This is a genomic window from Fervidobacterium nodosum Rt17-B1 (genome assembly GCF_000017545.1).
Taxonomy (GTDB): Bacteria; Thermotogota; Thermotogae; order Thermotogales; family Fervidobacteriaceae; genus Fervidobacterium; species Fervidobacterium nodosum.
In genome coordinates, this window is sequence record NC_009718.1 from 288,358 (window position 1) to 403,700 (window position 115,343).

Sequence of the window (115,343 nt, forward strand, 5' to 3'; positions counted from 1 at the left end):
GTTAGGTATTGCAAAAAGTACAACAACAGGTTTAGTAATGAGACTTGAGAGGGATGGATTTTTGAAAAGAAGGCAGAAAAAAGAAGATAAAAGAGTCTCTTTTGTTGAAATAACACCACTTGGAGAAGAGGTTATAAAAGCGGTCATAAATTACAGAATAGATTATGTAAGAAGCGTTACTATGCAATTACCCGAAAACGATGTTGAAAAATTATACTCATTGTTAGATAAGCTAGTAAAAAATATGAACAATTAACAGATGATTACAAATAGTAAGGTAAAAAAGGTGATTTAATGAAGGTAATCAAAAAGGTTTTTTTGTTCTTTTTAATTTCTGGAACATTTTTATACCCTTTGCTACTTCTTGCTTTGACTGTTATTGGTGAAAACGGAAGTATAGTTTACTATAACGATAAATTAATAGGTACCATAAAAAACGCAAGTATTACATTTGACGCCACATTTCCAGGCTATTTGAAAGTCATCAAGCCTGGTTATATATCTTTTGAAAAATATTTAACTGAAGATGGGACAATAACGGCAACTCTAACTTTGCCGTCTTATCTTCAACTTAATGTTAATCCAAAAGATGCAGTAATATCAATTGATGGATTTTTACAAAAAACTTTAGACAACAAAATTGTTATTTCTCCAGGAAAACATGTTATAGATGTTAGCGCGCCGGGTTATACCACAAAAACAATTGAGATAAACATTCTTCCGTACGAGGAAAAATTTATAGATATTTCTCTAAAAAAAACCACAACATTGCGTATTGAATCTGATAAAAAGATAGAAAATGCATTTTTTGATAATTTGCCAATATCTCTCCCATTAACATTAGAAGTTATACCTGGGAAACACAAATTAATTCTTCCAAATAACTTTGTAAGAAATAATGTAGAAATTGAAATCCCGAGTCAAGATGAATATACAATTAAAATTGATACTCATGAGAAATTCCTACTTTCTGTATCTGGAAAACCCAACGATGCTTACGTTCAAATAAAGGATCAAGTTTATAAAGCACCATTTAATATTAGTTTTCCAGAAGGTGTCTATAACATAAAAATTTTTTCTCAGGGATATGAAGAATATAAAACAACAATTGATTTAGATAGAAATAAAACGCTTTATTTTGCATTAAAACCATTGGAGGAGGTCACTGTTAAATTTAGAAAGAAAGGTTACACTGTCGAATTTGATGGATTTGCTCGTGAAAGTGTTCCAAAAAGTCCGATATTTACTACAATAAAAGACGAAAAAGGGAATATTGTGTGGCTAGGGTTTAGTGATGGGACCTTTGAAGATATTCCAAAAACTATTCCTATTCTTATTGGGCGTAACCATTCTATTTTTGTTGCTAATACAATTTATAATGGCCCAGCTATAGTACATGTGCAAAGCGGTCAAAGGGTCTTATCCTTTTTTAATAATGAAAAAATAGGTGAATATGAGATAAAGAATTTTACCATCTTTGATAATAAAACAAATTGCCTTGTCAATATTTATTCCAAAGAAAGAATAGATGTTTATTGGGATGGAAAGTACATAGGAAAAACTCCAATTTATCTTTTTAATGCAGAGGAAGGGATTCATAACGTTGTTTTTAAAAATGGGGGAATTACATTATCAGAAGTCAATTATGAAGTTAGGTCTTCTCGCTTGAATGAGATAAAATTTGGTGAATAAGTGATATTATGAATTTATAAAGGGCGGTGGTAAGGTGAAAAAGCGATCGTGTTTGTTGTTAATAAAAGTTATTTTTGTGTTTTTCTTTTCAATTACTTCGGTTTTTGCTGCTACAATAAAAGACCTTTCGCCATCTGCTTCCGATTACAAAGCAGTAAATGCATTAGTTGACATGAAAATATTAGACGTTGATTCAAATGGAAACTTTAAGCCCTCGCTTCTTATTACTAAGTTGGATCTTGCAAGGTATCTTTACAACCTTATTGATTATTACAACCTTAATAACTTATCAAGATTACAAACAAGTTTAGGTGATGTCGTAACATCAAGTGATTTAAAAAAATTGGATAGTAAAATCTCAGGTTTGGACAGCAGGATTTCCGGTGTTGAGAAACAAATTCAATCGATTCAAAGTAGTCAAAATAATCTTCAAGATACGGTTAAGAACCTTCAGGTAAATATAAATGAAATGGCAAAAAAGATAGATTCTTTAGAAAAAAAGATTTCCGCTCCAGTTTCAACTCCTTCAATACCATCATCTTACCAAGAAACGTTAACAAGCTTGCAGAAAAGTGTGAATGATTTAAAAACTCAGCTATCAAATAATGAAAAACAACTCTCAACTATAAAGCAGCAAATATCAGTAAATGAGTCTAGTATTGAGAATTTGAATAAATTAATCCAAAAAAATACCGAAAAAATAGATAGTCTAACTAGTAATATATCCAGTTTAACTAATAATGTATCAAAAATAAATAATAAACTTGAAATTGTAGACAATATTTTAGTTAATTACTCGAATGAGATTCAAACTATTAAAAATAGTATAGAAAACATTAATGTTAATACGAAAAATACCAATAACAGAATAGACTCTCTTGAAAAACTAATGCTTTCTATTAATTCATCGTTAGATCAAAGATTGAAAAAAGTCGAAGAAATAATAAATAAAGGTGATGAATTTCTAAAAAAATTGGATGCGGTGGATGCTATTACTGTGGAGAATGCTTTTAATAATATCCAACTTTTAACAAACAGATTTGACCAGATAGAACAGAGATTTAATAAAATTGAAGACTATGTTAATACGTTAAATGTAGAGCAAATGAAAATTATGAACGAAATTTCAAAGTCCAAAGTAGAGCAAGAAAAAATAAATGAAATAGGTTCTAAATTAGAGACTTTAAATGATTATCAGCAAAAAACAAATAACGAGATTTCGAAAATGCAATCAAACTACGACCAACTTAAAAATGAACTGAATATAACAAGATGGATTGCTATAGGAAGTCTTCTTCTTTCAACTGTACTTTTCTTCATTATAATAACTAATCAATAAAGGAGATATTTATGATAGGTTTAGCTTTGGAAGCTGGTGGGGTAAAAGGTTTTTCACATATAGCCACACTTAAATTATTTGAATTGTGTGGGAAGAAGCCAGACATAATTTCAGGTTCATCTTTTGGTTCAATTGTCGGGACTCTTTATGCACTCTATCAAGATTCTGAAAAAGTTTATGGAGTGTTGGCGGAAAATATAACAAACTTTTTAAAAAGGAAAAAATTTTCCAATTTCAAATTTTTCAATTTTGAATTAATCTTGGTGGAATCTCTTGTAGATCTCGATGATTATTACGATTTCTTTAAATCTCTCTACGGTCGAGCTAAGTTTTCTGATTTAAAAATTCCTGTTGATGTTGTTGCTTTTGATATGGAAAATCTTGAATCTATAGTTATTAACGAAGGATTTTTAGTCGATGCAGTCCTTGCCAGTTGCACAGTGCCAGGTGTCTTTGAACCAACTTATATTGCAGGTACCAAAATGTTAGATGGTGGTGTTCTATCACCAGTTCCAGTGATTGAACTAAGAAATAAAGGGGTTGAAAGAGTCGTTGCAAGTATTTTTGAGGAACCAAAAAATTCTTATAACACACATATGGAGCTAATGCTTTATATTGATTCAATTAAAGGAGATATAATTCTTCAAAGAGAAATAGAGACAGCGGATTTTGTGATTTCTTATCCAATCTCAGTTCAGTGGACTGAACTGGAAAAATACAGGGAAGTTTATAATAACGCTCTAAAAATAATTTACAATAGGAGAGATGAATTTGAAAATTTCATTGGGCGGTGACATTGTACATTACATTGGTGCAATTGGATTTTTTAAATCAATAGATGAAATTGAGGAAAATAAAAGATTAAGTGGTGATTTTGAGATTTACTGTTCTGGTTTTTCATGTATACCAGCTTTGTTGTGGTATTATAACAAAAATAGTGCTTACAATACTCTTTCAAAAATGTGGAATGAATTACCAAAAATTTTTCCTAATGCCTCGAAAAATTCATTGAAGGAAATCTCAAAGAATGTATTTACTCTCGTGAAAATGCAGAAAAAGTTGGATGAAGAGGAAAGTAGGAAAAATTTGACGCAATTTTTTGAAAAATGGGTTCCAAATTTTGAAATAACTGGTTCTGAGAAAATAAAATTTTGTTCATTTAACCTTGAATCATCTCAAGAGGAAATTTTGGTAGGGAACTCCATAGACATAATTGCAAAAGCAATTAATTACCCTATTGATTTTTCACCTGTGAAAGGTTATACTTCACTAAGTTGGATATTTGGAATTCCGCTTGGAGATGTTATAATATACATTGATTGGATAAAAAGTTTCAAACCTCAGAGAGCCTCAGATTACCTTCTTTTATCGACTTTCTCAAGAACACTTAATATAGCCAAGGATAGAATTTCAAAATCAAAATATTTTATCAATATAGAGATCGATAATAATTCTAATTTTGCTATCATAGCCAACAAATTTTATCAGGCTGGGAAAAAACTAACAGATTCTATATATAAGTGAGAAAAAATGCAGAACTAAATTTAAGGAGGGGACTATTATGAAAAAACTAAAAAGCGTAATAGCTTTGATTTTACTTGGTTTACTTTTTGTGAACTTACTTATGGCTCAGACGACAACTACAACAACTTCAACATCCAAAAAATCCAAAACTGTAAGAGTATCAGCGGATTACGTTGAGCCAAAAAGCGATGTTATTTATTACAAAGGAAGAATTTTTGTCAATATTGAAGAAGATAAGGTAAGTGTCAAAACTTCTGAAATGTATGTTAAAAAAGTAAATGATAAGTGGAAGATAGTAGATATACCTGCAAAAGCAGAATTTTCATTTGATGGTGGTAGTGCCGTAGCAGATAAAATGACTTACGACCTTGATAATAGAACAGGTACCTTAACAAATACAACTGTGACAATTATTGACTCAAAGAGTAATGAAAAGATAACGATTATTGCAGATACTATAAACTTTGATTTGGATAACGATAAGTACAGTGGTACAAAAAAAGGAGGAGTTAATATAACAAAAGGTGATATTACGGCTGTTGCGGATAAATTTGAATACGATAAGAAAAAAGGCGAACTCACCCTTATTGGTGCAGTTGTTATTAACGATTCAAAGAAGGGTGTAAAAATGACAGCGTCTGATGCGGTTATATATACTGAGAAAAACGATATGAAAGCCAATAATGTTAGTATTGAGTTGAAAGTAGAGTAATTTGTAATAGACCATTCTAAGTAAGAATTGTAAGAATTTTTGTGAAAGAGTGATGAATTTGAAGAGGATTATCATTTCTGGTCCCACTGGTGTTGGCAAGACAGACTTAATTGTTGAAATATCAAAAAATTTACCAATAGAAGTCATTTCCATGGATTCTAGGCAGATTTATAAGTATATGGATATAGGAACAGCTAAGCCTGACCCATATCAGTTGATGTTAGTTAAGCATCATATGATTGATATTATAGAACCTAATGAATATTTTAATGCCTTTTTGTACCAAAAAATGGCAAAGGAAATTGAAAAAGAAATCCTATTAAGAGGAAAAATCCCTATTTATGTTGGAGGTACTGGACTTTATATAGATGCTCTTGTAAAAGGTTTTTTTGAAGGAGTACCACGTGATGAAAATATCCGAAAAGAACTTAGTAAATTAAATGAACAAGAGCCAGGCATATTGAGAAAAATGCTTGAAGAATTTGATCCAGAAGCCGCAAGCAGAATACATCCACAAGACATGAAAAGAACCATCAGGGCATTGGAAGTTTATCTAAAAACGGGAAAGAGAATTTCTGAATTACAAAAACAAGATAAATCAGATGATTTTGTTTTAATTGTTTTGAATACAGACAGGAACATACTGTACGAACGTATCAACATTAGAGCTGAAAAAATGATCGAACACGGTTTAATAGACGAGGTTAAAGAACTCATAGAAAAATACGATAAAACACTCGATACCTTTAAAACTATTGGATACAGAGAGATAATAGATTATTTAGATGGTATATATGGTCTTGAGACTGCTATTCATCTCATCAAAAGAAACACAAGACATTACGCAAGAAGGCAGTTAATATACCTTAGAAGATTTAAAAACTCATTATGGTTTGATCCACTTCACTCTGAAACAAAAGAAAAAATCGTAGAGATAATTTCTGGTGTTTATAACGAATTATCTCAAAAAAAAGAATGAAAATTAATAACGTTTATTGTGGAAAAAACTGGTTGGAAAAACTGAGGTGAAATTTTATGGAAGCATTATACAGAAAATACAGACCCAAAAATTTTTACGATATTGTTGGTCAGGAACACATAAAAAAGCTTTTAACGAATGCTTTAAAACTTCAAAAGATAAATCATGCATATATCTTTGCTGGTCCAAGGGGGACAGGAAAAACCACTACCGCGAGGATATTAGCGAAATCTTTGAACTGTGAAAAAAATCAATTTGGTGAGCCATGTAACGAATGCACATCATGCCAAGCTATAGATAATGGTTCTCATCTTGATGTTATAGAGTTAGATGCTGCATCGAATAGAGGTATTGATGAAATAAGAAAGATAAAAGAAGGTGTAAATTTTACTCCCGTAATGGGAAAATACAAAGTATACATTATAGATGAAGTTCACATGCTCACAAGAGAAGCTTTCAATGCTCTTCTTAAAACATTAGAGGAACCACCACAACACATTGTTTTTATACTTGCAACAACCAATCCTGAAAAAATTCCTCCAACAATAATGTCAAGATGCCATGTACTTGAATTCAGAAACATATCTGAAGAAAACATAATAAGTAAATTAAAATCAGTTTGCGAAAAAGAAGGTTTTGACGTAACATATGAAGCTTTGAAGAAAATAGCAAAACGTGCTGAGGGTGGACTAAGGGATGCACTTTCAACGTTAGAGCAAGTCATTAGATATACAGGAGGAGAAGTTACCGAAAAAATAGTTGATGAAGCATTAGGACTTATAAGTGAAGAAACCATAGAAAAATTTATAGAAGCAACATTAAATAACGATAGAGAGTTGATCGAGAAAATATTGAATGATATTTACATAGAACGTGGTGACTTTGATACATTCATAAACCAATTGATTGAAAAAACTTTAGAGAAAAAAGAAGATAATATGTTAAAATTAGCAAGTGATTTTTATAATGTTTTGAAAGAAATCAGATTTGCAGAAGAGAAACTTTTAATTGCAAGGTTAATGTTCCTATCAATTGCTAATAGATATCACGGTAAATATTCGAATATTTCTAATGTTGCCTCAACTGCTCGATCTTCTCAGGACAATGTTGGTACTAAGCAACTTTCCAAGAATATTCAGGATGAAAAAATTACGGAACAAAATGAAAATACACTTCCACAAAGCGAAAAGATGCCATCAGCACAATTAAACGAAAGTGTGAAAAATGAAGACATTCAGGTTGACTTGAAGAGAGAAGAGAAAGAAGAGAAGCATTTATCTCAAAATGTTTCACAAGCTAAGTTCTTAAAACAAGTAACAAAAGAATTGTTAGAAGAACTCAAATTAAACGGCGATTTATCGATATTTGTTGGTTTATCATTGGCAACTGTATATGAAAATGAAGATAGTATAAAAATTATCTTTGACAAATCAAAACAGTTCAGTTATGAAGTAATAAAGGAGAAGAGGCAAGAAATAGAATTACTCTACAAAAATAAAAGTGGGTTAAACAGACCTGTTGAAGTTATCCTATCTGATGAGATTACAGATCCAGTTCTTGAAAAACTCAAAATGCTTTTTGATGACAACAAATCTTCCTTAGGAGGGTAATTTCATGTTAAACATTTACGAAATTGTTAGTAAGGCAAGAAATATGAGGGCCTCAGATGTTCACTTATCCGTTGGTAATCCACCAATTGTACGGGTTGATGGTTTTCTTTCAAGAATGCAGGGATATCCTATAATTGAAAAATCAGATTTAAAAGAGGCAATTAAGCACCTTATGATGGAAGAAGGTATTGCTTCCGAAAATATGGAAGTAGATTTTTCCTTTGGATTTGAAGACGTTAGAATAAGAGCAAATTTATACTATGAAAGAGGTAATCCGACGCTTGCTTTGAGAATTATAACAAAGAAAATAAGAACATTTGAAGAACTTGGTTTACCACCCGTTTTGAGAGAATTTTGTGAAAGAGATACAGGTTTAATAATTGTTACTGGTCCAACGGGAAGCGGTAAATCCACAACACTTGCTGCCATGGTAGATTATATAAACTCTAAATACGCTTATCATATAATCACTATAGAAGACCCTATTGAATATATTTTCGAAAACAAGAATTCTCTTATTCATCAAAGAGAAGTTGGTAAGGATACGGAAAGTTTTGCAGACGCTCTTAAATACGCTTTAAGACAAGATCCTGATATCATATTAGTTGGGGAAATGCGTGATCTCGAAACAATTTCGCTTGCACTTACCGCTGCAGAAACCGGGCACTTGGTCTTTGCAACGCTACATACTAACTCGGCAGCAACCGCCCCAGAAAGAATAGTCGATGTTTTCCCGGCACACCAACAAAAGCAAGTATCATTGCAACTTGCAAATACTCTTGTGGGGGTAGTTTACCAAAGACTTGTACCAAAGAAATCGTCTGGAGTAATACCGATAGTTGAAGTTCTCGTTGCCAACATAGCTGTCAGAAATTTAATAAGAGAGGGAAAAATACATCAAATAGAGAGTATAATGCAAACTGCTCAAAAGCAGGGAAATATATTATTTGACGATGCTTTACTTAAGGCTTACTTTTCAAATGAAATAACAAAGGAATCTGTGATTGGATTTGCACGCAATCCTGAGGAGGTGGCAAAGAAGATAGGATGGACAGGAGTTTAATGGAAAGTATCCGCAGTTGGGTGAAAAAAACTTTGGAAGAGATTGAAAAGAAAATGATGGAAAATTTGGAATTAAAGGAAATGATAAAAATCTCTGCAGAGTTTACTAAATTTAAAGAAATTGACGAACTTATAAATGAATATTTTAATCTATTAGATGAAAAAGAACTTTGGGAACAAGAACCAGGTAGTGAAGACGAAATAGCGAAATTGGATAGTAAAATAGAGAAGATATCAAACGAAATTATTGCATTACTTCTTCCAGATGACGAATTCAGAGATAGAAATGTATTTTTAGAAATTCGGGCAGGAACTGGTGGAGAAGAAGCAGCGTTATTTGCGGGTGATTTATTGAGAATGTATTTAAGATATTCTGAGAGAATGGGATGGAGTACTGAAATTATCGATGAAAGCAAATCAGATTTAGGTGGATACAAAGAAGTTGTAGTAAGAATAAAAGGAAAAAACAGTGGAACATACATGAAATACGAAAGAGGTGTACACAGGGTTCAAAGGATTCCTGTTACAGAATCTGGTGGAAGAATACACACTTCAACGGCAACGGTTGCTGTACTACCTGAAATGAAAGATGTCGACGTTTATATAGACCCAAAGGATATAAGAATAGATACCTACAGAGCATCTGGTGCGGGTGGGCAGTACGTTAATAAAACGGAATCTGCTATAAGAATTACTCATATACCCACTGGTATTGTTGTAACATGTCAATCTGAACGTTCACAACACCAAAATAAAGAGAAGGCTATGATGGTTTTAAGGGCAAAACTTTATGAACTCGCAAGAAAAGAGCAGGATGAAAAACTTTCTTCTCAGAGGAAGAATCAAATTGGCAGTGGTGAAAGAAGTGAGAAGATAAGAACATATAATTTCCCTCAAAATAGGGTGACAGATCACCGAATAAACTTGACGATATATAATCTTCAAGCAGTTTTAGATGGTGATTTAGATTTGATTATTCCAAAGCTTATGCAATATGATATAGAAGAACAATTGAGAGAACTTGGGGTAATTCAGTCAATCTAAGAAACTTGAAATGGAGGAGGATATTTGTGCTATATGTAGTTGATCACCCATTGATAAAGCATAAACTCACGATTATGAGAAAGAAAGAGACGGGTCCAAAAGAATTTAGGGAACTATTAAGAGAAATTACCCTTTTGATAACATACGAAGCTACACGTCACATACCAGTTTATGAATTGGAAGTTGAAACCCCGTTAGAAAAAACCAAGGGTTATTACATAAATGATAAAGATATTGTTGTTATACCCATATTACGTGCTGGACTTGGTATGGTTGATGGAATACTTGAATTGCTACCTAATGCGTCAGTTGGACATATAGGCATCTACCGCGATCCAGAAACGTTGAAAGCTGTTGATTATTATTTCAAAACTCCAAAGCTCCACGATAAAAGTGAAATCTTTATTCTTGATCCAATGTTGGCAACTGGAGTGTCTGCAATAGACGCAATAACAAAGGTTAAAGAACTCGGTGGAAAGCAAATCACATTCATATCTTTGATTTCCTCACCAGAAGGTGTAAAGGCTATCGAGAAGGCTCATCCGGATGTGAATATATATACCGCATCACTTGACAGAGAACTTAACGACCATGGTTACATATTACCTGGCCTTGGAGATGCCGGAGATAGATTATTCCGAACAAAGTAAAGATAGTGAATAAATTTCAAAGGAAAGAAGCCTTGTTAAATCAATTATTCTCTTAAGTTGTGCCGGTATGACAAAATCTTTTGTTCCGGAGGTGTTTGGCGTTTGACAGATGGAATTAACATGAAACAACTTGAAGATATGACAATGAAAGAACTTTATGAGCTTGCAAGAAAATACGATATACCAAGGTATACAAGTATGAGAAAACAGGATTTGATATTTGAAATTTTAGAAGCAAAAGCCAGAGCTGAGGGTTATTTCTTTGGAGAAGGAGTTTTAGAGATAGCCCCAGATGGTTATGGTTTTTTGCGTAGTTTAGAGACCATGCTTACAGGTCCAAAAGATATCTATGTATCACAATCTCAAATAAGAAAGTTCAATTTGAATACCGGTGACATCGTATCAGGAGTTATTCGACCACCAAAAGAAGGCGAACGTTTTAACGCAATGATAAAAATTGAAGCTATAAATTACAAGCCACCAGAATTTGCCAATGAAAGGGTGAATTTTGAGAACTTAACACCAGATTATCCAAAAGAGAGATATATACTCGAAACAGATAAAGAAGTATACTCAACAAGACTCATAGATTTATTTGCTCCCATTGGAAAGGGTCAAAGAGGGATGATAGTAGCTCCACCTAAAGCCGGTAAGACAACTATTTTGAAAGAAATAGCCAATGGAATCGCGAGAAACCATCCTGATACAATTAGAATAGTCCTCTTAATTGATGAACGACCTGAAGAAGTTACAGACATAAAAGAATCCGTTAATGCAAAAGTAATAGCAGCCCCGTTTGATATGCCTTCCGATAAGCAAATTAAAATTGCGGAATTAACCCTTGAAATGTGTAAAAGACTTGTTGAATATGGAAATCATGTGGTAGTTTTGCTTGATAGTTTAACACGCCTTGCAAGAGTTTACAACATTACTGTCCCACCGAGCGGAAAATTGTTAAGTGGTGGTGTTGACCCAGCTGCTTTGTATAAACCTAAACATTTCTTTGGTGCAGCGAGGAATACACGTGAAGGTGGAAGTCTAACGATAATTGCAACTGCACTTATAGAAACAGGTTCAAAGATGGATGAAGTCATTTTCGAAGAATTTAAAGGAACAGGAAATATGGAATTGGTTCTTTCAAGGCAACTTGCAAATAAAAGAATTTTTCCTGCCATTAATATCTCACTTTCAGGTACAAGAAAAGAAGAATTACTACTTAGCCAAAACGATCTTAAGAAGATATGGATAATCCGTAGAATGCTTAGTTCAATGTCTGAAGAAGAGGGAATTAAACTAATTTTATCTAAATTAAAAGAGACCAAATCAAATGATGAGTTTCTTGCCTTAGTGGATGCACAGAAAAGTGTTTAAATAGTTTAACATTTTTAGGAGGAATTTATAAAATGTTTGAACATTCAGACACTATAAACAAAATAATATCCAAAAGAAAATTATCTAAAGGGATCCATGAACTATGGATTTTTAATCCTTTTGTCAGTAAACATACAAAACCAGGGCAGTTTGTCATTATTAAAGTTAGTGAAAAAGGCGAAAGAATACCTCTTACCATCGCTGAAACAAACGGAGACAATTTTAGAATTGTCGTTAAGGCTGTTGGTAAATCAACGTACGAATTGTGTTCATTAAAACAAGGAGATATATTATTTGATGTTGCTGGACCTCTTGGAAAACCTAGCGAGGTAAAATTTTATGGTAATGTGTTGGTAATTGGCGGTGGTGTTGGTATCGCGGCTATTTACCCAATAGCTAAAGCTTTAAAAGAAGTTGGCAATAAGTTAACCGTTATAATTGGTGCACGTACTATCGACGATTTGATTATGAAAGATGAGTTTGAGTTTGCAGATAGAGTAATAAAAGCAACAGATGATGGCTCATCTGGTCAGAAAGGTACAGTCATAGATTTTATGGAAGAAGAACTTAGAAATTCAAAATACGATATTATTTGGGCAGTTGGACCTGCGATTATGATGAAGTTTGCAAGCGAAGTTGCTGATAAACATAATCTACCAATATGGGTTTCATTAAATTCAATAATGATAGACGGAACAGGAATGTGTGGTGGATGTAGAACACTTATAAAAAATGAAAAAGATGGCGAGATAAAATACGTATGTGTGGATGGGCCAGAATTCGATGGGCGATATGTTGATTGGGATAGTTTTATGAAAAGATTGAATCAATACAAAGAACAGGAAAAAATTGCTTTTGAGAGATACCTTGACCAGATAGGTGATATATCATGGCTGTAAGAGATAGAATAGAGGTCTTAGAACAACCAGCTGAGCAAAGGAAAAATAACTTTAATGAAGTAGCTTTAGGTTACAACTATGATATGGCAAAGGAAGAAGCAAAAAGATGTTTACAATGCAAAGTGCCTACGTGCATTTCGGGATGTCCTGTCGGAATAGATATTCCTGGATTCATAAGAGAAATCGTCAAAGAGAATTTAGAAGGCTCGTTTAAGATACTTAAATCATACAATTACCTTCCAGCTATCTGTGGAAGAGTATGCCCTCAGGAAGTTCAATGTGAAGGTGCATGTGTACTTAGTAAAGTAGGAAAACCTATAAATATAGGTGCTTTGGAACGTTTTGTCGCTGATTGGGCTTCTGAAAATAACGTACAATTTGAAAATACTGAATACAGTAAGGAAATTATTATAAAAAATAATAAAAAGAGAGTTGCGATAATTGGTTCAGGACCAGCTGGACTTACGGTTGCTTCGGAACTTGGGAAAAGAGGCTACCAAATTGATATATACGAAGCACTACATGAATTTGGTGGAGTGCTCATTTATGGAATCCCGGAGTTCAGGTTACCAAAATCGATCGTAAAGAAAGAGATATTTGACCTCGAAAAATTAGGTGTGAATTTTTTGAAAAATATACCGGTTGGTTACGCAATACCCGTTCACGAAATTCTTGAAGATTACGATGCGGTTTTTGTTGGTGTTGGTGCTGGTACACCAAAGTTTATGGGTATACCTGGTAGCGAATTAAATGGTGTTTACTCTGCGAATGAGTTTTTAACCCGTGTCAATCTAATGCGTGCCTATAAATTTCCAGAATATGACACACCTATAAGAGTTGGGAAAAAGGCCGTAGTTGTTGGTGGTGGAAACACAGCGATGGACGCGGCAAGAAGTGCGTTGAGATTAGGTGCAGATGTAACCATAGTTTATAGAAGAACAGAAGCTGAGATGCCTGCAAGAAAAGCAGAAATTCACCATGCCAAGGAAGAGGGGATAAAAATCTTAACGTTAGCTACCCCTGTAAAGTACGTCGGCGACGAAAATGGTAACCTCATAGCTATAGAGTGCGTAAGGATGGAACTTGGCGAACCAGACGAGAGTGGAAGAAGAAGACCCGTATTTGTAAACGGTAGTAATTTTATTATTGAAGCTGATACAGTAATTGAGGCAATTGGAACAGAAGCAAACAAATTCTTACTTTCTCAATTTCCCGATCTGAAAACTAATAAATACGGTTACATAATAACGAACGAATATGGACAAACAAGTATTCCAAAAGTATTTGCTGGTGGAGATATCGTAACTGGATCAGCAACAGTCATACTTGCAATGGGAGCAGGTAAAAGTGCTGCACAAGGAATTCAAAAATTTCTTGAAGATTGAAAATAAAGTTGGTTAAAATGCATCACGAGGTGTCATATGTTTTACATAGAATTAATCGTCTCGATGGTAATTCTTCTAATGATAGTTGCGATAGTTTCAATGACGATTCCAATGCAAAGAGAGATGTTAAATGAAGCTATAAGACAAGAAAAAGCGCAGCTTATTGCAGAAAATATGTTTTGGGAAACGATAGATGAGACTGCGTTAAAGAGCCTTCCCAATAATTTTACAAAAGAATTTACCGTTGAAGTTGACAACCAAAAGTACAGAGTAATCATAGAAGCTGAAAAATTTGATAGACAAAAATAGATAATATTAAAAAATCCCGGTCGGGTGTAACAACGACCGGGATCTTTTTGTTTTTATATTACCGTATTTTTTTCACTGATTCACGTTCTATCAATTTTGTTGGCAATATTATGTTTCGTGGCAATCTTGCTTTTTTATCAAGTATTCTTGAGATGAGCAATTGGGCAGCAGTAACTCCCATTTCCCATCTTGGCTGCATAACGGTTGTTAGCCTTGGGTTAGTATACTGTGCAAATGGAGCGTCATCGAACCCTATTATTGATACTTCGTCTGGTACTTTAATTCCATGGTCTTTCAATGCATCTATGGCACCTAAAGCAGCCCAATCGTTTACCGCAAAGATTGCGGTGAAGTTTAAACCATACTTCTTAAGATGTTGTGTCACGCTAACCCAACCGTGCTCTGAATTATATCCTCTGTGTTCTCCATAGTATATATTAACTTCGCTTCTGTTAGGCAACTTTTCAACGAATTTCCTTATTCCTTTTTCTCTATCTAATGCTGCTGGAGATACTTCTGGACCGGGAATAAATAAAATGTTTCTGTGACCGTTGACGTAGAGGTATTTAATTGCTGAGTAACCACCAGTTACATTATCAACATTTACAACATCAAAGTCGATTTCATCAACTCGGAAATCTATTAAAACAACTGGAACACCGCTTTTTGTAAATTTCTCGATTAATTTTTGACCACCAAACAACTCTCCTAATATAATTCCATCCACCTTCCTGCGAAAGTACTGATCAAGTATGTGTTCTTCGATATCAACTTCCCATTTTGGAAGTGCGAGCATAATATCGAATTGTTTAGTATACGCATATTCCTCAATTGCCATTACTATATCACTGTAATGGTAACCCCTTATGTCTGGCATAAGTACTCCTATTGTGCGAAGGAGTCTTCCAGTTCCTTCTTTAAATGAAAACGCTGGCTTATAGTTTAATTTTTTCACCGCGTTTAAAACTCGCTTTCTTGTTTCCTCGGAAACTCTGTCGCTTCCATTTAAAACCCTTGAAACGGTTGCTATTGATACATTAGCTAGCTTAGCGACCTCGCGTATATTTGCCAAATTAGATCACCTCTGTTACTCTTCATCTAATGTATACACTCTTACATAATCAATGTAAAATCTGGCCGGGAAGGGTGTTGTATTATCTGGATAACCTGGCCAATAGCCACCTACGGCAAGATTCAGTATGATAAAGAATGGATTATCAAAGACCCAAACTTTTCCACGATTTTCTATGGCTTTTTTGTAAACCGCATGGTATATTTCATCGTCAACGTACCATATTATCTTTTCTTCATCCCAAATAATGCCGAATACATGGAAATCATCAACAAAAGATGGTTTGGTAGTTACATCAATCATATATTTTCCACTAATTCCGTAACTTCCGCTGTACCCAGGTCCATGCATTGTTCCATAAACTGTCTTTTTATCGTGACCAAGAAATTCAACTATATCTATTTCACCGCAGGTAGGCCAGCCTACGTACCTGAAATTCTCACCAAGCATCCAAAATGCTGGCCAGAGTCCTTTACCTTGAGGAAATTTTAATCTTGCCTCTATTTTTCCGTATTGGATACTGAATTTATTTTCCGTTGTCATCCTCGTTGAAGTGTAATTATATGTACCTTTTGAGTCTTTTACAACTTCTTTTCTTGCTTCGATAACAAGCATCCCGTTTTCTATCCACGCGTTTTTTCCATCTGTATAGTACTGCCATTCACCGTTACCCCAACCGTTGTTATTTCCAATTTGGAAGTTCCATTTTGTTCTATCTACCTCTTTTCCATTAAATTCATCAGACCAGATTAATTTCCATTTATCGCTTTTTAACAACGCATATTCCTCCTTTGTGAAAGAACAACCAACTGTAGAAAGAAGTACTAATAAAACCATAATTAATAACAGCAACTTTTCTCTCATACCATCACCTTCCTAAAATTCATATCTTTATTTTTCCAATCAGTCTTATGTCTCTTGAGGACGCACCTATGCGGAATTCGTATTCACCTTCCTCTACAATCCATGAGTTTCCATCGAAAGAAGCTAAATCGGATGCGAATAATTCAATAATAATGTGTTGTACTTCGCCTGGTTCTAATAGTTTTGTTTTCTCAAATGCTTTCAATTCTTGGTATGGCTTGTCTATCTTCACAATTGGTGCTCTTACGTAAAGTTGTGCCACTTCTTTACCTGACCTGTTGCCTGTATTTTTTATGTCAAATTCAACAACAAATTTTGAACCAACACGTTTAATCGACAAGTTCGAATATTCAAATGTTGTATAAGAAAGTCCAAAACCAAATTCGTATGATGGCTCTACTCTAAATGTATCATAATATCTGTATCCTACGTATATCCCTTCATCGTATACAATGACAGTTGGATTATCTCTCGGTTCACCCGGGAACGAACGCGATGGAACATCATTGTAATCTTTTGGGAATGTTGTTGGCAATTTTCCTGATGGATTTACGTCTCCAGTAAGAACATCTGCAAGAATTCTTCCAGCTTCTTGACCTGGTTGCCAAACAAGTAATATACCATCGCATAAATTTTTCCAACTTTCAACTTCTATAGGTGAACCAATGTTAAGAACAACGATGACCTTTTTGTTGTGTTTTCTAAATATCTCTGATACACTTTTCAAAAGTTCAAATTCATCATCACTAAGATAATAATCTCCCTTTTCTGCTTTTCTGTCGTAACCTTCTCCGGATATTCTCGTTATAATAACAACAGCGACTTCATTTCTTTTTGCAATTTCTTCGAGTTGTGATTCTTGGATGAAATTTTCAGGTAGTTTAGGTTTTATTTCTTCTCCCCAACTTCCTCTAGTAACTTTGTAATCTCCGCTTCTGAATTCTTCAATTTTTTCTCTGTAAAGTTTGGCTAATTCTTGATCAACGCTTAAACCTCTTTCTAATACACCATCTAAGAAGTTAACAGTGTACATTGGGTGAGTTTCTCCGCTACCCGTTCCACCGCGTATCGTTTCAATTTGTCCAGTTCCAAATAACGCAAATTTTGTGTCCTTTGAAATTGGCAATACATCATCATTTTTCAATAATACCACACCTTCACAGCCTGCTTCGTAAGAAATTTTTGCGTGTTTTTCTAAATTCGGTTTATTTGAATATTTATAACCTTTGAATGCCGGTGTTTTGAAAAGAATTCGGAGGATATTCCTTATTCTTTCATCTATTATCTCTTCTGTGAGCTCACCTTTTTCAAGAGCTTCTTTTATATCATCTCTTTCGTCTTTTGGCCTCAAATGTGGAACAATTTGGAAAGACTTTCCAGGCATTATCAAATCGTTTCCAGCCATAAGTTGTTTTGCAGCGCTGTCTCCTGCAAACCAGTCTGTCATAACAAAACCATCGAATTGCCATTCATCTCTTAAGACCTTCATTAATAACCATTTGTTTTGTGAAGTGTAATATCCATTGAGTTTATTGTATGAACTCATTACAGTCCATGGTTTAGCTTTTTTAATAGCTATTTCAAATGGTTTAAGGTAAATTTCTCTCAGAGTCCTTTCAGAAACAATTGTATCTATCGTCATCCTATTTGTTTCCTGTTCGTTTGCAACAAAGTGTTTTATACATGCACCTACTCCTTGAGATTGCACGCCTTCAACGAAACTCGCCGCCATTTCTCCTGTTAGTAGAGGATCTTCTGAGTAGTATTCAAAATTTCTTCCACCCAATGGATTTCTGTGTATGTTTATCGCTGGTGCAAGAAGAATATCTACTCCGTACTCTCTAACTTCTTCTCCCATGGCTTCTCCAACTTTTTTTAGAACTTCCCTATTCCATGTTGAGGCTAACATCGTTTCAACTGGGAAAGCCGTTGCGTGATATTTATTTTCATCATTTTCTCTTTCTGGGTCTATACGAAGTCCAGCAGGTCCATCTGCAAGTACCGTTCTAGGAATCCCGAGTCTTGGTATCTCAAATGTGTCACCTGCTGCACCTTTAACTTTTGGTTTTGGATTTCCTTCTATCCAAGTAGCCCCAACACCAACAACAAAATTAATCTTTTCTTCCATTGTCATACTTTTTATAATTTCCTCAATCTTTGTATCTTCAAACATGTTTTTTTCCTCCCTTTGAAGTGTAATTGTATTTTCTATAAATTATTCACCCGTTATTCCCGTTCTTTCAAGACTTTCAACAAACTGACGCTGCAATATGAGATACGTAATCAAAAGTGGAAGTATAGTAATAAGTGTTGCTGACATTCTTATGCCCTCGTTAATTCTATTTGCGGCGCTCCCATCAGCAGTTGGAAACATAACAGCATACCTTGCCACAAAATCTCTCAACGCTATTGGTATAGTTTTTATATTATTACCAAGTAGTAAGCCCGTCAATAGCGTTTCGTTCCAATACCACACAAGCGAGAATATGAAAGTCGTTACTATCGCTGGAATTGAAAGCGGAAAAACTATCTTATAGAATATTTGGAAGGAATTCGCACCATCTAATTCGGCAGCTTCATCAAAAGTTTTGGGAAGCATGTTGAAAAAGTTGTAATACAAAAGTATAAAAATTGCACTTCTAATTCCTTGTCCAGTTAAAGCAGGGAGAAAACTAACAAAAGGTTTTCCGGTAAGATTCAATCTACTGAAAAGCATATACTTAGTAACTAAAGTAACCTGTGATGGTATCAAGAAAGTCGCCAACATTAAAAATATCCAAAATCGTTTCAGAGGGAATTCAAACCTTGAAAGTCCGTAAGCGATTAACGCTGTTACCAACGTTTGAAACAAAGCAGGGATAGAAGACATGTAAACACTGTTTAACAATGATTTTGTGGCATCAAGAACTTTCCATGCTTTGGAAAAATTTTCTAATGTTAGCTTAGTTGGAATCCAATTCACCGTTGGGTTAACAAGATCTTCAACACTCATGAACGATGTTGTTATCATATAAAGGAGAGGATACAAATATGCGTATCCAACGCCGATTAATATAAAGTATATGATGAATTTTGTAGCAGGGTCTTTTAAATGCTTATAGTATGAAAAATGTATTTTTTTCATTTTTTGTACCCCCTTTCTCTGAACAGTAAAAATGCGATTCCAATTATTATCATAACCGCTGCAAAGTAAATCCAAGAGAGTGCCGACGAGTACGAATATGGTTTATCAATATCAAACATCCTTTGAGTAATACTTGTATTAACTGGGTTATTCGCAAATGATGCCAAATCAACGATTGTGTATATTGCATTGATGAGTAAAAATGGCCTTATCAGTGGTAAAGTGATTTTCCAGAATATAATCCAGCTATTTGCACCATCTATTTTTGCGGCTTCATATACACTACTACTTATTTTTTGAAGCCCAGCCAAGAAGAATAGAATTTGCACACCTGAAAACCAAAGTATCAGCACTAAGTTATTAAACATATATATGAATGGATAACTAATAGTATTAGGCATAACCATAAAAAATTTGTATATAAAGTATCTTCTTGGATCAACTATCTGTGCTGCGTTGTTTGCAACAAGTTCAGAAATAACAGGACCGCTAATAATAACCACTGGCAGGAAGTAAAGCAATCTAAAGAATGCACGAGCCCTAAGTTTATTGTTCAAAAGTATAGCTATTATGAGAGAGAATACTAAAATCAGAGGTGTTGAAAGTACTATGCTCAAGATAGTATTCCAGAAATTAATTGGAAAAGCCGGATCTGTTCTAAATGCGTATATGTAATATTTCAAACCAACGAATGTTGCTTTTATTCCTTCAACGGTGAAATTAACATTGAAAAAGCTTAAATAAAGTGAATAGAAGAATGGATAAGCTGTGAATATAAGAAAACCAGCGATCCATGGTGAAATGTATATATATCCACTTATAGCTTTCCTCGTCTTTCTTGTCATTCTCATTTTCTATCAACTCCACTTACCAGATTTGCTGAATTGTATTTGAAACAAATCCACGAACGTGGATTAACAAGCTTTTTATCAAATTTGTAAATATCGTTTGTGTAATTTACAAGAATGGCTTTTTTATTTTCATAAACAACTAGTACCACTCCAGGTTCAAGAACAATTCTGTCAACTATCTTGTAACCACGTACATTTTTTAGAGCATCGTTTATCTCGTTGTACACTTCTAATATCTTCTCTTTCCAGTCGGCAAATTTTGTTGAAGGATAATCCCAAAGTGGTGTTTTCTTTATCTTGTAATTATCCACCCATGTTAATATGAATGAAGGTAATGCACCATATTCAATTGATTTAAGGATATCTTCTCTTGAAAAGAAGCTGTTGTTTATATACGGTGTATAGTAGTCAATCGAACCGCTCAAAACTATTTGCAGGAAAGGAACAGTATCAGTCTCAAATAAGTACTGACTGTTGTTCATAGGAGTTTCAAGAAAACCATCTGCAAATTTCCATGTGTAATCGTTTGGTGTATATAAATATAAACTATTCATTCTAGATGAAATATTTTCGAGCGTTTTTTTAACAAGGTTTAATGCTTGCCATCTTTCAAACTCTGAACCGTATCTCAAATCGCCGTAAAGTTTATTCGCGTATTCCTTTATCGCTATGTTTGTGATGCCTTTTGATGTAAGAATTGAAGATTTCTTTTCTAAATATTCACTTGCAAGTTTTACGTTTGTGTAATATGACCTGTAAAGCCATAGATCTTTATTATCCCGCTCTTCGTAAATAACAGATTGGGAAAGGTTTATGCCTACTTCTTTCTTTAAATTTATCTGTTTTTCACTCACTTTTGTCACATTGTCGACAAAGTATACTTCGTAACCTAATTTTTTTGCGTAATTTAGAAAATCAAGTAATTGTCTTTCACCACCTATTTTTTCTTCAAACGACACTTTACTTATCTTACTTCCATGCACTCCACCACTTTGCCAACCGTCGATAAGTACTTTAACATTCTTAATTCCCATTTTATTAAAATCACTTACTATATTTTTCATATCTTCAGCTGTTGTAATAGGAATTGTGCCATAACCGATAACTTTTTTTTCAATATCAGAAGCTATAATAGTAATAGCGATTGGAACATTGCCTGTCTTTGTAGTTTTTCTTAAAAGATTTGATAAGTATTTTTCTCTGTAAAACTTTGCCATTCCCACGTAATCAGCATCGTAACCTACAAGGAAATTAAGTTCCAATCTTGCATCAAAATTGTTCATCTTATTTTGTGCAACTTGTATCCCAGCTCCACTTCTACTCGTTGGTTGAAGGTATTTTTGCCTGTATATGAACTTTGCCGTTGCCCAATTGTAATTGCTGAGTATTCCGCTGGGGTATGCAACTATCGCAGAGTACTCTTTTCCAGAAGTAACAACACCGAAAATGGCATTGTTCTTGGTACCGTGAGAAATTCCAAATACTGGTGTAAGTACATTTGGCTCTTCTCTCAAAAAATCGTTAGGTCTTCTTGAACGAAGGTCGTTAACAGAAGTAAGATTCTCGATACCATAGTCCTTACCGTATGTTCTTTTTTCAAACCAGTTTAAATAGTGCGCTGGTTTTGAAAACCTAATTAACGCACCCGGTCCATCTGGAACAAAGATATAACCTTCTATTTCGTTTGATACAACGCTTCCAATAAATGGTGCGAACATTACAGAAGCAAGGGTAAAACTTCCTTTCTCTTTAATTGATGATTTCTTTAAAGAAAATACAACTTTCTCATCTTTGAGTTCGACAGTAACATCGAGTGATATACCAATTGGTTTGAAATAGAATGTATAAGTAAATCCGTTTTGTATTTTTGAAAATCTCTTATCTACTTGCCCGTCTGCACTTCCCATAACGTTCGATATACCACGTTCGTCGAAGTATTCAATCATAACAAGTGATTTGGCTATAAATTTCCAAACATCGTTCATCTCATTGAATGCCTCTGAGTCTTCTAATACATCTCCCCATACGTATCCATTTCTTTTATCTACAATTCTTACTGATGAAGTGGAAATATTTATCCATAATTCTAATATGTTATTCTCAGCTATTTTTGTGTAACCTTCGGTTGTGAATTTAGAAGCAACTGCAACAGGTTTATCAGGTCTTGTGAATCTATTTGACAAAAATTCATTGCCAACTGTCTGTGGTAAAAATATTACAGGTAAGATCATCAATATTAAAATTAAAGTTTTAATTTTATCGGATATTCCTAACACGGTACAACACCTCCTGGACAATGCTAAATGCGGTTTCTACTAGTTGATCCCAAAGCATGTAAACGATAGAATAAACGAGTATTATCACGAAAACCCAACCTAATGTAAATAAAATACTTTTCACCGTGTTCTTAATATCATAGTCGTGTGTTTCTTTTACTCCGGTAAATAACATCACAGCACTCCATGAGATTAAAAACATCGATGCAAAATCGATTAAAAACTTTTCGTTATATGTAAGCACATATGTACTCAATATTACTAATGGTTGGAATAATATATACGGTGCAAAAGAATATGCAGTAAAAACGTATATATCTCTCAACGTTCCTTTGCCGTCGTTTATAGAGCTGACAAGCCAGTTGGATATAATCCACAAAAATAAAATAGACGATGATGTTAGTAAAACAAATCCAACGTTTCTATCGCTTGTATTGAGATTAAATATAAAACTTCGGCCAAAATAATCTACTAAGATAACTAAGAGGAACATTAAGTAAATAATTGAAGCGGAAAGAACAGAGCCATGCTTTTTCTTTTGCAAATAATAGAAAGTATCCAAAGGATGCCTAAGAATATTTTTTATATAAAGTACGTCCGATAGCAACTTATTTTTTACATGGAACTTTATTTTAATCTTCCCATACCTTGATAATAAATCAATAATTGTAAAAATTAATATGATGATTACAAGTAAAGACAAAATAATTCCCATATTCTTCTGCAAAAAATTATTTCTCATTTCCCAAAAAGCATCTGAGTAATCTCTTCTCGCGAAAGCTTCCTTGAAATGCAGTGCAGCTTTATCGTACCGAGCTGATTGGAAATATGCTTTGCCAAGTCCATAGTGTGCTATTTTGGAATAACCGTCGTAAGTCATCACTTTTTCCCACAATCTCTTACTCTCTATGTATTTTCCCTGTTCGTAAAGATTTAATGCTTGATGGAGTATGTTGGCGTATTCCGTAGGGACAATAACATGTACTAAACCTCTCTCTTTATCTAAAACGTACAACTTGCCCATTTCGTCGATTTCAATAGCAGAGGCAACGGAAAATAATCCAGACCTCTCCGTTGATATTGCTCGACCACCAAATGAAAAAATCAAATTTCCTTCAGAATCATATTCGTATATTAGACCCGTTTCGGTAAGCGCGTAAATTCTTCCATCTTTGTCAACAGCTATATCTACAAAATTATCTTCGTCAACCATTCTTCTTTCTTTTGATGCGGATAATATGTTCAATCCTATAGTATTATGCTTTTTAATAGCGTTTCCATACTCCTTTTGAGTTACCGTGTATATTAATCCCTTATCGTCAATAGTTATATTTGTGTAAGGTTTAGGAATCCTATGAAGAAATTTTTCTTTCTGTTCTCTTGTGTAAAACAAATCTATAAATTTATCAAGAAGCGTTACACCAACTAAATTGCTTCCGAAGTATCCAAGGAACTCTCCATCTTTATCAAGTTGTATGATACCCTCAAATGTTCCTTCACTAACTATGTACAAATTTCCTCTTTTATTTACGACAAGTTTTTTTGGTTTGTAATTTGCAGTTTCTCCAAAAATAGGGTTTGTTGGTCTGCCAATGCGTTTTACCTCTTCACCTCTTAAATTGAAAATAACAACTTCAGAACTTCCAGGATCGGCTACATAAATGTATTCATCTGTTACAAAAACACCAGTTGGTTGCCAAAGTTTAAAATCACCAATACTAGTTGCTTCTCCAGTTTCCATATCGTAAACAACAATTCTAGCATTCCCAGAATCGGCTATGTACATCTTAGAACCTTTGATAAATAAATCTTCTGGATAGTACAAATTGTAATCTCTAAAAAGTACCTCGCTTACTATGTAAGCATCCTGTGTTACCTTCCAAATATTGTTTCCAGCGACCGTGTATGTTAAGAAAGTACTGTCGACAGAAAACAAGAGAATATTTAGTAATAGAAAAAACACAATTAATGAATTTTTGATACGCTTCACATTTATTCCTCCCCTAATTGACAGCAAAATCTCTTTATTTGATTTTTTCTGATTTCTTACTTTAGTCCACTGTAAGCCATTGTGTTCATAACCCTTGATTGCATAATTATGAATAAAAGCAAATTTGGCACAAACATTATCAGCCCTGCAGCAGCCGCTATACCTTGACCAGCTATTGTATTACCTGTTGTTTGTGTGAGATTTGACACATAGAAGGCGAATGTTCTTAAATTTTCGTTATTTATATAGTAAGTTGAAGCTTCTGCACTATTCCAAGCGACTTGGAATGCTAATATTCCAACAGTTGATATAGCAGGTTTTAAAAGAGGAATAATGATATTAAATATTATTTGAAAATCGTTTGCCCCGTCAACAAGTGCGGCATCTATAAGTGCATCTGGTATTTGGTCCATGAATTGTTTGATAAGGAAGACACCTATTGGCATCGCAAGTAAGGATAAAATATTGATTATAAACGTGTCAATCAACCCAAGCGATTGAACCATATAATACCTCGGGATTATAACAGCTATAGGTACGAACATGAGCGCTAAATTATTGATTGTGAATATTAAACTTTTTGCTTTAAATTGCTTTTTAGATAATGCGTAACCAGCGAAAACAGATATTATTATTGTAAACAACACCGTGAAAAACGCTGTTAAAATACTGTTCATCAAGTATCTGCTAATAGGTATAGTTGAGCCTCTTGTAAGCGAAAAGAGGTCATAAAAATTAGCTAAAGTTGGTTTTCTCACAAAAAATCTTGGTGGATAAAGGAACAATTCGTCTAATGGTTTAAATGCTTGAGAAAAAATGAATATAATTGGAAGCATCATAAATACCGCAATAGGGGTTAATATAAAGTAGAATTTTAACTGACTTTTATGGAAGTATTTTGGATTTGTTTTGGTTGTAAATTTTGCCATTTTTAAGTCACCACCTCTTTCTGTAAAATAATTATCTTTCGCCAAACAAGCGCCAGGCTATACGTGAGAAAAACCAGATTATCAGTAGTAATACAACTGACAATGCCGCAGCGTATCCCATTTCGTACCGTAAGAATCCATAATCTTCAATGTGATTCACGATAAGTTGTCCAGCGTACTGTGGTGTTGGGTTCGAACCCGAGAGTGCGACACCTATGCCCGCAGAAGTGAATGTATTTACTATGGACATAACCGCACCGAACAACATCTGTGGTTTCATAGCAGGTATAGTTACATAAATTATCTCTTGTAATCTATTTTTTATTCCATCTATGTACGCAGCTTCATAGAGTTGTTCATCGATATTCAATATACCTGCAAGCATTGCAAGAAATCCAACCCCCATACTACTCCACAAAGATACCAAGATCATTATATCCATAAGATGTTGAGGTGATTGTAGCCATTGAATAGGCTTATCTATTATTCCAAGGTTCAACAATAAAGCATTAAGATATCCTTGCTGGTCACCATTGAATAAAACTCGCCAGACAACTGCCATTGTTACGCCAGCTGTAAGTGATGGAGAGTACAAAATCAAAGCGAATATAGTCCTTGGCACTTTTGTCAACTGAGCAACTAACCAAGCAAGTATGAAAGAAAGTATATACCCGCCTACTCCAACGATAAGGGCGTATTTAATAGTGTTTGGCAAAACCTTTTGCATGAAGATATCATCGCGTGTTATTAGTGTAATGTAATTTTGTATCCCGATCCATCGCGGTTTTTCTATCGCATTGAAATATGTAAAAGACAAGAAAATTGCAATAATAACTGGTAAAACAATAAATATCGTGAAGAGAGTTAGATATGGTGATAGTAATAACCAGTGATTTGAGCGTCTTTTTGTATTATTTTTCATAAGTACCACCCCAAAGTAATCTTTGATTTTCTAAGTATTCATTAGCTGCTTCACCAAGGTTTTTTACTAAGAACTCATCAATATTTGTGTACATTTTATACGTTTTTACTGGTTTGCCATTGACTATATATCCGAACTCTGTAAGTTTTCTTTCGAGTTCCCTGTTTATTGTGATGACAGATCTGTCGATGGAAGAACGTAATGGATAACCTTCAATCACAACCCTATTCCAAATGTTGCTTATTTCACGTTCTGTCATATATCCACCGGGATGTCTTTGAACTTCTCTTATCCATCTCCATTGCTCAAGTATCACTTTCTTTTCTTCCTCAGAAAAGAAATCTAATTCTTTAAATGCCTGAATATTTGAAGTATTCCAAAGGTACGTTGGACCGTATCTATTTACTAAAGCTCTCGCAAATTTTATCTGTGTTTCTTTAGAAAGCCACCATTTTAAGAACAGCCATGCCTTTTCTTTTTTATCAGAATTTGCAAATATAACATCTGCTCTGTCACCGGCAACTTGGTATCTCAGAACTTTACCATCAGGTGTTTTAACCCCTGGTGAAGGTGCGATAGCCCACAGTCCATAAATTTCGTCAGCTGCATTGGAAAGAGTTACATACAAACCAAAATCACCGATACCTATCGGAATTCTTCCATACCTAAACGAGTTATAAAAACTTGCAACTTGTTCTGGTATACCATAGATAGAGAATAATTCTGTCATAAGTTCAAAAGCTTTAACAGAATTTTCTTCATTTATCGCTGTTTTTAAACCATCTTCTGTGTAAAGTCTTGCGTTATTTTGGAAGAAAAATGGAGCAGTTGTGTTGAAATATTTTGTCGTTTGCTCAGCCATCGGTATGAAGAAGTTCATACCTCTTCTTTGAAGCTCGGGAAGAATTTTCTTAACATCATCCCAAGTATCTGGTATAGGTATACCTAAAATATTCATTATGTCCTTTCTGTAGAATAAGACGTAGAAATTTTGAGTTTCGGTTATGCCATAAATCTTGTCATCTATAACCATTGGAAGGAGTGTTTCCATATTTATGTTCTTTGAAACGAATTCATAAAAATCTGGGAAATTTGAAATAGGGTAAAGAGCATTTCTAATTGCAAGTTCAAATGGTATCCAATTGCTTATACTCATTGCTACATCAGGTGTATTACCTGCTGAGCTTGCTAAAATCAACTTCTGCTCGTTTGGCATAATTGAAAGAACGACATTTATACCTGTCTTCCTTGTAAAGTCTGTGTCTATTAAATATTGGAGTGTTTCAACATACTGAACAGGTCTATTAATCCAAACTTTTAAACTTCTCGGATCAACCTTCTCGTAAACAGAGTAAGCTTCATTTTTGTTAAACAAGGAAAGCCACAATTTGTATATTTCTTCATAGGCTGCGACTAAGAACGAGTTGACTGGCTTTATATAGTTTTTTAAATCCCCTTGAAATACAAACATTTTATCTATACCCATGGGTTGTTCTTTCAATCTCATTGAAAGTTCGGACAATCTTTGGGCTATTGAAGACGAACCTTCGCTGATTTCATCTATAAAGAATGGTAACCTTTCAGGTTTTTCAATAATTTTATCTATAAGCTCTGCTGAAACGATCATATCCGAAACGTATGGAACACCTTTTTCACCAACGATAGAAATGATTCTATTGTACTCTTTTCTCAAGTTCTTAGAAATTTCTTGTAAATCGGACAAGACATTTGGCAGGTACTTTTGTATATCCCAGGTCCTATTTGGGTCAAGGTTATTTCCAACGAGTTTTCTTAAGTCTAGTCCTATCCTTTGTAGTTTTTTTATAGTATCTTGCAGGTAAACTATGGTTTGTTCAAAAAGTCCGGTCGTTACTTCGAGAGTTATAAGGTGTGGACCTTTATCAAGGTAAACAAAGTAAGGATTACCTTTGGAATCTAATAAAACTTTATCCACCCATTTGTATCCTGTGTACTCAAAAGCGTAATTATCAAATTCTTTAAATGGTACTTCTCCATCAACGTATATTCTCCTAAAAACAGGTACTCCACGATTTAAAGATTGTTGGTATCTAAAGGCTATTTTGTAAAGCCCTGGTGTTTGTATATCAACGTACCAGTGAACTTCTTGACCAGACTGTTTATATGTGTTCTGGTCAATTACATTTATTTTCCTTTTGAGAGGCTCGTATGGCGTTACATCCGATGTTTGTGTGTTGATAATTGATACGAGGAAATCTGACTTTCCAAAAATTCTTTCCGCTTCTATTGCAATTGGAATTGAATTTGCTGAATTATCAGGTTTATTGAAAGATTTTAAATACTCACTGTAAGATTGGATATTCTCAATTTTATCAACTTTTACAAAGTACAAATTGGATATATATATGTCTTGTTTGAGGTTTTTTATTTTAATAGTATTATTGCCATATTTTAGGTTAAATATTAAAGGTTTACTTGATATTCTTTTAGCATCTTTGAAAAACGATAGCGTTTCTTGGTTTGGCATAAATTGTTCTGGAGTAATTTCATTTCCGTATCTATCGTACAACTTTTGTGAGAAATCGTAGTATAAGAATGTATCCAGAAAAACTTGGTAAATTTTGGAATTGTCTTCAGAATTATTTATTGAAACTTCTAAAGAACCGTTAGTTGTTACAGGGTTAAGGGACCTGATCGATGCGATAATGTAATAATTTCCTTCCTCTGGAATATCCAATTCTAAAGTTTTTTCTTCACCATTTTTAATAGAAATAGATACTGGAAAATTAAACGAGTTAGATATAATTTTGCCATATCTCATCTGATTAAACAAATTCTTGTTATGCTTTGAAAGAGTAACGTAGTCAAAAGTTTTTTGACTAATTAAAAATCTTTCTATAGAACTTTTGTACTTGCTGTACTCGGAACTTCCAAAAAGGTATAAAATAAATGAAATAGCAATAAAAATAATAAATATAGCGAAGAACAAAATCAGAACTTTTTTCACTCTCTGTACCTCCTATTTATGAAATTTAATATTGGCTGCTGGCGAACGCCAGCAACCAACAAATTAAAACAAAAAGGATACTGAAAGCGTTATTTTCCTTCAACTTGCTTTCTGATGTTTGGGAAATTCTTTTCAACCTCTGCAAGTTTCTTTGAAAAATCGGCCCAAGCGTTTTTAATTATGCTATTTGCTTTTTCTTGTGTTTCTGCGGCAACGGCTTGTGGTTGTACCTCACCTTTTCTGATTCTTTCATTAACAGGGAATATAACATCCCAAGTTGCCTGATCCCAACCAGGTACTACCTTCCACATATCAACTCTGACGGTTTTATCAAGATTTGAAAGCATCCATTTCACACCATTTGGTATTTTTAGGCTTTCAAAGTATTTAATAACATCCGGATGTTTCGTTACAGGAATAAACCAATCAATGAGTCTTCCGTTTTCTTCGCCGTTTGCTACATCTATCTTAAGTCTTGTTATTACACCTCGTGGGTCATATGTTAAGAACTTTAGGAAAGTAAATGCTTCTTTTGGATATTTTGTCGTTGATGTCATAAATGCATAATTGATTTGAATAGGTTGTCTTACACCAATCTTTGGATCGCTTGGCATTGGATAATAATCGAGATTCCACGGTAACGTTCTAACCCAACTCCAGTCCCATGTTCCATGGAAACCAGTTAAAACTTTCGATTCTCTAAAAGCGTCTGCATCTTTTCCGAATTTTTTCTGATAGTCATCGAGTTGACCTTTATTTCTAAGCTCTTCATTCTTTAAATCATCTGAAACAAGTCCTGGAATTGATTTCAGTTCTTTTTGTAAGTTTATCGCTGGTATCCATCCACCATTGACAAGGTCAAATTCCCATTTTGAAGGGTTAAAACTCCAGTATGTTGTATTTTTGTTCAATACAGCTGCCATAACAGTATCAAAATCCCAAAGGTGATTTATACCGGAATATTCCTTAGTCGTTGCTCTTCTTAGATATTGTTTGAATAAATCTGTTGACCATCCGTATGGTGGAACTGGAAGATTCAGTTTTTTCATGAGATCCAAATTCACTACAATTCCTTGGAAGTGTAATCTTTCACCGATAGCGTATGTCTTTCCATTGTACTTGAAAGCTTCTTTTATACTTGATGGAACGTACTTATTATAGTCTGCGTCATCTTTTAGAAATTCATCAAGTGGGTAAACCCAACCTTGTGAAACTGGATACGGTAAAGCTTCCCAAGATTGTGCAACAACATCTGGAAGTGGTTTTTTTGCTGCGACTAACGATGTAAGGAAACTATTCACATCTGGCTCGTTTGCAACGATATTTATTTCTATATCTGGATAAAGTTTCGTAAATTCAGAGGCTATCTTCTTGTACTTTTCAACATCCCAATTCCAAACTGCAACCGTTAGTGTAACTTTTGCAAAGATACTTGTTACAAGTAAAAATACCAACATCATTAACACTAAATTTTGTTTTTTCATACCTTTCCCTCCCTTGGAAGTTTGCAAGAAGTTTTAGAAAACTTCAATCCCACACAAAAGTTACCGCAGCGTACCCCGGAATTATATATTCGAATTCTCTCCCTCCCTCCTCGACTATGATTTTTTTGTTTGTATTCGTTCGGTTCGAGACTATGAGAACTTTTGTTCCATTTGGATTTTCAAAAGCCACTGTTTCTAAATTACTATATGTGTATGAATCTATTCGATAAGCGCCTGGAAGAACAAATTTACTTATATGGCCTAACGTATAATAATCCAAATTATACTTTACCTCTCCCGTTTCTTGATTAATCTCTATAAGTCCTCTGCAAGTGCTATTTGATAATATCGTTGGTCCTCTCTTCTCATCTAATGCTATATTCCACCATACAACGGTTTTAGACCAATTTCTTGGGATTCTGATAACATGCATCATCTGATCCATAAATGCATTAAAGAAAGCAGGTACCCAATCACCACCTGAACCTTCTGTAAACCATATATCTTTATCAGGGAACATTTCCTTTATTTGGCTCATCGCTTCGTGTTTCCCGCCATAAAAATGCCACGCTGAGCCTGCAACGTATTTTGAAGCTTTTGGGTGAGACAAAACATACGATGCGTATATGGTATTATCCCAATTGTGGTCGTAAGTCAGTATCTTCGTCTTTATCCCTTCTTTTTCAAACGCAGGTCCAAGGTATTCACCTATGAAATCCGCTTGCTCTTCCCATGTCATTTTCATTCCTGGATATTCTTTTGGAACATATAAAGGTTCATTTTGCGGTGTGATTGCGTAAATTGGAATCCCTTCTTTTTCGTATGCTTTTGTGAACTTTACAAAATATTGCGCATAGACGCTATAATATTGTCTTAGGAGAGATCCACCAATCATGCTTCCCGTTGTCTTCATCCAACCAGGTGCACTCCAAGGAGAAGCCATTATTTTCAACTCTGGATTTATTTTCATAGCAAGTTTCAAAAGAGGTATTATGTACTGCTTATCGTGTTTGATAGAGAAATATTTAAGTTCTGGGTCTTCTTTTACACCTTCTGGCAAATCATCATAGCTGTATAGCTTAGTTGTGTAATCAGTTGCACCCATTGGCTGCCTAAGAAACGAAATTCCTATCCCTTCATTTCTGCCGAACAATTTTTTCATTACCTCTATACGTTTTTCCTCTGATAATTTATGGAAAATTAGCCATGCTGATGCATCGGTGAGAGATGCTCCGAATCCATCCATTTGCTGGTATTTTTTATTCGAATCAACTGCAATCCTTAGTGTTTCACGGAAATCTGAAACAACAGGATTATTAATATCGACTTCGGATAACATGAATTTTTGGTCAACAGTAGTAAGCCATAGCTTGACATTATTCATTGTCTTTGCCATCTCCTTTTGATTTGTTTTTTGTGTAACATTAGATGATAAGTTTACTAAGATAAACAAAAGCGATAGTAGAATTATTATTTTTAAACTTTTTTCGGTTTTCAAATGTTTCACCTCGTTTCATGAAAAAGCTGAATTTATTTTATCAATGTAACTTGTTTCACAAAAAGTGCCGAAACTTATTTTTCCTGGTAAATAATTAAGAAAAACAAAAAAACCCCCAAAGTTATGGGGGATAGATAGTATTTACATAATATTTGAAATAAAACTAATTTAATAATATCTTGTTAGCCTTTCAAACCGGTGCCAACCAAAGATTTTACAAAAAGGTCTTGTAATAAGAAAAATAACAGCAGAGTTGGGAACAATGCAACCATAGTTGCTGCCATTATTACACCCCAGTTGTTTGAAGACTCTGCATTGATAATCATGTTAATAGCAACTTGGACGGTTTTCATATCGTCTCTCATCGCAACTATCATCGGCCAGAGGTACATATTCCAAGCGTATGTAAAATTTATTATTGCAGCACCGCCAATGATAGGTCTTGAAAGTGGAAGAACTATTTTTAATAGATATTGAATTGGCGTAGCACCGTCGATTAGTGCTGCATCTTCGTAATCTTTTGGTATAGTTTTAAAATGTTGCTGGAAGAGGAATACATTTGTTGCACTAGCTGTAAAAGGAATAATCATAGCTTGGTATGTGTTTACCCATCCAAAAGCTATTATTTTGTTTCACTTAAGTTTCTTATCAAGCGTCTTGTTCTTTTATTTCTTCGAACTCGAAAATTATCTCGTCTCCATTTTCGAGAGGTTCAGTAAAAGCTGTACGTTCGCCGTTTTTCAATAGCTTATAACTTTTTATTCTTCTAAAATCAATATCAAATAATCTCAGGATATCTGCAACTATGAATCCTTGGTTTTCTGGTATTTGTGTCCTTATTTTATCTCCATCCTTGATTTCATACTCAGGAGATACAAGTTGGTCATTAACCCATACGAGAACACCATCTTTTGTTAGTACGCGTTGTTCACCATTTATATTTATAACGATACTTATTTTTTCCATTTCAGGTAATTCTCTTATCTTTGGATAGTTTACAATTAATGCGTACTGAAGTTCTTCACCTGGGAGGACTGTATTTTCATCTGATAATTCAATTTCACCTTTAAATATTTTTACCTCACCTGCGTTAATTTCTTTATAAGTATTGTTAACTGAGTATTCGATTTTCACAAGGTCGCTACTTAGAAATTCTCTTATTTCTTTAACCTTTATCTTTTCATATTTAATAACATCACCATCTTTTAATTCAACGTTTGAAGTGGTACTAAAACCATTCAAAGTAACTCTTGGGAAATATTCAAGTACTTCGTCTGTTTCAAGAGATTTCAGTCTTATTGGTTTTACAAAATCGTACAACGTTGCTTTTGCATCTTCTCCATCTATAGCTTCTCCTACTTCTATAGAATCACCATGCCTAACGTTATCTCTGAGTGTTGCTTCTAAGCCATTGATTTTCACTTGGGCTGATATTGGCATTTGACCTTTGACTACTACAGTTTCATCGTTAACTTCTATTACTATTGATTTACCCGGTCTTCCTAAGAGTTTTCTCATATCCATTCCATACTGTACAAGTACTTCCCATACAGTGTAATTGCCTTTGAACCCAATGAGTTGTATCGGATCTCCATTCACATTTACAGATTCAAAGACAGCACCTTTTTTGTGGAGGGCTGTATAACCAATTCCTAAAGGAGTTATAAATTCGCTACCTTGAACGATACCTGTTTTGTCTATGAAATCTAAATTTTTTGAATCTTTGAGAGAGACTACATCTTCATCCATCTCTAAATTTTTTGCTAAGTACGTTGCGAATATCGGTACTTTCGCACCGCCACCAACTATCATCACAGCTTGTGGTTTGTCACCGTTTAATTCTATGATTTCTTCAGCTACTTTTTTGGTAATTTTATCAACAACGTCTGAAATTGCATCTAACACTTCTTCTCGCCTTAATTCCTTTTCTTTATCAAGTATATTTTTAACTCGAATTATCTCTTGCTTTTCTAAGCTTCTCTTTACAAATTCTGCTGTTTGAAAATCAAGTAAAAATTTTTTTGTTATGGCTTCTGTTATTTCATCGCCAGCTAAAGGCACCATCCCATACGCAATTATCGTGCCATCTTTAGATATAGCAATATCGCTCGTACCAGCACCGACGTCAACGAGTGCTATATTCAAAATTCTCAAATCTTCTGGAACGGTTATATTTACAGCAGCGATAGGTTCAAGAGTCAAGTGAGTAATCGTTAACCCAACTTTCTTTACAACTGAAAGCATCGCTTCAACAACGTGACTTGGGAGGTAAGTGGCTACAACTTTAACGTAAATATCTTTACCTTTTAAACCTTCTAATTTTTTAAACCACATTCCATCGAGTTCGTATCGGATTACAGAGTAACCTACACAATACATATTTGGCTCAATATTTTCCGTGGCTTTTGCTACAGCATCTAATTCCAATCTTGTGAGCATGTCTTTTGTTATTTCAATTGGTTCTTCTGAAGTAATAGAGCTTTCGCCAATGTAAGTTTTAAGGAATCTTCCAGCAAGAGCTACAGCTACTTTATCTAATTTGATATTATTTCTATTTTCAAGTTCTCTTTTTACGAAAGCGGCAACTTTTGCGACTTTTTCAACGTCGTGTATTTGCCCATCTAACATTGCGCGGTGTTCATGTTCCTTGATAATAACATCATGGACTACCATTTTTTCATCTTCATCAAAACCAACAAGTAACCCTGCGATTTTTCTTGTTCCAATATCTAATGCAAATACCATTGACTGCACCTCCATAAATATATATTAAACTTCAATAACTGTTGCTCCAACTCCACCTTCATCAGGTCTGCCAAAACGGTAATTTTTAACTCTTTTATCATGTCTTAAATAATTCCAAATTCCAGTTGCAAGTTTACCTGTTCCCTTTCCATGGATAATGTAACCGATTGAAAAATCTGATAATAATAATTGGTCTATAAATTCATCTATTATTTCCAGTGCCTCTTCTACAGTTAATCCCCTTACGTCAACCTCGTTTTTTGTTAAATTTGAAGTATAAACCTTTGTTGGAATGCGTGAAACATTTACAATTTTTTCTTTTTCTTCATCAATATGCTTTTTTAAATCTTTTGAGTCGCTACCCGAGGTGACTTTAACGAGTTTTTCAGGTTTTACTTCTATTTTCAATCCATTGAAATCAACGACAAAATTCCTAGATTTCATTTCAATTACTTTTCCAATTGCAGTTCCATCGATAAGTCTAACGTAATCACCTACTGAAATTTGTTTTTCCTCATCTGTGACTTTTGTTTCATAGATAACCTTTTCTACTTTCCCCTGAATTTCTTCTAAATGTTTTACTTCGTTTTCAATTTCTTTGAGACGTTTTTTTATTAATTCTTCACTCTCTGTTTTTTTACTTTGCAGAGATATCTGCAAATCCTTTTTTGCTTTTTGAATATCTTTATAAACTTCTCGAAGTTCTTTATCAAACTCTTCTATCCTTTTTATTTTCAAAAGCTTGTATTTTTCCTCAAAGTCTTTCTTTTGCCTATTGTATTCTCTTAGTGTATTTTCGAGTTCTCTTCGTTTTGTTTCAAGTTCGCTGATATGCTTGTTCAAGTTTTTTATTAATTCTTCTATCTTTATATGTTCTTCGTCAAGATGCTTTTGTGCACGCTCCAATATTGCATCTGGTAAACCGTACTTTTTGGCTATCTCAAAAGCATGTGATGCTCCAGGAATGTTCATTAATATTCTGTACGTTGGGGAAAGTGTTTCAGGATCAAATTCCATAGAAGCGCTTATAAGCTTATCGTGAGACATTGAAAAGAGCTTTATGGGTGTTAGATGTGTTGTAACTATGAATTTTATTCTTCTTTCAATTAATTCTTCGATAATGCCAAGGGCAATGGCACTTCCTTCGTATGGATCTGTTCCCGAACCAAGCTCATCGATTAGAACTATCGAATTTTCATCAGCTAATTTTAAAAGTTGTACAATATTATGCAAATGACCTGAAAAAGTACTTAGATTTTCGAGTATGTTCTGGCTATCGCCTATATCTACATACACATCAAAATCTGGAATCCTAGAACTTTCGCCTGCAAGAACGGGGAAGCCACTACGTGCCAAAATTATGAAAAGTGCTACAGTTTTTAGAGAAACGGTTTTTCCACCTGTGTTGGGTCCTGTTATTACGATTCCAAATTTGTCAGATGGGAGTTCTATGTCTATTGGAACAATCTTATCTTCTGGTATAAGAGGATGCCTTGCTCTTGATAATTTGAGATAATTCCCATCTGGGATAATAATAGAAGCATTCTTTTCTATAACGTATCTTACCCTTGCGTAAAGTGAATCTATACGCTTTAACAATTCAATGTCACCTTTTATAGTTGACAGTCTGTCAAAAATTTTATTGGTAATTTCCCGTAATATCCTTGCTATTTCTTTTCCTTCTTCTTCAGCAAGAACTTTCAGTTTATCGTTCAGTGGTATAAATTCTTCTGGTTCTAAGTATACCGTTAGTCCAGATGATGACATACCATGGACGATACCTTTAATTTTTCCACGTTCATTTGCTTTGACAGGAAATACGTACCTATCGTTTCTTATCGTGTATGTTACTTCTTGTAAAATGTTTTGGTGATGGGTTATAAATCTTTCTGCTTTATGCCTTAATTCTTTGGTTACTTCGGCATATTCATTTCGAATCTTCTTTAACAACACGGAAGCGTCATCTTTTATGTTGCCATTTTCATCTATAGTTTTCTTTATGGAATTAATTATTTCATCATATGTTCCTAATCCAAGTATAAGATTTACTATACCACTTTGAAATAATGAGGGCTTTTGTTCCTTGAACATCGCTTTTAGTGATTTTATTCCTTCAAAGAATCTTAGAAGACTCAGAAATTCTAAACCCTCGGCGATTATTCCATTCTCTATTTTTCGCAGTATACTTCTGATGTCTAAAAATGCATCGGAAGTAGGATAACCAATCACGCGGACTATATCGCACAATTCTGAGAGATATTGGAGTTCTTGTGCGGGGTTTATACTGTACGGATTAAGATTTTCAAGATACTCCTTTCCAAGCGAAGAATAGCAATACTGTTTATAGCCATCGAGTACGAGATTGTAGTCTATTTTATTCTTAATATATTCCAAATAATTGATTTTGTCTTCTAAATTTTTTTCAATTGATAACATTTCTATACCTCCGGACATTTTGAACTTTAAAAATTTTAATAATCGTAAATTACATCAACTTAGAACGTAGACATTGCCGTATATTTTTTTAGTATCGATGTAAAATTCTGGATTGTGCTTTTTACTAAGTACAAAAAGAACTCTTCTATCGACTTTTGGAAGGTCAACATAACCATCTGTGAATATTATTATACCTTCACTTCTGAAATCTTTTTGGGCTATATCTACAGCGGGTTGTAAGTCAGTTTCACCACCGCCGTAAACTTCGAAATTCTTCCATTCTCCTCTCTTGTATTTTCCAACGAATGTAACTGACTTATCTACTTGGATAACATTTAATTCGACACCCAATCGGGCTAAACTCTCTATTTCTGACATAAAAGCATTTAGCTCTTCTTCTATTATACTTCCACTTGTGTCAATTATTACAGTTAGTTTGGGGTCGTAGATATACCTCCATCCAGGTTGATCATCGTATCTTCTATTAGGTCTCAGAGGTGTAGAATATTTATCTCCTTTTTGTGATAGTCCAGCGAATCTTCTAATTGCCACTTCCCAATTTATAACAGGTTTAGATATAAATATTTCAATATCTTGCCTTAAACCAGATGGAAGTTCTTTTCCAAAAAGATTAAAAGCTTTGCCAACCTTCTGCTGGACTAGTTCAACAATCATGTCAGTTGGTATATCACTTTCTATCTCATGATTTTGTGGCAACTTTTCTGCAATTGCTTCTATATCGTAATTTCCCTTCTTTAAAAATTCCTCTATTATGTAGTCATGATACTCTTCAGCGGTTCTATTCAACATATTAGCTGGTGGACCAACAAATATAACGTCGTTATCTGCGCCATGTCCTTCTTCTATCAAAACATTTAGAGGAACACTAAGTGCATCAAGTTGCGGAATAAATTGGTTAATAGCAGCATCTTGAGCAAGGTTCCATATAGCTTTATCTCGTTTATCTTTTGGTTTTATCAAGTAATGCCTATTTATGAAATGCATCAATTCGTGTAATATCAACCCTTCAAAAAATATTTCAGATTTAATTTTTACACTCACAGGATTGTATAAAAATAAAAAATCCCCATTTCTTGTAATAGTAAGCTTTATGTTTTTTACATTTGCTTCTTTGAATTTACTTCCCATGAGAATATACGCATAAAATGAGTTAATTTTTATTAAATTGGCCAAAACATTATCTAATTTTTTTTCAATATCTGACATAATCTTACATCTCACATCACTTTCAAATTTCAATATTTTTTAAAAGATAATTTTAAATTTTGCCTCAAAGTAAGGTGTATCATTACTTGTAATAAACATACTTCTGTAAGAGAGCCATCTAACCAAAAAGTTATATCCAATTCCTATTGAAAATTCTTCTTTTATATAGGTTATTTTAAAATCAATTTGTGTTCTAAACAGTTCATCGGTCTTTGGTGTTGGAATATTTAAATTAAATGCTGGATCGTACCAGAAGTAAATCGATGAGTAATACCCTCCAATTTCAAATTTTATGTTCAAATCCTTTAAGTAAATGGAAGGAACAACTCCAAAATACAGTCTTCCAACCTCGGAAGCTTCATTTGGAGTTGCAGGCTTAGTAGTAAGAAATACAGGAAACTTCATCTGAAAACTGTCGATATTAAGGTAAGGCATAATATTTAATTGAAAGCTGTTAGACATAATATCGAAGCCACCGGAAAAACTTATCATAAAATGTTCATCGTTATAAATTGGAAATTTTAAACCAATCTCACTGTAGGGGAATCCCAATGTATATTCTAAATTACTTTGATTTTCGGTTATTCCGATACCATCTTTGGTATTGATGAAAAATTCAATAGGTATCGCGATTATAACAATAAGCAAGAAAGATAGTGTAAATATCTTTTTCATATGCCCCCTCCTTAAATCTTAAATATTAAAATACTACGTTTTGCAAATTAATTATACCACATCAAATGTGAAAACCTAAAAAATTATTTCGATGAAAATGATGTAAAAAAGCCTCGGATAATCCGAGGCTAATTTCTTAAAATACACAATTTTATATTTTCACTTCATAAAAAAACTTACAATTGCAGGAATTAAAAGATATATGGAGAAGTATTTCAAATGAGCAGAAATGGTGACAAATCTAACAAGTATGAGCGCAACCAATCCAGATATAAAGGCACCGGCAAACCCAGATAGTGTAGCAGTTGTAAGATCTACATTTTTCAATTCAAGCAACCCAGCGGCTAAAGTTATTGGAAGACTGAGTAAAAACGAGTATTTGAACGCATCCACCCTTGTCATTCCTATCAATAAAGCACCGATTAGTGTAAAACCACTTCTTGAGATACCTGGTAAAACGGCGATTGCTTGGAAAAGACCAACAATTAAAGCATCTAGATATGTTATGTCGTTCAGTGTTTTATTTCCAGAATATTTGTCAGAAAGCCACAAAGCTGCGGCAGTTACCAAAAAAAATACACCAATCAATTTTTGTGAAGAAAAAGCAGCCTCTACCTTTGATTCAAAAAAAAGTCCAACAATCCCTGCAGGTATTGATGAAATAATTATTTTTAAGGCTAAATTCCACATATTTTTATCCGATCTCACAAGGCCGTATAAGATGTTCCAAATATCATTGAAAAGTAGTATAAATACAGCAAAAAAGGTTGCTATGTGAAAAAATGCAAATAAGGCAAGGTCAGATGGAAAACTTATGATCTTTGAGAATAAAGCAAGGTGACCTGAGCTTGAGACTGGCAAAAATTCTGTTAATCCCTGAATAATTCCCAAAAAAAATTCTTTCAATCGAATTCACTCCTTTTCAGAGATCATTTGTAGATATCAAATAGCAAACCATTTATTTCCCCAACTTTTTGAGCAAGTTTAATAGTGTCTTTCTCTGCTTCCATCAATAACGAGGATATTTGCATTAATCTTTCATCAATTTGCTCCGCTATTATGTGAAGCCTTGGTTGGGAAACATTAAAATCGTACTTTCCTGCGATTTTGTATAGATTCTTTTCAACGTATTTTAGAATATTTTTAATGCGCTCTTTGTATTTTTTTAAATTGTCTTGGGTTGGTGAACGTACAAAATCGTTACCAGCTTCAACGACTTCGTTTACTAATTCCTCGATAGTTTTTCTTATCACTTCAGCTTCAGCTTCTTCAAATATACCAAAGAAGCTTGATTCCGCTTTTCTATTAACAGCATCTTTTTTATTAGTTTTTTTACCCTTTATAGATGCACTCTTCAATTTGGGGTCATTTGAAGGTGGTTCAATTCGCAATATTTCACACCCTTAAAATTTTATCATTTTTCAACATTTTTTGCAACGTTTTCAGCTAATTCCCTAAACGATTTTTCAATTTCGCTACCCCGATAGTAAAGTGTTATAGGTTTACCTTCATCTAATAATTCAAGAGCCTTCGGATCCATTGGAATTCTTCCTAAAACTGGAATGTTATATTCTTCAGCAAGTTTATCCGCTCCACCTTTTCCAAATGGATATACAATTTCGTCTTTACATTTCATGTAAGACATGTTTTCTACTATGCCTAAAACTTTTTGATTCATTGAATGAACAAAAGCGATAGCTCTTCTCACATCATCAAGCGCAACCCTTTGAGGGGTTGTCACTACGATAATTCCATCGATGTTTCCAAGCGTTTGTAATAAGCTCAGCGCTTCATCACCTGTTCCGGGTGGAAGGTCGAAAATCATAAAGTCAAGTTGTCCCCAATTTGTATCACCCAAAAATTGTTTAATTGCAGAATGTTTAAGTGGTCCACGCCATATAATAGGCTTACCTTCTTCAACAAGCATTGAAATGGAAAGCGCCTTCAAATTTGGCAATATTTGGGCTGGAACAATTCTTTCATCTTCATCGACACCTGGTATAGCATTGCCACCTAGCATTCTAACTATATCTGGACCGTGTATATCTAAATCAAGGATGCCAACGTTGTAACCACTTTCTGCCAAAGCGGTTGACAAATTCACAGATACGGTCGTTTTGCCAACACCGCCCTTACCGCTGAGTACTGCTATGAAATGTTTCACGTTTTCCTTCAGTGTACTTATCTTTTGATCTTCTGATAGCTTAAAATCCATAATCTTCCTTCCTCTCCTTTTTTACTTTACAAGATGAAAATCACTTGTTTTGACTTTCCATTATCTCTTTGTAATTTTCCACAAGATACTTCGCTGCATCTTCTGGTGGAACAGGGTTTATGTAAAATCCTGAACCCCACTCAAACCCTGCAACTCTTGTGAGCCTTGGAATAATTTCAACGTGCCAGTGATAATAGAGCTTCCCTTCTTCACCAACAGGAGCTGTGTGAATTAGAAAATTGTATGGTGGATTATTGAGAACAACATGGATCCTATGCAAAACATCTTTCATAATCTGCGCAAATGCCTTTACTTCTTGTTCAGATATATTTCCAAAGTTATGCGAATGCCTTTTTGGCAGTACCCAGGTTTCAAATGGGAATCTTGCAGCGTATGGTTCAAAAGCTATAAAGTGTTCATTTTCTTCAATCACTCTTCTACCTTCAATTTTTTCTTGGTTTATCATATCACAAAATACACATCTTTCTTTGTATGAATAATAATCTTTTGCACCATCGAGTTCCTCTTGGACGGTTTTTGGCACTATTGGAGTTGCAATTATCTGGCTGTGTGGATGTGCAAGTGAGGCTCCTCCATCTTTACCGTGATTTCTAAATATAAGTATATACTTAACTCTTTCATCTTGCGCCATAGCTCTGAATCTTGTTAGGTAAGCCCAGATAACTTCCTCTGTTTGTTTGTAATCGTACAGTGCGAAAGTTGAATTATGGTCAGGTGTTTCGACTATTACCTCATGATAGCCAAATCCTGTCATCGCATCGTACATTCCGTGACCGTATCTATCCACTGGTAATTCAGAGTCAACAGCTGGAAATTTGTTAGACACTACCCTAACCCACCAACCCGGGGTGTTTGGTTGGGTCTCTGGTGGCCTGAACGCAAGGATTTCAGGCGGAGTTGTGTGTTCATTACCATAGTCAAAAGGACAGAACCCAACTTTTGTCTCTTCGGGTTGAACTTGAAAATCATGAGGACGCTTTGCACGTTCCGTGGAGATAATTACCCACCTTTTTACAACAGGGTCTTTTCTATATTCAGGCATGAAAAATCCTCCCTTTATATTTTGTTTCTATCTATTTTATCTTTGTACCTTGGATTTAGCTCTTTGATAAAGTTTTACGTATTCTTTCGCCGATTTATCCCAACTTAAATCCATTGTCATTGCGTTCTTTATCAAAGTGTTCCAATCTTCTTTACTATTGTAGAAGTAAATTGCCCTTGCCATAGCTTTAAGTAAGTGCGCGGGATCAAATCCTTCAAATCCAAAACCGTTTCCTTCTTTTGTTTCTGGATTGTATTCTTTGACAGTGTCAGCTAAGCCTCCAGTGTATCTGACAATAGGGATGGTACCATACCTGAGACTGTACATTTGACCCAATCCACATGGCTCGTATCTTGAAGGCATTAAGAACATATCACAGCCAGCGTATATTTTTTGCGCAAGCACAATATCAAACTTAAGATTTATGGAATATTTTTCTGGATACTTTTCTCCAAGTTTTTTGAACATATTTTCATATTTTTCTTCACCTGTACCTAATAGTACAAATTGGATATCAAATAGTGAAACATAATCCATTATTTCAGCCATTATATCAAGACCTTTTTGGTCAACAAGTCTATTTATCATTCCAAACATTGGAACGTCTCTTTCAGGTAATCCAAGTTCTTTTTGTAGGAGTTTTTTGTTTTCTTTCTTTTTCTCGATGGTATTTAAATCATAGTTTACGTAAATCTTATTATCTGTAAGTGGATTAAACTCTTCGTAATCTATGCCATTTAATATTCCATACAAGTCTGAAGACCTTGCCCTTAAAACCCCTTCCAATTTTTCACCATATTCTTTTTGCTGGATTTCCTTCGCGTAAGTTGGGCTTACAGTGTTTATAATATCCGAGAAGATAATTCCACCCTTTAAAAAGTTTATTTTACCGTAAAACTCTATACCATCTATATTGTACAGATAATCAGGCAATCCCGCAAATCTTAAATATTCCGGTTCAAATATCCCCTGGTATCCAAGATTATGAATTGTTAATACAGTAGCTATTTTCGATAGTAAAGGATCATCTCTGAATACAGTCTTTAAATAAACAGGTATCAAAGCAGTTTGCCAATCGTTTACGTGGACAATATCATATTCAAAATTCAGCTTTCTTATAGCTTCTATTACACTATATGAAAAAAATATAGCTTGTTCTGCGAGATCTGGACCAGCATAAACTTCATCCGCGTTGAAATAATATTCATTGTTAATAAGAAAAACGTTAACTTCTTTTGTGCCGGGTAACATTGTTTTATAAATTTCGAACTTTTCTTCTGTTCTCAACATTGATGCGTCTACTTTTTCTGTGATTTTTTCAATTGCCCATCCATATTTTTCAGCATTTTGTTTAACTTTTTTATGGTATGGCATATAGATATCGACGTTTATATTCTGTCTTTCCAAGTACTTAGGCAAAGCACCAACAACATCCGCCAAACCGCCAACTTTTGCAAATGGGTACACTTCATAAGATACCATTGCTATTCTCATTTGTTTCACCTCCCAATGATTTTTAATTTAAAAAAATTATAAAGTCAAAATCTGGAAGATTCTACCGGTTCATCATGTGTAAATACTATATAATCGCATTTTTTTCTAATTTTATTGACGAATCTCGAGCAATCGTCGTTTCTTAATAATCTAATTATATCATAAAATTCCACGCGGTTCATAACTATATCGCCGGTATAAAAAACTCTTCCCATATTTTCCGTATCTATGAGAAACGAGCAATGTTCTTTTGAATGCCAGGGTGTATGAAAAACTCTGATTTTATCAAAAAGAATATCCCCTGCATTTATCTCAATGACTTTTTTCCATGAATCCATTATTTCTCTATACAATTTACTTTTAATAAGGCCAAATTTATCATATGGTTTATTCTTATAGGCAGGATGTATGTATATAGTGGCGTTCGGAAAGATTTTGGTTGCGTATGCGTGGTCTAGATGGAGATGAGTCAGTAAAATATCGGTGATATCTTCTAATTTGATATTTCTGTTTTCCAAAGCTTCTTCTAAAGTATGAAACGATGTGTAATCTCCTGGGTCAATTAAGATTAATCTATTTTCGTTTTTTAAAAGACAAGCTGTTGAGTACGCGATCTCTACAGATTTTGGAACACGAATACTACCACCTATATTTAGTAATTCGAACTGCATTTAATCACCCCACACTTTAATTTGCTTTATATATTATATCATACTACACCACCCTTTTTTTCGTCCACGGATATTTCATGAAAAAGTACAAAACAAGAAACATCTCAAACAATTCAGCCATCATGAAAGAAAGCCAAAAGTTAATCGCGCTTAATTTAAGTATACTTACAGTAATGAAAAGATATGGGATCATAATAGCCCATCTACTTAAAAAGCTTGATATGAAGGTAAAAATCGTTAGCCCCGCGCCGAAAAAACCACTTGATAATAGCCAACTCACTGTTGTGAAAAGTAATGTTGGAACTACAATTAAAGAGCCTTGACTTCCAATTCTAATTACATTCATATCATTTGTGAAAAATAAATAGATATTACTTCTGAGTGTAATTAACACAACAACAGCTATGGATATTATCAATAAACCGTACAATAACGAAACAAACACAATATTTTTTGCCTCTTTTTCATCATCTTTACCTAAGAAAAAACCAACAAGTGTACTAGTTGCCATTGATAAACCAAAGATAGGTATATTTGAAAAACCAATTATTCTTTCAAGGATACCGATTGTGCTTATATATTCTGAACCGAATCCAGAGGCAAATTTTATCAAAAACGCGTAAGAAAGCGTTCTAAGTAACATCTCTCCTCCAGTGGGAAGACCTATTGTCATTAGTTTTGCATCTATTTTCCAATCTAAAACAAACAAACCTTTAAGGGATATCTTAACGTCCTTAACCCCTCTAAATAAAAAGAATAAACCTAATCCAAGGGATATAAAAGTAGAAACAACTGTTGCCCATGCGGCACCAGAAATTCCCAAATTGAAACCTCGGATATTGATAAAAGGAACCCTATCAAACATGAAAATCGGATCTAAAAAGATATTTACAATAGAACCGGTAACCATATTAACCATAGCAAGATGCGCGCTACCGATGTTTCTAAGGGCGGTAAATGTGGAATAAGTCATAAAAAACGCAAACATAAAGAAAACTCTTATGTATCCATAATCAATTGCTGCCTTTACAACTTCGGTGTCTTTCGTATAAAAATTCATCAACGGTTTTAATACAACCAAAAGTATTGCAGAGGCTAAAACAGCGACGAAACCTTTGAATATAAGAGTTTGCTCGATTATCTTACTTGTTAGCTTCTTGTCTCCTTTTCCGTAAGATTGTGAAATCATAGAGACGGAGGATGTCCCTATTATTTCGTTGAGTATCTCGACTATCCAAAAAATTGTCGAAAATAAAGTAACACCGGCTATCGCCTTAGACGATAGCCTACCTATCCAAAATAAATCCACTATATCGTACATCGATTGCATAACACTACCAACAATCGATGGAAGGGCTAATTTAAACAACTGTCTGGAATTATCAAGGAATTTCGATTTATCAAAATTCGTAAAAGCACCTCCAAATTCTGTATTATACGGAATTTTTAATATGCTTGTACATCTTTATCATAACATAAGCGTTTGCAAAGTAGAAAATGGAACTTATTACGAATATAAGTGTATAACCATTTTTAAAAGCAGTTAGAAGTGAAAACATCTCAGCAGACAGAGCACGTGATACATTATTAACGAAATTATTAGCGCCGTTTATAGTTGCAATCTTATCACGCCTAACATTTGAATAAACGAGTGCGCTTAGCAAAGGACTAACCATGTTCATAACTGCGAATCTAACTATATAGACACTTGTAAATGTTATCGGTTCTCTCACAAAACTTAAAGAGACTATAAGTATAGGTACAACTACGTAAGAAAAGATAAGTATATTCATATCGCCGAACCTCTTACCAAGTTTGTGAGAAAACACTGCCCCAAGGCTTGTTGCCAATTGCGCCAAAGCTAAAATTATACCTATAACGGAAGCACTCATTTTGAATAAATCGTAAAATATGACATTTCCAAAACTAACGAACAATCCAGCCCCGAAACCAACACTTATCGTTGATAGCATATAGTAGAAAACTACTTTAGATTTTTTAGGAGAAAATACAGATATAAATTCTTGAAAGTCAATAACATTGGAATTTTTAAGATTTACTTCATTTTGAATCCTCAATTTTCTTAAAGGAATTATAGCAAAAATTCTTGAAAGGCTTGCAGTGATAAGAACCCATTTTGCTGGAAACATATCGCCAAGTACTCCACCCAAAACATTTCCTATAACTCCGGTAAACATTCCAACTCCGAAATTTAAACCAAAAAATTTTGCCCTATTGTCACTATCAGTTTTAAGAACTAAGAGAGTCGATAAAATTATGGAAGTAGCTGAAGTGAACCCACCAAAAAAGAACGAAGTGATAATCAGTTGAAAATAAGATTTGGTGATTACACGGTATACGCCAAAAAATATACCTAACAATTGCGAAAATATTATCAGTTTTTTCTTATCGAACTTATCAGCAAAAAAGCCAAATACCAATCCAAAAAATGCCGCTCCCCACAAACTATTAGAAGTTATTTTTCCAACAATACTTGTTGGAACTCCGCTTTGTCTTAAAACTAAATTAAATAGTGTTCCGTATATCCCCTGAGCAAGTCCATCGATAAAGGTGAATAAAGTTATAAGCAAAGGTTGAGACATTTATACACCATCTTCCTTTTTTACCTATTTTGTTCGTATTTCAAACTATTCTAATTCAATTGTACCATTAGGCCAGAAAACTTCAACAACTAAACAAAAAACCAACTTATTCAAAGTAACACAAAATTAAAAAATATCACTCTTGACATATAAGTGATAATATGGTAAAATTCAAAACGAAAGGAAAAAGAAAAAAATAGAAAAAAGGAGATGATTTTATGGTATTTAACATGGAGGACTTCACGGAAAATGCTCAAGAGATACTCCAGTCTGTTAACGACGTCTTAAATCGTTACAGACAAAACCAGTTGGCGCCTGAGCATATTTTGTTAACTATGCTTGAAAACACTAAAACCGCAGCTGTAGATATTCTTACTTTCCTCAATGTTGATACGGATGCGTTGAGAAGAGATGTTGAAAGGATTATTTCTTCAAAAGGTGGTTATTACTATTCTGGCAGCGGTGGTACAAACCAAATTTACATAACCCCAGATACAACAAAAGTTATTAACGAGGCAAAACGCGAAGCGAAAAGAATGGGAGATGAAAAGGTTGGTACAGACCACTTACTTTTAGCAATGGCTATTGTACCAGAGACAACAACTTATAGGTTATTGAGTAAATACGGGGTAACACAAGATGCGCTTTACAGTGCTATAAAACAATTAAGAATGCAAAGGACTTATTCTGAAGAAGAAAACATCGACATTCTTGCAAAGTTTACTGAAAACCTCACCGAAATGGCAAAAAACGGACAACTCATGCCTGTAGTTGGCCGTGAAAATGAAATCAACAGGATGATTGAGATACTTGGACGCAAGATTAAGAACAACCCCGTTCTGATAGGTGACCCAGGCGTTGGTAAAACAGCGATTGTTGAAGGGCTTGCGCAAAGGATTGTTAATAAGGACGTGCCAGAATTCTTGAAGAATAAAACAATACTTAAATTAGACCTTGCAAGATTGGTTGCTGGTACGAAATTCAGAGGGGAATTCGAGGAAAGACTAAAAAAACTTATAGACGTACTTAAGAAGAGAACAGACGTTATACTCTTTATCGACGAATTACACACAGTTGTTGGTGCTGGTGCCGCTGAGGGTGCACTTGATGCAGGTAACATTCTAAAACCAGAGCTTGCCCGTGGAACGTTAAGGGTTATCGGTGCGACTACAGTTGAAGAATACAGGAAACATATTGAAAAAGACAAAGCGTTAGCAAGAAGATTCCAAGTAATCTTTGTCCCAGAACCAAGTATAGAAGAAACCATCGAAATCTTGAAAGGTTTGAAGGCCAAATTTGAAGAATTCCACAACGTCTCTATAAGTGATAAGGCAATTGAGTTTGCGGCGAAGATGTCCGCAAGGTATATCACCGACAGATTTTTGCCAGACAAAGCAGTTGATCTTGTAGACGAAGCTGCGGCAAGAGCAAAAATTGATGGAAAGAAAGAAATAGTTGAAGAAGATATCGCAAGTGTTATTGAAAGATGGACGGGTATCCCCGTCGGTAAAATAATGGGTGATGAAAAGGAAAAGATAAAGAACCTTGAAAAGATAATACATGAAAAGTTTGTTGACCAAGAAGAAGCAGTGAAGATTGTTTCGAATGCAATCAAAATGTCCCGTGCAGGTATTAGAAATCCAAAAAGACCACTTGGTGTGTTCTTGTTCCTCGGACCAACCGGAGTTGGTAAGACAGAGCTTGCTAAGAGATTAGCGGATGTACTATTTGGTAGTGAAAAAGCGCTTATAAGAATCGATATGAGCGAATATATGGAAAAGCATTCAGTAGCCAGACTTATAGGTGCACCTCCGGGATACGTTGGTTATGAAGAAGGTGGTCAATTAACAGAGCAAGTTAGAAGAAGACCTTACAGTGTAGTGCTCTTTGACGAAATTGAAAAGGCGCACCCAGAAGTGTTCAATGTACTCTTACAGTTATTTGATGATGGAAGACTTACAGATGGTAAAGGGACGACAGTTGACTTTAGGAATACCATAATCATAATGACAAGTAACATTGGTTCAGATGTTATAATGCAAGACATTGAAGAGGGTTTCGAAGACTTGATACCAAGACATATAGAAGAAGAAATGAGGAAATACTTCCGCCCAGAGCTTATAAACAGAATAGATGCGGCTGTAGTCTTTAAGCCTCTTAAGAAAGAACACATCAAGGAGATAATCGAAATATACACAAAGGAATTAAACGAAAGACTCATCGATTCAGATAAAGATATAAAGGTTGTTCTTGATGAGAGTATGAGAGAATACCTTGCAACTGAGGGGTACGTTCCGTCAATGGGAGCAAGGCCTTTGAGAAGATTATTTGAGAATACTGTAGAATTTAAGCTTGCAGAACTCATAATTGATGAAAAAGTAAAAGAAGGCCAAACTGTAAAGTTTATTTGGGAAGAAGGAATATTAAAGTGGGAAATTTTATAAAAGAATCTTTTAAAGATACAATTTAATACTTGACACAGTCTAACAAAGGGTTATAATAGGATTGAATTTAATAATGCCTGGAGGGGAGCTCCAAAATGCGGGGCTGAGAGGAAGGAGTCAATCCTTCGACCCTTCGAACCTGATCCGGGTAATACCGGCGGAGGGACCAGGTGACTCAAAAATTTGAGTTCTGGAATAAGCAATTAAAAATCGTCCCTCCGAAAAAATGCGGAGGGACGATTTATTTTTGGAGGTGGGAGGATGAAAAAGTTCTTGGTTATTTCTCTACTTTTAGTTGTTTCTTTAGTGATTATTGCTGCAGAGCTTGTTATTTACACGTCCGATAGCTTTGCTGGAGGTATAGGAAAAGTTATAGCGCCGAAGTTCGAAAAGGTCTACAAATGCAAAGTTAAAATGATAAGTTTTGGTTCGATGGGAGATGTCTTAGCAAGAATTATCGCCGAAAAAAATTCACCTAAAGCTGATGTAGTGATAGGCTTAAATCCTCAACAGTTACAAAAGGCCATTAAGGAAGGTGTTCTTGAGAAATATAGACCAGTTAACTCAAAAAATATTGTTTATAAGTCTTTAGTTACAGATTATGGTACTGTTTACGATTACGGTGCACTTGCCATGATTTACAACGTAGAAAAGATTAAAAACCCACCACGTTCCTTTAAAGATTTACTCAAGCCTGAATATAAAGGTAAGATAGTACTTATCGATCCAAGAACATCAAGTACTGGCTTAACTTTTCTTATGTGGACTATCGCTGCATTCGGCGAAGATGATGCTATGGAATATTGGAAACAATTAAAAAATAATGTTTTAATGTTTACAAGTGGTTGGAGTGCAGCGTTTAAGATGATTGAAACAGGGGAAGCAGATATAATAGTAAGCTATGCCACAGATGGTGCTTACAGCATGTACAAGTACGGTTCAATAAAGTATATGCCCGTTATATTCGAAGAAGGAGCATACGTGCTTGAAGAGTATGCCTCAATTGTAAAGGGTGCAAAGAATCTCGCACTTGCAAGGACATTTTTAGAGTTTATACTAACACCAGATTTTCAAAAAGAAGTGCCTCTTAATCAATGGATGATGCCGGTTATAAATGTCGAGCTTCCCGAAGTTTTCAAATATGTACCAACATTTAAGAAAATTCTCAAAGTCAAGCCAGATGTCAACGACAGGATAGATGAAGTACTCAAAAAATGGGAAAAGGCTGTGATTGGCTAGAAGATGAATAAGTTTAGGTAATCATAATTAATGGGCTGCCTTTTGAATATCGCAGCCCATTTTTATTTAGTTTTATAAAATGATGAACAAACTTTAGATAGGTAAGGTCTAAAATAATAGGATTATAAAAATCGAAAGGAGGATTAAAATTTGAGAAAGTTAATCGTTATAATTGTTATATTATTAACATTTCTTAGTACTTTTTCTCAATTTTTAAAGGTGGGATTTTTGCTAGGCTCACCTTACGCGTTTTGGAAAGGTGAAAAGTTTGGTGGTATAGATTACGATATTCTTAAAAAGGTTGTCTCCGATATGGATTATCAGCTTGAAATATACATTCTCCCATTTACCGCTTTAAAACCTGAGATTTTGAATGTTCTTAATTTGGATATCGTGGCTGGTGGAATACATATGACCGAAGAACGCAAAAAAACATTTTCTTTTTCCATTCCGTATATTCAATCTGGACTCGCTATTGTTTTAAGAAATGGGTTGCAATGGAATGGCGATGTTGAAAAGATAACATTTGCTGTTAAAGAAAGTGCAACTGGTCAAAAAGTAATCCAGGATTGGCTGAAAGAGGGCAAAAAGGTTAAATACAAAACTTTTGTTTCGAACGAAGAAATACTTGCCAATTTGTTGACCAAAAAAATCGATGCGGCTTTTTTTGATTACGTTAATGCTCTGTACCTTTCAAGAATTTATGGATTTAGTATTTATAAAGATTTAATATACAAAATTGACATTGGCTATGTAATACTCAACAAATCTATCGAAAAAGAGTTTGACGAAAAACTAAAGAAAATTTTGGATACGTATGTAAAACAAGTTATAACAAGTTACGTTGGAACATGGAAATAATTTAAATAATTCGAATAAAAAGCGGTGGTCTTAAAATTAACCACCGCTTTTATTTTTAATTTTTTTGTTAGATTATCAACCCACCATCAACGCCAATTACTTGTCCCGTTACAAATGACGATTCATCAGAAGCAAGGAACAAATAAACGTAAGCGACTTCTATTGGTTCACCAAGTCTTTTCAGAGCAGCTTTTTCTGCCATAGCTGTTAATATTTTTTCAGGAACTTTTTCTGTCATCGGTGTTTTGATAAAACCTGGAGCGACCGCGTTAACTCTAATTTGTGCACCTTTTCTTGCGAATTCTTTTGCCCATGTCTTTGTCATACCTATTACACCGGCTTTTGTTGCCGAATAATTTGTTTGTCCTATGTTTCCATATACACCGACAACTGACGAAGTATTGATAATACTTCCCTTTCCAGCTTCCAACATGTATGGTACAACGGCTTGCGTCATATTGAATACACCTTTCAAGTTTACGTTAATTACCTTATCCCAATCTTCTTCTGTCATATTTTGAATGAGCGCGTCTCTTGTTATACCTGCGTTGTTGATAAGTACATCTATTTTTCCAAATTTTTCGACAACATCTTTTACAACTTCCGCTATTCTTGCCCTGTCGGTGACGTCGAGTTTGTAAAAGTGTATATTTGGATTATCGTAAGTTGCTTCACCAACATCGCAAGCTATTACAATTGCGCCTTCTTTTGCGAATAATTCTGCTGCTGTGCGACCTATACCACTACCTGCTCCCGTGATTATACAAACTTTTCCTGCTAGTCTCATAAATCTTTCCCCCTTCATTTAAAAATTTACTCGATATTTTCAACTATAACCGCTGTGCCCATTCCTCCACCGATACACAACGTTGCAAGACCGTATTTTAGATGTCTCTTCTTCATTTCGTAAAGCAGTGTAACAATTATTCTATTTCCACTTGCACCAATTGGATGTCCTAATGCTATACCACCACCGTTAACGTTCGTTCTTTCCAAAATCCATTCTTTCGAAACACCGAATAACTTTTCCCAACCTTTTATTACTGCCAAACTCTGCGCGGCGAATGCTTCATTAAGTTCTATAAGTTCGATATCTTGGAATGAAAGACCAGCTTTTTTAAGAACCTTTTCAGTTGCTGGTACTGGACCTATTCCCATTCTCATTGGATCAACACCTGCTTGCGCCCAAGCAACGACTCTACCAAGAGGTTTTCCACCTTTCGTTTCAACATAGCGTTCACTGGCAAGTACGATAGCACTTCCACCATCGTTAATACCACTCGCATTTCCAGCTGTAATAGTGCCATCAGGTTTGAACGCAGGTTTTAATTTTGCAAGTGATTCCAAAGTAACATCAAATCTTGGGTGTTCGTCTGTGTCGAAAATCTTTACACCCTTTTTATCTGGTATCTCAACTGGCACAATCTCATCTTTAAATTTTCCGTTTTCTATAGCCGCTTTTGCTTTCATTTGACTGTTATATGCAAACTCATCCTGCTCTTGTCTTGAAATCCCAAATTCCTCTGCCAGCTTTTCGGCGGTTAATCCCATATGGACTTTGTTAAATACATCGGTTAAACCATCTAAAATCATATGGTCTTGTAATTCTTGTGTACCAAATTTTAATCCAAACCTTGATTTGTAGCTCAGTAAGAAAGGAGCTTGTGACATACTTTCTATACCGCCAGCTAAAACAACATCTGCTTCACCAAGTTCGATATCTGTTGCGCCTATCATAGCTGCTTTCATACCACTACCACACAACATATTAACGGTGTAACCAGGTTTTTCAGCTGGTACACCTGCATAAATTGAAACCTGCCTACCTGGTCCCATGCCTTGGCCTGCTGTCAAAATACAACCAACGATTGTTTCATCTACTTCTTCCGGAGAAACATTTGCTTGATTCAAAGCCGCTTTCGCTGCTATAGTTCCAAGTTGTGTTGCAGGAATATCTTTTAATGAACCACCATAAGTACCTATCGCTGTCCTTTTTGCACCAAGAATGTAAACCACAACCACCACACCTCCTTATTTTATCAGTGAATCAATAAAACAATATAAATGAATCACCTTTCAGGTTAGCTATATATATATTAAACCATTTTTAGTATATCGATGTCAAAAATAGTATGAGCTAAAGAGATAAAACATAGACTCATTAGAAGGAGTTTTAAGATATTAAAGGGAATTTTCATATTCTTTTGGGTGTATATCTAAAAAATGGAAACAGGAAAATTTATTGATTAAACAAAAAAATTGGGGTATAATTTTAAATGTTCAGTTTTTAGATGTAAATTTAACCATTTATAAAAGTTTATTTAGCAACATAGACTCATTAGAAGGAGTTTTAAGATATTAAAGGGAATTTTCATATTCTTTTGGGTGTATATCTAAAAAATGGAAACAGGAAAATTTATTGATTAAACAAAAATTGTGGTATAATTTTAAATGTTCAGTTTTTAGATGTAAATTTAACCATTTATAAAAGTTTATTTAGCATATTTTTCTCGTTGTTAATATTTTTGTAGATATTGAGATTATAAAATTTTTAAATCTAAAGATAGTGTTAACTTGTAGTGATGAAAGAGTGTAATTGTGAAAGAATGCGATTGATATTGCCATTGTGCGTTTTCCAAAGATTCTTCACTACACAAAATCCTTGAATATATTTCGCTAAGTTCTTCGTATTCTTCAGCCCTCGCTTGAGTCGGAAAAAGTCTTTCAACAATGAAAACTTAGATTCACATTGATTGTTTTTACCGAGCGGTACCACTACGTGATTGATATTTCTGAACAACAGCTTTACTGCACTTTCATATGCACCAAGTCCATCAGTAATAAGTTCAATGTTTCTAGGTTTTGAATTACCAAAGAACTTCTCGAGCAATACTTTGACTTGTCCCATATCACGATACTTTGAGACATGCCAACAAAGAATTAAGTTAGTTTCGTGATCAACTAATAGCCAAACATAGTACTTTTGTTCTTTGAACACAAGAACAGTTTCATCAGCATGAACTGAGAAAACATTTTCGATGGTAAATGTTGGAAAAAGTACAGAGAATAAAGTACACAATTTAATAACCCATTTGTATATGGTGACATGAGATACTTTGATATTAAGAGAATGAGCAAGAGAGCGATAAGACATATTGTGTTTCATATACAAAACAAAAGCCTTTAAGACGAAAAAGATAGGGAAGCGGAAATATTTAAATTTCTCAGGAATAAGGGTGACTGGTTCGGGGAGGTTAAAAGGTACTCTATCTTTGGTACGACAAGCTCTACAACGGAAGACAACGAAAGAGCGACGGACTTTGTAAATTTGCATAGATTTACCACAAGAAGTGCATTTGGGATAAGGGAAAGGGAAGTTTTTGCGTTTTTGAGAATGGGAGAGTTTGAAAGAATGATGGCAGAGTTTGCAAAGGAATTGTTGGTTACCGTATTTGTCATGACCGTTTTTGTATAAGCTGGTGGAACCGCATTTTGGACAAGAGAGCGTTGAGTTGTTCATATCGGGATACCTCCTTTGTCGAGAGTTGGTTGGGGGGTGTCCCCTCTTTATAAGGATAATGCGGTTTTTGGAAAGTTTCAATACTTTTAGTTAACATTATCGTTCTGACGCTGGAGGGTTCTTATACTGAAGTGAATAATCTGCCAAAATTATCCCTCCTAAATTTTTTAGGCTAATTACAATAGTTAGAAAATTACAATGGAATACTTTTAATCTTAGAAATCAGTTGTCTTAATGAGCTTTTTGACTCTTCGTTCATAGTAAGTTGTTCTGTGTATTTAAGACTTGCTTCAATCAATGTATTTATTTTATCTTGTAAAACGGATACTGAATTTGTTTTTCTAATGAGTTCGTAAAGTTTCTCTATATCTGATTCGTTTTTTGGATTTTTAGAGATTAAATTTAAAAATATTTTTTTGTCATTTTCATCTAAGAGTTCGTAAGTTAATTTAATTACTGAGGTGAATTTCCCTTCGTGTAAGTCATTTAAAGTTTTTGCGTCCCCTCCAAAAATGCCTATTATATCATCTCTGTATTGGAATGCAATTCCCGCATTTTTCCCAACAATTAATATCTTTTCTTCTTCTTTTTCTATATTATTTTCAGAAAGATAGTATCCAAATAACATAGGATAAACGAAAGTATAATAAGCGGTTTTTAACTCGCTTATCTTTTCTGGAATATCTTCGTTTACGATTTTATCATCTATTCTGCCAGCGTATAAAATGTCCAGTAATTGTCCAAAGCCTGTGTTAACATAGCACTTAGAGAAATTTTTTACGATTTTTTTCAATGTACTTTCGCTTACTTTCAATTCAGATAGTATTCCAAATATGTAAAAAGCAACTATATCACCGACAACTATTGCTAAGTCGGTTCCTAACTTGCTTGAGTTGTATGATTTTTCATATGTTTTGTGCAAAGTTGGTTTCCCTCTTCTCAAATCAGCGTTATCGATTATATCATCGTGGACCAAAAGGAATGAATGCATAATTTCAATTGCCGCGGCAAATGTAATGGCATCGTCCATATTTTTCCCTTTGTATCCGTTGTAAGAGAGTAACAAAAGAAGTGGCCTTACTCTCTTTCCAGGTCTTAGAGTGAATTCATTGAAGTTTTCTATTAACTCTTTTAAGTTTTCTGGTGCAATTTTTTTAAGTTCTTCGCAAAGAGTTTCTATCTTTTCATCGATTTTTTGAATATAATGATTCAATTCCATATCATTTAAACACTCTCCATTTGGTATTTTTTAACAATTTCTTTGATGTTCTTTTTTAATTATATCACCTTATGAAGAAATTGCAAAGGAAACTCAAATCATAAAGAAGCTTACGAATTATAAATTCCAATTTGTGTTAACAAAAACAAACAGGCAATGGGTAACAGAAGCCATTGCCTGTTTTTAGAGTTTATTTAAACCGATTTTGAATTAGAAATATTCTATATTTACTATTTTTCCTTTCTTTTCTAATATCTGTGCCAAGTCATGTATTAATCTGAATTTGAGTGATATGTCATGTGAAAATAGAGGATTTTGGTGAGCAGGATTTATAGCGCGCCCAACCAAGAAAGTTATAACATCGGATTCTTCGAACATATCTATTAATTTTTGAGCTCCAACTCCCAATTGAGTTTCTTGAGATTCGTAATATCTGAAAACTTGAGAAAGAGTTATTATGCCTTCCGTTACAAGGTCTATTCCTTCCATATATCCTATTGGTGGTGAAATTTCAGAGATACTCGAAAAATCTATTTCTACTTTCCTTCCAAGAACTTTTTCAACAATTTGGCTTGTTGTTCCGCCACAGATAACTTTCTTACCTTCTGATTCAATTAATCTTTTTACAACAATCTCGTCTAACTCCTTCCTTTCTGGTGGACCAATCATTATTGTCAAATTCCTTCTCTCTCTGATTTTAATTACGCAAACTGTTGCATCATCACCTTTCGTTCCAGTATCAAGAGCTTCTGCGAGTCTTACAAGGTGTAAAGCAATGCTTTGCGGATCAACTTTGTGCTTTATCAAGTTAATCAATTCGAATTTTACATTCTCTAATCCGAACCCAAAAGGAAATCTTTTCGTTCCCATTCCAGCTTGAGTAATTCCATCGGTCATTAAAAATATGAAATCACCCGGCTGGACGCTAAATTGTGAACAATACACTTTTCTATTTTCTATCTCAATATGTTTTTTAGTAAGCTCTACCATCTCGTTTCCTCTGTATACCAAGACAACAGGAAAATCGTATTCGTATATGTCACATTCACCTGTTTCATGGTCAACATGGCAAGTTGCTAATGTTGCATAACTTATTCCACGTACTTTACACGTTGGAAGCGTCGAGATAATGGATTTGAAAACTTCTGAAATATGGACATTTTTAAATACCATAGTTGTTGCCATCGAAGCGGTGAGTGTGGATAGTATGCTTGCCTTTATGCCACTTCCGAGACCATCTGAAACACTAACAACTGTCTTTTTTTCGTCTCTTTTTATCTTTATCGTATCACCACAAACTTCTTCGCCTGCTTTGTTTTTTTGCGCATAATGTATCTCACACGTCAGCATTTTCTTCCCCCATGTACTTTTTAAATTCTAAAAAGTGGGCTTTTGTCTCAGCTATAGACTCACCGAGAATGCTTGCAATGTCTTGCGCGAGTTTCATTTGATTATTTAAAACTTCTTCTATCTTTTCTATCGTCTTACTTTTTAATTCATTCATTCGTTCTTTTTGGATTATTAACTCAGTTATGTCGACAAGTAATATAACGTTTCCACTATCTTCTGGTAAACTGAACGCTTTTGGATAGAAATAAAACTTTTTCCCATTTATATAAATCTCGTGGATTCTGTTTGGATCGTTGAATATTCTTTCGCAAATCTCAATGAGTCTTTCCTTTTCGTAATTTACAAATAACTTCTTAGCTGATTCGTTGATGTAAAGTAAATCGTTATCTTTGAATATCAATATACCATTGGGTGATTCATCGACAACTTTGTTGGAAACTGATGAAACTTTTTCAATAAGGTAAGCAAAACACATATCTTTTTCTGCCTTACCAAGATAAACAGCTTTTGCTTTCTCAACACAAGTGTCGTATCCACAACCGCTACAATTTAGTTCCTTCTCTGGAGAATCTTTTTCCATAGACTTCAGAATATTTTCTATCTTTTCTTTACTGATTTCTACCTTTTTAGATTTATTTATAAATTGTTTTTTTAAACTAAAATTATACTCCTTTAAATCTATATACTTAGGCTGAATAGATGTATTGTTAATTTGTTTGATTACACTATTTAATTTGAAGCGTTTTTCAAGAATATTAACATTTCTATCGGTTGCTGGACCATTTAGACATCCACCGTGACAAGCAGACATTTCTATAATTACTTTTTCATTTATATTTTCATTGAAGTGTTCAAGAAAATCGATAATGTTGTTTACGCCTTCTAAAATCAAATGATTATAAGTATTTTGTTGAGCTGAAAATAATATTCCACCGGATGTTGGATAAAAACGTGTTCTTTTTGGATAAGGGAAATCTGGTAACCTTTCTTTGCAATCATCAACAATTATTTCTCTTTTTTTTATAAATTTTTCAAGTTCTTCAAATGTTAGAACAACGTCGTAATAATTTTCAAGTTCTTCTTTTTTTGCTATACACGGTCCGACAAAAAGCTTTGGAAGGTCGCCAAAAAGTTGGTTTAAAAACTGAGAATGTGCAATTGCAGGTGATACAATCGGCATCATGTACGGTATCAAATGCGGATAGTGTTTTTCTATTAGATTTACAATTACCGGGCAAGATGTTGTAATCAACGAGTGATTAGAATTTTCGTATATTCTAATATATTCTTCCGTAACAAACTCTGCACCGACAGCTGTTTCGGAGATGTAAACGGCGCCCAGTGACTTTAGAATAGATAAAATCTTTAATGGAGCATCCTCATTTCCATAAAATGACGGTGCGATAGAAACAATGAAAGGTTTATTTATTAAAGATTCAAATTTTGTTATATCATCACGGTAATTTTTTGCGTTCTGTGGACATACATTAACACATGTTCCACACAAAATACATTCATCTTCTATGACGAAAGATACATCATTTTGAAAACTTATCGCTTTTACAGGACAATTTCTAAGACATTTGTAACAGTATTTACAATTGGCACGATTTGAAATAATATATAGACTTTCCTTCACTATTTATCACCTTCGTTTATGAATTTATTTCTTAGATATTCATATACAACTTCTATGTTTTCACAATTAATATTTGATAATAGTTTATCATCAATTAGTATATTTACCCCATTTACACACATCCCGAGGCATAGTGAACCCTTGAGTTCAACTGAGTTTTCTAATTTATTTTTTTCGATAAATTCTTTGAGTCTTTCTGCTATTGAGTACGAACCTTTTAAATGGCATGAACTACCAAAACATATACTAACTACGAATTTTTCGTTTTTTAAATCTTTTTCACTTTCCATATGCTCTCCCATCTCCAAAAATTTTTGATTTGTTTCGTTAATTATTTCACGATAATTCCAGTTCTATGATAATACCTTGGATAAAAAAAGTCAAGTGCCCCAAATCGGGGCACTTGTGATTTATAGAAATTTATTTTTATTTTTTAGCGTTTTTAGTCTTGGAACTCTATTAATCCGTACTTACCATTTTTCCTGTATAATAGATTGATTTCACCTGTATCTACGTTTCTAAAAACAAAGAAAGCGTGATTCATAACATCCATTTGGGCAAGTGCTTCTTCAAGAGAGATATTTGCTAAAAATACTCTTTTTACTGTGTCTATCTTTTCTTCTTCCTCTTCTGAGAGGTCTCTTGGTGTTAGTTCTTCAGCAATTACTTCAATTGCACTTTTTACATTTGATTTGTGGTGAGATTTGTAATATTCTCTTTCTTTTTTTACCGATTTTTCAAAACTGTCCGATGCACTGTCAATAACACCGTAAATATCATTTGCCTTCTCTTGAACAACAATATCTTTTCCGTTAAAATGTGTTTTAAGTAAGAGAGTATAATATGGACCATCTTTGTCAAAACGCGCTTCGATGTTGATGTTTGCTTTGTCTTTAAAAGAGCTGAGCACTCTCTTTACTTTTTCTAACTTTTCTTCAAGATAAGAAACAACAGCATCTGAAAGTTCGATACCTTTGGAAAAAGTCTTAATCTCCATATAATCACCTCCGAGCGATTTCCTCGTTTAGCTCCGTCACAAGCTCCATTGTGTAGAAAGACAAAGTGATAAGGAAATAACTTACTACTTTTGATATCACTAATTTCTCATCCGATAAAACAAATTTTTTCGCTGTCAAAATAAGAGAAATCAAAAGAGCTGTCGAAATCAAAAATAGAAATGGTATGAAATAACCAATAAAGGTAAAAATGAGCATAAATATCATGTAAAGGTTTGATAATGCACGAAGTTTTTCATCATCGACGTTAAACCATTTGCTTATTACTATGGTAAGTCCTATTATTCCAATGAAGAATGCAGTGTTTGCAATGCCTATGAATACCTTGACGGCAACGTGATCTATAAAGAAAAATGCGTTTGAAATTATAGACATGATAAACCCAATCGAAAACAACAAAGAAGAGAATATTATGAAATCCTTTGAAGATTTTTCTTCGACGATACTGTTTAAGTAGTCTTTTATCATCACCGAACCTCCCCATATAGTAATTTTATATATTAAAATTTTCCCCAATTACAAATCCAAATACTTCAGGGCCAACGTGAGCGGCAATAGCAGGACCTATCCTGGCTATTGAATGGACGTGGAAGCCATCCAAAAGCTTATCAAAATATGGTTTCATTGTACTAACACCTAAACCTCCAATTACAATAGGATTGTTTATATTTCGAGCAAAATTTTGAGCAATTTCTCTCATCTTTGAAACACAGCCATCTAATGTACGTGATGTGTCAATAGAAAATGTGTAACCTTCTTCGTCAGTAGATAAAATAGGTTTGATTTTCAATAATCTCCCAATTAATGCCTTGGCTTTACCGATTCTACCACCACGTTCTAAGTACTCGAGTGATGAGACAGTGAAAACTAAAAGGCTTTTTCTCACAAACTCATCTACTAATTCCTGAGTAACTTTTATACCATTTTCAACTGCATTTATAACTCTGTAGAGAATATAAGTTGTTTTAACACTTCCACTCTTTGAATCAAATACGTGAATATTTTTTAAATTCTCGTTTTTTACTATAGAGCTTATAGTATCGTAGGTACCACTTAATTTTGATGAGATTGTTACAACATAAACGTCATCGTACTCTTTTGAATACTTTAAAAGTTTTTCACGCATTTCTTCGGTTTTAGGTTGAGATGTAGCGATTTTTGCACCAGAAAGACAATGTTTATAAAATTCTTCATCAGTTATAGTAATTTTGTCTATATATTCTTTATCGTTTACATATACTCTTAGTGGAAATTTGTCTGTTGGAACATCAAATTTTAAATCATTTTGAAAGTCAGCAGAACTGTCGAAAATGTAAATGTTATTCATAATTAACCCCCTTGGCAATTAAAATACCAAAACCGTGTAAACCAACGTGTACCATAATCGCAGGTCCGATTTCTAAAAACACAGGTTTTATATTAAAGTGATTAGAGATTTCATACACATATTGCTTGTAATCATCTGAACCAACAGCAGCATAAAGTACATAATTTTCTTGTCCTTCAGATTTATTCTTTTCAATAAAACTTTCAAATTTATTTATCATTAAATCAGTCAATTTTTTTGTACTCAGTGATTTACCGACTAATTCAACTTCGCCCGTACGTGCCACTGTTAGTATTGGTTTTATGTGTATCATTTGTCCTATAATTGAACTAATTTTTCCAATTCTTCCGCTTTTATTGAGTCGCTTTAAATCAAAGACCGAAATTAAGAACAAAGAATCATCTCTATAAGATATTATATCATTTTCTTCCAATATTTTACCATTCAAAATATCTGTAATCATTCGTTCAAAAATGTAAGTATTTTGAATACTAACCGTTTTCGAGTCGAAAACAATAATATTTTCGTATTTGCTCGCTATTGTGTTGAATAAATTATAAGTTCCACTCAAAAGCGAAGAAACTGATAGAACATAAACATACTGGTATTTGTTTGATAATTTTTCGAAAGTTTCTTCTACTTTGGTTATCAATGGAAGAGATGTTTCTAACTTTTTTTCTTCTTTAAGTGCTTCTATTATCTTTTCTGATACTTCTTCACTGTCTTCGTATTCTTTATCATCAATATACACTCTGACGGGTATTGTAATCACTTCTACTTTATCTTCAATCTTCTTTAAGAATTCTTTTCTTAATTTTGTTGTACTGTCGACAACAACGGCATATTTCAAATTAAATTACACCTCCAAAGCTTTTATCTCAATTTTCCAAGCAGAACTTTAATCTGCTTTACCGCTGCTTATACCATCACCAAGATACTTGTGTGGATCAAATTCTTCAGGCTTCCCGACTTCTTCAGTAAGTATAGTAACGTTGCTATTTCCATCACAATGGATGAAACCATCTACTACCCTATATTTTTCTTCTCCATCTTCTGTTTTTATTCTAACGTCTGTTACAGCCAATTTAGCAATTAATGGAGCCCTTTTATCAAGAACACCCATTTCCCCCTCAACTGTTTTGAAAACAAGAATTTTTGCGTTACTAAATTCCATAATTTTGTATGGTGTCACAATTTTTATTTTCATAAAGCAACACTCCTATCTTTTGTATTTCATCTTTCATCATAATAACAAGGAACCGGCAGCCAACAATGACTGCCGAATATTTAATGCTTTATATTACAACCGCCTGGGTTAATTTCTTTGCTTTTTCAACGGCTTCATCTATCGTACCAACCATGTAGAATGCGGCTTCTGGAAGGTCATCGTATCTACCTTCAAGAATTTCTTTGAATCCTCTTATCGTTTCTTTAATAGGAACGTATACACCGGGCATTCCAGTAAATCTTTCAGCAACGTGCGTTGGTTGTGTCAAGAATCTTTGAATTTTCCTTGCTCTTTGAACAATTAATTTATCTTCTTCAGAGAGTTCTTCCATACCAAGGATCGCAATGATGTCCTGTAAGTCTTTATACCTTTGTAGGACCTCTTGAACACCACGCGCAACTTCATAATGTTCCTTACCAACTATATTTGGATCGAGTATTTTTGATGTGGAATCCAGAGGGTCAACTGCAGGATACAAACCAAGTGCAGCCAACTGCCTTGAAAGAACTATTGTTGCATCAAGGTGTGTAAATGTTGTTGCAGGAGCTGGGTCAGTTATATCATCAGCAGGTACGTAAATTGCCTGAACTGAAGTTATAGATCCGCGCTTGGTTGAAGTAATTCTTTCTTGAAGTTCGCCCATATCAGTTGCAAGTGTTGGTTGGTAACCAACCGCTGAAGGCATTCTACCAAGCAATGCAGAAACTTCACTACCTGCTTGTACAAATCTAAAAATGTTATCTATAAATAATAGGACATCTCTACCTTCAACATCTCTAAAATATTCAGCGACGGTAAGTGCGGTGAGTGCTACTCTAAACCTTGCTCCCGGTGGTTCATTCATCTGGCCAAAAACTAGAACCGTATTATTTAAAACACCAGCTTCTTGCATTTCAAGGTATAAGTCGTTACCTTCCCTTGTACGTTCTCCAACTCCTGCAAACATTGAGAAACCTTTGTGCTCGATTGCGATATTTCTAATCATTTCCATAACAAGAACGGTTTTACCAACACCAGCACCACCAAAGAAACCTATCTTACCACCTTTTGGGAATGGAGCAAGTAAATCTATGACTTTCAGACCAGTTTCAAGAATTTCAATTTCTGTTTTTTGTTCAGCCATAGATGGTGCAGGTCTATGGATAGGCCAGTATTCTACATCTTTTAATTCTCCATTTTCATCGATGGGTTCGCCTATAACATTAATCATTCTTCCAAGGATTCCGCGACCAACTGGAGCTTTTATAGGTTCTCCTGTGTTTTCAACTTCCATTCCACGAATGAGCCCATCAGTACTATCCATAGCAACTGTTCTTACCGTATTATCACCAATCAACTGTTCAACTTCAAGTATAAGTTTTTTGCCTGTTTGAGGATTATTTACAACAAGCGCGTCGTATATGTCAGGTAACTCACCTTCTGAAAATTTCACATCTACGACAGGACCAATTATTCTCACAATCTTTCCAATAGATTTTTTGGACACACGTATCACTCCTCCTGATTCGTGGCTTGTATACCACTCCATCACTCTCAATTAATCTTCTTTGAGTGCGTCTGCTCCAGTTACTATTTCTATGAGTTCTTGAGTAATAGACGCTTGTCTCGCTTTGTTATATTCTATCGTTAGAAGTCTAACAACTTCTTCTGCATTTTCTGTCGCATTTCTCATTGCGTTTTGCCTTGCGTATAGCTCACTTATCTTAGTCTCAAATGCTAAAGAGAACAATACTGATGCAGCGTAGAATTCTATAAGCTTAATTTGAAATTCATCTTCAAGTGGTTCAAATTCGTACCTATCACCTTTTTTTTCATTCTCCTGAGTAAATGGAACAAGTTGAAAAACATCAGGAATTTGTGCAAGCTTACTTCTAAACTTTCCGTAAATTACCTTTACTTTTGAGACATTATTTAAAACTAAATCACTAATTAGCGTTTGTGCGAATTCAAATGTTGGTACCTCGTAAGCATGCTCGTATATACGTTGAATTTTTTCATGCTTCTTAAATATAGGAGCAAGTTTTGTACCAACTACGTATATGTAGTCAAAGTTTTCTTTTTTATCCAAGCTTAAAGCTTTCTTAGCAATTTCCGATGGGAAAGAACCACAAAGTCCCATATCTGTACCAATTACAACAAGTGCACTTTTACCTTCGCCATTAATGAATGGATGCTTAACATCAAAATGAACTTTCTCAACTATGTTTTTTGTTTCGTTGAGAAACTCACGAGCCATCTTCAACCTTTTTTCAACTTTTTTTATTTGAGCGGTTGAAACCATTTCCATTGCTTTTGTTATTTTCTTTAAAGATTGCGTGGCATTTATGCGTCTTTTGATTTGTAATAGTTTACCACGACTCATTATTTATCACTTCCCATAGAGTTTAACAAATTCTTCTTTGAACTCCTTTATTACTGCGTGTAATTTTGTTTCGTTTTCTTTTGAAAGTTGTTTTGTTGTTCGTATTTCATCTAAAAGACTGGAATATTTTTCTTTTACAAATTTCAATAGCCCTTCTTCAAAAGCCTTAACTGCATTGATTGGTAAATCATCAAGGTATCCATTTATACCAGCAAATAGTACTACTACTTGATCTTCTACTTCCATAGGACTGTACTGTGGTTGTTTCATTAATTCCATTAGTCTTTGTCCACGTGTAATTTGTGCTTGCGTGGCTGGATCAAGTTCAGTTGCAAATTGTGCGAACGTTTCGAGTTCTTGGAATTGTGCTAAGTCGAGTTTTAAAGAACCAGCAACTTGTTTCATTGCTTTTATTTGTGCTGCACCACCGACACGTGAGACAGAGAGACCGATATTAACTGCTGGACGTTGACCAGCGTAGAATAAACCTGGTTCAAGATATATTTGCCCATCGGTAATAGAAATAACATTTGTAGGAATATATGCAGATATATCGTTTGCTTGCGTTTCTATAATTGGCAGAGCGGTTAACGAACCCCCACCGTATTTTTCATTTAATCGGGCTGCCCTTTCAAGAAGTCTAGAGTGTAGGTAAAAGACATCGCCAGGGTAAGCTTCCCTTCCCGGTGGTCTTCTAAGGAGCAGAGAAATTTGTCTATATGCGACCGCATGTTTGGAGAGGTCATCGTATACAACTAATGCATCTTTTCCGTTGAACATGAAATACTCGCCCATGGCACATCCAGCATATGGAGCTATGTATTGTAATGTTGCTGGATCAGATGACGCGGCAACAACAACAGTAGTGTATTCCATTGCGCCAGTTTGTCTAAGTTTTTCAACGATTCTTGCTACGGCGGATGCCTTCTGACCGATTGCAACATAAATACAATAGACACCCTTACCTTTTTGGTTTATTATAGTGTCGATAGCTATAGCTGTTTTACCTGTCTGTCTGTCACCTATAATTAACTCTCTTTGTCCTCGTCCAATTGGAATAAGTGAATCAACAACCTTTAAACCAGTTTGTAGAGGAGTATCTACAGGTTTTCTGAAAATAACACCAGGTGCTTTGAATTCTATAGGTCTTGTTTCTTTATATTCTACTGGTCCAAGTCCATCTAAAGGTTCACCAAGAGGATTAACAACGCGGCCGAGTAAACCTTCGCCAACTGGAACTTCCATTATTCTGTTTAAACGTCTAACCGTGTGTCCTTCTTTTATATCTTTATAATCACCGAGTATAATTATACCGACGTTGTCTTCTTCTAAGTTAAATGCAAGTCCTTTCGTGCCTGTCTCGACGAATTCAACCATTTCATTCGCCATTACATTGTTTAAACCGTATACCCTTGCTATACCATCACCAACTTGTATAACCTTTCCTGTATCTTCCAGTCTTATTTCTTCTTTGTAATCAGATATTTTTGTTTCTAAAACTCTTACGATTTCTCCAGGGTTTAATCTCAAGGTATCACCCCTCTCTATTTAGAATGTTCCTTGCGATATTTTGAAGTCTTCCCTTAACTGTTACATCAAGTGTCTTACCGGCGAACTCCACAACAACACCAGCTATTAAACTATCATCCACCGTTACATTAAATACTGGTTTTCTGTTTGTGTATTTTTCAACAAATTTTGAAAGAATTTCTTCTTCCTCTTTTGAAAGTTCCATGGCCGAGGTAACATTAACTGGTATAAGTCCTTTATCTTCAAGAATAGTATAGTCAAAGAAAGAAATTATTTGATTAATATACTTTAGTCTTTTATTTACGATGAGTAAGTTAATAAACTTACGAAAAATTTCGTCGTATTCGATTTTCAACTCTTTCATGATATTCAAAACAAATTGAACACGATTTTCAGGTTTAATCGCTTGGTTGTTTAGATATACTGATGCTAAGTTATAAATATCTCCAAGAATGTTTAGGAGTTCTTTGTAAGTCTCAGTTTTTCCGTTGGTTTTAGATATGTTGTACAAAGCCAACGCATATTTGCTCGCAATTGCCGAGTACATCATTTTTCATACTCCTTTATAACCTTAGCAAGATATTCTCTCTTTGCTTTTTCATCAAGTGTGCCTTTGAGCACTTTCATTGCAAGATTAATAGCAAGTTCCGTAGCAATTGTCTGTACTTGCGCGAGCGCTTCTTGTTTTTGCTTTTCGATTTCTAAGTAAGCGTTTTGTAAAATTTTCTCAGCTTCTTTTTGGGCTTTTTGTTTGGCTTCTTCAACTATCTTTTCAGATTCTGAGTTTGCAGAAGCGATTATTTGTTCAGCTCTTATACGAGCATTTTTTAGCTCTTCTTCGGCATTTTTCTTTATTTCTTCAGCTTGCTTCCTAAGTTTTTCAGCTTCTACAATTTCTCCTTCAATTTTCTCTTTCCTCTTTTCCATCATTCCCAGGAAAGGCTTATAAAGAAGCTTATTAAGAATCCATAGTAAAAATAGAAAATTTAATAATTGTACTACAGCAGTTAAGTTAATTTCAAAAAAGTCCATATACCTCGCCTCACAAAGCGAATAGTATCAAAAAGGTAATAAGCAATGAGTAAATACCTGTTGTTTCAGCGATAGCGTCTGCAAGCAACATCCTTGTAACAATAACGTTTGTAAGTTCTGGTTGCCTTGCGATAGCATCCATTGCGTGTCCACCAACGTGACCTTCACCTACACCAGGACCAATTGCACCAAGTCCCATACAAAGTCCTGCTCCAATAGCTTTACCAGCAGTGATAATAGCATCCGCAATAATCTTTACACTTTCTTGATCCATCGTAAATACCTCCCTCTTTAAGTGTAATTGTTAAGTGTAATTATAATGTTTTAAATTTAAGATACTTGAGAAGATATATATGCAACAGTCAACGTTGAGAAAACAAACGCTTGAATCAGTCCCGAGAATATTCCAAAGTATCCCCATAAAAATGGTGGTAGGAATAAGTATTTTACAAAGTAGCTTAGTGTTAAAACAAGTATTCCCCCACCTGTTATATTTCCAAACAAACGTAAAGAATGTGAAACCGGTTTTGCAAGTTCTCCAATTATGTTCATTGGTAAAAGAAATGGTACTGGTTCAAGAAAACCTTTGAACCACTCTTTTATACCTTTTGACTTTATTCCAAAATATTGGCTAATTACAAATACCATTACAGCGTATGTTAGATTTGTATTAAGATCTGATGTTGGAGGGATCCAAGTGTCACTAAATAAGACGAATTTAACATTTCTTATTACTTCTCCACCATCTGTAATTGTTTTGGATACATCGACTGAGATACCTGGTATAAAACCACCTATCAAGTTCGAAACGGCTATGTATATAAAAAGTGTTGTAGCAATTTTAAAAGTTATATTTGCGTACTTTTCATCAGGAATACTACTCTGTACAATATCGTAAATAAATTCCATTATCGACTCAGCAAATGATTGCTTCTTTGTAGGAACAATGGAATAGTCCTTGTTAACTTGCTTTGCGAACCAAATGATAATTCCGATAATTACAAATGACATGAAAATTGTCATAGGATTTATTCTTTGATACCATGCATCCGTTGAAGGACCTACAATCCATCTATTTGCAACGTTTTTAAGGGCATCACCTGGAGTAGGCGGAAGTCCACCCAATTTTATGTTAAGCATTCCAACAGTTACATATACAACCAAAAAAATCAGCAATTGAACTTTAGCTTTTGTGCTCATTTTCCTTTTTTTTGTCAATTTTACCACCTCCAAGAGAACAAATAGATAACCATTTTTAAATTAATCATTCCTATGAAAGTACCTATTATTCCCCACATAGGCTCTTTTGTTATAAGAGTGGATAAAAGAAAGAGCGAAGCATAAAATATGTATCTTAAACCATACATTTTTGGAATTTTAAATGAACCTAAAGTTATTATATCATAATTCTCGTAACTTTTTGCAATAAACAAAAGTCCGAGCAATGAACCTATAGTCCCAAAGAAAAGCCCAATTATTGCGCTCCAAAGACCAAATATTATGAATAATGTTAACTCAACTATTATAAAAGGTATAGAATACTTTATTATGTTTTTTAATATTCCCTTTAATGTTTTACGTAAATTTTCATCAAATTTTATATCTGTGATGAGATAATTTGTTTCAATATTATTGTTATTATTTTCGTTTACTTCATTATCATTATCCTGAGCCAATTTTAGTAATTCTTGATAAGCTTTTGACTTTTTGACTCTTAGTGGTACTTTTTCATTACTTTTCATCATTTTTTGATTTTTGTTCTCTTTGTTCTTCTTTTTCATATTTTTCAACTTCTTTCAGTATATACTTTATACCATTGTAGATACCTGAAGCTAAACCTAAGAATACAAATATTATCAGAAAAATTTTACCCGTACCAAACATATTATCTAAGAACATCCCTATTATAATACTAACTAATATGTTCGCGATAATCGTAAATCCAAAGCCTGTGACTATATTCATTTTTGATATTTCTTTTCCTATGTTAACACCCACGTCGTTACTTTTTTTCTTTGTCATCAAACTCACCTAAACAAGTGTTTAATTTAAATGATTATTATCTCCCTTGGTAGAGTTGATAATATTTCACATCCATTTTCCCTAACCACAACATCTTCTTCTATCCTTATTCCAAACTCTCCTTCGAGATATATTCCAGGTTCAACCGTCACAATATGTCCATCCTCAAGAGGTTTTTCATTTCTATAACTTAGACTTGGATTTTCATGTACTTCTAAGCCTAGTCCGTGTCCTAAACCGTGACCAAAATATTCTCCATATCCACTTTCAGCAATATGATTTCTTGCGATTGAATCAACTTCTTTGCCTGTGATTCCAGCCTTTATCGAATCGAGTGCTTTTTGCTGAGCGTCGTATACTATTTTATGAACCTCTTTCACTTTATCTGAAGGTTCACCAATTGAAAATACCCTTGTCAAATCGCTGTTATATCCTTTATACCTTGCGCCCCAGTCAACGACAATTGCCTCTCCTTTTTCAATGACTTTTTCAGACGCTTTGCCATGTGGTAACGCGCCTCTATAGCCAGATGCGATTATAGTATCAAAAGCTCTATCATCTGCCCCAAATAATTTCATTTGATATTCCAAATATGCTGCGAGTTCGTATTCTTTCATACCAGGTTTTGCTATTTCAAGCATCTTTTTAAATGCTTCTTGGGCAATTTCAACCGCTACTTTTATTTTTTCAATTTCTTCTTCTGTTTTTCTTGAACGTACCTCAAGTAATAATGAAGAAACATCTTCAAATTCGATTTTTAATTTTTCTCTCAAATCTTCAAAATAGCCAGCTGATATCCTGTCTTTTTCAATAGCAAGCTTTTGTAACTCCATGGAATTTATTAATTCAGCGATTGTATCCAAAAACGTTTTAGGCGGGATATATTTAACTAATTCAAACGTACTTTCTTCTTTTACCTGTGTCCAATAGCGTGAATCGGTGACAATAAGATGTCTTTTTGGTGTGATAAGCAGTGCGGAAAAACTTCCAGTGAAACCTGAAAGATATCTTGTTGTAACAGTATTTGACGACTCAACATTCAAAACCAATATTGCATCAACATTCTTTTCGAAAATTTTTGCTTTGACCTCTTCTAAACGTGTGTTCATTTAAATAACCCCCTTCAAAAGTCATTCAATTTTATGGTAAAAAAATTATCGATATTTTTACACTTGGTGTGCTCGGCGGGACTTGAACCCGCAATCTTCGGATCCGGAGTCCGACGCTCTATCCAATTGAGCTACGAGCACTTAAAAACTATTCTTTTGTAACAGTGAATGAATAAACAGGTATTTGATTAATTTGTGTATCTCTCAATTCTAAATCTAAATTAGACAATATCTGTCTAATTTCGTTGTTAATTATAATACATTCTGGTTTTTTTTCAATCTCGGAAAGTGACTTAGAAAAATCTTTAAAGACTCTATATACGAAAAAACCTTTTGAAAATAACGTGTAGGCTGTATATGGATCTTCGGAGAACGCGATTCCAGATGAAATATTGAATTTATCATCGTATGGGACTTCTATTACAATTGCAAATTCTGCTTTTATCTCTTGTGACTGCTTTATTTTTGTTATTTCGAGTTTTTTCACCCTTTGTGGATTATTGATATAGTCCAATAAAAGCTGCTCAGCACTGAAGCGGTCATCGTCTTTTTTTTGGTATGTTTTTGCCATCTGGGTTGTCAACCTTTCATCTATAAAAAGTACTTCTTTTCCCTGTTTCAAAAGTTTTATACCGAATTTTATAACTTCAAATGTTTGCGTAGAATAATTTCCACTCATGGATAATGGTATACCTAAAATTATTTTTTTGAATGACGATATCTTTGTATGTATTTCCGAGGTTTTAATTGTTCCGCTCTCAGAAACAAAAACGTTTCCAATGGCATAGCCACACTTACTTTTTCCATAATCAATGGCTATAATACTCATCTATAATATTTCCTCCAAGTTTTTCGATATTTCCAATCTTGCTTTCGTTTTCAGTAACTTCATCTAGTGCTATAACCATCTTTGACGGATTTTTTGGATCGGGGAATAATTTTGCATGTATTCCTTTTTTTCTTAGCTCAATGAGATTTTCAATAGGTTTTTCAGTCCTTAAAATATATTTTAAGTTCTGAGTCATGCATATATCTCTCCTCTATCAGTCTGTATATTTCTTTCATAGATAAGGCCTCGAGTTGAAGAGTGTATCTTTCAAAATAAGGTAATTCAATTTCTCTTTCTTTAAGCCTTGTTATTTTTTCTGGAATAAAATCAACAGGTTTAACTATATTTTCAACTATTCCGCCGAGATCTTTGTAAATGCTCTTTACAACCCCCTTTGGTATATCGTAATTTGATAATATAGCCTCAAAATCATCTTGTTTCATCGGAAGATATATATTTAATTCTTCAACTATCTTTTCCAAGTTTTCAAGCGTGGGGAATAATTTTTTCAATGATTCGTATCTTTTATTCACGTCTTGTGTTGAATAATTTAACTGCAGCAGCACATTTCCATCTCCGCTCACTGCGTCAATTATTTCACTCAGAGTATAAGGGAAGTCAAAGAGTCTCACTTCGACCTTTCCAAATAAACCAGGTAATCCATCTGTATTCGTTGAAGAAATAAGCCTCTTTATTTTTCTTTTCTTTACAAGATTGGATATAATTAGTCTTTGGAATGGGGCAAGCTGTGAAGAGTAAAAGACCGTATCTCGAGCGGACATCTTTTTTACGTAATTGTTGAAGAAAATTTCTACAGAGTTATGCGTTGAAAATAGATAAACAAGTGAAGAAACAGTATTGTTGAGAGACTTTGGCTGATTTCTCTTATCTTCTATTGAGAATTCAGATTTACCTTCAACTTCATAAATTGGAAGATTGGTTTCGAAATTAAATATTGTTGTGTAAAATGCTTGCTTACCAAATTTATAAATTATCCTTTCAAATAGGTTTTCGTCAAAATTTCTCAAGAAATGAATTTCGTTTAAAACTACAAAATCAAAATCATCTAAGCTGGAAATGAACTTATCGGCATATACCGCATTCGTCACAATGTGCCTTCCATTACTTCTGTTAACAGAATTAAGTAGTACCAAGCCTTGTATGTTATGTCTCTGTAAACTTTCATAGATATGCATGGCCTCGATACTTGATGAATTTATAATTAATACTCTTCCTTTTCTCATTAAATCGTACAAAAATGCATTCCTAAAGTGCATTTTAAATCTTATAACCGCTGGTCTTTGTATTTTGTATAAATTGCTTACTTTTTCAATTCTGGAGAATATATCATCTTCTATATGTTTTTGACTGTACTCTTCTTCTTTCTGTTGTTTCCAGTTCACGCTAAATGAATGCAAAAAGGCTCTATCCATAACATCATCATCACTTATATGATAAAATTTTAAATCCAAAACATTAAGCTGAGGACCAGCTTCTCCAGTCCTTAAGTTGCCAACAACGTCCATTCGTATAAATTGTGGTTGAATACCATACATTTCATTTGGTGAGAATTTTAGTCCAAACCCTACACCTTCTATGCTATTGCTATTACCTTTTAGAGTTAATCGAATGTTGTAACCTGTTTCACCAAAGATTTTAAATCGTTCAACTGGGCTGTTTTGTATTAAAAATACTGGCTCAGGATTACCATGTCCGTATGGCTCTAATAATTCTATTGATTTTAATAAATCTTCATTTATTTCATCTACAGATATTTTTTCATCTACGGCAATTACTTCTTCTACTTTTATATCTTCTTCTCTTATTTTTTCGCGTATTGCTTTTATCAGCTCTGGAATTTTTTCTTCTTTCAAGCTGAAACCAAGTGCCATTGTGTGCCCACCAAAATCTTCAAATATATCTCTAAATCTTTCAAGTAATTCTATTATGTTAACACCTTGAACACTCCTAGCAGAACCTCTTCCTACTCCATCTTCGATGGATATCACCATAACAGGTTTGTTATACAAATGCACAAGTCTTGTGGCGACTATCCCTATAACACCAAGATGCCATCCATAACCGTAAGCAACAACTATTGGTAAACTATCAAGGTTATTTGATTCAATCATCTGTACAGCTTCGTTATATATTTTTGCTTCGATACCCTGCCTTGTTACATTATATCCTAACAAAATCTCTACAAGCTCAGTCGCACTTGCCTCATCTTTGGTGACTATCAGTTTAAATGCATCATCAGGAGAATCGAGCCTGCCAGCTGCATTAAGTTTTGGAGCGATTCTATAACCAATATCGCGCGTACTTATCGTGGCAATACCTATTTTTTGAATAAGTCGAACAATGCCGAGTTTAGCTGTATTGTTAAGCCTTTTTAGGCCTTCTCGAACAATGTACCTATTTTCGTCTAAAAGTTCAACCATATCTGCAACTGTACCAAGGGCAACTAAATCTAACAATTCATCGGTTACAGATGGTGGGATATTCATTTTTTCTGCTAGTGCGGTAATAAGTTTGTAGGCGACTCCTACTCCTGCAAATTCCTTGAAAGGATATTCGTCGTCTGGTCTTTTTGGATTAACAATCGCATCGGCGTTAGGAAGGGTTTCTTTTGGTTGGTGATGATCTGTTATAACAATGTTTAGACCAAGTTCCTTAGCCTTATCAACGGCTTCAAAAGCGGTTATGCCACAATCTACCGTTAAGATTGTTTTGAATCCCTTTAGAACAATCTCTTCGACAAATTGTGGTTGAATACCGTAACCATTATCCACACGCTTTGGAATGTAGTAATCTACGTTCCATCCATTTTCTGAAAGAAAAGTGTAAAGTACAGCCGTACCAGTAATACCATCCACGTCATAATCGCCGTGGATTATAACTTTCTCGCCGTTGTCTCTTGCTCTTAACAATATTTCAACGGCTTTCTCCATGTCTTTTAATAAAAATGGAGAACGTAGTGTTTGACGCGTTGGATTAAGAAATCTTTTGGCATCTTCTTCTGTTTTTATACCACGCAGTACCAATAACTTTGCAACGAACTTATTTACACCCAGCCTTTCAGAGAGTTCTTGAACAAGGTGTTCATCTACCTGCCTTAATTCCCATCTCATCAGCTCCTCAACCTTTCTATTTTAAATTTTTCATTCTACAAGAAATTTTATCACGGATTTGAATTTTTTGGTTAAATTCTTATGTTAAATTTCAAAAACAAAGTATGTCATTGTTCGCTTTACGAACAAGATTGTGGTATAATTATACGTGAGTTCTGTATTTCATAATGATGCTGTTAACTAGTAGTGATGATGGAAGCTAAAGCTGTAATCATCTCATTTTCGTTCTCATATAACTTGCATAGGTTCCTTACTACACAAAAACCATTTACATAGTACCGTATGTTGCTAAATTTCTTGAAGCTCCTTTTCGCCCTAACAAACATCTTAAATAACGAAAATTTCGATTCACATTCGTTGTTTTTACCTAGTCTTACTTCTCTGTGCTCAACATTATCAAAATTTAGTTTCACTGCTATCTCGTACGCTTTTAGTCCATCAGTTATTAACTCTATTTGTGTGTTTTGTTTTCTTTGACTAAAGTATTTATCTAACAATATCTTAACTTGTGACATATCACGATATCTTGATACATGCCAAGCTACTATTAAATTCGTACCATGCTCAACTAATAGCCACACATAGTACTTTTTGTCTCGAAATACAATAACTGTTTCATCACCATGAACTTTAAATACATTCTCAAACTCAAAAAGCGAAATAACAGAAGATAACTTGATAATCCATTTGTAAATAGCGACATGAGAGACATTGATATTCAAGCAAGCTTTAATAGCACGAAGAGAAAGGTTGTATTTGAAGTACAAGATGAAAGCTTTGAGAATGATATAGATAGGGAAACGGAAGAATTTGAAAGGATGAAAGTTGAAAGGCACAGGCTGAGGAAGAGAAAGTGGAACAGAAGTTTTGAAGTTGCACTTTCTGCATCTGAAACGAACGAAATAACGGCGGATTTTGTAAATTTCCATGACATGGTTACAATGAACACAACGAGGGTAAGGGAAAGAAAAAAGTTTGTGTTTTTTGGTGAAAGAAAGTTTAAAATAACGCTTGCAATCTTTGCAAAAGAAGATTTGGTTTTTGAACTTATCATGACCGTTTTTGATGAAGTTAGAAGAGCCACAATGAGGGCATTTGAGTTGGACATTAACCATATCGGGATACCTCCTTATTGAGAGTATATTGGGGGGTGTCCCCTATTTAAGAAGATAATATGGTTTTTGAAATTTATCAATACCTTTGGTTAACAAAATCTTCATAATTCGAGGAGGGGTAATCGTGGGAAAGATGCTTTTAAGAGGTGGAACAGTTGTTACAGTTACAAATGGTACATTTGTTGGAGATGTATTAATTGAGGATGGAAAGATTAGTAAGGTTGGTAAAAGTATTAAGGTGAAAGCGGATAAAGTTTTAGATTTATCCGGGAAGTATGTTTTGCCCGGTTTTATCGATGCTCACTCACATATTGGATTGTACGAAGAGGCAGTTGGAGCCATGCAGGATGGTAATGAGATAGGAGAGCCTATTACTCCAGAAGTGCGAGCTATAGATGCTTTTAATCCTTATGATATTGCCATCAAAAGGGCACTAGATGGTGGGTTTACAACAGTTATGATTGTTCCGGGCAGTGCAAATGTCATTGGGGGGCAAGGGGCGATTATTAAGTTTAAATCTCACATCGTTGATTATTGTATAGTTAAATCACCAGCTGGACTAAAGATGGCAACAGGTGAAAATCCAAAGAGAGTTTACGGAGAACTTAAAAAACTTCCATCAACAAGACTTGGAATTGCTGCTTTGATGAGATCGTATTTTATGAAAGTACAAGATTATATTGAGAAAAAGAAAAAAGCAATTGAAAAAGACGGAGTTTTTCTAGATAGAGACCCTAAACTTGAAGTCGGGGAACTTGTTCTTAAAGGTGTTATCCCTGCAAGAATACATGCTCACAGAGCTCAGGATATTGTAACAGCAGTTAGGATAGCCAAAGAATTTAACTTTAAACTTGTCATTGAACATGGTACTGAAGCGTACAAGGTTGCCGATTATTTGGCTGAAAATAATATACCTGTTGTGGTTGGACCATTTGGTTTTAGAACAAAGATAGAACTCAAAGACCAGACGTACGAAAATGTAAAAATACTTAATGAAAAAGGAGTTTTGACAGCTATAATGGTTGACCATCCTGTGGTTCATCTCGAGTACGCAAATATGCATGCTGCACTTGCCATGAAATATGGTGCGAATAAAGATGATATTCTCAAAATGCTCACAATTAACCCTGCAAAAATTCTTGGAATAGATGATAAAGTTGGTTCCATCGAGGTAGGTAAGGATGCGGACATAGTTATTTGGGATAACGACCCATTCCTTCCACAGGCAAAGGTTGAAAAGGTGTTTATCGAAGGTAAAGAGATAGAATGGTGGGGAGAAAAATAAACCGATACTTCGAAAAAAAACAAAAGCCGAGCTTAAAGCTCGGCTTTTTAATTGAAACCGAACTGAATATTATTTTTTTACCGCTTTTGCCATTTCTACAGCTAATTTTCTCAGTCTTTCAAAATCTTCTTCTTTAGGTGAAAACTGCACTTCTACAGGTTCTCCAACCATTTCCCATTTATTCTTTTGAATGTATTCCACGATACCTTTAACTCCTCCACCACTCCATCCATATGTTCCGAAAACGCCGAAAACGCGATTTGGAAGTCCTTTGTGGGAAAGATTTATAATTAAATTTTCCATTGGTGGGAATATCCAATTGTTATACGTGCACGTGCCGAGAATAATACCTTTAAATCTCCAAATTTCGTTGATTATAAATGATTCATGCGTTGTTGATGTGTTCATGACTCTTATATTCTTCACACCTTCTTCAGCAAGTACCCTTGCTATATAATCTGCCATCTTTTCCGTATTGCCATACATTGTACCGTAAGCTATGACAACACCTTCTTCATATTCGTATTTACTCCATCTATCGTAAGCTGATATGATATGTCCGGGATTGGTTCTCCAAACGGGACCGTGTGTCGAGCATACGATTTTAATCTCTAAAGAACTAAGCTTTTGAAGAGCCTTTTGAACCATTGGGCCGAATTTTCCCACTATGTTTGAATAGTACCTTCTGATTTCGTTTTCGAAATAATTTACGTCAACTTCGTCATCAAATATTCCACCGTCTAAAGATCCAAAGCCACCAAAGGCATCACCGGCGAAAAGTATTTTGTTATTTACTTCGTAAGTCATCATTGTTTCAGGCCAATGTACCATCGGCGTCATGTAAAATTTTAACGTTTTGTTTCCAAGATTAATTTCGTCTCCCTCTTTTACTTCATAAAAATTACCTTCTAAATGGTACATGGCTTTTATGAATTCGAACGTTTTTTTGTTACCCACAATTTTTACATTTGGAAATGCGTGGACAATAGAAGAAATTGCACCGGAATGGTCTGGTTCCATATGGTTAATAATTAGATAATCAAGAGATTTGCCATCTAATATTTGGTTTATCTTTTCGATGTACTCTTTCATTTTATTGACTTTTACAGTATCGATAAGCGCAGTTTTTTCATCTACTATTAGATAGGAGTTGTACGAAACACCCTTTGTGAGTGGCCAAATGTTTTCAAATAGATGAGTATCTCTATCGTTTACTCCAACGTAGTAAACACCATCCACGATTTTTGCAACAATTTCCATAATGATACCCTCCCTTTTTGATGTAAATAAACTATTTTACTTCATTTTTTATTTTAACATTTTATAAAAATATATCAAGTATAATTTTGGTCAATTGAAAAGTATAAAGATATATTACATAAATAATTATAACTCACTCTTAATGAAAAACAAAAATACGTGGGGATGATCCCACGTATTCGTATTTTGGATTAAGATTAAAAATTACTGTACGATTATCTTTCTTTTCTTTCCATCAAAACTACAGTCTCAACATGATAAGTTTGTGGGAACATATCAAACGGTTGTACTGCAATTATGTTATAGTCTTCTTTTAACAATGCTATATCCCTTGCAAGTGTTGAAGAATCACAAGAAATGTAAGCTATTTTGTGAGGTTTAATACGTAATATTTCTTTACATACTTCTTTTCCCGCACCACTTCTTGGTGGGTCAAGAATAATTATATCTGCATTTCCTGTGTACGATTTCAAAAATTCTACAACGTCAGATTCTTCGTATCTTATGTTCCTTAAATTGTTTATGTTTGCATTCGCTTTCCCCGCTTTAACAGATATATGCGAACTCTCAACGGCAACAACATTTCTTGAAAGCATTGCGAGCCGCATAGTGAACGTTCCTATACCAGCGTAAAGGTCTAAAATATTTTCCGAACCTGTTAAATTTAGATTTTTGGTTACAAAATCTACCATCTTTACCGCAACATTGTAGTTGTTCTGAAAGAAAGCTGTCGGTGGAATTTGAAATTTTTCATAGTCCATTTCTACTTCAAGTACACCAGAACCATATAAAGTTTTATACGGTCCTCTGAGTACTATCTCATCTGATGAATTCATAACGTGGATAATTGAGTTAATTTGAGGAATTCTATTTAAAATTTGAGTGCGTATGAATTCTGCTTCTTCGAATCTTTCGGTTTTCGTTACAAAAATTGCCATTGTTTGATTATTTGAATGAGAATATCTCATAACCAAGTGCTTTAGAGTTCCAGCACGACTTTTAGGATTGTATATCTTTACTTTGCTTATCTCAACTATTTCTGGTATTTCTTGCAGCGCTTTGTTAAACGAAGTTGGCGAAATTGGGCAATCATCTATATCGACTACCTTATTTGAATTTCTCATTTTTAATCCAAGCTTGACTTTATTATTTTCATAAGTAAAAGTATATTCCATCTTGTTTCTATAGCCAAACTCGATATCGCTTTCAATTGTATCGCTAACTTTTCCATCAAATTTTGCAATTCTCTTGAGTTGGTCAACAACAACTTCCCTTTTTAATTCAAGTTGCTTTTTGTAGTCAATATCCATTATATGGCATCCACCACAGACACCAAAATATTTACATTTAGGAACTCTTCTGTAATTAGCTCGTTCTAATATTTCCTCCACCTTTCCAAACGCAACATCGCTTTTTTCTTCTGTTATTTTGACATTTACCAACTCTCCCGGGTAAGCCCCTTCAACAAATATCAATTTCCCACCTGGCAATTTGCCTAGGCCGTAACCACCATAAGCCCATTTTTCTATATATATAGTATTGACATTTTCACTCATAGATTTTTCACCTCATTTTTTTGATTTGTTCTATCAAATTAGTATATCTTTTAAATCATTTTGTGTCAAATTTTTGGGTTATTCCAAAGTAGATAGAAGAAACTATAGCTATGGGGATAACAAGTATCAGCGAGAGCTTAACATTATTTCCGAATATCGAATTGTATCCTGAAGCAATGAAATCACCAATTGACCAAGCAAATCCCATGGCGACTGAAGATGCAAATGCCTTTCTGTGAGGCATTATCTTTTGAGCTTGGACAACATTAGCTGACATTAAGAGAAAGCCGCAGAAATCAAACATTATAAAAGAAACGAAGATTGCTATTAATGTTTTTGAAAAAACTAAGAAGAAAACTGAAAGTGCCATTCCCGCAAAGGCTACTAAGTCTTGTTTTTTGACACCTATTTTTTCCATTAGTAAAACCCCTATATAGTTTGCAGGAACACCAGCTATCATGCCTGATGTTATTAACGTTCCGGATACGGTTATCGGAAATTTCAAGACATTTGTCACAAAAATAGGAGTGTACGTGTGCACGATCGACATTAGAAAACTTCTAATCGTAACTACCAATAGTATTGGAAGCAATATTGATGCCTCTTTTAAAGTTATCTTTTCATTCTTCTTGGAAGTTTTTTGCGGTAAGTTTATCCGAAGAATTATAAAAGCTATAATTACGAATGGAATAGATATAATCCAGAGTGTTTGCGTAGAATTGAATTTTGATACATAATACGAAATAAACACAGGTCCTAAGGCAGCACCAAACGTCCCAGCTATAGAAAATATTGCCACCGTTTTACCTGTACCTTCACCAGCCATTGCCGCACCAAGTGGATGAAATGCCGAATTAGCTATTCTTATAGCGAATATTGATATCAATGCTATCCAAAAATTCGTTGCAATACCAAGTATGGCAATACCAAGAGCTTCTAAAAAGTACATCGCTATCAAGTATTTTCTTGTTGAAGTGACTCTATCAAACCAGAATCCAAAAAAAATCTGTAATAAACTCGCTGTTGCTGAAGACAAGGTTAAAAAAGTTGTAAAAAGTTTTATTTCTATACCAAATTTCTGAATCAAATATGGTCCTAATGGGTTGAAAAACGAAACTAAAAAATCCAATAGGAAATGTGATGCTATGGAAAGAAAAGAAAGTACAGATATACTCAAGCAAATCACCTCTTCAAAAAAATATTTTTAGCTATTTTTTCCAGTCGATAGATTTTTATAACTTTCATTTAGTTCGATATACGAATTTTAAAAATTTTATCATATTTATTGTTTAAGTTCAACAGTTGGCATATTGTGAATTCTAATAATAAAGTGATAATATATATTCTCACAAAAGGGTAAATATGATAAAATAATAAAAAAAACAGGAGGTTGGAAGTTATGCCAGAAATTTATAATCTTTTAAATGGAAAATGGATCGATACAATCACACGTTTGCCTAATAAAGAATTTGCAGAAAAGGTATTTGAGGAAATCAAGAATTCTTCAGACACATTTTATGTTTTAAAACTAATTATAGATTTTCCTGCCTCAAATGAAAATGTAACAGCATTTGTTCTATCCAGGATTTCATCAGTCATCAAGCATAGTGTAAGAATTCCTAAAGATTTTGTATGTAAATTAGATGGAAATGATTTTTGCATAGTTGTTCATGGAATAACGGAAAGCGAAGTACAAAAAATTGCAATTAGAATAAAAGATTCACTTCATTATTTACTATTAACATATGGTAATGAAAAAATTCAAATTAATTGTCAGATAGAAATAGAGACTATTGGAGGTGGCATTTGATGGAGATAGGTACGCGATACGACCCAAAAAATATCGAGATGAAATGGTACAAACATTGGCTTGAGAAGAAATATTTTACACCAAGAGGTGCTGGCCCAAAATATTCTATCGTTATTCCTCCACCAAATATAACTGGTAAAATTCACATGGGACATGCTTTGAATATTACGATTCAAGATATACTAAGTAGGTACAAGAGAATGAAGGGTTTTGATGTTTTGTGGCTTCCCGGTGAAGACCATGCTGGTATTGCTACGCAGACAGCTGTTGAAAGGTATTTGTCAACTCAGGGAAAAAGCCGAAGAGATTTTTCTCGAGATGAATTTTTAAATATAGTTTGGAATTGGGCAAATAAATACAGACAAGAGATAAAAAATCAGATAATGTCAATAGGTGCTTCCGTTGACTGGACTCGTGAGAGATTCACATTAGATGAAGGGCTTTCAAAAGCGGTTCGAAAGGTCTTTGTTGACATGTACAAAAAAGGTTTGATTTATAAGGGTAAATACATTGTTAATTGGTGTCATAGATGTGGTACTGTTCTTTCCGATGAAGAGGTTGATTATCATGAGGAAGAAGGAGCGCTCTACCACATTAAGTACCCAATCAAGGGAGAAGATGATTACATAATTATCGCAACAACAAGACCTGAAACGATGCTAGGCGATACAGCAGTTGCAGTTCATCCGTCGGATGAGAGGTACAGAAAGTACGTTGGAAAAATAGCGATTCTCCCGTTGGTTGGTAGAGAAATTCCAGTTATAGCTGATAATTATGTTGATCCGTCTTTTGGTACAGGCGCGTTAAAGGTTACCCCTGCACATGATACAAACGATTACCTAATTGGTCAAAGACATAACTTGCCTTTTGTTGATATATTTGATGAAAATATTGTTATTAACGAAAACGGTGGGAAGTTTAAAGGAATGACCGCTGAACAAGCAAGAAAGGCTGTTGTTGAAGAATTAGAAGCACAAGGGTATTTAGTTAAGATTGAAAAAATGAAACACTCTGTTGGAAGATGTTATAGGTGCGATACCGTGGTCGAACCAAGGTTGATGGACCAATGGTTTGTGAGTATGAAACCACTTGCGAAAAGGGCAATCGAAGCAGTTGAAAATGGAGAAGTAACTTTCATACCAGATAGATGGAAGAAGGTTTACTTAAATTGGATGTACGAAATAAGAGATTGGTGTATAAGCAGGCAATTGTGGTGGGGACATAGGATACCTGTTTGGCAATGTCAAGATTGTGGACATTACAATGTGTCTGAAAATGAACCGGTGAAGTGTGAAAAATGTGGAAGTACAAATCTTAAGCAAGACGAAGATGTTTTGGATACTTGGTTTAGTTCAGCACTGTGGCCATTCAGTACTATGGGGTGGCCAGAAAAGACTCCTGACCTTGAAAGGTATTATCCAACAGATGTTCTAGTCACAGGGTTTGATATAATATTCTTCTGGGTTGCCCGTATGATTATGATGGGTTATGAATTTATGGACGAAAAACCATTTAAAGAAGTATACATACACCAGCTTGTAAGAGATAAATACGGTAGGAAGATGAGTAAATCTCTCGGTAACGGAATTGATCCTTTAGAGGTTATAGATGAATATGGTGCCGATCCGATGAGATTTACACTCGCTATTCTAGCTGCGCAAGGTAGAGATTTGAAACTTGACGTAAGATTTTTTGATACATACAAGAAATTTGCAAATAAAATATGGAATGCTACAAGATTTGTGCTGATGAATCTTGAAGATTTTGAGAAAGTTGATATCAAACTTTCTAAGCTTAAATTATCTGATAAATGGATACTTTCAAGGCTGCAGAAAACTATTCAAAAAATTTCGGAAGCACTTGACAGTTACGATTTCAACATCGCGGCAAATGAAATTTACAATTTCTTCTGGGATGAGTTGTGCGATTGGTACATCGAAGCCGTTAAAAACAGACTAAAGACAGAAGAAAGAAAAGTTGTACAAAACGTTTTAGTTTACGTTCTAGATATGAGCCTTAGGCTTCTCCACCCATTCATGCCATTCCTAACTGAGGAACTTTGGACAAAGTTACCGACAAGTGGAGAATCGATAGTTGTTGCTCAATGGCCAGAAATTGAAGAAAACTTTATTGACGAAAATTCAGAGAAGAGATTTATGCAATTAATGAATATTATCAGAGGAATTAGAAATATAAGAGCTGAAGTCAATGTACCTCAATCTACAAAGGTTAAAACATTTGTCAAAGGTACTTTAACGGATGAAGAGCAGGAATATATTAAATTCCTTGGCAATGTTGAGAGCATTGAGTTTGTTGAAAAAAGGCCAGAACTTAGCGCAACCGCTTACATTTCTTTGGAAAACGAAGTCTATGTTTCACTTGGAACATTAATCGACGTGAAATCAGAAGTTGAAAGGCTTAGGAAAAAAGTTGAAAAACTCAAAAGCGATATGGAAAAATTTGCTAAGAAGCTCGAAGATGAGAATTTCTTGAAGAATGCACCAGAAGATATTGTTGAAGAAACCAAAGAAAAGCAAAGGCTATTCCAAGAACAAATTGCAAGAATTGAACAAATTATCTCGGATTTGGAGGCAAAAGCGTGAGTGAGAATAAATTCATAGATATACTAAAATATCTTTATCAAACAAGGCCTTACAATACAATGAAGTTAGGGCTTTTCAGAATAGAACAACTTCTCTCCAAGATGGGAAATCCCCATCTTGGAGTTAAATTTTTTCACGTAACAGGCTCAAATGGTAAGGGTAGCGTAACAACATTTCTTGAAAACTTAACGTATTACCATGGTCACAACGTTACGGGATTTTATTCACCACATCTTTCAACTATACTTGAAAGATTTCATTGGAATACAAATTTGATAAATCAAGAAGAATTTGTCGATGCAGCGGAATACGTCAAAAAATATGCGGAAGAAATGGATAAAATTGGCGAAGAATTCTCACCAAGCTTTTTTGAATATATGACCGCTATGTATTTTCACTTAACAAAAGTTAAAAATGCAGAGTTTGGAAGTGTTGAAGTAGGACTTGGAGGTAGGTTTGATTCAACAAACGTAATTACACCTGTTGTTTCAGTCATCACAACCATCTCGTTAGAGCACACTAACGTACTTGGTAACACGCATGAAGAAATTGCTTTTGAAAAGGCTGGTATAATAAAATCCGGAGTTCCTGTAGTAATAGGTGAAATGCCAGAAGAAGCGAAAATTGTAATCAAAAACATTGCCAAAGAACGTGGTTCAAAGGTTTACGAGTATGGTAAAGATTTTTCAGCTGAAGTTGTAAAATATGATTTTAACAACAATATCTACAATTATTACGGAGACTCAACAGTAAAGAATATACCAGTTCGATTAAACGGAGTTCATCAGCTTTACAATTTGGCCATAGCTTTGAAAGCTTATGAAACTGTTGAAAAACTTTACGAAGAGAAAGTTCAAAATGCTTTCAGTAATGCTTTTATACCAGGTAGATTTGAGTTATTTGATGGGCTTATTCTTGATGGCTCTCATAACCCACAAGCTGCGGAAGCATTTGTCTCAAACATTGAACTTTACTTTTCTAACAAAAAACGCGTGGCTTTATTTGGCATCGTTGATGACAAAGACAAAATGGGTGTCTTAGAAAAGATAGGTCCACAATTTGACACTTTGATAATAACAAGGCCACCAAACAAAAGGGCTCAAAAAATTGATGAAACATACGAAATAGCCAAAAAATACTGTAAAAACGTTATTTTAGAACCGGATCCTATAAAAGGTGTTGAATTACTTAAAAAAATTGATGGTGATGTTAAATTCATTACGGGTTCTTTCTATCTAATAGGATTGATAAGAGATTATTTGAAAAATGGTTGCGTTAGTGAGGAATTAACCATAAGTAATTGATAAGTATTTGTGGAGGTGATTTTTTCTGAGTGAGAAAAAAATAAGCGACGTTCTGAGAAATTTGATTAAACTGTTGGAAAAGAAAGAAGCAATTGAGCCTGTTGTATTAGATATGTCCAAAACAAGACTTTTAACAGACTATTTTGTAATATGTACTGCGAATAGCAATATACACATGAAAAGTTTAAGAGATGAAATCGTTGATTTTTTCAATGAAATCGGCAAAGAACTTATTTACTACGACCGTGGTGAAGGTTACGACTGGATTTTAGTTGACGCTGGTGATATCGTCGTGCATATCTTCACAAAAAGCGCAAGAGAATTTTATGATATCGAGCATTTGTGGATAGATGCCGAGAGGATTAGTTTGTAGTGTAATTTAGCATTATGTACTTGATTTTGTGGAAGGTAGTGGTGAAATGTTAATAAGGAATGTTTACATATTAAGTGATAAGCAATTAGTAAAAAGAGATATCCGTATTGAAGATAGCGTAATCAAGGAGATTTCAGACCGGATTTTCCCTAAATTAAATGAAGAAATATATGATTTTTCAGGAAAGATCGTTTTGCCTGGTTTTGTTAATACTCATTCTCACGTTGCTATGTCACTTTTTAGAGGTTTTGCCGAAGATATACCATTTAACGAATGGCTATTTAAAAAAATACTCCCAGCTGAAGAACGCTTAACTCCAGAAGCAGTTTATTACGGTAGTATCGTATCTATGATGGAAATGGTTTCACACGGTGTTGTGGCTTTTTGTGATATGTACTTTCACGAAGATATGGTTGCAAAAGCGGTGGCAGATTTTGGTATGAAAGCTCTCCTTACAAGGGGACTTGTGGATAAGAACGGAGATGATAACGGGAGGTTAGAAGAAAATATACAGCTTTATAAAAAATGGCATGGATATGATAATAGAATCTATATTGGATTAGGTCCGCATGCTCCTTACAGTTGTTCAAAAGACTATTTAATTAGAGTGATTGATATTGCGAAGACTTACGATGTTCCAGTAACAATGCACTTTTTTGAAAATAAATGGGAGTGGGAAAAATATACACCGCAAGAGATATTAAAAATCGGATTTAACGATGTTCACTTTATACCAGTTCATTGCACTCAGCTTGATGAAGAATCTATGAAACTTCTAAATGGTTCTTATCCATCTATAAACACTGTGAGTAATATGAAACTTGGAAATGGTATACCACCTATTTCAAATATGCTCAAAAATGGTATAAAGATAACAATTGGAACAGATGGTCCTGCAAGCAACAATTCTCAAAGTGTACTTTTCGACCTTAGGGTTTCTGTTTTAAGTCAAAAGATGTTTTCTCCAGCTGAATTTAGTGTTAAAGAAGCATTTGATAGTATTACTGTAAATGGTTATGAAGCACTTAAATTAAAAGGTGGTAAGGTAGAAAAAAGCTATCCAGCTGATTTGATTTTCTTAGATACAGCTCATCCACAATTACAACCTTTGGATAATATTTTGAAAAACGTAATACATTCTTATACAGATACCGTTTATGCAACAATGGTTAATGGAAAATTTGTATACATAGATGGAAAATTTCCAACGATAGATGTTCAGGAGGTGCTTAAAAAATTTTCGATTTTCTCGAGGAAGGTTACAGGTATAGAAAGTTAAGTGTGGAATTGAAAAAAAGATATGGCCAACGCGTGCAAAGGTTACCACTAAACGCAGGTTTCACATGCCCGAATAGAACAAACGGAAGACCAGGATGTTTATTTTGTGACGAAACAGGAAGTGGATTTAGTACATTTGCGGGTTACGATATAAAAAAACAAATTGAACTTATGAAAGAAAAATATAAGAAAAAAGGCATAACAAAATTTATTGCATACTTTCAAAACTATACAAATACATACGCACCTATAGATATTTTAAAGCAAATTTACATTCAGGCCATCGATGATGATATTGTACAGCTTGATATAGCTACAAGGCCAGATTACATTGATGAAAATGTGCTAAAACTTTTGAAAGAAATTAGTGAACAATACAATGTAAGTATTTCTCTAGACATTGGTCTTCAAAGTGCAAATTACCATACGTTGGTTAAAGTTAATCGTGGCCATACCCTTGCAGAATACATATACGCGGTTAATCTCATAAAAAATTATGGTTTTGAAGTTGTTTCGCATGTTATACTCAACTTGCCTGGAGATAATATGCTGGATGTTATAGAGAGTGCTAAAATACTCTCTGCGTTGAAGGTTGATGGTGTAAAAATACATTCGCTTTACATAGTAGAAGGTACAATATTTGGAGAGATGTATAAATCAGGCAAATTGAATATATGTACTTTCGATGAGTATGTTAATAGAGTTATAACTTTTCTTGAATGGTTGTCGCCTCATATAGTTATTCACAGGCTTGTGGCTGATCCTCCACTAAATGGTACACTTTTTGGGAATTGGGGTAAGACAAAAAGCGAGATTATTTTGGAGATAGAGAAGCGTTTGAAAGAGAAAGATACTTATCAAGGTAAAAAAGCGAAAATATTATAGATATTAAAATATTTTATAGATATTAAAATATTAAAGAAGAATCCGCCGGTTTAACCGGCGGATTCTCTTTAATATTTTACTTTTTAAATTAAATTATTGTTGTTTGTATACTGAGTAGAAGTCCATACCAGGTCTCATTGGGTTATCGTACCAACCTTTGACCCAGGTTCTTTGTACGCGTACTCCAATTGGTTGATATACTGGGACACTGATACAATTGTCAACTACGAATTTTTGAATCTGTACATAAAGTTTTGCACGTGCTTGAGGATCTGTCTCTGCGGCTGCTTGTTCAATAAGTTCATCTAGGCTTTTTCCACCAAGTTCTTTTCTTGGTGTGCTAACAAATTTTCTAAATCCTTCACCTTGTCTGCCAGAGTAATCACCGTTGCTGTGGTAGTATGTAAAGATGAAGTTATCTGGGTCTGGGTAATCTGCAAGCCATCCAAGGATGAATACTGGTAATTCACCACGTTTTGTTGCATCAAGGAATGTTGGCCATTGCAACGGTTGTACGTCTATCTTTGCCTTTCCAGGTGCAGCCATTTCAAGGTACATCTTAACCATTTCAGCAACTCTTTGCCTTCCTACGTTACCTTGGTTATATGCTACACTGAATTTGAATCCTTTTGCCCATGCTTGACCATTCCATGCTTTTTTCAAGTTGTCTTGTACAGTTTTAACGTTGAATTTGTAGAGTGGTAAAGATGGATCAAAGCCGAGTAATCCTTCTGGAAGAGCTGTTGGTATTCTCTTACCGAAGCCTTTCAAAACATCTCTAATAAGTGCATCGTAGTTAATTGCTGCGGCAACTGCTTTTCTTGCATATATATCGCTGAAGAAGTCTGGATTTATACCATTTCCATCAAGTTTACCACTACCAATGTACTTGCTTGATGTGTTAACTGTCCAGTTGAATGCTAAAACTGTAACAGAAAGTGTTGGTATATTTTCGATGATTTGAATGTCTTTGTTTCCTCTGAGTTGATCAAGGTATTCAAGAACAACAGCTATTGAGTCTGCGTCACCTTTCTCAAGCATTGCTTTTCTTGTTGACCATTCATCGATACCCCAGATGATAACTTTCTTAATCTTTGCTGGTTCTCTCCAGTAGTTTTCGTTTGCTACCAATGTAACTTTTTGTTGCTTTCTATCCCACTCTACGAATTTGTATGGTCCTGTACCCATCGCGTATGAGTAAAGTGGTGATTCTTCTTTTTGCATGCCTTTCCATTTCCACCATGTTTCAGCTTTTCCATCCCACAAACCAAGTTTTATACATGTTTCTTTATCAAGAATAGCTGCCCAGTGTGCACTTTGCGCTATGATGTTCATAAATGGTGCGTATGGTCTGACAAGTTTAATTACTACATTGTCACCTTGGACCTCAATTGCTGGGTCAACTACTTTTTTATAGAAATCGATAACTTTTTGCTTGTAATCTGCTTTTGGTTCTCCGGTTTTTGCATCAAATATTTCACTGACAGGTTTACCAACGAATTCTTCAAGTGCTTCATCTCTTGAATGAACACCGAAAATAGCGTACCAGAGCATCCACATTGGACCGCCTTCTGGATCATACAACAATCCTCTTTCAAATGAGTACTCAACATCTTCTGGTGTTAGTAGGTTACCGTTGTGGAACTTTACGTTCTTTCTAATAGGAAATACGTATGTCTTTCCACCGTCTTTGACAAGTCCGTTCTTTACTGTTGGAACTTCTGTTGCCAATCTTGGTTCGAATTCGCTAACGCTTCTACCCTTGTAAGCAATAAGGTTTTCGTAAACGTTGTAAAGTACCTCACCACTTGACGTATCGTAAGCAAGATGTGGGTCGAGGGTATCTGGTTCACCGATCGTTGCTTCAACGTATACTGTTGGGTCAAATGCCGCAAGTGCCAAAATTGCCACAAAAATACCAAGGATAACTACTAACCACTTTTTCACAAAAATCCCCCCTTCAAAAAGGATGTGATTTGGGAAAAATTTTTTACAAAAATTTTTCTAACCTTTATTATTATACCACATATTTAAAAATTTCTGCAAATATAAATTTTAGAATTTTAAAAGACAATTCAATGTGCTTAATTTTTTTAATCATTAAAATTTGGCCCTAATCAAAAATTTTAAAATATATAAAAAATTAAGAGGAGTACCCATTTAGGTCACTCCTCATTCTTTCTAGAAGGTTTGATTTTACTTTCCTAAATTTCTTTTCAAATTTCGGAACAAAAACCCGCCGAAGTTGCTTAAAAACTTTGGATAGAAATTATTTTTTTTCTATTCTGAAGCCTAACTGAGTATTAATTTTGAATGTTTTTCCACTGATTGTCAATTCTGTAGGTATATTCACTGTCTTTTTTACTCCTGTAATTTTAAATGAATCGCCAGCTTTCAAATTCTTCCATATCGGTATTATTTGGGCAGGAATTTTGTATTCTTTATTTTCTGAGTCTATAAGTACAATTGTTGATGATGTTTTTGTAATTTCTATATTCTTGATTTCGAATTCGATACTTATCGTATCTTCTCCAATAATTTGTTTTTGAACCTGGATTTTATATCCACCAGTTTCAATATACAATGGTACTAAGAATGTTAATTTCTCTCCTTTGACTGTTACTCTTTCTCCAGTTTTTACTGCAGTGGGATTAGCAAATGAAAGTGAAACTCTGATATCTTCTTCACCTGTAGAAACAACTATATATCCATTCCCACGGAAGTTCATAACAACTTCTTTTATATCACCCGAAATCTCAAACTGACTTTCTTCCAATGTTAGTATAGATTTAAGAGGTTCGAAAGGTTTAGAAAGTGTTGTTATAGAGAAACCTAGTATAAGAATAGTAATTAGAAACAAGGTACTCAAAAGTTTTTTCATACTCCTCACCTCCCGAGTTTGAGATTTTGGAGTATTTTTTATCTATTCATATTGTATTAAATTCAAACTTAAAAAATCCTTAGAATTTTTCGTCAGGATAAGATTTACAAAATCAAATTAAATATTTTTGTTTTCTTTTAATTTTTGAGTATAGTAATGTGCCAACCTTGTGGGTTCTGGAAGTTTGTGTTTCTTAATCAGGCTTTTAACGAATTCTAAAGAAGTTTCAGGACTGGAAAGATGACCTGGCGAGATATAGATAGGATGGGAATTTTTCTTTGGAAGGTAACAGTATCCAATTATTTTGCCTTCTTCATCAAATAAAGGTGTAGATTGACCAACGCGCTTAGGTTCGACGCATTTGCCATAAAGTTTTCTTTTGGCCACTCCTATTGTTGGGATATTAAGAAGCACACCTATGTGACTTGCTATTCCCAAACCGCGTGGATGTGCAATTCCATGTCCGTCAAATAAAACTATATCTGGGACTATATTCTTTTCTCTCAGCTTTTCAAAGCATTTAAAAATAATAGGTGCTTCTCTAAAAGCAAGAAAACCTGGTATGTAAGGAAAAGTTACTTTATCTATACTATAAACAACATCGATAAGTTCTAAATCTTTATTTAATACTACAACTACACCAAGAGCTTTGTCTTCAAAATAGCTTACGTCAACACCGGCAATGATATTTATTTTAGATATATCAAGTTCTGTTATGGTAACTTTTTGTCTCAGATTGTTCTGTTCTTTTTTTAATTTTTGGATTAACTCTTCACTGATAAATTCATTCCTCATGGTGCTTCTTAGAGTATTTTCATAAGGATGATTGTATATATATTCGAGATAACAAGACTTATTATGACAGCTATGATACCATACTTCATAAAACTTGCGAATGAAATATTGGCTCTATAATAAATATTGGGGTGGGTAAAAAGGAAAAAATATAGCACTTATTCTGAATGCCTGCTATAATAAAAACTGTTTTATGACAAAAAAAACACTCAAAAAGAAAGGAGGCATCCAGAATAAGTGCTCAAATCTAATTATATCACTGAACTTTTAAAATCGAAAGATATTATTCTTCACCAAATGAATGAGAATGAAAGTGAAATAGAACTTCACATAAGTCAGGTACAAAAGCCCCACAAATGTCCTAAATGTGGTAATATTACAAGTAAGGTACATGATTATCACACACAGAAGGTAAAAGACGTACCTATAATGGGCAAGAAAACATATTTGATTATAAGAAAGAGAAGATATGTCTGCAAAGCATGTGGGAAGAAGTTTTTTGAACACATAAGTTTTTTAGGCAAATCTCAAAGGATGACAAATAGACTTGCAGCATATATTATAAGTCAACTTGGAAGTTTAACAAGTATGAAGGAGGTAGCAAAATACACAAATGTTTCAGTGACAACAGTTATGAGATTGTTTGATAAAGTAAATCCAGGTCAAACTGTAGATGAGTTTTCTTCTGAAGCAATATGTGTAGACGAGTTTAAAGGCAATGCAGGTGGAGCAAAATATCAATGTATATTTGTAGATCCTGTAAAAGGGCAAATAATCGAGATTTTGAAAGATAGAAAGCAAAATATTTTAATTGAGTATTTTAAGAGGCTGAAAGGTAGAGATAAAGTAAAATATTTTATCTGTGATATGTGGAGACCATTTGTAGAGGTAGCAAAAACATATTTTAAAAACGCTAAAATAGTGATAGACAAATTTCATTTTACCCGATACGTTTATTGGGCTTTAGAAAATGTGAGGAAAAGGGTACAAAAGGAATTAGGAAGTAATTTGAGGAGATATTTTAAGAGGAGTAGGAAGTTGTTATTGAAGAATTATGAAGAACTTGAGCCTGAGCAAAGAGAAGAATTAGAAGTAATGTTTTGGTATAGTCAAGATTTGAGGAAAGCCCATCAACTCAAAGAAGAATTTAAGAGAGTGTTAAAGAGCAGTAATTCTGAAGAAGCAAGACTCGTATTAAAAAAGTGGATAGAGAGAGCAGAGCAAAGTGGACTTTCTGAATTTATGAGATGTGTAAAGGTTTTTAGGAGCTGGTTTTCTGAGATAGTAAATGCATTTGATGTTCCATATACGAATAGTACGACAGAGGGTTTTAACAACAAGATAAAAGTATTAAAGAGGAATGGATTTGGATACAGGAATTTTGAAAGATTCAGGAAGAGGATTTTGTACAGTTGTGGTAGATAAGTTGAAAAAGTTGAATATTTAAAAACCCACTATATGAGTGGGCAAAAGTGGTATTAGTTTTTTTAGATTTGATTGCCTATAATATACATTAATAACATTTAATGTATGCTTGAAAAAGCTAAAAAGGTGGGCATTCAGAATACCCACCCCACTACTTGACAAAGAGCCGAAATATTTTTCCCTTTATATTTTTTCAGTAAGGATAATCCAACGACATTAGCTGAAGCACCAACTGGGGTTAAGTTACCACCTAAACATGCTCCAAGAGAAAGTGCGTACCAGAATGGTGTGATATTTGAAAATGCTTGAGGATTTATCTTTGGCAAATTTTGAATTACAGGAATCATAGTAGCAGCAAATGGTATATTGTCAATGAATCCAGAAAGGATTCCAGATGCCCATACTATTATTGAAACCAAAAGTACGCTTGAGCCTTTTGATATTCTTACCAAAAAATTGGCTATATCGTTCATTAACCCTACATGTTCCATAGCTCCGGTAATTATGAATAAACCAAGGAAAAAGAATATAACATCCCATTCAACTTTTTCTAAGAACGGTGTTATCTCATGTTGTTCAAATAATAGTAAACCAAAGAAACCAGCTATAAGACCTATTATCGAACTTTCTAATTTAAGCTGCTTTTGAAATAGGAAAAGACTTATTATAAATATCATAAATATTCCAGACATAATAAATCTTTTTTTGTTCGTAACGACTTTTTGTTCGTCGAAACCGTTAAGGAATTCTTTCGAAAATTCCTTATTCATAGAAGATTTGGAAATAGAGATTATAACAAGGTCAATGATAAATAATATAACTAAATTAACTGGGACCATGTATTTTGTGAACTCGGCAAATGGTATTCTCGCTGCAGATGTAATCAAAATGTTTGGTGGATCCCCAATTGGAGTCATTGCACCACCGATATTAGAAGCGAATATTTCTCCGAGAATAAATGGCACAGGATCTATTTCCAAAATATCAGTTATAGCGAAAGTAACAGGTACAAAAATTAAAATAGTTGTTACGTTATCAATAAATGATGAAATCAAAGCAACTATAAAGGTCATGGAAAAAAACAACTTTTTCAAATTTGAACCAGTTAGTTTTAAGGTTTTAATAGCTATATATTGGAATATTCCAGAGACTTCCATTACTCTGACAAATATCATCATTCCTATTAAAAATAATATTGTGTTGATATCTATAGAATTTTTAAGCCCCTCATACGGATCTGGGAAAACTCTTATTGCAAGTAGTGCTAACGCTCCAACCATCGCTGCAATGGTCTTATTCAATTTGCCCGTTATAACAAAGTAGAGCACCAAACCAAAAATCAATGCCACCACTAATTTCACAAAACTCACCTCAGCAATATCAATAATATTTTAAGGTAGCGATTTAAATATACCATTTAAAAACTATAAAGACACTTGAGATTATAGCACCATATAAAACTGGCTTCAACATATTTTTGGTAAACTCTGAAAAACTTATGTACTCATTTTTTAATTTTCTTATTAAATTGTTACCAATAATATTACACATGGAAGCTACTGGTGTAAGATTGCCTCCTATTCCAACCCCCAGTACTAATGACCAATAAAGTAAAGATACTGGCATTTGATATGTTAAATTCTTTATTATTGTGATAAAAATAAGTGTAGTTGGTAAAGCTCCGATGAACCCACTTGAAAAGATTGAAACCCATAGTATTAACAAAGGTAGAATTACGCTTCCTTTTAATGGCATTAAATAAAAAACAAGTATGTCAAATATTTTTGTGTGTTCAATTGACCAGTTAAGAATGTAAAGTCCAGAGATGAGGAATAGCATGTCCCAATCTATATCCTGAATCCTAGAATTAAAATCTTCACTCTCAAAAAAGAGCAAGGTTAAACCAGACAATATGGTTATAAATCCTAATTCTAGTTTAAATTTATCGTGAAATGCCATTAGAAAAATGACTCCGATGAAGTAAAGAAGATAATACTTCCAGTTTTTATTTACAACATTTCTTTCTTGCCTTTGAAAGGATGTTTGTTCAAATTTTATACCTTTTCTCAAAATTACTAGTTGAATAATGAGAAGGATTAAAGCGATAGGCATTATGTTTGTAATAAAGTCTAGAAAGGGGATTTTGGAAACGGAATATATAACTATGTTAGGAGGGTCTCCTATTGCAGTTGACATTCCACCGATGTTTGAAAATAAAATGTCATTAAGGCCTAATACTCTTGAATCTAAATTCAGCACATCTGATAAATAAAATAATATAGGGAAAAATATAAGAATTGTTGTAACGTTATCTAAAAATCCAGAAAGAAAGAAAACACCGACGTTAATTAGCACAAGCATTTTGAAAAAGTTCCCTTTGCTAAAATCTATTATAGCATTTGAAACACCTATAAATACACCTTTTTCTTTCATTACGGATACAATAACCATCATCCCAAAAAGTATCAAGAGTGTATTAAAATCAACAATTTCACCTATATTTTCAAAATTGGTATTATTTAAAACTATCAAGGATGATATAGCAATCAAAAAAGTTGTAACGGAAGCTGTTTTTGGACGGAATATTATCAGAAGATAGGCAAGTATGTACAATAAGAAAACTAAGAAGTTCAACTATTTTCACCTCTACTCATTATAATAAGCTTTTCAACAAGAACCTCTGTAACTTCTTGGGTTATTTTATCTATATCATCAAAATAAGAAAAATCACGTTGTAGCTCCTCAAAAATTTCAACACTTAGATTACTTTCAGAAGGGTTTGTTTCACTGTACTTATGCAACCTTTCAATTAATTCTGTTTCTATTATAGATAACTCGTTAGTAACATTGATTGGATTAGCTTCAACTTTTGTCCCATTTTCTTTCTCAAGTTCGTTTATTATCTCTCGGCTTTCTTGAAGCACATCTTCCAAGTTTTCTTGTTCTTCAAATATTGATTCAACGGCGGTTCTCTCTTCTTCAGTTTCAACTCTTTCCTCAGCTTCAACTTTATTATCTTCGTTAGTTACATTTTCTTCAAGTAAATCTTTGAATATATCAATTTCACTATTAATAAGCTTTTCAAAGTCAATAATTTTGGCGTCTTTGGGTATTAATTTAAGAACTTCGTCCTCTTTAGTTTCTTCTTTAGTTTTTTCTATAGGCATTTCTATTCCTTTAGAACCATCACTTAAATTTTCACCAGGTACAGGTTTAGGTAATTCTATTATTGCCCTCTTTAATTTTAAAATTCTTAACTCTGTAAAAATTAGTATCGAAAAAATAGTAATAAATACAATTATAACAATTAAATATGTTTTTGCCGAACTTTGTCCTTGAGGTAAATTATAATTAGTAACAGTGGTTGAAACTTCCGATGAAAGAGGCCTATTTTTTAATATCCATCGTTTCCACTCATCTTGAGCCTGACGTTTATTTATAGATTGTAGTAATTCCTCTACAAAATTTGAATTGTAACCAGAAAGATAACTTTTGGCTTTGTCGTAGTTTCCTATCATGTATGCAGATATACCCATTTTGAATTTTATGTAAGGATCGTACCCTTCGATTGTTGGATCATTTGAAATTGCCATTTCGTAATTTCTCAGCGCACTAACATAATCGCCGGATTTATAAGAAAGTTCTCCAGCGGAATAATATTCTATAGCTATTTGAGAAATTGGAAAACTTAAGCTACAAAATGATAAAATTAAGAGTATTACTAAAAACTTCTGAACATTTCTTAATACCAAAATAATCATCACTTCCAAAGGTCAAAGTTTCAAATCTTTCAATTTTATCTGCGCTTTTACTATAGAGTTTATGACTCTTGAAAGTGTTTCGAATTTTTCAGTTGCGCTATCCATAACTTCAGTTGCTTTGACGAAATTATCGTTTTCTAATAACAAGTCATTCTTTGTATTAACCAAAAGCCCAGCAACATGTGATAAAAGCGTTGAATTTTGCTGCATAAAAGCTAGCAATTGTTGGAATGAATTTTGGACTGTAACAAATATTTCTCCAACTAGCTTTATACTTTCAAGAGCATCTGAAACAGATTTTGAAAGTTCTTTCACTTGGTTTGTGATGTCTTTTGCCACCTTGTTAGACTCGTTAGCTAATTTTTGAACCTCTGAAGCAACTACGGCAAAGCCTCTACCGAATTCGCCAGCTCTAGCTGCTTCAATCGAAGCATTTAGAGCTAAGAGATTTGTTTGTTTGGCAATTTTAGTTATTTCATTGACCATGTTTTCTATGTTATTAAACATTTCCAGAGTCTTTGTTGTCGTGTTAACAGAACTCATAACTACTTCATTTATTTTATTTATATCTGCTCCGGATTTCTTTAGCTCATTAGTGATTTCATCGTTTACTTTTTGTGATTCGTTTATACTGAAAAATAGGTCTTTTACTTCTTTATCAAATTCTTCAGCAAGTTTATTCAGCCTTTTTTGCATCTCTCCAAAAACTTTGGTTATATCTCTAATGCCTTCTTGAACATCTTTTACCCTTGAAATAAGAGCTTCATCGAGTTGATACATAAACGAAGTCATAAGATTTTCTGCAAAGAAAGCAGAAGACATAGTTTCTAAAGTGTTTTTATCAACTTTTGGCATTGAAATCACCTGCCATATATTTCATCTATAATATCAATTCCACATTTTAAATTTCTAAACCAATCGAATAATTTCTTTACATTTTCTCCTTTGAATATAGCACCATGTTGTGGTGCAACGATATCTATCTCCTTTTTTTCAACTATACTCAACCATTTTTTTAGAGCGATACTCGATGTGATATATCTCTTATGGAATAATTCCATTAACTTAACGTGCTCGTTGAAATTTTCAACAAAGACATACCTTTGTCCTTTTTGGAAAACTGCAACACCTAAATCACCCGAGAAAAGGATCTTAGCACGTGGATCGTAAAGTGTAAAATTACCAGTTGAATGTAGGTAATGAGTAGGTATAAACTCAAGTTCAGTACCGGACTGCAATCTTAATTTATCCCCTTTATCTGGTAAAGCAACCACCCTTCTTTGATCGTAAACACCAAAATGCGGCAAAAATCTTGTCCAAAGACCAGATATGTATATCTTTGCATTTTCAGCTATTGACAACCAAAGTGTGATGCCGGAAGTTACGTCTGGATCTTGGTGTGTGAAAAATATATACTTTATCTTACTTGGTTCTATTATCTCCGAAACATTTGCAAGAACTCTTGGAAAAACATGCGCGCCGCCAGGGTCAAGAAGCATAGCTTCGTTACCATCTATTATTATGTATTGGTTTGTTTGTACTATACCTTCCTCTTCTGTCTCTTCCCACGCCAAGAATATGAATTTATGAACACCATCATCGTATAATGTTATATTTTCTATACCCTCTTTATTTGACATAATTCTCCCCCTTTCTGTTCGTAAATCTCTAACACTTTAAATTATATCACTTTAAAAATAAAATTCAAAAAATCATTTGAAGAAAAAATATCCTATGGTGCCCGAAATCAAAAGTAAAAGAACCACGTCAAATTTTAGATATAATAAAACAAATGTTGAAATTAAAGTTATAGCAATTGATAGATAATTTCCAAAAGCGTTTTTTAAAAAACTCAATGCAGCTGAGGCTATTAGTGCCAAAATTATAGGTTTTAAACTAAGAATTATGTTTTGAATTTTTCCACTTTCGCGGTGCTTTCTGTAGAAAAGATATACAGTTAGAGATAGAACTATCGGTATTAGAATAACAGAAAAAGTGGCAGTAATTGAACCAAATAATCCTCCAACTTTGTATCCAACAAATGTTGCTGCGTTTATACCTATAGGTCCCGGCGTTGATTGTGATATTGCAACGATATCATTGAATTCATCTGTGCTTATCCATTTATTTATATCAACTGTGTAATGATTGATTACTTTGAGAATACTGTATCCTCCTCCAAAACTTACAGCACCAATTTGCAAAAATGTTAGAAAAAGTTTAATGTATATCATTTCACATCATCCTTTTTTTGTTTTTTATTTCTTAAAATCGCATACAAAATTCCAAGTAAGATTACATACACAGGATTTAACTTCAAAAAACTTACCAAAGAAAATGAGACAATAAATATTATGAAATCTTCTATACTGTTAATATTTGTTTTCCACATTTTAATAACGGCGACTAATAAAACAGCAAATAAGGGTGCTTTCATTCCGTTTAAAAAAGGTTCCATGTAGTTGTAAAACTTAGAAAGCAACGACGCAATTACTACTATTATAATCGTTGGAAAAAATATTGCACCTGAAACTCCAGCAATCAACCCTGGTACTTTTTTCAGTTTATAGCCAACCAAAGTTGATGTATTGACCGCGATTGGTCCTGGTAAAGATTGTGCTATAACTAAGAGAGCTGTAAATTCATCGTCTGAAAGTAACTCTTTCTTTCTTACAAATTCATCTTTGATGATTGGTACCATTGCATATCCACCGCCGATAGTAACTGCACCTATTTTTGCAGTAGTTAAAAATATTTCCCAAATAGAAATTTCGCGTTTAACCAAAATTAATGCCTCCTTGGTATAATATCTTTAAATTTTGGTGAATTAGGGGGATTGTTCATGGGACTGTTGTGGATGACATTGCGTATAGTATTACTTGGTTACGAACGAATTGCTGGTAACAAAATTTCAAAAAATGCGCCAACTTTTGTTGCAGCGTGGGCATTTTTCTTTTTTTCTTTCCTCTCTTTTTTTCCTTTCATTGGTAGTTTATCTCTAAATGTATTATTAAAGTCAATGATTAGTGGTACAATATATTCTCTGTCGTTTTCATTGTACACTTATGCACTTGGGCATGAAGATGCATCTGTAGTTGCGCCACTTTATAACCTAAATGCGATTTTTTTGGTTATTTTATCCGCATTGTTCCTCGGTGAATCATTCAGTTTAAAAAAATTATTAGGTGCTATTCTTATGATTTACGGTGTTAGTTACTTGAAAAAAGGCGAGAATTTTGTAATTTCATACAAAAACCTAATAAAAAGTAAAGGCTCTTTATCTATGATTGTTTCATCAATTTTGATGGCATTTGGAAGGATAATTGATAGAAAAATAACTTCTGAACTCTCTCCAATTGGTTATTCTGTTGGGATTTACCTTGTCATAAGTTTTTATATATTCATATATGGCTTAATTTCAGGTCACAAACTTAAGGATTACTCGAATATAGTAAAAGAACGATTTATTTACCTTATACTCGGTGGAATTTGCAATGCATATTCTTATGTTGCTTTACTCAAAGCATTTAATTATTTTGGAGTTAGTGTTGCCGAACCTTTATCGATGCTCTCTGTTTTTGTAACTATGATTTTTGCTAAGATATTTTTAAAGGAAAAAATCGGAATTCGATTTATAGCGGCTTTATTAATATTCGTTGGAGTAATTTTAATATATTGATTTTACTCTTTAAAGCATATACTTCTCCACGTAAATATCTACAAGTAATGGAACTCTTAGTTTCACTGCATTTTCCATTTCTTCTTTAACAAGTTTTTTAACATATTCAACCTCGTTTTCTGGTACTTCAAAGACAAGTTCATCATGCACTTGAAGTATCATCATACTTTGCAATTTTTCGTCTTTTAGTCGTTCATATATCCTTATCATCGCAATTTTCATTATGTCGGCAGCACTGCCTTGGATAGGAGTATTAATAGCTATTCGTTCACCTTCTGCTCTTATATTTTGGTCTTTTGAGTTAATTTGTGGTATATCTCTTTTTCTTCCAAACATAGTTCTTACATATCCATTTTTCTTTGCGAATTCCTTTATATTAGCCATGTATTCTTGAACATTTTTATAGTAATCAAGGTAAGCCTCTATCATTTTTTTCGTATCTTTTACGTCCAATCCTGTTCTTTTTGCAAGTCCATAAGGTGAAACACCATATACAATCGCAAAATTGACCATTTTGCCTATCCTTCTCATGTTTTCAGTTATGAATTCTTCACTGACACCGAATAATTTTTTAGCAGTTTCAAGGTGGATATCTTTGTTTTCTTTGAATGCATTGATTAAATTTGGATCCTCGGTTATATGCGCAAGTACACGTAGTTCTATTTGTGAATAATCAGCTCCTAATATATACCAACCGTCTTTTTGTGGTTTCACAGCCATTCGGATTTCTTTTCCTTCATCGCTTCTTCCAGGTAAATTTTGTAAATTGGGGTCAGAGCTGCTCAATCTACCGGTTGCCGTACCTGTTTGATTAAAAGAAGCATGGACTCGTTTTGTATTTTTGTTGACCATATTCGGAATTGCGTCAACGTAAGTACTCTTTAACTTTTGTATCTTTCTGTATTCAAGAATAAGCTTTGCAATTTCGTATTCGTTGGCAAGATATTCAAGTACTTCGACATCCGTTGAATACGCACCGGTTGATGTGGATTTTACACTTGGTAACTTTAATTTTTCAAATAGTATGTATCCAAGTTGTTTTGGAGAATTTAGGTTAAATGCCTCACCTGTGATTTCAAAGATTCGATTCGAAAGTGCTAAAAGTTTTTTGTCCATTTCTTGTGATAAATTGTTTAGATACTGTATATCAAAATAGACACCATTTAGTTCCAAATTTGCAAGGACTAAAATCATAGGTAATTCTATCTTTTCATATAATTCATTCATTTCATTTGAATAAATCAAAGGATGGAGCAAATTATGTATCCTAAGAGACATATCTGCATCTTCACAAGAATATTTAACTGCCGTGTCTACAGGAATATAAGAAAAATCTCCTGCGAAGAGTGGAATTGTGTCTTTGACTAAATCTTCATATGAAATCATTTTGTGTCCGAGCAATTTTAATGATAATTCATCAAGGTTAAATTTTTTCTCATTTGGATTAAGCAGATATGCTTCAATCATACTGTCAAAAGATGGTATTTGTGGCTCAATTCCCAATCTTGAGATGAACTTAAGATCAAATTTTATGTTGTGACCGCCAACAGTTTTACCACTGTTAAATAAATCTCTTAGAAATTTTTTAACAGATTCTATAGGTATATTCTTAGCTCCAACGTGCGCAATTGGTATGTAGAAAGCTTTGCCCTCATCAACGGCTATAGAAATACCTACAATTTTTCCTTCGAATGGATCAAGTGATGTAGTTTCCAAATCTAATGCAATTTTTTTTGATTTCATTATTGTTTCAAGTAAGTCACTAAGCGCTCGTTCGTTTTCAATAACTTTATATTCAACCTTATTAGTAAGCTCTGCTGAAAGATTAAGTTCCTTTATTACACTTGAAAATTCAAATTTTTTGAGCACATTCAAAAGCTTTTTTTGATCGTAACCTTTATAAAGTAACTCTTCGATATCTATTTTTATTTCGACGTTTGTATTTAATTCTACCAACTTTCTGCTCAATTCAAAGTCTTCTATGTTATTTTCGATAGCATTCCTTATTTTTTCAGGTAATTTTGAGATATTCTTCAATGCATTTTCAACGCTTCCAAATTCGTTAAGGATTTTTGCAGCCGTTTTCTCACCTATGCCACTAACGCCAGGTATATTATCTGATACATCACCAACTAAAGCCAAATAATCTTTTATTTGTTCAGAAGTTATGCCATACTTTTCTATAATTTCATTGTTTGTGTACTTCTTTAAGTCTGTAACACCTTTTTCAACACGCCATACGAATATGTTTTCGTTAACTAGCTGGAGCATATCTTTGTCGCTTGTGATTATATTGATTTCCGAAATGTTATACTTTTGCTTTTCTTTCTCAAATTTCTTTGCGAGAGTTGCTATGACATCGTCAGCTTCATAACCAGGGACTTTTATTAGCTTTATTCCAAAGCCTTCGATTAGTTCATCAGCTAAAGATATTTGTTTTAACAATGGCTCTGGGGTTTCTGGTCTATGCGCTTTGTAATCAGCATAAAGTTCTTTACGATATGTGCTTCCACCTTTAACATCTAACATGAAAGCACAATAATCTTCATTTATAATCACATGTTCTTTCAAAAATTTTACAAGCATTCTTGAAAGACCATAGAGGGCGTTTGTAGGAACGCCAGATGTAGTTGTTAATGATTGGTCTATTGCAAAATATGCTCTGTACAATAATCCTGTACCATCAAATAGAAATACTCTCGCCATTCAATTGCATCCTCCGGATTTCTAACAATGTGTTTACAGCCCTTCTTAAGTGTGGTATAACTATTGACCCACCGACTATAAGTGCCACATCAAATACTTCGAAAAATTCTTCATCACTTGTGCCAAGTTCTGCGCATCTTATCATATGGTAAGTTATACAATCGTCACATCTTAATACCATAGAAGCAACAAGTCCCATTAATTCTTTTGTTTTGCTATCAATTGCACCCTCTTTGTATACTGCGCTATCAAGTGCCCAAAAGCGTTTTGTGTTAGTTGTTCCTCTTTTAAGTATTTCTTCATTCATTTTTTCGCGGAATTTTTTGAACTCTTCAAGGGTATTGAATTGATTATCAGACACAGAAATCCCTCCCAAAGCACTATATAAAAGCACTATACAATCGAAATAATCAGAAAAATGATTAATACTTTTCAATCCCAAATCCGGCTTGTCCAGGTCCCACGTGTGTTGAAATAACTTTTCCAGTAGGTGTATAGTACACATTGTTGACTCTATAATGTTCTCTAAGAATCTTTTCTATTTCTTTCAATTCTTCCATATTATCGCAACTTACCATGTAAAGGTCAACAACACTATCTTTTGTAAAACCTTCACTCTCCGCTTTTTTGATTAATTCATCAACGATAGCTTTGAAACCTCGTGTCTTTGTAAATGGAACCATGTTCCCTTCTTCATTTATGTATATCCCAACCCTGATTTTTAGTAATGAGCCAACAAATCCTGCAAATTTGCTTACTCTTCCACCCTTGACAAGGAAATTGAAATCTTGAACATAGAAAAATGCGCCGAAACCTTTTGCAGCAATCTTTTTTTCTAATTCTTGTGCTACTGTTTCTAAGTCGACACCTAAATTAATTAATTCTCTTGCATATCTTGCCATTGGTGATATAGCTGTGGAAGCCATTTTTGAGTCTACTACTCTCACAGGTATATCAACTTCTTTTGCCGCAAGAGATGCGCTGTTAAACGTTCCAGACATAGCTGTTGAAATCGTTATTACCAAAACACCATCGTAACCTTGTTCTTTTAACTCGTTATACTTTTGTTTCCAGTCTTCTACCGATGGTTGTGAACTTTTAGGAAGTTCCGGAGCGGACTTCAGTTTCTCGTAAAATCTTTTCAGCTCTTCAAAATCTCTCGTATCGTCTTTTTCACTTGTACCATCAGGCCAATTAACATACAAAGGCACAATATCAACATCCCATTCTTTCATTTGCTCTTTAGGGAAATCGGAAGTACTATCTACCAATATTTTTATCTTTTCCATGCTTTAATCCCCTTTCTTAAGATCTAATATTAAATTAAACAATTGCCTTATATTATCAACTGTTTCAATCTTTATATTTTGTGTAGATTTAACGTTTGTGTTTTTTATACTCGCTTTTGGTATTACAATTAAATCTATAGGGAGTTTTTTAGCGTTTTCAACTCTTTTTTGTATATTTACGGCAGGTCTAATACTTCCATCAAGTCCTATCTCGCCTGCCATGAACACGTTTCCTATATAAGCATCTAAAAATGATGATAAGATTGCACCAGCGATAGCAAGTTCGCAACCAGGATCTGTTATATTTACACCGCCAGAGACGTTCATGTATATATCATGAAAATCTAGTGGTAAGTTCAGATGTTTTGACAATACGGCCGAGATTATTATAACTTTCCTGACATCCACCCCGTGTGATATCCTTCTACCAGATGTCATTTTTACTCTTGAAACCAAAGCTTGAATCTGCACATTAAAAGGTCTGGTGCCTTCGTATATACTTGTGAAAATATTGCCAGGTGTGTTAGAGTAGGTTAAAAATGTATCTTCAGAGAGACCTTGCAAGCCATTACTTGTCATTTGAAAAACGGTTATTTCTCCGCTTGGACCATATCTGTTTTTCTGAACCCTTAGTATTCTATAATCCGTTGTTCTTTCGCCTTCAAAATAAATTACAGTGTCTACGACGTGTTCAACTAGTTTAGGACCCGCAATCGTACCTTCTTTTGTCACATGCGCTATCAAAATAGAAGGTATACCATATTTCTTAGAGAAAATTCTAACTTTCTCAACTACAGCTTTTATTTGTACGATACCACCTACTGGGGAATCAATATCAACACTGCACAGTGTTTGTATTGAATCTACAACGATGAGTTGAGCTTTGTTTGGATCGATCTCGTTTAAAATATCTTCGATTTGCGTTTCCGAAGAAATTAACAATTTTTCATTATTTATTCCCAAACGTTTTGCACGTAATCCAACTTGTCCAACACTTTCTTCACCAGATATGTAATAAATTCTCTTGTCATTATTAGAATTTCGAGCTATCGAATCACATATTTGAAGTGCGATAGTGCTTTTTCCAACCCCAGGCTCTCCACCAAGTAATATTACTTGCCCCTTTATAAGCCCTCCAGACAAAAGTTCATCAATAGAATTTATACCGGTTTTTATACGTTCTTCTTCTAAAAGTTTTGTTGCAGAATTTATATCAAAAAAGCGAGGATGAGGTGCTTCCATCCCCGCTTCGTTTGCCCTTATTGATTTTGTTTCAGAATGGTCTTTTAAACTGAATTCCTTGGCACTATTCCATTCACCACAAACTGGGCACTTTCCGAACCATTTTGGAGATTCGTAACCGCATTTGTCACAGACGTATATTGTTTTTGCCTTTGCCATGGTTTACTCCTTATATGAGTTAAACTTTTTGCACCTCATTTTTTTGTTTGATGAAAACTAATTTGTTATCTTCTGGTACTATATAGACTTCGCTATCGTCATTTATTTCGCCACGCAACAACTCTTCTGAAAGTGGGTCTTCTATGTATTTTTGAATTGTTCTTTTTAAAGGTCTCGCGCCATAAACGGAATCGTAGCCCATACTTACTAAGAAATCCTTTGCTTCTTGAGAAAGTGTAAGCGTAATTTTTCTTTCAGCAAGCCTTGCTCTTATATCTTTAAGTAATATGTCGATTATCTGCTCAATGTGTTCTTTTGTGAGTTTATGGAATACTATTAATTCATCGATACGGTTAATAAATTCTGGTTTGAATACTCTTTTAACTTCTTCTATGACTTTGTTTTTCATCTCGTTAAATTCTCTTTCGTGAGATTCATTATCAACGAATCCAAGATTCTTTCTAGAAGTAACGATCTCTGCGCCGCCAATATTACTTGTCATGATTATTATCGTGTTTCTGAAATCAACCACATGACCTTGTGAGTCTGTAAGTCTACCATCATCCATAATCTGTAATAGCAGGTTAAAAACATCTGGATGTGCTTTCTCAATTTCGTCAAATAATATGACAGAGAATGGTCTTCTTCTCACTTTTTCCGTTAAAGTTCCACCTTCTTCGTATCCGACGTATCCAGGAGGTGCACCGATAAGCCTTGAGACAGAGAATTTTTCCATATACTCGCTCATATCAAATCTTATCAAAGCCTTTTCATCGCCGAATAAGTATTCAGCTAATGCTTTTGCAAGCTCAGTTTTACCAACTCCGGTTGGTCCGAGGAATAAAAATACGCCAACAGGTCTTCTTGGATCTTTTAAGCCACTCCGCGCCCTTCTTATTGCTCTTGATATAGCGTTAATTGCTTCATCTTGCCCAACAACCCTTTCATGTAACGCTTCTTCAAGTTTAAGTAGTTTTTCTCTTTCAGTTTCTTCGAGTTTTTGCAGCGGTATACCTGTCCATCCGGCAACAACTTCTTCGATGTCTGGTGTATCAACAATGGCTATCACAGATTCTATTTCTCTTTTCCATTTGTTATAATCTTCATTGAATTTTTCTCTTAATTCCTGTTCTTTGGCTTTTAACTCAGCGGCTTTTTCGTAATCTTGATTATTTACAGCCTCTTCTTTCTCTCTTTTCACAGATTCAATCTGAAGTTTGAGTAGTTGCAATTCACTTGGCATAACAAACAATTTTAGTCTTGCCCTTGAACCAGCCTCATCTATTACGTCTATAGCTTTATCTGGTAAGAAATGATCTGTTATGTATCTTTGTGAAAGGTAAACAGCTGCCTCAAGTGCTTTGTCTGTATATTTTACTTTGTGATGAGATTCATATTTAGCTTTAAGACCTTTAAGTATGTCGAGAGCCATTTGTGGTGTTGGTTCCTGAACGTATATTTTTTGGAATCTTCTCTCGAGTGCAGCGTCTTTTTCTATGTATTTTCTGTACTCATCTGGTGTGGTTGCACCAATACAATGTAATTCGCCACGTGCGAGTGCAGGTTTAAGGATATTGGCAGCATCTACAGCTCCTTCGGCAGAGCCAGCACCAACAATCATATGAAGTTCGTCTATGAATAGTATTATGTCCTTATTGCCTTTAACAACTTGGAGTAGCTTTTTCATTCTTTTTTCAAATTCACCACGATATTTTGTACCTGCAACTATCGCTGCGACATCCAATGAAAAGATAGTCTTTCCTTTCAATGGTTCAGGTACTTCGCCTGATACGATTTTTTGTGCAAGTCCTTCAACTATAGCACTTTTTCCAACACCAGGTTCGCCTATCAACACTGGGTTATTTTTCTTTCTTCTTACAAGTATTTGCATTAACCTTTCTATTTCATTTTCCCTACCAATTACAGGATCAAGTTCACCCTTCATTGCTTGTGCGGTGAGATCAACACCAAATCCTTCCAATTGTCTAACTGCAGGTGAAGAAACAGGCTCTTCGATCGAAGGTAAAGGCTGTGTTTCTTCGTAATAATCCTCTTCCGAATTTATGTTGTCTGCAATTTCTTTTCTAAAAGCTTGTACATTTACATTCAATTTCTTTAGTATGTGTATCGCTATGCCCTCTCCTTCGCGTAAAATTCCCAAAAGCAAATGTTCCGGATCTATTTTATCACTCCCTGAGATCCGAGCTTCTTCAAAAGCTATTTCTGTAACCTTCCTTGCCCTTGGTGTCATTTGAGGAGACATTATAAAACCGCGCATTCCAAGTCCAACAATAGATATTACCTCATTTTTAACACGCGCGTATGTTAAACCATATCTTTCAAGAATAGTTGATAATGGTTTATCATTCAATTTCAAAATTGCAAGCAACAAGTGCTCGGTTCCAACGTAAGAATGACCTAAATCTTTCGCTTCTTCTTGCGCGGTTACAAATACCTTTGCAGATCGTTCAGAAAATCTATCAAACATATGCTCACCTCCAAAACTTCATTTTAATTATACCATATCTAATGAAAAAATAAAGCGGGGTATTTATTCTCCGCATGAATACATAAATACAAAGCTAAGTTAATTATGTAAACGCATAATTGTACAGTTATTTAAATAAATAATTCTTTATAAAATCTTCGTTTAATGTGAAATCATAGTCAGAGAATATAGCCTTTCCCAAAAGAATTACCTTACCATTGACAAAATTAAATGAAGCAGCGAGAATTACCTTATCAACAGTTTCGGCATCGTTTTTCCCATCAGAATCTATACTTTTTGCAGTATCAGATGATATTAATATATCAGCTTTACCGTACAAAATTAATGAACAAGCTGAATAAAACCTAATGTTATTAGCGATTACTTTGAAATTTGCGCCGTAATTGTTGATTTCATCTATTACTTGATCGTCGTTAAATCTAACAGGTGAATTGATATAATCTAAAAGCGTATTCAAATCTTCCGTATTTCCACCATTTTGGTAATCGCTTTTTGAAGTAATTATAAGAGTTCCGCCCATTTTTAAAAAATCGGCGATATTTTTAATTTCTTCATCGGTGTAACCTTTGCCGTTCATGATGACAAGATAACTTCCATCTAATTTTTCAATTTTGTTTATGTACTCAACTTTGTAATCTATACTTCTTAAATATTTTTCAAGAAGCGTAAGCTTATCTTTGTAATAATCGTTTGAATGACCTTGATCGATGAAAACTGTTTTACTTAAACTTTTCTTTTCAGCCTCACTTGATTTGTTTATATTGAAAATTTTGTATAACTCATCTATACTTTCAATCACTATGGCGTTTTTCAGGAGAGATTTGTACATTTCAAAGTATTCATCATCGCTACCACGTATAAGGTACACATCACCTTTGAATTCGTTAAGCCATTCTACTTCTTCTGGTGTTAAATCCTTGAAGAAACTTAATCCATCCAGCTTTGGAGTAGAAATTAAAACTGTGTTTACGTTCTCGTATCCAGCAAGTACAGTTTCAGAATAGGTAACTTGATTACCTTCATTCTCTAAATCTCTCAGAAATTTCTTTAAATTCTCACTTATATCGTTTTCATGTAATCTATCAATTAGGACTGTTACTCCTGAGTCTTCAAGTACTTCAAAGTAGGAAGATTGTATATTCTTGTTATTAAAGTAAAATTCTATTTTGTTATTACCTATAGGAATATTGTTTAGAGATATTGATTTATCGTAAATGATCTCGTAAGGTTTGAGATTTACTTTTTCGGATGAAATTAAATTGCCATTTAAATATATATTCAATTCCCCAGAAGCATCTGATTCACTTTGATTGTATAAATCAAAGTTAACTATAACTTGCTGACCGTATCTTGGTTTTTCGGGTCCAATTCTTACGTAGTTAGCTTTAACAGGTTCAGATGACTCAACCCAAATTGGTGCTGAAACAATTTCGTTTCCATCTTTTTGACGTATATAAACAAAATACCATTCGTAACCATCTGATACATCAAAAGTTTTTGTGATTTCAAATGAATCCTTGCCAACTACTTCATTAACTTCAAAAATTTTTGATTGTGTTACTATCGAAAGCTTTTCAACAGGATCATTTTTATCTTCGTATTTTATATTTAATGTAACTTTTGTTGAATCATATAATATACTTCCCATAACTGCATTGTTTCCAAAGAAATATAATTTAAAGTTTTTATCTTCACTTGCGAAAGTTCTTCTATTCCAAAGCGCATCCATTATATCATCGTATGTCAAGGATTTAGCTAATACACCTGTTCGTGAATCGTTAGCTCCTATCCAATTTTGCTTGTGATTGTCCTGATTTGCCGTTGGGCTTACATGCCAACCTCGGTTTAGTGCAAGTATAAAGTTACTGTACATTTCTTCGGATATTGTATCATTGCTCGTACTGTTTCCATTTCCAATTTCTACTAAATTTACATATTTATCAGCTTCTGGAACAAACCAAAAATTCTGAAAGTTTCCAAAAGTCATACCCGGATGATTAAACTGAGCAAGTTTTTTGGACTTTACAATCCATTCGTAAAAATCTTTTAAATCGCCTTTCTCATCCCTGCTTATAAAATCGATAGTTTCAAAAACGTTGATGTGACCAGAACCTGCTGTCCATTCAAATCCTTGAAGACCAACGAATTTTCCTGGTTCTGTTGCATTTCGTGCGGCCTGTTGAGTGATTACTGTCTTCTTCTGACCGTCAACCGGTATTTTCAAAAAATAACAGTGATCAGTTACGGCTAGAAAATCACCATATTTTTCTGCATAACTATAAGCCTCTTCGGGAGTACCTTTTCCATCCGAAAATGAAGTATGTGAGTGTAAATTACCATAAAATATCTTGAGTTCTTCAGCAAAACCGACTGTTACTAATAAAGTAAGTATAAAAAAGGCTAAAAAAATAGTAAAGGAAAACCTTTTAAAACTCATAACTTTTGACCTCCCTCTAATTTTTTGATTTCGTTAGAGCTTATTATTATATCACAAAAAATGTGTAAAAGTATATACAAAATTTAGGAAAATTTAATTCTTGACAGTTCAAAACAAGTATGATAAAATCATTATCGCGTTTAGGAGTGGCGGCGTAGCTCAGTGGCTAGAGCAGATGATTCATAATCATCGTGTCAAGGGTTCGAGTCCCTTCGCCGCCACCAGTTTTTTTAAATATACCTTGTATTATTTTTTTCCTTATGCCAGCGTAGCTCAATCGGTAGAGCGACGCATTCGTAATGCGCAGGTTAAGGGTTCGAGTCCCTTCGCCGCCACCAGTTTTTTTAAATATACCTTGTATTATTTTTTTCCTTATGCCAGCGTAGCTCAATCGGTAGAGCGACGCATTCGTAATGCGCAGGTTGAGGGTTCGAGTCCCTCCGCTGGCTCCAAAGGTAGTAAAGTCTATGAAAAAGAAGGTGCAGGGGACCCTAAGTTTGAGGGTCCCCGTATTTTTGAAAAAAGGAGTTGGAATTATGGAAAGGATAGAATTTATAGATGTGGTGGATATATACGTTAAAGCAGGTGACGGTGGCAATGGAGCAGTTACATTTAGAAGAGAAAAGTACATACCATTTGGTGGTCCAGATGGTGGAGATGGTGGGGATGGTGGTTACGTTTTCTTAGTTGCTGACACAACATTATCTACTTTGTATCACTTAACTGAAAAGAAAAAATACTTTGCCGAAAACGCTCAAAATGGTAGAAGTAGAAAGCAAAATGGTAAAAACGGTGCAGATCTAGTTTTGAGAGTACCAGTTGGAACAATCGTTAAAGATTATGATACAGGGGAGATAATTGCAGATCTTGATGAACCTGGAAAGTACTGTTGTGTTGCACGTGGTGGAAAAGGTGGACGTGGAAATACACATTTTAAATCTTCAACAAACCAAGCGCCAAAATTTGCTGAACAAGGTGCAAAAGGTGAAGAGAAGCATATTCAGTTGGAATTGAAGTTACTAGCAGATGTAGGATTAATAGGATACCCGAATGTGGGTAAAAGTTCTATTATATCTAAAATAAGCAATGCTAGACCGAAAATTGCAAATTATCCATTTACCACACTTGTTCCAAACTTAGGAGTTGTTTCTATAAATGGTACACCGGAAACTTCTTTTGTAGTTGCAGATATACCTGGATTAATAAAAGGTGCCAGTGAAGGTAAAGGTCTGGGAAATGTATTTTTAAAACATGTTGAAAGGTGTAGTGTTATCGTACATGTAATCGACGTATCTGGAAGTGAAGGAAGAGATCCTATTCAAGATTATTTTGATATAAGAAAAGAGTTAGAATTCTTCAGTAAAGATTTGGCAAAAAAGAGAGAATTAATCGTGGGAAATAAATCAGATTTACTCACACCAGAGGAAATAAATGCTGTGAAAGATAGGTTTTTAAAAGAAATTGGTGAAGGTATATTGTTAATTTCTGCAGTGACTGGTCAAGGAATAAATGAGTTAAAATACGCAATGTGGGATATAATAAAAGAGAGTAAGAAGATGTACGTTGGAACTATAGATATAACGAAAATCGAATTTGAAAAACCAAGTCCTGTAAGACTTGTTCTTCCGGATAGAGTTGACATTAAAATATTAAAGAACGACAAAGGCGAATTTATAGTGGAAAGTGAATATATAAAGAGTTACTTGGAAAAGTACAAAATGGAAGCCAAGTTTATGTTGGAGGATGTGCTTGACATTCTTCAGAAAAACGGACTTGATGAAAAGTTGAAGAAAGCTGGTGCGAAAGATGGAGATACTGTATGGGTTGAAGGAGTTGACTTCATTTTCAAAGAGTGACACATGTGTCATTTTTGGTGGATCTTTTAATCCCCCACATATAGGACATACAGTGATACTTTCTTACGCTCTTGACTATTTCAATGCAGATTTTTACATAATTCCGACAAAGACCCCTCCACATAAAGTGGTGGATATTGATTTTGACAAAAGATTTGAGTGGGTGATGAAATCGTTTAAATGTTTTGATACTTATAAGAAAAATCAAATATTTTTGTGGGACCTTGAAAAACATATTTTTGGTGTAAATTACGCTATTAAAAATGTTGAGTACTTCAGAAAATATTACTCAAATACAATAATCTTAGTCGGAGAAGATGCTCTTGGAAACATAGAAAAGTGGTACAAATACGAAGAATTGCTGAATATCACCACTTTTGCTATTTATCCGCGAACACGAGATGGGAGCTTATATAAAAGAGGGCAACAAATTCTCGGAAATCTTTATTCAAATGTTATTGAGCTTAGAGATTTTCCACTTATCGAAATTTCATCGTCGGATATAAGAAAACGCATTGTTGAAGGGAAAAGTATAATAGGATTTGTGGACGGCGAAATATTAGAAGATGTGACAAACACATATCTAATGCATCATAAAAGTCATGGAGGAAATTGGAATGAGTAAGGCTAATTTTTTACCTGGTAATATAGGCTTAGCGCCGATGGCTGGTGTAACAGATTATCCGTTTAGAAAATTGTGCTTACAACATGGCGCGTACTTTGCCTTCACTGAGATGATAAGTGCTAAGAGTGTAATTATTAATGTTAAAATAAATGAAATTTACTTTCCAAGACAAGACGAAAAAGATAGAGTTGGTGTACAGTTATTTGGTTCAGATTACGCAGAATTATCTGAAGCGGCGGCTATAGTTCAAGAGAAAGGGCTATGGGTAGATTTGAATGCCGGATGTCCTGTTAGTAAAGTGATAAAAAAAGGTGCAGGAAGCGCACTGTTAAAAGATCTTGGAGAATTTAGAAAAGTTGTCAGGGCTATGCGTTCGGTCCTAAAAAGATTTACCGTGAAAACCCGTATAGGTTGGGAAAAAGACGAATTTGAGAAGATATACAATATCTTACTTGAAGAAAATGTGGATGCAGTATTTGTTCACGGAAGAACGGCAAAACAAATGTACTCAGGAAAGGCAACTTGGAAAATTTATAATCCTGGCTTTGTACCTTTGTATATAAGTGGTGATATTTATACGAAAGAAGATATAAAAAATGCAATGGAACAAAGCGGGGCAACAGGTGTTATAGTTGCAAGAGGAAGTATCGGTAACCCTTGGATATTCAGTGAAATAGGCGAACCAAATTGTGAGCAAAGATTATGTACTATTCTAAAACATTTGGAATATTTATACGATGAATACAAAGACTACGGTGCAGTTGTATTTAGAAAATTTGTTGCAGGATACACAAAAAATATGCTAGGAGCCCGTGATTTTAGAGATAAGGTTATGAAAATAAGGAAATTGGAAGAATTATCATCAGAATTTCAAAAATTTTTCTATGAAAATTGTTATAAACAAGGATTTAGAAAGGAGCAAAAAATAAGTGATATACTTAATCAGACATG

101 protein-coding genes, 3 tRNA genes and 1 riboswitch (3 of these 105 cut by a window edge) are annotated in these 115,343 nt (G+C 34.2%); of the genes, 33 read left to right on the plus strand and 71 right to left on the minus strand.

Annotated elements, in window-relative coordinates; genetic code table 11:
* From FNOD_RS01390 to FNOD_RS01460, 15 genes are all read left to right on the plus strand, one after another.
* Positions 1-256 carry the 3' portion of a MarR family winged helix-turn-helix transcriptional regulator gene (locus tag FNOD_RS01390; protein WP_011993458.1) on the plus strand. 173 nt of this gene lie to the left of the window's left edge, so 256 of the gene's 429 nt are visible here — the last part of the coding sequence; the start codon falls outside the window, past its left edge; it ends in the stop codon at positions 254-256.
* A gap of 38 nt (positions 257-294) precedes the next feature.
* On the plus strand, positions 295-1,692 hold the full coding sequence (locus FNOD_RS01395; protein ID WP_011993459.1) for a PEGA domain-containing protein: 1,398 nt from the start codon (positions 295-297) through the stop codon (positions 1,690-1,692).
* Positions 1,693-1,726: 34 nt separating this feature from the next.
* On the plus strand, positions 1,727-3,031 hold the full coding sequence (locus FNOD_RS01400) for an S-layer homology domain-containing protein (RefSeq protein WP_011993460.1): 1,305 nt from the start codon (positions 1,727-1,729) through the stop codon (positions 3,029-3,031).
* A gap of 11 nt (positions 3,032-3,042) precedes the next feature.
* On the plus strand, positions 3,043-3,825 hold the full coding sequence (locus FNOD_RS01405; protein ID WP_011993461.1) for a patatin-like phospholipase family protein: 783 nt from the start codon (positions 3,043-3,045) through the stop codon (positions 3,823-3,825).
* Positions 3,797-4,555, plus strand: coding sequence for a hypothetical protein (locus FNOD_RS01410; protein WP_041256769.1), 759 nt, complete (start codon positions 3,797-3,799; stop codon positions 4,553-4,555). The genes FNOD_RS01405 and FNOD_RS01410 overlap by 29 nt, the downstream gene beginning before the upstream one ends.
* 37 nt (positions 4,556-4,592) lie before the next feature.
* On the plus strand, positions 4,593-5,267 hold the full coding sequence (locus tag FNOD_RS01415; protein ID WP_011993463.1) for a hypothetical protein: 675 nt from the start codon (positions 4,593-4,595) through the stop codon (positions 5,265-5,267).
* A 58-nt stretch (positions 5,268-5,325) separates the two neighbouring features.
* Positions 5,326-6,246 carry a tRNA (adenosine(37)-N6)-dimethylallyltransferase MiaA gene (gene miaA, locus FNOD_RS01420; protein ID WP_041256771.1) on the plus strand — a complete coding sequence of 307 codons (921 nt, stop codon included), beginning with the start codon at positions 5,326-5,328 and terminating at the stop codon, positions 6,244-6,246.
* A gap of 56 nt (positions 6,247-6,302) precedes the next feature.
* Positions 6,303-7,856 carry a DNA polymerase III subunit gamma/tau gene (gene dnaX / locus FNOD_RS01425; RefSeq protein WP_011993465.1) on the plus strand — a complete coding sequence of 518 codons (1,554 nt, stop codon included), beginning with the start codon at positions 6,303-6,305 and terminating at the stop codon, positions 7,854-7,856.
* A gap of 4 nt (positions 7,857-7,860) precedes the next feature.
* Entirely contained in the window at positions 7,861-8,919 is a 1,059-nt protein-coding gene (locus tag FNOD_RS01430; RefSeq protein WP_011993466.1) for a type IV pilus twitching motility protein PilT, read from the plus strand.
* Complete coding sequence (gene prfA, locus FNOD_RS01435; protein WP_011993467.1) at positions 8,919-9,962, plus strand: peptide chain release factor 1; 1,044 nt, start codon at positions 8,919-8,921, stop codon at positions 9,960-9,962. Before FNOD_RS01430 ends, prfA begins: the two co-directional genes overlap by 1 nt.
* 26 nt (positions 9,963-9,988) lie before the next feature.
* Positions 9,989-10,612, plus strand: coding sequence for a uracil phosphoribosyltransferase (upp, locus tag FNOD_RS01440; protein ID WP_011993468.1), 624 nt, complete (start codon positions 9,989-9,991; stop codon positions 10,610-10,612).
* A 120-nt stretch (positions 10,613-10,732) separates the two neighbouring features.
* On the plus strand, positions 10,733-11,983 hold the full coding sequence (gene rho / locus FNOD_RS01445) for a transcription termination factor Rho (RefSeq protein WP_148202085.1): 1,251 nt from the start codon (positions 10,733-10,735) through the stop codon (positions 11,981-11,983).
* Positions 11,984-12,015: 32 nt separating this feature from the next.
* A complete protein-coding gene (locus tag FNOD_RS01450; RefSeq protein WP_011993470.1) occupies positions 12,016-12,882 on the plus strand; it encodes a sulfide/dihydroorotate dehydrogenase-like FAD/NAD-binding protein in 867 nt (288 codons plus the stop codon).
* Positions 12,873-14,267, plus strand: coding sequence for an NADPH-dependent glutamate synthase (gene gltA, locus FNOD_RS01455; RefSeq protein WP_011993471.1), 1,395 nt, complete (start codon positions 12,873-12,875; stop codon positions 14,265-14,267). The genes FNOD_RS01450 and gltA overlap by 10 nt, the downstream gene beginning before the upstream one ends.
* Positions 14,268-14,303: 36 nt before the next feature.
* Positions 14,304-14,576: a hypothetical protein gene (locus FNOD_RS01460; protein ID WP_011993472.1), complete on the plus strand. Its 273-nt coding sequence runs from the start codon at positions 14,304-14,306 to the stop codon at positions 14,574-14,576.
* A gap of 58 nt (positions 14,577-14,634) precedes the next feature.
* Here FNOD_RS01460 and FNOD_RS01465 read toward each other — a convergent pair whose 3' ends face one another.
* The 25 genes from FNOD_RS01465 to FNOD_RS01585 form a co-directional block, all read right to left on the minus strand.
* A complete protein-coding gene (locus tag FNOD_RS01465) occupies positions 14,635-15,648 on the minus strand; it encodes a substrate-binding domain-containing protein (RefSeq protein ID WP_011993473.1) in 1,014 nt (337 codons plus the stop codon).
* Positions 15,649-15,663: 15 nt separating this feature from the next.
* The gene (locus tag FNOD_RS01470) at positions 15,664-16,512 is read right to left on the minus strand and encodes a glycoside hydrolase family 16 protein (protein ID WP_011993474.1); all 849 of its coding nucleotides are present in this window, start codon (positions 16,510-16,512) and stop codon (positions 15,664-15,666) included.
* A gap of 19 nt (positions 16,513-16,531) precedes the next feature.
* Positions 16,532-18,685: a beta-glucosidase gene (locus tag FNOD_RS01475; RefSeq protein ID WP_011993475.1), complete on the minus strand. Its 2,154-nt coding sequence runs from the start codon at positions 18,683-18,685 to the stop codon at positions 16,532-16,534.
* A gap of 42 nt (positions 18,686-18,727) precedes the next feature.
* Entirely contained in the window at positions 18,728-19,636 is a 909-nt protein-coding gene (locus tag FNOD_RS01480) for a carbohydrate ABC transporter permease (protein WP_011993476.1), read from the minus strand.
* A complete protein-coding gene (locus tag FNOD_RS01485; protein WP_011993477.1) occupies positions 19,633-20,487 on the minus strand; it encodes a carbohydrate ABC transporter permease in 855 nt (284 codons plus the stop codon). The genes FNOD_RS01480 and FNOD_RS01485 overlap by 4 nt, the downstream gene beginning before the upstream one ends.
* Positions 20,484-22,763 (minus strand): DUF5696 domain-containing protein, encoded by a 2,280-nt coding sequence (locus FNOD_RS01490; protein ID WP_011993478.1) that lies wholly within the window; start codon positions 22,761-22,763, stop codon positions 20,484-20,486. Before FNOD_RS01490 ends, FNOD_RS01485 begins: the two co-directional genes overlap by 4 nt.
* The gene (locus FNOD_RS01495) at positions 22,744-24,753 is read right to left on the minus strand and encodes a YIP1 family protein (protein WP_011993479.1); all 2,010 of its coding nucleotides are present in this window, start codon (positions 24,751-24,753) and stop codon (positions 22,744-22,746) included. The genes FNOD_RS01490 and FNOD_RS01495 overlap by 20 nt, the downstream gene beginning before the upstream one ends.
* A gap of 56 nt (positions 24,754-24,809) precedes the next feature.
* The gene (locus FNOD_RS01500; RefSeq protein WP_011993480.1) at positions 24,810-25,682 is read right to left on the minus strand and encodes a carbohydrate ABC transporter permease; all 873 of its coding nucleotides are present in this window, start codon (positions 25,680-25,682) and stop codon (positions 24,810-24,812) included.
* Positions 25,683-25,713: 31 nt separating this feature from the next.
* Positions 25,714-26,604 carry a carbohydrate ABC transporter permease gene (locus FNOD_RS01505; protein ID WP_011993481.1) on the minus strand — a complete coding sequence of 297 codons (891 nt, stop codon included), beginning with the start codon at positions 26,602-26,604 and terminating at the stop codon, positions 25,714-25,716.
* Positions 26,594-29,590, minus strand: a complete 2,997-nt coding sequence (locus tag FNOD_RS01510; RefSeq protein ID WP_011993482.1) for an extracellular solute-binding protein — start codon at positions 29,588-29,590, stop codon at positions 26,594-26,596. The genes FNOD_RS01505 and FNOD_RS01510 overlap by 11 nt, the downstream gene beginning before the upstream one ends.
* Positions 29,591-29,679: 89 nt before the next feature.
* Positions 29,680-31,074: an ABC transporter substrate-binding protein gene (locus tag FNOD_RS01515; RefSeq protein ID WP_011993483.1), complete on the minus strand. Its 1,395-nt coding sequence runs from the start codon at positions 31,072-31,074 to the stop codon at positions 29,680-29,682.
* Between the two features lie 43 nt (positions 31,075-31,117).
* Positions 31,118-32,572 carry a glycoside hydrolase family 30 protein gene (locus FNOD_RS01520; protein ID WP_011993484.1) on the minus strand — a complete coding sequence of 485 codons (1,455 nt, stop codon included), beginning with the start codon at positions 32,570-32,572 and terminating at the stop codon, positions 31,118-31,120.
* A gap of 182 nt (positions 32,573-32,754) precedes the next feature.
* Positions 32,755-33,198 (minus strand): carbohydrate ABC transporter permease, encoded by a 444-nt coding sequence (locus FNOD_RS01525; RefSeq protein ID WP_337998408.1) that lies wholly within the window; start codon positions 33,196-33,198, stop codon positions 32,755-32,757.
* Positions 33,199-33,220: 22 nt separating this feature from the next.
* Entirely contained in the window at positions 33,221-35,317 is a 2,097-nt protein-coding gene (locus tag FNOD_RS01530) for a cell division FtsA domain-containing protein (RefSeq protein WP_011993485.1), read from the minus strand.
* 24 nt (positions 35,318-35,341) lie between these two features.
* The gene (locus tag FNOD_RS01535; RefSeq protein WP_011993486.1) at positions 35,342-37,753 is read right to left on the minus strand and encodes an endonuclease MutS2; all 2,412 of its coding nucleotides are present in this window, start codon (positions 37,751-37,753) and stop codon (positions 35,342-35,344) included.
* A gap of 54 nt (positions 37,754-37,807) precedes the next feature.
* Positions 37,808-38,980 carry a vWA domain-containing protein gene (locus tag FNOD_RS01540; protein ID WP_011993487.1) on the minus strand — a complete coding sequence of 391 codons (1,173 nt, stop codon included), beginning with the start codon at positions 38,978-38,980 and terminating at the stop codon, positions 37,808-37,810.
* 39 nt (positions 38,981-39,019) lie between these two features.
* Complete coding sequence (locus FNOD_RS01545; protein WP_011993488.1) at positions 39,020-39,655, minus strand: hypothetical protein; 636 nt, start codon at positions 39,653-39,655, stop codon at positions 39,020-39,022.
* A gap of 159 nt (positions 39,656-39,814) precedes the next feature.
* Complete coding sequence (locus FNOD_RS01550) at positions 39,815-40,561, minus strand: undecaprenyl-diphosphate phosphatase (RefSeq protein WP_011993489.1); 747 nt, start codon at positions 40,559-40,561, stop codon at positions 39,815-39,817.
* 23 nt (positions 40,562-40,584) lie between these two features.
* On the minus strand, positions 40,585-41,046 hold the full coding sequence (locus tag FNOD_RS01555) for a YaaR family protein (protein ID WP_011993490.1): 462 nt from the start codon (positions 41,044-41,046) through the stop codon (positions 40,585-40,587).
* Between the two features lie 23 nt (positions 41,047-41,069).
* The gene (locus FNOD_RS01560) at positions 41,070-41,870 is read right to left on the minus strand and encodes an Mrp/NBP35 family ATP-binding protein (RefSeq protein ID WP_011993491.1); all 801 of its coding nucleotides are present in this window, start codon (positions 41,868-41,870) and stop codon (positions 41,070-41,072) included.
* A gap of 40 nt (positions 41,871-41,910) precedes the next feature.
* On the minus strand, positions 41,911-42,933 hold the full coding sequence (gene galT, locus FNOD_RS01565; RefSeq protein ID WP_011993492.1) for a galactose-1-phosphate uridylyltransferase: 1,023 nt from the start codon (positions 42,931-42,933) through the stop codon (positions 41,911-41,913).
* A gap of 36 nt (positions 42,934-42,969) precedes the next feature.
* The gene (locus FNOD_RS01570; protein ID WP_011993493.1) at positions 42,970-44,427 is read right to left on the minus strand and encodes a glycogen synthase; all 1,458 of its coding nucleotides are present in this window, start codon (positions 44,425-44,427) and stop codon (positions 42,970-42,972) included.
* A gap of 44 nt (positions 44,428-44,471) precedes the next feature.
* Positions 44,472-45,098, minus strand: a complete 627-nt coding sequence (locus FNOD_RS01575) for an MBL fold metallo-hydrolase (RefSeq protein WP_011993494.1) — start codon at positions 45,096-45,098, stop codon at positions 44,472-44,474.
* Positions 45,099-45,141: 43 nt separating this feature from the next.
* Positions 45,142-46,467, minus strand: coding sequence for an MATE family efflux transporter (locus FNOD_RS01580; RefSeq protein WP_011993495.1), 1,326 nt, complete (start codon positions 46,465-46,467; stop codon positions 45,142-45,144).
* 64 nt (positions 46,468-46,531) lie between these two features.
* A complete protein-coding gene (locus FNOD_RS01585; RefSeq protein ID WP_011993496.1) occupies positions 46,532-47,701 on the minus strand; it encodes an MFS transporter in 1,170 nt (389 codons plus the stop codon).
* Positions 47,702-47,919: 218 nt separating this feature from the next.
* Between FNOD_RS01585 and FNOD_RS01590 the strand changes: the two genes are divergently transcribed.
* The 3 genes from FNOD_RS01590 (at position 47,920) to FNOD_RS01600 (ending at position 52,245) form a co-directional block, all read left to right on the plus strand.
* Positions 47,920-50,145 carry an ATP-dependent Clp protease ATP-binding subunit gene (locus tag FNOD_RS01590; protein WP_011993497.1) on the plus strand — a complete coding sequence of 742 codons (2,226 nt, stop codon included), beginning with the start codon at positions 47,920-47,922 and terminating at the stop codon, positions 50,143-50,145.
* A 71-nt stretch (positions 50,146-50,216) separates the two neighbouring features.
* A riboswitch (TPP riboswitch) is annotated at positions 50,217-50,328 on the plus strand.
* A gap of 78 nt (positions 50,329-50,406) precedes the next feature.
* Positions 50,407-51,384, plus strand: coding sequence for a thiamine ABC transporter substrate-binding protein (locus FNOD_RS01595; RefSeq protein ID WP_011993498.1), 978 nt, complete (start codon positions 50,407-50,409; stop codon positions 51,382-51,384).
* Between the two features lie 150 nt (positions 51,385-51,534).
* A complete protein-coding gene (locus FNOD_RS01600; protein ID WP_011993499.1) occupies positions 51,535-52,245 on the plus strand; it encodes a substrate-binding periplasmic protein in 711 nt (236 codons plus the stop codon).
* A 67-nt stretch (positions 52,246-52,312) separates the two neighbouring features.
* Here FNOD_RS01600 and FNOD_RS01605 read toward each other — a convergent pair whose 3' ends face one another.
* The 27 genes from FNOD_RS01605 to FNOD_RS09650 form a co-directional block, all read right to left on the minus strand.
* Positions 52,313-53,032 (minus strand): beta-ketoacyl-ACP reductase, encoded by a 720-nt coding sequence (locus FNOD_RS01605; protein WP_011993500.1) that lies wholly within the window; start codon positions 53,030-53,032, stop codon positions 52,313-52,315.
* Between the two features lie 26 nt (positions 53,033-53,058).
* On the minus strand, positions 53,059-54,261 hold the full coding sequence (locus tag FNOD_RS01610; protein ID WP_011993501.1) for an acetyl-CoA C-acetyltransferase: 1,203 nt from the start codon (positions 54,259-54,261) through the stop codon (positions 53,059-53,061).
* 553 nt (positions 54,262-54,814) lie between these two features.
* Positions 54,815-55,765: a DDE-type integrase/transposase/recombinase gene (locus tag FNOD_RS09645; protein WP_011993230.1), complete on the minus strand. Its 951-nt coding sequence runs from the start codon at positions 55,763-55,765 to the stop codon at positions 54,815-54,817.
* 193 nt (positions 55,766-55,958) lie between these two features.
* Complete coding sequence (locus FNOD_RS01620; RefSeq protein WP_011993502.1) at positions 55,959-56,984, minus strand: polyprenyl synthetase family protein; 1,026 nt, start codon at positions 56,982-56,984, stop codon at positions 55,959-55,961.
* 210 nt (positions 56,985-57,194) lie between these two features.
* On the minus strand, positions 57,195-58,334 hold the full coding sequence (locus FNOD_RS01625; RefSeq protein WP_011993503.1) for a PP2C family protein-serine/threonine phosphatase: 1,140 nt from the start codon (positions 58,332-58,334) through the stop codon (positions 57,195-57,197).
* Entirely contained in the window at positions 58,321-59,973 is a 1,653-nt protein-coding gene (locus FNOD_RS01630; RefSeq protein WP_011993504.1) for a [Fe-Fe] hydrogenase large subunit C-terminal domain-containing protein, read from the minus strand. Before FNOD_RS01630 ends, FNOD_RS01625 begins: the two co-directional genes overlap by 14 nt.
* Positions 59,973-60,263 carry a (2Fe-2S) ferredoxin domain-containing protein gene (locus FNOD_RS01635; RefSeq protein ID WP_011993505.1) on the minus strand — a complete coding sequence of 97 codons (291 nt, stop codon included), beginning with the start codon at positions 60,261-60,263 and terminating at the stop codon, positions 59,973-59,975. Before FNOD_RS01635 ends, FNOD_RS01630 begins: the two co-directional genes overlap by 1 nt.
* Before the next feature lie 152 nt (positions 60,264-60,415).
* The gene (locus FNOD_RS01640) at positions 60,416-60,970 is read right to left on the minus strand and encodes a ribosome hibernation promotion factor (RefSeq protein ID WP_011993506.1); all 555 of its coding nucleotides are present in this window, start codon (positions 60,968-60,970) and stop codon (positions 60,416-60,418) included.
* A 4-nt stretch (positions 60,971-60,974) separates the two neighbouring features.
* Entirely contained in the window at positions 60,975-61,457 is a 483-nt protein-coding gene (locus tag FNOD_RS01645) for a hypothetical protein (RefSeq protein ID WP_011993507.1), read from the minus strand.
* Positions 61,458-61,482: 25 nt separating this feature from the next.
* Complete coding sequence (locus FNOD_RS01650) at positions 61,483-62,316, minus strand: DegV family protein (RefSeq protein WP_011993508.1); 834 nt, start codon at positions 62,314-62,316, stop codon at positions 61,483-61,485.
* Positions 62,309-63,166, minus strand: coding sequence for a DegV family protein (locus FNOD_RS01655; RefSeq protein WP_011993509.1), 858 nt, complete (start codon positions 63,164-63,166; stop codon positions 62,309-62,311). Before FNOD_RS01655 ends, FNOD_RS01650 begins: the two co-directional genes overlap by 8 nt.
* A gap of 48 nt (positions 63,167-63,214) precedes the next feature.
* Entirely contained in the window at positions 63,215-63,523 is a 309-nt protein-coding gene (locus FNOD_RS01660) for a F0F1 ATP synthase subunit epsilon (protein ID WP_011993510.1), read from the minus strand.
* Positions 63,524-63,611: 88 nt separating this feature from the next.
* Positions 63,612-65,030 (minus strand): F0F1 ATP synthase subunit beta, encoded by a 1,419-nt coding sequence (gene atpD / locus FNOD_RS01665; protein ID WP_011993511.1) that lies wholly within the window; start codon positions 65,028-65,030, stop codon positions 63,612-63,614.
* A gap of 51 nt (positions 65,031-65,081) precedes the next feature.
* A complete protein-coding gene (atpG, locus tag FNOD_RS01670) occupies positions 65,082-65,906 on the minus strand; it encodes an ATP synthase F1 subunit gamma (protein WP_011993512.1) in 825 nt (274 codons plus the stop codon).
* A 6-nt stretch (positions 65,907-65,912) separates the two neighbouring features.
* On the minus strand, positions 65,913-67,436 hold the full coding sequence (atpA, locus tag FNOD_RS01675) for a F0F1 ATP synthase subunit alpha (RefSeq protein WP_011993513.1): 1,524 nt from the start codon (positions 67,434-67,436) through the stop codon (positions 65,913-65,915).
* A 4-nt stretch (positions 67,437-67,440) separates the two neighbouring features.
* A complete protein-coding gene (locus FNOD_RS01680) occupies positions 67,441-67,986 on the minus strand; it encodes a F0F1 ATP synthase subunit delta (protein WP_011993514.1) in 546 nt (181 codons plus the stop codon).
* The gene (gene atpF / locus FNOD_RS01685) at positions 67,983-68,468 is read right to left on the minus strand and encodes a F0F1 ATP synthase subunit B (RefSeq protein ID WP_011993515.1); all 486 of its coding nucleotides are present in this window, start codon (positions 68,466-68,468) and stop codon (positions 67,983-67,985) included. The genes FNOD_RS01680 and atpF overlap by 4 nt, the downstream gene beginning before the upstream one ends.
* 10 nt (positions 68,469-68,478) lie before the next feature.
* A complete protein-coding gene (locus FNOD_RS01690) occupies positions 68,479-68,742 on the minus strand; it encodes a F0F1 ATP synthase subunit C (protein WP_011993516.1) in 264 nt (87 codons plus the stop codon).
* A 56-nt stretch (positions 68,743-68,798) separates the two neighbouring features.
* On the minus strand, positions 68,799-69,668 hold the full coding sequence (gene atpB / locus FNOD_RS01695; RefSeq protein ID WP_041257053.1) for a F0F1 ATP synthase subunit A: 870 nt from the start codon (positions 69,666-69,668) through the stop codon (positions 68,799-68,801).
* A 20-nt stretch (positions 69,669-69,688) separates the two neighbouring features.
* Entirely contained in the window at positions 69,689-70,249 is a 561-nt protein-coding gene (locus FNOD_RS01700) for a hypothetical protein (protein WP_041256779.1), read from the minus strand.
* Positions 70,200-70,490, minus strand: coding sequence for an AtpZ/AtpI family protein (locus FNOD_RS01705; protein WP_011993519.1), 291 nt, complete (start codon positions 70,488-70,490; stop codon positions 70,200-70,202). The genes FNOD_RS01700 and FNOD_RS01705 overlap by 50 nt, the downstream gene beginning before the upstream one ends.
* A gap of 26 nt (positions 70,491-70,516) precedes the next feature.
* Positions 70,517-71,599 (minus strand): M24 family metallopeptidase, encoded by a 1,083-nt coding sequence (locus tag FNOD_RS01710; RefSeq protein ID WP_011993520.1) that lies wholly within the window; start codon positions 71,597-71,599, stop codon positions 70,517-70,519.
* A 64-nt stretch (positions 71,600-71,663) separates the two neighbouring features.
* Positions 71,664-71,740, minus strand: a tRNA-Arg gene (locus FNOD_RS01715).
* Positions 71,741-71,747: 7 nt separating this feature from the next.
* Positions 71,748-72,428, minus strand: a complete 681-nt coding sequence (gene ruvX / locus FNOD_RS01720) for a Holliday junction resolvase RuvX (protein WP_011993521.1) — start codon at positions 72,426-72,428, stop codon at positions 71,748-71,750.
* Positions 72,409-72,624 (minus strand): hypothetical protein, encoded by a 216-nt coding sequence (locus FNOD_RS01725; RefSeq protein ID WP_041256782.1) that lies wholly within the window; start codon positions 72,622-72,624, stop codon positions 72,409-72,411. The genes ruvX and FNOD_RS01725 overlap by 20 nt, the downstream gene beginning before the upstream one ends.
* The gene (gene recJ / locus FNOD_RS01730; RefSeq protein ID WP_011993522.1) at positions 72,590-75,559 is read right to left on the minus strand and encodes a single-stranded-DNA-specific exonuclease RecJ; all 2,970 of its coding nucleotides are present in this window, start codon (positions 75,557-75,559) and stop codon (positions 72,590-72,592) included. The genes FNOD_RS01725 and recJ overlap by 35 nt, the downstream gene beginning before the upstream one ends.
* Before the next feature lie 176 nt (positions 75,560-75,735).
* The gene (locus FNOD_RS09650; RefSeq protein ID WP_011993268.1) at positions 75,736-76,674 is read right to left on the minus strand and encodes a DDE-type integrase/transposase/recombinase; all 939 of its coding nucleotides are present in this window, start codon (positions 76,672-76,674) and stop codon (positions 75,736-75,738) included.
* A gap of 133 nt (positions 76,675-76,807) precedes the next feature.
* Between FNOD_RS09650 and FNOD_RS01740 the strand changes: the two genes are divergently transcribed.
* Positions 76,808-77,959, plus strand: coding sequence for an amidohydrolase (locus FNOD_RS01740; protein WP_041257055.1), 1,152 nt, complete (start codon positions 76,808-76,810; stop codon positions 77,957-77,959).
* A 69-nt stretch (positions 77,960-78,028) separates the two neighbouring features.
* On the opposite strand, the gene FNOD_RS01745 is transcribed toward FNOD_RS01740, so the two are convergent.
* The 3 genes from FNOD_RS01745 to FNOD_RS01755 all read right to left on the minus strand — a co-directional run bounded on the left by FNOD_RS01745 (position 78,029) and on the right by FNOD_RS01755 (position 81,952).
* On the minus strand, positions 78,029-79,219 hold the full coding sequence (locus tag FNOD_RS01745) for an FprA family A-type flavoprotein (RefSeq protein ID WP_011993524.1): 1,191 nt from the start codon (positions 79,217-79,219) through the stop codon (positions 78,029-78,031).
* A gap of 215 nt (positions 79,220-79,434) precedes the next feature.
* Complete coding sequence (gene rlmD, locus FNOD_RS01750; protein WP_011993525.1) at positions 79,435-80,775, minus strand: 23S rRNA (uracil(1939)-C(5))-methyltransferase RlmD; 1,341 nt, start codon at positions 80,773-80,775, stop codon at positions 79,435-79,437.
* Between the two features lie 55 nt (positions 80,776-80,830).
* Positions 80,831-81,952 carry an MFS transporter gene (locus FNOD_RS01755; RefSeq protein WP_011993526.1) on the minus strand — a complete coding sequence of 374 codons (1,122 nt, stop codon included), beginning with the start codon at positions 81,950-81,952 and terminating at the stop codon, positions 80,831-80,833.
* Between the two features lie 222 nt (positions 81,953-82,174).
* Between FNOD_RS01755 and FNOD_RS01760 the strand changes: the two genes are divergently transcribed.
* The 6 genes from FNOD_RS01760 (at position 82,175) to mnmL (ending at position 89,028) form a co-directional block, all read left to right on the plus strand.
* Complete coding sequence (locus FNOD_RS01760; protein ID WP_011993527.1) at positions 82,175-82,585, plus strand: diguanylate cyclase domain-containing protein; 411 nt, start codon at positions 82,175-82,177, stop codon at positions 82,583-82,585.
* Positions 82,582-85,188 carry a valine--tRNA ligase gene (locus FNOD_RS01765; RefSeq protein ID WP_041256784.1) on the plus strand — a complete coding sequence of 869 codons (2,607 nt, stop codon included), beginning with the start codon at positions 82,582-82,584 and terminating at the stop codon, positions 85,186-85,188. The genes FNOD_RS01760 and FNOD_RS01765 overlap by 4 nt, the downstream gene beginning before the upstream one ends.
* Positions 85,185-86,492 (plus strand): bifunctional folylpolyglutamate synthase/dihydrofolate synthase, encoded by a 1,308-nt coding sequence (locus FNOD_RS01770; RefSeq protein ID WP_011993529.1) that lies wholly within the window; start codon positions 85,185-85,187, stop codon positions 86,490-86,492. The genes FNOD_RS01765 and FNOD_RS01770 overlap by 4 nt, the downstream gene beginning before the upstream one ends.
* Before the next feature lie 61 nt (positions 86,493-86,553).
* Positions 86,554-86,865 (plus strand): ribosome silencing factor, encoded by a 312-nt coding sequence (rsfS, locus tag FNOD_RS01775; protein ID WP_011993530.1) that lies wholly within the window; start codon positions 86,554-86,556, stop codon positions 86,863-86,865.
* Positions 86,866-86,911: 46 nt separating this feature from the next.
* The gene (locus FNOD_RS01780; protein ID WP_041256788.1) at positions 86,912-88,144 is read left to right on the plus strand and encodes an amidohydrolase; all 1,233 of its coding nucleotides are present in this window, start codon (positions 86,912-86,914) and stop codon (positions 88,142-88,144) included.
* Between the two features lie 2 nt (positions 88,145-88,146).
* Positions 88,147-89,028, plus strand: a complete 882-nt coding sequence (gene mnmL / locus FNOD_RS01785; RefSeq protein WP_011993532.1) for a tRNA modification radical SAM protein MnmL/YtqA — start codon at positions 88,147-88,149, stop codon at positions 89,026-89,028.
* 93 nt (positions 89,029-89,121) lie between these two features.
* On the opposite strand, the gene FNOD_RS01790 is transcribed toward mnmL, so the two are convergent.
* The 3 genes from FNOD_RS01790 to FNOD_RS01800 all read right to left on the minus strand — a co-directional run bounded on the left by FNOD_RS01790 (position 89,122) and on the right by FNOD_RS01800 (position 92,704).
* Positions 89,122-90,975, minus strand: coding sequence for an ABC transporter substrate-binding protein (locus tag FNOD_RS01790; protein WP_011993533.1), 1,854 nt, complete (start codon positions 90,973-90,975; stop codon positions 89,122-89,124).
* A 322-nt stretch (positions 90,976-91,297) separates the two neighbouring features.
* Positions 91,298-91,909, minus strand: a complete 612-nt coding sequence (locus FNOD_RS01795; protein WP_011993534.1) for a hypothetical protein — start codon at positions 91,907-91,909, stop codon at positions 91,298-91,300.
* Positions 91,910-92,026: 117 nt separating this feature from the next.
* A complete protein-coding gene (locus FNOD_RS01800; RefSeq protein WP_011993535.1) occupies positions 92,027-92,704 on the minus strand; it encodes an endonuclease V in 678 nt (225 codons plus the stop codon).
* 237 nt (positions 92,705-92,941) lie between these two features.
* Between FNOD_RS01800 and FNOD_RS01805 the strand changes: the two genes are divergently transcribed.
* On the plus strand, positions 92,942-94,129 hold the full coding sequence (locus tag FNOD_RS01805; RefSeq protein WP_011993536.1) for an ISL3 family transposase: 1,188 nt from the start codon (positions 92,942-92,944) through the stop codon (positions 94,127-94,129).
* 134 nt (positions 94,130-94,263) lie between these two features.
* Here FNOD_RS01805 and FNOD_RS01810 read toward each other — a convergent pair whose 3' ends face one another.
* The 7 genes from FNOD_RS01810 to FNOD_RS01840 form a co-directional block, all read right to left on the minus strand.
* A complete protein-coding gene (locus FNOD_RS01810) occupies positions 94,264-95,490 on the minus strand; it encodes an ArsB/NhaD family transporter (RefSeq protein ID WP_011993537.1) in 1,227 nt (408 codons plus the stop codon).
* 43 nt (positions 95,491-95,533) lie between these two features.
* Positions 95,534-96,763 carry an ArsB/NhaD family transporter gene (locus FNOD_RS01815; protein WP_011993538.1) on the minus strand — a complete coding sequence of 410 codons (1,230 nt, stop codon included), beginning with the start codon at positions 96,761-96,763 and terminating at the stop codon, positions 95,534-95,536.
* Positions 96,760-97,881: a tetratricopeptide repeat protein gene (locus FNOD_RS09355; protein ID WP_049750989.1), complete on the minus strand. Its 1,122-nt coding sequence runs from the start codon at positions 97,879-97,881 to the stop codon at positions 96,760-96,762. Before FNOD_RS09355 ends, FNOD_RS01815 begins: the two co-directional genes overlap by 4 nt.
* Before the next feature lie 21 nt (positions 97,882-97,902).
* Entirely contained in the window at positions 97,903-98,745 is an 843-nt protein-coding gene (locus FNOD_RS09915; protein WP_011993540.1) for a methyl-accepting chemotaxis protein, read from the minus strand.
* Positions 98,746-98,750: 5 nt separating this feature from the next.
* Entirely contained in the window at positions 98,751-99,530 is a 780-nt protein-coding gene (locus FNOD_RS01830; RefSeq protein ID WP_011993541.1) for an oxygen-binding di-iron domain-containing protein, read from the minus strand.
* Positions 99,531-99,602: 72 nt separating this feature from the next.
* The gene (locus FNOD_RS01835; RefSeq protein ID WP_011993542.1) at positions 99,603-100,124 is read right to left on the minus strand and encodes a chromate transporter; all 522 of its coding nucleotides are present in this window, start codon (positions 100,122-100,124) and stop codon (positions 99,603-99,605) included.
* Positions 100,121-100,675: a chromate transporter gene (locus FNOD_RS01840; RefSeq protein WP_011993543.1), complete on the minus strand. Its 555-nt coding sequence runs from the start codon at positions 100,673-100,675 to the stop codon at positions 100,121-100,123. Before FNOD_RS01840 ends, FNOD_RS01835 begins: the two co-directional genes overlap by 4 nt.
* A 57-nt stretch (positions 100,676-100,732) precedes the next feature.
* Between FNOD_RS01840 and FNOD_RS01845 the strand changes: the two genes are divergently transcribed.
* A complete protein-coding gene (locus FNOD_RS01845; RefSeq protein WP_011993544.1) occupies positions 100,733-101,569 on the plus strand; it encodes a DMT family transporter in 837 nt (278 codons plus the stop codon).
* Between the two features lie 9 nt (positions 101,570-101,578).
* Here the strand turns inward: FNOD_RS01845 and polA are convergent, their stop codons facing one another.
* The 6 genes from polA to FNOD_RS01875 form a co-directional block, all read right to left on the minus strand.
* Positions 101,579-104,275 carry a DNA polymerase I gene (gene polA, locus FNOD_RS01850; RefSeq protein WP_011993545.1) on the minus strand — a complete coding sequence of 899 codons (2,697 nt, stop codon included), beginning with the start codon at positions 104,273-104,275 and terminating at the stop codon, positions 101,579-101,581.
* Entirely contained in the window at positions 104,253-104,582 is a 330-nt protein-coding gene (locus FNOD_RS01855; protein WP_041257060.1) for a carboxymuconolactone decarboxylase family protein, read from the minus strand. Before FNOD_RS01855 ends, polA begins: the two co-directional genes overlap by 23 nt.
* Positions 104,583-104,697: 115 nt before the next feature.
* Positions 104,698-105,564 carry a DegV family protein gene (locus tag FNOD_RS01860; protein ID WP_011993547.1) on the minus strand — a complete coding sequence of 289 codons (867 nt, stop codon included), beginning with the start codon at positions 105,562-105,564 and terminating at the stop codon, positions 104,698-104,700.
* 3 nt (positions 105,565-105,567) lie between these two features.
* Positions 105,568-106,965, minus strand: coding sequence for a DNA repair protein RadA (gene radA, locus FNOD_RS01865; protein WP_011993548.1), 1,398 nt, complete (start codon positions 106,963-106,965; stop codon positions 105,568-105,570).
* Between the two features lie 19 nt (positions 106,966-106,984).
* The gene (locus tag FNOD_RS01870) at positions 106,985-109,453 is read right to left on the minus strand and encodes an ATP-dependent Clp protease ATP-binding subunit (RefSeq protein ID WP_011993549.1); all 2,469 of its coding nucleotides are present in this window, start codon (positions 109,451-109,453) and stop codon (positions 106,985-106,987) included.
* A gap of 127 nt (positions 109,454-109,580) precedes the next feature.
* Positions 109,581-111,911 (minus strand): CehA/McbA family metallohydrolase, encoded by a 2,331-nt coding sequence (locus tag FNOD_RS01875; RefSeq protein WP_011993550.1) that lies wholly within the window; start codon positions 111,909-111,911, stop codon positions 109,581-109,583.
* Positions 111,912-112,059: 148 nt separating this feature from the next.
* Here FNOD_RS01875 and FNOD_RS01880 point away from each other — a divergent pair.
* Positions 112,060-112,135 (plus strand) — tRNA-Met (locus FNOD_RS01880).
* A gap of 152 nt (positions 112,136-112,287) precedes the next feature.
* Positions 112,288-112,363, plus strand: a tRNA-Thr gene (locus FNOD_RS01890).
* An 84-nt stretch (positions 112,364-112,447) separates the two neighbouring features.
* A complete protein-coding gene (obgE, locus tag FNOD_RS01895; RefSeq protein WP_011993551.1) occupies positions 112,448-113,767 on the plus strand; it encodes a GTPase ObgE in 1,320 nt (439 codons plus the stop codon).
* Positions 113,718-114,392, plus strand: coding sequence for a nicotinate-nicotinamide nucleotide adenylyltransferase (locus FNOD_RS01900; RefSeq protein ID WP_238374600.1), 675 nt, complete (start codon positions 113,718-113,720; stop codon positions 114,390-114,392). Before obgE ends, FNOD_RS01900 begins: the two co-directional genes overlap by 50 nt.
* Positions 114,385-115,343, plus strand: partial view of a tRNA dihydrouridine synthase gene (locus FNOD_RS01905; RefSeq protein ID WP_011993553.1) — the 5' portion only. The gene runs 10 nt beyond the window's last position; 959 of the gene's 969 nt are visible here — the first part of the coding sequence; it begins with the start codon at positions 114,385-114,387; its stop codon lies off the right edge, out of view. Before FNOD_RS01900 ends, FNOD_RS01905 begins: the two co-directional genes overlap by 8 nt.
* Positions 115,322-115,343, plus strand: partial view of a histidine phosphatase family protein gene (locus tag FNOD_RS01910; protein ID WP_011993554.1) — the beginning only. The gene runs 581 nt beyond the window's last position; 22 of the gene's 603 nt are visible here — the first part of the coding sequence; the start codon lies at positions 115,322-115,324; the stop codon falls past the right edge of the window. Before FNOD_RS01905 ends, FNOD_RS01910 begins: the two co-directional genes overlap by 32 nt.

Bases quoted from the DNA above. Each gene is read 5' to 3' on its own strand.
- FNOD_RS01740 (WP_041257055.1), top strand. From the start codon at position 76,808: ATGCTTTTAAGAGGTGGAACAGTTGTTACAGTTACAAATGGTACATTT.
- FNOD_RS01625 (WP_011993503.1), bottom strand. From the start codon at position 58,334: ATGCTGACGTGTGAGATACATTATGCGCAAAAAAACAAAGCAGGCGAA.
- FNOD_RS01860 (WP_011993547.1), bottom strand. From the start codon at position 105,564: ATGGAAAAGATAAAAATATTGGTAGATAGTACTTCCGATTTCCCTAAA.
- FNOD_RS01725 (WP_041256782.1), bottom strand. From the start codon at position 72,624: ATGACTCAGAACTTAAAATATATTTTAAGGACTGAAAAACCTATTGAA.
- FNOD_RS01570 (WP_011993493.1), bottom strand. From the start codon at position 44,427: ATGAGAATAGCAATGGTATCTTATGAAGTGTACCCATTTGCAAAAGTT.
- rho (WP_148202085.1), top strand. From the start codon at position 10,733: ATGAAACAACTTGAAGATATGACAATGAAAGAACTTTATGAGCTTGCA.
- polA (WP_011993545.1), bottom strand. From the start codon at position 104,275: ATGGCGAGAGTATTTCTATTTGATGGTACAGGATTATTGTACAGAGCA.
- dnaX (WP_011993465.1), top strand. From the start codon at position 6,303: ATGGAAGCATTATACAGAAAATACAGACCCAAAAATTTTTACGATATT.
- FNOD_RS01500 (WP_011993480.1), bottom strand. From the start codon at position 25,682: ATGGCAAAATTTACAACCAAAACAAATCCAAAATACTTCCATAAAAGT.
- recJ (WP_011993522.1), bottom strand. From the start codon at position 75,559: ATGAGATGGGAATTAAGGCAGGTAGATGAACACCTTGTTCAAGAACTC.
- FNOD_RS01745 (WP_011993524.1), bottom strand. From the start codon at position 79,219: ATGGAAATTGTTGCAAAAATCGTGGATGGTGTTTACTACGTTGGAGTA.
- FNOD_RS01870 (WP_011993549.1), bottom strand. From the start codon at position 109,453: ATGTTTGATAGATTTTCTGAACGATCTGCAAAGGTATTTGTAACCGCG.
- FNOD_RS01575 (WP_011993494.1), bottom strand. From the start codon at position 45,098: ATGCAGTTCGAATTACTAAATATAGGTGGTAGTATTCGTGTTCCAAAA.
- FNOD_RS01875 (WP_011993550.1), bottom strand. From the start codon at position 111,911: ATGAGTTTTAAAAGGTTTTCCTTTACTATTTTTTTAGCCTTTTTTATA.
- FNOD_RS09645 (WP_011993230.1), bottom strand. From the start codon at position 55,765: ATGAACAACTCAACGCTCTCTTGTCCAAAATGCGGTTCCACCAGCTTA.
- atpB (WP_041257053.1), bottom strand. From the start codon at position 69,668: ATGAGCACAAAAGCTAAAGTTCAATTGCTGATTTTTTTGGTTGTATAT.
- FNOD_RS01560 (WP_011993491.1), bottom strand. From the start codon at position 41,870: ATGGATTTTAAGCTATCAGAAGATCAAAAGATAAGTACACTGAAGGAA.
- FNOD_RS01830 (WP_011993541.1), bottom strand. From the start codon at position 99,530: ATGTCAAATAAAGAGGGTATAGAAAATATAACATTATACGATGATGGT.
- FNOD_RS01470 (WP_011993474.1), bottom strand. From the start codon at position 16,512: ATGAGAGAAAAGTTGCTGTTATTAATTATGGTTTTATTAGTACTTCTT.
- FNOD_RS01395 (WP_011993459.1), top strand. From the start codon at position 295: ATGAAGGTAATCAAAAAGGTTTTTTTGTTCTTTTTAATTTCTGGAACA.
- FNOD_RS01855 (WP_041257060.1), bottom strand. From the start codon at position 104,582: ATGAATGAAGAAATACTTAAAAGAGGAACAACTAACACAAAACGCTTT.
- FNOD_RS01485 (WP_011993477.1), bottom strand. From the start codon at position 20,487: ATGAGAATGACAAGAAAGACGAGGAAAGCTATAAGTGGATATATATAC.
- FNOD_RS01640 (WP_011993506.1), bottom strand. From the start codon at position 60,970: ATGGAGATTAAGACTTTTTCCAAAGGTATCGAACTTTCAGATGCTGTT.
- gltA (WP_011993471.1), top strand. From the start codon at position 12,873: ATGGCTGTAAGAGATAGAATAGAGGTCTTAGAACAACCAGCTGAGCAA.
- FNOD_RS01710 (WP_011993520.1), bottom strand. From the start codon at position 71,599: ATGAACACACGTTTAGAAGAGGTCAAAGCAAAAATTTTCGAAAAGAAT.
- prfA (WP_011993467.1), top strand. From the start codon at position 8,919: ATGGAAAGTATCCGCAGTTGGGTGAAAAAAACTTTGGAAGAGATTGAA.
- FNOD_RS01650 (WP_011993508.1), bottom strand. From the start codon at position 62,316: ATGAATAACATTTACATTTTCGACAGTTCTGCTGACTTTCAAAATGAT.
- FNOD_RS01635 (WP_011993505.1), bottom strand. From the start codon at position 60,263: ATGGAAAGTGAAAAAGATTTAAAAAACGAAAAATTCGTAGTTAGTATA.
- FNOD_RS01505 (WP_011993481.1), bottom strand. From the start codon at position 26,604: ATGAAAAATAATACAAAAAGACGCTCAAATCACTGGTTATTACTATCA.
- FNOD_RS01800 (WP_011993535.1), bottom strand. From the start codon at position 92,704: ATGAGGAATGAATTTATCAGTGAAGAGTTAATCCAAAAATTAAAAAAA.
- FNOD_RS01590 (WP_011993497.1), top strand. From the start codon at position 47,920: ATGGTATTTAACATGGAGGACTTCACGGAAAATGCTCAAGAGATACTC.
- FNOD_RS01460 (WP_011993472.1), top strand. From the start codon at position 14,304: ATGTTTTACATAGAATTAATCGTCTCGATGGTAATTCTTCTAATGATA.
- FNOD_RS01530 (WP_011993485.1), bottom strand. From the start codon at position 35,317: ATGGTATTTGCATTAGATATTGGAACAAGAAAAATCGCAGGGTTACTT.
- FNOD_RS01475 (WP_011993475.1), bottom strand. From the start codon at position 18,685: ATGTTTGAAGATACAAAGATTGAGGAAATTATAAAAAGTATGACAATG.
- rlmD (WP_011993525.1), bottom strand. From the start codon at position 80,775: ATGAGTGAAAATGTCAATACTATATATATAGAAAAATGGGCTTATGGT.
- ruvX (WP_011993521.1), bottom strand. From the start codon at position 72,428: ATGAGTATTATAGCCATTGATTATGGAAAAAGTAAGTGTGGCTATGCC.
- FNOD_RS01515 (WP_011993483.1), bottom strand. From the start codon at position 31,074: ATGAAAAAACAAAATTTAGTGTTAATGATGTTGGTATTTTTACTTGTA.
- FNOD_RS01595 (WP_011993498.1), top strand. From the start codon at position 50,407: ATGAAAAAGTTCTTGGTTATTTCTCTACTTTTAGTTGTTTCTTTAGTG.
- FNOD_RS01645 (WP_011993507.1), bottom strand. From the start codon at position 61,457: ATGATAAAAGACTACTTAAACAGTATCGTCGAAGAAAAATCTTCAAAG.
- FNOD_RS01540 (WP_011993487.1), bottom strand. From the start codon at position 38,980: ATGTCAGATATTGAAAAAAAATTAGATAATGTTTTGGCCAATTTAATA.
- FNOD_RS01605 (WP_011993500.1), bottom strand. From the start codon at position 53,032: ATGAGACTAGCAGGAAAAGTTTGTATAATCACGGGAGCAGGTAGTGGT.
- obgE (WP_011993551.1), top strand. From the start codon at position 112,448: ATGGAAAGGATAGAATTTATAGATGTGGTGGATATATACGTTAAAGCA.
- FNOD_RS01700 (WP_041256779.1), bottom strand. From the start codon at position 70,249: ATGAAAAAGAAGAACAAAGAGAACAAAAATCAAAAAATGATGAAAAGT.
- FNOD_RS01535 (WP_011993486.1), bottom strand. From the start codon at position 37,753: ATGTTATCAATTGAAAAAAATTTAGAAGACAAAATCAATTATTTGGAA.
- FNOD_RS01900 (WP_238374600.1), top strand. From the start codon at position 113,718: ATGGAGATACTGTATGGGTTGAAGGAGTTGACTTCATTTTCAAAGAGT.
- FNOD_RS01705 (WP_011993519.1), bottom strand. From the start codon at position 70,490: ATGACAAAGAAAAAAAGTAACGACGTGGGTGTTAACATAGGAAAAGAA.
- FNOD_RS09650 (WP_011993268.1), bottom strand. From the start codon at position 76,674: ATGGTTAATGTCCAACTCAAATGCCCTCATTGTGGCTCTTCTAACTTC.
- FNOD_RS01680 (WP_011993514.1), bottom strand. From the start codon at position 67,986: ATGATGTACTCGGCAATTGCGAGCAAATATGCGTTGGCTTTGTACAAC.
- FNOD_RS01430 (WP_011993466.1), top strand. From the start codon at position 7,861: ATGTTAAACATTTACGAAATTGTTAGTAAGGCAAGAAATATGAGGGCC.
- FNOD_RS01450 (WP_011993470.1), top strand. From the start codon at position 12,016: ATGTTTGAACATTCAGACACTATAAACAAAATAATATCCAAAAGAAAA.
- FNOD_RS01405 (WP_011993461.1), top strand. From the start codon at position 3,043: ATGATAGGTTTAGCTTTGGAAGCTGGTGGGGTAAAAGGTTTTTCACAT.
- FNOD_RS01760 (WP_011993527.1), top strand. From the start codon at position 82,175: ATGCCAGAAATTTATAATCTTTTAAATGGAAAATGGATCGATACAATC.
- FNOD_RS01690 (WP_011993516.1), bottom strand. From the start codon at position 68,742: ATGGATCAAGAAAGTGTAAAGATTATTGCGGATGCTATTATCACTGCT.
- atpF (WP_011993515.1), bottom strand. From the start codon at position 68,468: ATGGACTTTTTTGAAATTAACTTAACTGCTGTAGTACAATTATTAAAT.
- radA (WP_011993548.1), bottom strand. From the start codon at position 106,965: ATGGCAAAGGCAAAAACAATATACGTCTGTGACAAATGCGGTTACGAA.
- FNOD_RS01585 (WP_011993496.1), bottom strand. From the start codon at position 47,701: ATGTCTCAACCTTTGCTTATAACTTTATTCACCTTTATCGATGGACTT.
- FNOD_RS01545 (WP_011993488.1), bottom strand. From the start codon at position 39,655: ATGAAAAAGATATTTACACTATCTTTCTTGCTTATTGTTATAATCGCG.
- FNOD_RS01415 (WP_011993463.1), top strand. From the start codon at position 4,593: ATGAAAAAACTAAAAAGCGTAATAGCTTTGATTTTACTTGGTTTACTT.
- FNOD_RS01795 (WP_011993534.1), bottom strand. From the start codon at position 91,909: ATGAAAAAACTTTTGAGTACCTTGTTTCTAATTACTATTCTTATACTA.
- galT (WP_011993492.1), bottom strand. From the start codon at position 42,933: ATGCCTGAATATAGAAAAGACCCTGTTGTAAAAAGGTGGGTAATTATC.
- FNOD_RS01780 (WP_041256788.1), top strand. From the start codon at position 86,912: ATGTTAATAAGGAATGTTTACATATTAAGTGATAAGCAATTAGTAAAA.
- FNOD_RS01835 (WP_011993542.1), bottom strand. From the start codon at position 100,124: ATGATATACATTAAACTTTTTCTAACATTTTTGCAAATTGGTGCTGTA.
- FNOD_RS01660 (WP_011993510.1), bottom strand. From the start codon at position 63,523: ATGAAAATAAAAATTGTGACACCATACAAAATTATGGAATTTAGTAAC.
- atpG (WP_011993512.1), bottom strand. From the start codon at position 65,906: ATGAGTCGTGGTAAACTATTACAAATCAAAAGACGCATAAATGCCACG.
- FNOD_RS01620 (WP_011993502.1), bottom strand. From the start codon at position 56,984: ATGGAATTGAATCATTATATTCAAAAAATCGATGAAAAGATAGAAACT.
- FNOD_RS01845 (WP_011993544.1), top strand. From the start codon at position 100,733: ATGGGACTGTTGTGGATGACATTGCGTATAGTATTACTTGGTTACGAA.
- FNOD_RS01410 (WP_041256769.1), top strand. From the start codon at position 3,797: ATGAATTTGAAAATTTCATTGGGCGGTGACATTGTACATTACATTGGT.
- FNOD_RS09915 (WP_011993540.1), bottom strand. From the start codon at position 98,745: ATGCCAAAAGTTGATAAAAACACTTTAGAAACTATGTCTTCTGCTTTC.
- FNOD_RS01480 (WP_011993476.1), bottom strand. From the start codon at position 19,636: ATGAAAAAAATACATTTTTCATACTATAAGCATTTAAAAGACCCTGCT.